Below are 89,711 nucleotides of genomic sequence, written 5' to 3'. Positions count from 1 at the left end.
CGTTTTTGCTCACTTCCATGGGTAACATCTCCTTTATGGATATTGTTACCAATTACACGGAAGTTTAAACGCTCTCCCTTCGGTGGGTTTTGCTGCTCATTATTATTTTTAAATATCTCAAATTTAAATATGGAGTCTTTGTTCTGACATTCCGGAATTACTCTGCAATACATCCTGCTTGCTTGCACAGGAATTCTATCTGTAATCACGTATTTTGCAAATCTCATGGCTTCAATTATGTTGGTTTTGCCCGAAGCATTCGCGCCATATATAGTTGCACATCTTAATAATGAACTTTATCTAGTGTAACAACATGTTCTTTGTTCTTTTTTATTTTTTTTGCAGGAATCATTGCCAACTCTTGTTTGTCGTAAAAAGACTTGAAATTTTCTACACTAAATCGAACCAGCATGATTTGTCACTCCTTTTTGTTAGGGAAACATGCAGTTCTCCAAAAGTACAGATTATGCCCTGCACGCCCATATTAATTAAACCTCGGGGGCTCCCGAGGCTTAATTGTGGTATATAACGGTTAGTTGTATAGGGGAGCGGTTGCAGGTTATAAATACTTAGCTTTAAGCCAGGAATATATTCAGGTCATTAATTCATTGACTGCGCGTGCAGAAGCGGAAGGGTCGTTCCCTAAAATTACAACCAAACATATCGAAGCCAGACTGCCTGCGGCTGTTCTCAATCAGGCTATTCGGGATGCCCGGAGTGTGTATAGAAAGACCGTAAAGAAAAAGAAACGACCTGTTCTCCAAAATCTTGTCTACTGCATCAATAACCAAAATTATTCGATTGGCGAATCTGCGATTGCTTTTCCCATCTATATCGGCAACAAGGTGAAAAAGACGGCATTTCCAGCCATCATTACAGACCGGGAACATCAGCTACTGCAGCAGGCGAAGCCGGGGCTTATGCGGATCGTCGAGAAATCCGGGAAATGGTATGCGCAAATTTCGCTTGAACTCTCTACGCCCTCCACCACGGATGGAAACATCATGGGTGTGGATGTTGGATTAAAGGTACCGGCCGTTGCCGTGACAGAGGAAGGAAGGACCTGTTTTTTTGGCAATGGCAGAGAGAACAAGTACAGGAGGCGCAGATTTCATTCAATTTTCCAGGAGCTGGTGCAAAAGAATCAATGGCAAACCCTTAGCAAATGGAAGGATAAAGAACAACGATGGATGCAAGATCAGGACCATAAAATCAGCAGATAAATCATTGATTTCGCGGTTGCGCAGCATGTATCAATTCTTCGTTTGGAACGAGTAGCCCATATTCGAAAAAAGTTGAAAACCAGTTCTGCATGCGAACATCATCTGTACACCTGGACCTTTTATCGCCTGGCCCAATTCATTGAATATAAAGCCCGTCTGGCAGGAATCAGGGTCGAATATGTGAACCCGGCGTATACCTCCCAAATCTGTCCGGCCTGCGGGAAGCGCACATTTGCTATTCTGGATAACTCCCTTAATGAAATATTATTGGCTTTGGTTAGTTCCTTTATTTTTACAACTACTTTCTTTCCCATTCAAAATCTCCTCACTTTTCTGAATATCTGCTTGACGTCCCGCATATGCGGGACATATAACCATTTCATAATCGGTTCTCGTATTAGTACCACCGCTTCTGTAATTCGCCAATCCGATCCTCGAAGAATGAACATACATAAGTGCAACAAACTTCTGTGCTTTTCCAAGGCAAATACAAAGTAAAGGTGGAGCAGGATGCAAAATGTATTGGAATCGCTCTATTATGGTGAACTGGTTCCCCATGAGCAAAGCATGTCCCAAAGTCCGGAGTATAGATTGTTGAACGATCAGATCATTCAGTCCCTGAATAGCTGGAAAAAGAAGCTTTCCGAAGATGATTTCACCGAGCTTGAGGTGCTAGCCGATCTGTACCATCAAGTTCAGGGAATCGAAATGGCCTGCAAATATGGCCGTTGCTCCTTGGATTTCCATGCCAACCAGACCCGAGGAGGATGCAATATCATCCCCGTGTCTATGTTTTAAGTTCACTATTCTTGGCTTCACTTTCCTGAAACACAGCCTGTGCCAGATGCTCATTGCTTTTTAGGCTGACCGAATACGTCTTGCTTTTGGCCTCTTGCTCACAATAGTGAATTTCATCCTGAATGTCCTTCGTAACCGGTTAGACGGAAAGATGTTTTTCATCGATTCATCCAGCGTGTACATCGCTTTTCTCAGGTCAAAGCATAAATATCAGATTCTGTGACCGGGTTGTTCTCCAACTCCAAAGTACTTTTCATAATTCTAGTGGCAGCTTTTTCGATCCCGGAAACCCGAACATATTCATGTCGCTCACGTTTGTTACCTTCTCTTGTTATCAAATTTTAATGGTTGTGTGCTTCTTTTGAGCTTCAAGAACATCGTATAATGCCAGTTTATAATTGATTTTATCCATATTATAGTATAGCTCTTTTATTTTATTCTCGATCTCTTTTTTATGGGTAAGCATCATCGTTTTACGCTCGGACATGGTCTCGTCGCCCTCTTTGAACAACTTTACATATTTCTGGATTTGCACAATCGGCATACCTGTTGCCCGCAGTGCGGTAATAAAATGAACCCATTCTATATCTTCCTGATCGTATAGACGTTTTCCGTGTTCATCACGCTTTACATAAGGAAGCAAACCTTCGCTTTCGTAGTATCGAAGTGTGGGAGCCGATATGCCTGTCATCTCGGTAACCTCTTTTATACTCATCATGTGTATTAACCCCTCTACTTTTTATTCAAGTTAACTTTAACATAATTCAATACAATTTTGACTATGATGATGCCTTCAAGCCATGGGTATGGGGGAGAATCAGTACTGTTTTTCAAGCAGTGTCCTCATAATTATACACGAAACACCAAAGGGAAAAACACTGTTGACTTCAAGTTAACTTTAATATGTATGCTGTGAAAGTAAGCAAATTTCACTTTTCAAAGGAGAGGGAAAACATGTGTAAAACAAGTGTGCTAAGTGTCCCAAGTATAAAGGCACCGTTCGAAAAAACAACGATTGAACGGAGAGAATTGCGACCGGACGATGTATTGATCGATATCAAGTTCAGCGGAATTTGCCATTCGGATATTCACAGCGTACACGGTGAGTGGGGTGAGGGGATTTTTCCGATGGTTCCCGGGCATGAAATCGCTGGAGTTGTGGCGGCAGTCGGTGCTGGAGTTACAAAATTTGCAGTTGGGGAGCGCGTTGGCGTGGGATGTTTTGTGGACTCCTGCGGAACATGCGAATATTGCCTCAAGGGTGAGGAGCAGTATTGCATGAAAGGTGTGGTACAGACCTATAATGCGTTGGACTATGACGGTAATCCGACCTACGGCGGATACAGCCAAAAAATCGTGGTTACGGAAAGGTTTGTTGTCCGTATACCGGACGGTCTGGAACTGGACGTGGCGAGCCCGCTGTTGTGTGCAGGCATCACTACGTATTCGCCTTTGAAGCACTGGAAGGTTGGTCCCGGTAAAAAGGTTGCCATTCTGGGCGTTGGCGGGCTCGGCCATCTGGCGATTCAATACGCGCATGCCTTGGGCGCTGAAGTTACGGTCTTGAGCCGCTCGATGGATAAGAAAAGCGAGGCTCTGGGCTTTGGCGCAGACCAATACTTTGCAACCAGCGATCCGGGAACCTTCAAAGCATTGGCTGGCCGTTTTGACCTCATTCTGAACACTGTATCTGCGAATCTTAACGTGGATGCGTATTTATCGCTGCTTCGCGTAGATGGTACGCTTGTCAATGTGGGTGCGCCGGGTACACCCGATCAGTACAATGCGTTTTCCTTACTTATGGGCCGTCGCAGCATTGCAGGCACACTCGTAGGCGGGATTCAGGAAACGCAAGAAATGCTTGATTTCTCGGCAGAGCACAGCATTACTCCTCAAATCGAGGTCATTCGTGCCGATCAGGTAGACGAAGCTTATGATCGAGTCCTCCGCAGTGATGTGCGTTATCGGTTCGTTATTGATGTATCCACCCTGTAAGTCCAAATAACGATCATTTTGAATTTGCTCGCATAAATGCGGGCAGCCTTGCCTGGGTGAGTGTCCTTCAATCTGGTATAGTCTTCAAAAGTGCCGATCCGCACGCCGTACGCTTCCATTTGACTCCAATCCGTGCAGTCAATTGCTCGTTGACATCGATCACGCTGTTGCGCGCGATGCCGAGTTCCTGGGCGGCTTTGCGAGTTGAAGGCAACTGCAGTGCGGGGGCGATCCATAACCCACAAGTTAAGAGTGAGGAACGATCATGAACGATGCAGGAAGAAGCGTGACGATGGAGAAGGGCGGATGATGCGCCCTTTTCCACCATAATATCCGTGACGGAAAACCTACATATCTCTTGACTATTTGTGGCTGGATTAGACACAGCGAGAAACTAGCAGCATCATACACTTGGTAAGATACGACTTGTTTTTTGTTATAAAGGATCTTGTCACACATTCCAGTAAATATTTGAGTCCATGCGAGTTTGCTTTTTTGGTTAGGTAATAATAGGAAAGTTCGTATAAAAGGTAAAGAATATGATCATTGATCATTCTATCCGTATATTGATCAATTTCTTGATTTCTCTCCATATATGATTTGATGTGCTCATCAAATTTTGCAAGTATATCGTCTACGTTAAAATTAAAACGGTTAGCGGCTTCCATAATATTGGAAAGTCCTAGAAATATCTCATTCGGATTTTTCTCTAAATATGTTACGTAGTAAGGCAAGATTTCTAAATCACCGGAGAATAGCTTGTTTAGATAAGTGTTAGCTTCTGCCCATTCCTTGAATAAACGTTTCCAGTGTAGTGTATCTTCATCTGTCTCTTTCACCCAGCTTAAATCGGCGTAGGCATAGGTGTATTGCAAGGCAGATTTGTAATCTCCGCGCCCCTCGCTAACACAAGCTCGAAGCAAATGGGAATAAGCAATATAAAAGAACAAGGGTCTTCCTGTTTTCTTTGGTGAATGTCTGTCTGCTCGGTTGCGGCGATTTTGAAAGTAAAGAGCTTGAGCAAGCGGCTCCATTTTATCTATGGTTTGCTCTAATCGATCCCACTCTCTCAGCGATCTGTATATATTCGCTAACTGTTTTAAGGCATCTAACTGGTCTGCTTCATCCAGCCGCTCAACATAAGGTTCAAATTGAGTTGCTGCATGTAAATTATGTGTTTGATCATCTGACTTGATCTGCAGTAAAAATAGACGATAGTGACACATAGCAAGGCGTTCTGAGTGTTGACGAGTTTCACTTTCAGCAACACACGTGTACAAGATCGCCGCTGCCTGGTCCTGGTTATTATGAAAAAAGTCCTCGGCTGTCTCGAAAAGTATAGGAGCATACACTAAATTGTCCAATAGCAAACCAACGGTTTGTCTCAAACAATCCAGTTTGTCCAATTCTGCACAACGATACAGGAAGGGTCTGATTCTGCGCCAATTAGGTGATGCCTCGTTTAAATATTCCTGTATATATTGCTCATAAAAATAACCTTCCGGGAGTTCCATGACAGAGGTGATTCGATCTAGTTGATTCAAAGCCATCACACGGTTTCCACTCATGACGGAACTCATCGGACACAGGTCAATTGACGACTTTAGATTTTATTTTACCGACCTTATTTGAACAATCGTATTGATTGACTGTGTTTAATCAAAATAAAAAGAAAAGCAGTACCATTTTGATCCTGGTACTACTTTATGCTTGATCTTGGACCCCCAACGTGCTTTGTAAAACGTCATATTAACCCCATCCGTGTTGTAAAAGCTGAATGATAAAACTATTTGGCTCTTGGGTAGAGATTAGAACTAAGGTAAAACTAACCATTAACCAGAGCGTAGTGACTTTTTTCATTCCGGTACACCTCTTCCATAAAATTATGATAGACTGTTGCTGTTTCTGAAGAAGCTAGAATACGATTGTTTTCAAACAACACCATACACTTAAAGATATCAGTCTTGTTTTTTATTATAACCGATCTTTCCAAACACTCTATTAAATATTTAAAACCTATGGATTCTTTTTTGCGGGTTAAATAATAATCAGCAATTTCATAGAAAAGATAAAGAGAATACTGATTAACAACATTATCGCTATAAACACCGATTGTTTGTTGTTTCTCTAAATATGATGTGATCTGCTCTTCGAATTTTAATAATATGTCGTCTACGTCGAAAATAAAGAGGTTTGCTGCTTTCATAATGTTCAGCAATGCAAAAAGCAACTCATCTTGATTTATTTCTATATATGCTACGTAATGAGGGAGAATTTCTAATTCGCCCGAAAGCAGCTTGTTTAAATAGGTGTTTGCTTCAGCCCATTCTTTAAACAGGTTCTTCCAATGTAATGTCTCTTCGTCAGTTTCTTTGACCCAGCTTAAATCGGCATATGCATAAGTGTATTGTAGGGCTTGTTTATAGTTACCACGTCCTTCATTGACTTCCGCACGAAGCAAATTTGAATAAGCCAGATAAAAAAATAAAGGTCTTCCGGTTTTCATTGGTGATTTTCTTATCTTCCGGTCATTGTGTATATCGAAATAAAGAGCTTTGGCAATAGGTTGCATTTTGTCCACTATCTTTTCTAACCGATCCCATTCTTTGAGCGACCGGTATGTATTCGCTAGTTCTTTGAGCGCATCAAGCTGATCCATCTCTTCTAATCTATCAATGTAAATTTCAAACTGGGTTGCTGCATGCAGATTCTCAGCCTGATTATGATTCCGAATCCTTAATGAAAACAAACGGTAATGACATAAGGCAAGTCTTTCCGAGTGTTGGCGGGTTTCACTTTCCGCAACGCACTCGTACAGTATTGCCGCTGCTTCGTCTTTGTTATCGTGAAAAAAATCCTCTGCTGTCTCAAAAAGCAAAGGAGCATACACTAAATTGTCCATTAGCAAACCAACGGTTCCCCTTAAACAATCCAGCTTGTCCAATTCCGCGCAACGATACAGAAAGGGTCTAATTCTGCGCCAATTGGGTGATGCTTCGTTCAAATACTCCTGTATATATTGTTCATAAAAATAACCTTCCGGCAGCTCCATGACAGAAGTAATTCGATCCAGTTGATTTAAAGCCATCACACGGTTGCCATTCAGGAGGGAACTCATCGTACCTGCATTTAATCCCTAAATTTTGCCAAAACGTGAAATGTTCAATTCTCTTTGCTTCATGAAACTATCCAATTGATCTCGAATCGTGGTTGTATCGCTCAAATTAACCACCCCTGAAAGTTTCTACTACTATATTACAAATATAGCCATTTATCGAACGCAGGTCAATTGATTTGACAAAAATATTATGATGAAAGACCTGCTTGATCAATGCCTACAGTGAATCATGCTATAATATTTGAAAAAAACAAGTAGGTGCGTGCAGTGTCATACAGTGACATCAAACAGAGATGGCGGGCGGAAAAGCTCGGTCACATGGGTTCGTCGATATTTGCGGAGATTGCCGGGTGGAAGGAGGAAGCGCAGCGGACGGGAAAAGACGTCATTGATCTGAGCATCGGCAATCCGGACCGTGGACCGTCACAGGAGATTCGAACGGCGCTGAGTCAGGCGGTTCTCGCGGAGGACAGCTACGCTTATCCGGGTACAAGCGGCAGCCTCGCATTTCGCCGACAGGCAGCCGCCTGGATGGTGCATCGTTTTGGCGTAACGCTTGATCCGGAGGCGGAGGTGCTGTCGTTGATGGGCTCACAGGATGGGCTGGCCCACCTGGCGCAGGCGGTCTGTAATCCGGGAGATACGGCCATTGTCCCTGATCCGGGCTATCCGATTTATTTTGGCGCGCTCGCGATTGCCGGTGTAAAACCATGGCTGCTGCCCTTACGGCAGGAGAACGGTTTTATGCCTGACCTGGACGAAATTCCCGAGGAGGTGTGGGCGGAGGCGGCGTTCATCCTGCTTAATTTCCCGGGCAATCCCATTGCCGTTCAGGCGGATTATGCCTTTTTCGAAAAGCTGATTGCTTTGGCCAAGAAGTGGAACGTGCTCGTCGTTCATGATCTGGCTTATTCGGAAATGGGCTTTGATGACTACCGTCCCATCAGCATTTTACAGATTCCCGGCGCGCTGGATACGGCTGTCGAGTTTCATTCCTTCTCCAAAAGCTTCAATATGGCCGGCTGCCGTATCGGCTTTCTGGCCGGTAACCGTGAGGCTGTCGCCGCACTGCGTGAGCTGAAAGGGAACATTGATTATGGTGTATTCCAGCCGGTGCAGACGGCGGCCATTGCTGCGCTTGAGCAGGCGATGCAGCGTCCTGCGGAGGACAGAGGCGTAGCGCCTCTGTATGAACGGCGCCGCGACGTGTTGGTTGAAGCCCTTGCGGCCCAGGACTGGGATATCCCGAAGCCGAAGGCGACCATGTTCCTTTGGGCTCCGCTTCCGGGTCGCTTCAGCACGGGACCCGAGGTGTGGGATTCCCGCCGCTTTGCACGCGAGCTGCTGCTTTCGACCGGGGTTGCTATCGTTCCAGGCAGTGCATTCGGTGTCCAGGGAGAGGGCTTCGTCCGTATTGCTCTGGTGCAGGAAGAAGAGACTCTGCTGGAAGCTGCGCGCCGGATCGGCGCATTTTTAAAGGAATAGAGGCCGAAAAAAAGCATATATGGGAAATGATGGGAAATAAAGGAGTGCGGGAATAACAAGAGAGGTGAAAGAGGGGAGCTCAGCGTTTGGCTGAAGCTCCCCTTCGTCCGTTATTTTAATGATGCTTCTCTTGTTTTTATCAGGTCCGGAAGCGTTAATGTGTTATTGGCGTTCATAAATGTTTTAATTTCACGGGTTGAGTTTTGCTCTGTAAGCAGCTTTCCGAATGTCATGGCATATACCCACTTGGGCTGCTTTGCAAGCACTCCAGCGCTCGGCAGCTCTCCGTTCTCCCCGATGGCGATCGGTTTTCCGCCGGACAGCGCCAGCAGGCCCTGGTAGTAGGAATCACGGAAGTCATTATCGTAAATATCGGCGGCGAGAATATCCACTTTGGAAAGCCCCGGGAATACCGCAGCGTACGGGGCCGAATTTGGATTCGGCGCGTTCGCATTCCACACCCATATCAGATTGTTCAAATGATGGACATTAACGAACCGGTCATACATGATAGCCCAAAGCTGCTCGAAGTTGTCCTTCTTTCCCCACCAGAACCAGTCTCCGTTCATTTCATGATAGGGCCGCCACAGGACTGGGACATTGGCGTTCCGCAGCTTTTTCAAATAGACAGCCACATCATCCAGATCAGTGATTAATTGATTATATTCCTGCGTTCCAGGGGTGACATACTTGTCAAATTGCTCCTGAGTGAGCTTGGCTTGCACGGTCTTCCACGTTTGTGCCGTGCCGGGAAGAGGCTGGTGGAACGTCATAGCGACAATGCCGCCCTTCCGGTCCCATTGAATCGCGGAGGAGATAACGTTATTTCGCTGTTTGGCTGCTGCCTCCGCGCTCTGGTTGGAGATCGCCCCCAGCTCATAGCCATGCAGTCCGGCATAGCTGCCGCTGATCGTTTTCAGTTTATTGTTCAGCTCGTCCGGGCTTTCCAGATAGTCATGCTGGCCGGTAATCAGCTTTTTGCCTGAAATGCTTGAAAGATAGGAAAGCAGGCTGCGGGCCTCCTGCGAGGCATTGGTGTTTACAGGCTGGGCCGCTGCGTTGGCAGGTAACGAATGCTGTGATTCCGCAAATAAAAAAACATATAAAAGGCAGATTACTGCTGCTTTCAAAATCAACTTGCCCTTTCGTCGCTTTTTCACATCCATCTTCCTTTCTTCAAGTAAGAAGTAGGTGGCTTTCTCAACGATATGTACAAAAAACTTCACACTGATGAAATCCTTAAAGTGCGAGTTCAAAAAGTCAGGTTTTCAGCACCGAGAAGGTTGGATGAAGGTAGGGACTGAGGAGCGGAGCGTACTAGGGGTACGTGAGCACCGGAAGTCCCGGCTGAATTCAAGATTCGATGTCGAGTCCGCTTCCTGACTTCCTTCGTGATCAAAAGATGACTTTTTGAACAACCTCTTAAAGTGCGAACTATTGTTCTCATTCATACTTCTGTTATATAATGTTGTACGGTTTGATCATTATAAACGGTTCTGCCCGTTGTGGGAAAGGATGCTGTACAACATCATGATGGGAAGAGCTCATTTAATCATCGGTACCGGAGTTTCGCTATCCGTGCTTGCGCTGAACGGATATGACATTACGTTTTCGGCGGCGGCTGTTGCTGCAGTCAGCGCGCTGCTTCCGGATATCGATGAACCGAATTCGCTGCTGCTGACCAGAACGCTTTCCGGACGGATGCTCCGGGTCATACAGCTGCTGATGGTCGCAGCCGCGGGCTGGGTGTTTTTTACGGAGGCTGCGCCTGCTCCATGGAATCTGATTCTGGCCGTGCTCATCGTGGCTGCCTCGTTTATGCCTTCGCGTTTGATGCGCAAGGTGATCATCTTCGTGCTCGGGGCTGGTGTTGCGTGGTATGGCACGACTTATGCGCCCTGGAACTACATCGCAGGCATTCTGCTGATGATCTGCACGATCGTGCCGCATCGGGGGCTGACACACACAGTTTATGCCATTGCGGCCTGGACGGGACTTTTGTTTGGCACGACACAGCAGTATGGAGCCAGCATTTGGCTTGCGGGAGGAATTGCATATACGATGCATTTGCTTCTGGATTCGCTGACGAACAACGGGATCCGCCCGCTGCCCCCACTGCCCTGGAAGCTGCGCTTCAAGCTGATGAGCACCGGGACGAGAAAAGGAGCAAGGGTGGAGATGGTGGGCATCGTTCTGACGCTCCTGCTGGCCATCTACGCTTTTGTTCAATCGGCCATCTGACTATGGAAAAGAGCGAGTATCTGGTGGAAATCTGCCACAGATACTCGCTCTTTTAAATCCGAAACCGTTCATTCAGGAATTTTCGATAATCGTGTTCAAGGTTGTGCGGTCAAGGTTTTTTACCAAAGTTATGATCAATTCCTTGGCTGCATCATAATCATCCGTATGAATGATGGAAGAGGATGTGTGGATATAACGCCCGCAAATGCCGATGACGGTGGAAGGTACACCTTTTCCGCTGACATGCACCTGACCGGCATCCGTTCCTCCCGGAGAAATGAAATACTGGTACTTGATATTGTGGGTATCCGCCGTGTCTTTTACATATTCCAGCAGACCGCGGTGGGTGATCATCGTCGGATCGAACACGCGCAGCAGAGCGCCCTGGCCGAGATGACCGTACGCATTTTTGTCACCGGTCATATCATTGGCTGCGCTGCAGTCAAGGGCGAAGAAAATATCCGGCTGAATCAGATTGGCTGCTGTGCGCGCCCCGCGCAGTCCCACTTCCTCTTGTACGGTTGCGCCCGTAAAGAGGGTGTTCGGCAGCTTTTCTTTATGTATGGCTTCGAGCAGTTCAATTGCGAGCCCTACACCATAGCGGTTATCCCAGGCTTTGGCCATGATCTTCTTCGGATTCGCCAGTGGTGTGAACTCACAGACAGGTACGATTTGCAGGCCTGGCACGATGCCCAGCTTCTCCACGTCAGCCCGGCTGTCTGCGCCGATATCCAGGTACATTGCTTTCATTTCTACCGGCTTGCTGCGTGCTGCGTCGTCCAGCAGATGAGTCGGTGTCGAACCGACGACCCCAATGACCGGCCCGCCCGGTGCAATCACCTGCAGCCGCTGTGACAGCACGGCCTGGCTCCACCAGCCTCCTAAAGGCTGAAAGCGGATCATGCCGGTGTCGGTTATGCCGTTCACAATGAATCCCACTTCGTCAAAATGCCCTGCAACCATTATCTTTGGACCTTGCTCATTCCCACGGACAACCCCGAATAAACTTCCAAGATGATCCTGTACAAATTCATCTGTATATGCCGACATCCGCTCCTTAACCCAGGCGCGGAGCGCCCGTTCATGGCCGGGTGCAGCCGGGAACTCAGTTAATGTTTTGAATAACTCCAGCGTTTGCTGTTCCATGTTGTTTCACTCCTAAATTAACCAGTGGTCATATTGCTTCTTACATAAGTATGCCTTTATTATGCCGGAATGTCCAACGGCGTGCTTATCATTTTCCATTCATAAGGCTGGACAGGATCGTAAATAATGAAAAAGCATTACCGCACAAGCGCGGAATCCTTGCAGGGGGTGTAGATGATGGCAGCCAAATCCGGATCGGCAGGTGCTGGTGCAAAGACGGGCGGCCTGCGACAAAAGACTACCCCGTCCTTGAACATACAGGAGCAGGAGTACCAGAAAATTGCCAAAAAACATGAGCCTGCCCGCAAAATCGTCGGCAATTGTATCCGTGCCTTTGTTGTAGGGGGGCTGATTTGTGTTCTGGGACAGCTAATCCTGAAAGGCTTTATGAACGGATTTCATATGACGGCCAAAGAGGCGGGAAATCCGACCGTAGCCGTGCTCATACTCATTTCTGTTATTTTAACCAGTATGGGCGTTTATGATAAGTTTGCCCAATGGGCAGGTGCGGGAACCGCGGTTCCGGTTACAGGCTTTGCGAACTCCATGTGCTCGGCGGCTTTGGAGCATCGGTCTGAAGGGCTGGTGCTCGGCGTAGGTGCGAAAATGTTCAAGCTGGCCGGATCTGTTATCGTATTCGGGGCCGTGGCCGCTTTTATTGTAGGCATTATTTACGCGATTCTTGGTGTAGGAGGGAATCACCTATGAAGCGCCTGGGAGGACAATCGTGGAAGTTTGATTCCAGACCGCGCATCAAGGGCAGCGCAACGGTCGTCGGTCCGAAGGAGGGCGAAGGTCCATTAGGCTCAGACTTCAGCTATGTTTATGATAACCTTGAAATTGACGAAAACACATGGGAAAAGGGAGAGCGCCGCCTATTGGAGCGTGCCTCGTTCATGGCCCTGATCAACTCCAATTTGACCAAGGAGGATGTTCAGTTTTTCATTGCCGGCGACCTGATGAACCAGATTATCAGCGCCTCGTTTGCCGCCCGCAAGCTGGCCATTCCTTATTTGGGCGTTTTCGGCGCTTGCTCCACCTCCATGGAGAGCCTCGCGCTCGCTTCCCTGATTGTCGATTCAGGCGGGGCGGAATATGCTCTTGCTGGCACGGTAAGCCATAACTGTACCGTAGAGAAGCAATTCCGTTACCCTACAGAATATGGGGCGCAGAAGCCGCCAACGGCTCAGTATACGGTAACCGGTTCCGGGTGCGCCGTTGTGGCTCATGCGGAGCAAGGCGTGATCGTGGACTGTGCCACATTAGGCAGGATTGTGGATATGGGGATAAAGGATCCCTTCAATATGGGCGGGGCAATGGCGCCTGCGGCAGCAGATACGATTTTGTCGCATTTCAAGGACACAGGGCGGGGACCTGAGGATTACGACATGATTGTCACGGGGGACTTGGCTTCCGTCGGACTCCCGATTCTCAAGGAGCTGCTTCAAAAGCAGGGTGTTGACCCGGATAAAACCGATATGAACGACTGTGGACTGATGATCTACGACAGGGAGAAGCAGGCAGACGTATTCGCGGGCGGCAGCGGCTGCGGATGCTCTGCGGTCGTCACTTACGGACATTTGCTCAAAAAGCTCGAAAAGAGAGAGCTTAACCGCATACTTGTCGTAGCAACGGGTGCGTTGTTGTCCCCTTTGTCTTATCAGCAGGGAGACAGCATTCCGTGCATCGCGCATGCGGTTGCGCTTGAAGCGGGAGGATGAAATAAATGGAATATATATGGGCGTTTCTGGTAGGCGGAGCGATTTGTCTGCTCGGCCAAATCATGATGGACGGCTTCAGGATGACACCGGCTCATACGATGTCCACCCTTGTCGTGCTTGGAGCGGTTGCCGATGCCGTAGGTATTTATGATCCTTTAATTAAATTTGCGGGCGCAGGTGCGACCGTTCCGATTACCAGCTTTGGCAACCAACTTGTTCATGGCGCGCTGACGGAGCTTGAGCAGGAAGGCTGGATCGGTGTGATTACAGGCATTTTCAGTCTGACCAGTGCGGGGATTTCGTCAGCCATCATTTTTTCCTTTCTGGCGGCTCTGGTTGTACGTCCGAAAGGATAAACGGTGATTTGCCGCCTAAGCACTCCATTGCTGCAATGGGGTGTTTTGGTGCGTTTTCGCGCAGGTATTGGAGAAAGATGACGAGTCTGCCGACGAAGCAAAGTGTACTCAGCGACCTCCATCATGTACAATAATAGAAACATGCTTGCTATTCATTTAGGAGGTTTGCAATTTTATGCCGGTTCGCCAACAATCCTTTCAGATTATTTCCTCGATTCAGGCCAACCTTGAATCCTGCATCCTGGGAAAATCCTTTGAGATACAATTATTAATGACTGCATTGCTCGCAGGGGGACATGTTCTGATCGAGGATGTGCCGGGCACAGGCAAAACGCAAATGATCAAAGCCCTGGCCAAATCGATGCGTGGAGATTACCGCCGCATCCAGTGCAATCCCGATATCCTGCCGAGCGATATTACCGGTGTATCGATTTTTCATCCACGTGATGAGCGCTTTTATTTCAGGCCGGGTCCGGTGATGACCAACATTTTGCTTGCGGACGAAATCAACCGCGCCACGACCAAGACGCAGTCCGCGCTGCTTGAAGTCATGGAGGAGCGCAATGTTACGGTTGACGGGGAAACACATGAGCTGCCCGTTCCGTTCATGTTATGCGCTACGCAGAATCCGATCGATTTTGAAGGCACTTATATGTTGCCGGAAGCCCAGCTCGACCGTTTTATGCTGAAAATCAGCCTCGGCTATCCTGACGCGGAGACCGAGAAAAATCTGCTGCTCAGACATCAGGAAGGCCAGCCCGTAGACCGTTTGCAGCCTGTTGCCCATATGGATCAGATTGCAGGGATACAGAAAGAAATCCGCAATGTGCATATCAGCGATGCCGTGACCACTTATCTGCTTGATATTGTCCGCGCCACCCGCGAAAATTCCGCTGTGCTGCTTGGCGCCAGCCCCCGTGCTGCGCTTTCGTTTGTAATGGCTGTCAAAGCTCTTGCTTTTCTGCATGAGCGTGATTATGTGCTTCCTGATGATGTGAAGAGACTGGCTCCTTATGTGCTTGCACACCGTCTGCTGCTTCGTCCTGAGGCACGGATGGAAAATTCCAATGCTGCGGGTGTTGTGCATGCCATACTGCGCCAGGTCAACGTTCCGGTTCAGCTGGAGCGGGGATAAGCGATGAGCTCCGACCGAATGATGCGAAAAAAGAGCGGAAGATCCGGCAGGATTTGGCTGTTTGGCGGTGTATGGCTGGCATGTCTGCTGTATGTGCTGTTTCAGGGCGGAAAAACCTCTTTTATGCTGCTCTCCATGGTAACACTGTTGGGCGTTTACCTGTGGATCGGAGGCAGGAGCGGGGTTAGCCGCGCCAAAGGGGAGAGGTATTTATCCAGCGGAGCAGAATATAGTGAGACACTGCATGCAGGTGATCAGATCCATGTCAGGCTGCACCTGTCCATTCCGGGATTCCTGCCGCTCCCTTATGTCATTGTCAGAGAGGTGCTCAGGCGCCATACGGGTGAGTCCTGGTCTTTTGAAGAGAGCATTATCCCCAGTATCAAGGGGAACGGGCAGCTCTCCTTTCAGACAACACCGCTGGAGAGAGGACGTTACTATTTTGCGGATACGGAGATCATCACTGAAGATATTTTCGGATTAATGGAAAACAAGGGTCTGGTGAAAGCCCCGGGGGAATTCCGAGTTCTGCCCCGTGTCGTATTTATTCCGTACTGGCAGTTGAATAACCGCAAAACAAGGCTGGCCGGCCCCGATTCTGTCCTGACCCGGACGCGGCGGGAGACGACCCAGATCAATGGTGTGCGCGATTATGTATATGGCGACCGGCTTTCCCGCATTCACTGGAATGCCACCGCCAAAACCGGGAGCTGGAAGTCCAAGGAATTCGAGCATGAGACGGTTCCGAAAACGATGCTTGTACTGGATCACCTGTCTGCCCATTACAAATCCGGCGACCAGTTCGAACTGGCAGTATCAACCACGGCTTCCCTGCTGGAGTTCGGCGGAAGAGAACGCATGGGGATCGGACTGTGTACAGCCGGACAACGGGGGAAGGTGATTCAACCGAGCGAGAACGGGATGGAGCGGCAAAAGATGCTGCATCATCTGGTCGATCTTGACCTTGATCCCGCAGGGGATATGATGGGTAGCCTGGAGAGTACGATCCGGCTGTTCCCGCAAGGCTCCTTTTTTGTGCTGGTAAGTCCGCTGGCCGATGAACGGGCATTGGAAATCTTCCGCTGGGCTGATGCAAAGGGCATGATTCCATGCCATGTGCATATTGGCGGATCCGGACGAAAGGGAGAACAGGACCAATGGATGGAAGCTGTGCGCAAGAGAGGAATTTATGCGTACAGTATGTCTTCCCTGCAGGAGCTACCGACTGTGATGGGAGGAGGTATGTAAATGAAAAAATGGCTGAATTCCCTGATCTCGTCCTGGTATCATGCCTTCACTTTATTATGGATTATTTTGATTGCCGTGCAATGGCTGTCATTTACTTCAACCCTCTGGTTTACGGAAACGAATGCGCTTGTGCTGGCCACGCTGGTTGCGCTGGCCGTGATCGAAATTGCGCTACCCGACAGGCCGGGATGGAAGCTGGCCGCGAAAGCGGCAGCAGTGCTTATTATCCTGTACAGGACGCTCAGCTCCTATTCCATTATTTCAAATTCAGGTTCACCTGGTAACCGGATCGGGGAGTTTATCGACCATCTCACGCCGTACATCTGGTTTGCACTGATCGCCTGGCTGATCATGGAGCTGATTCCGCTTGTGGTGATCACCAGGCAGCGCATCCTCGTTTTTCTCGGCATCAATATTATCGCCTTTGGCATTCTGGATTCCTTCACTCCATCCATTCTGTGGCAGGAAGTGGCGTGGACCGTATTTGCCGGGATGGGCTGGCTTGTCGCCAAGCATTTTCAGAGCTTCAGCCTGCGCTATCCGCAGGGCTGGAAGCATCTGCGGCGCTCGCCCTTCAAGATTGTGGCGAACATTGCCATCATCTTTTCGCTCGTCATCGTTGCAGGTGTTAATATGCCGGAGGTTCCCCCAACTATGACGGACCCCTATACGGCGTGGCGGAATTATAACGGTACGGCAACGGTTACGATGACCGGGGGAACCGGGGCGCTGAATCAGCAGATGAATACGGAATCCGGCTATAGCCGGCAGGATAACAGGCTTGGCGGAGGCTTTAATTTCGACTATTCGCCGGTGATGAACGTAATTACAAGCCAACGCAGCTACTGGCGCGGAGAAACCCGCAGAACATACACAGGCACCGGGTGGGTGGAGGATGCGGACCGGAGAAGCGATTTTGAGACCGTGCAGGCGAATGAAGAGCTGGACAATGAAGACCATCCGGCGATAGAGACGGAGCAGGTCGTGCAGACTGTCAACATGGCCAGTGAGGAATCCTATCCGGTGCTGTTCGGCGCTTATTCCATCAACCGTGTCCAATCGATTGATGGCAGCACGAATACCGACTGGCTCAGCTGGAAAGCGGAGCAGTCGGAGATGCACTGGAATTCAACGCGGAGAGGCAATCCTTTTCCACGGACCTATACGATCATCTCAGAGGTGCCGATCGTGCCTGAGGGCGAGCTCCGCAAGCAAACGTTCGATGATCTTTATTCAGGACGTCAAAGCCAAATCGAAGAATATTTGCAGATGTCGGATGATTTTCCGGAGCGGGTGACAGAGCTGGCGCGGCAAATCACGGCATCTGCGGATACGCCGTATGAAAAGGTAGGTCTGCTGCAGCAGTACCTGCAGCAAAACTATACCTATACAAATAACCCGGATATATCCCGCGCCCAGAGCGACGATTTCGTGGAAAGCTTCCTCTTTGATATTCGGGAAGGCTACTGTGATTACTATTCTACTTCGCTCGTTATGATGTCACGTTCACTCGGCATCCCTGCACGCTGGGTTAAAGGTTACGCGCCCGGACAGCAGGTCTTTCTGGACGATGCCCGGGAGGCGGCCAATGGAGAGAATATGACGGCATACGCGGTGTCCAATGCGGATGCCCATTCCTGGGCAGAGGTGTACTTCGGCGACTACGGCTGGATTCCGGTCGAAGCGACTCCGGGATTTGATATGCCGCTGCTGACACAGCAGGAGGATGCCGAGCCTGTGACTGCGCCTGAGGTTGAGGAAGAGCAGCCAGAGCAGCAGCAGGAGACCAGCCCAGCGGATACTAACGGCGAGCTGACCGTCAACGCAGGCATTGTGTGGGCTGCAGCAGCTGTACTAGTGTTATGGGCGGGGTATATGATATGGAGAAATCGCGTCGCACTGCACTTCTATATGCTCCAATTCCGCGCAGGCAGGCCGTTAACGCCAGGTGAGAAGGTGGTTGTCGAAACAGAGCGCTGGCTGCGCTACCTGCAGCGAAAAGGCTGGAGCCGGGGAAGCAGCGAAACGCTTCGTGAATCGGTAACGCGATGGGAACTGGAGAACCCCGAGCTTTCGCCGGTGCTGAGGCGGCTCCTGCCAATGTTCGAGAAGGCAAGATACAGTCCTTCCGCCGTTACAGAGGAGGACTGGCTTGTGATAAGAACGTATGCGGCAGAGCTGCGCACAGCCTTGAAAGCAACCCAAGCCCGTGTCCAGGCCGGGTCAGGTTAGTTTGAATGCCGTTCGCTGGCTGGCGGACGGCTTTTTACTAACTTCCAAGATTATGGTATAGTTTGCTTTAAGAAATAGAGGTGAACGAGTTTGTTTGAATTGTTTATGCCCAGGCTGCGGGTAAATACTGTATTTGATATTAACCTTAATGACCTGTATGCCAAGGGGTACAGGGGCATAATTACCGACCTGGACAATACGCTTGTTGGGGCCAAGGAGCCGAGCGCGACGCCCGAGCTTGTTGTCTGGTTTGAAAAGGTAAAGAAAGCCGGCTTCAAGCTTGTAATCGTGTCAAATAACAATATGAACAGGGTCTCCCTGTTCGCTACACCACTTGACATTGAGTTTATTCACGCTGCCCGCAAGCCGTCCAACACCCCTTTCCGCAAAGCGATGAACATCATGGGGCTCACCCCGGAGCAGACGATCGTCGTGGGGGATCAGATGATGACGGATGTGTTCGGAGGCAACCGTCTCGGGCTGCACACGGTGCTTGTGCTCCCGATTTCCTTGCACGATGAAGGCTGGACAACCCGCATCAACCGGGGGCTGGAGCGGATCGCCCTATCCCGGCTTCGCAGGAAAGGTATTTGGAATGAGGAGGAAAAGAAGAAATGACAGAAACAGCTGACGGCCTTCAAGCCGTCAAATGCAGCGGCTGCGGCATCCGGCTGCAGACAGCCCGGCCCGACCAACCGGGATATGTTCCCGACAAAGCGCTCGACAAAGAGCCGGTCATATGCCAGCGCTGCTTCCGTATTAAAAATTACAACGAATCGTCTTCCGTAACGGTCGATCAGGACGAATTCCTCGCCTTGCTCTCCCGTATCGGTGATAAAGACGCGCTCGTTATTCATATAGTCGATCTTTTCGACTTTGAGGGGAGCCTGATTTCGGGGCTCCAGCGTTTTGTGGGCAGTAATCCTGTTCTGCTCGCAGTCAACAAGACCGATCTGCTGCCAAAGGTAACGAACTGGAACAAAATCCGTAATTGGGTGCAGAAGCAGGCGAAGGAGCAGGGGCTGCGCACCACCGAAATCGTACTGTGCAGCGCCAAGAAGAATCAAGGCTTTGACCGCCTGCTGGAAGCAGTGGCCGAGCAGCGCGGCAACCGGGACGTCTATGTTGTCGGGGCGACCAATGTTGGCAAATCCACGCTTATTAACCGCTTGATCCGCGATTACAGCGATCTGGAGCAGGAGCTGACGACATCGCGTTATCCGGGAACGACGCTGGATATGGTCAACATTCCGCTGGATGACGGACATTTTATTACGGATACTCCGGGTATTGTGTATCCTTGGCGCTTCAGTGAAATCGTTTCACGGAAGGATCTGGCCGCCGTAATGCCTGACAAGCCGCTGAAGCCAGCCGCTTATCAGCTGGATTCCGGACAAACGCTGTTCTTTGGCGGCATGGCGCGTTTTGATTTTGTTGAAGGGGCCCATCAATCCTTTACCTGCTACATTAGCGGCGGATTGAAGATCCACCGTACCAAGCTGGAGAAGGCTAATGATTTGTACGCGAATCATGCGGGAGAGCTTCTTTCCCCTCCTTCAAAAGAGGATGCGGAAGCCATGCCTGAGTGGACAAGACATGAATTCCGGATTCCCAAGGGGGCCGAGTCGGATATTTATATATCCGGTCTGGGATGGATCAAGGTGAACGGGAACAGCGGAGCACTCGTTGCCGTGCACGCGCCGCGCGGTATCCGTGTATTGGTGCGCCCATCATTGATCTAGTCCGGCCGGTGTGCTGCATGGCGGTAGGAACTGCAGTTCCTGCCGCCGTTCATACTTTTGGGATGGAAGGGAAGTCGTAATAGAGATGGTGAGTACTGCAAACCATACAATAGACAAAGGCCCTGTGCTGCTGGGAGTCATTGGTGATCCGATTGCGCATTCCAAGTCTCCGGTCATGATGGCGGCTGCTTTTCGCGCAGCCGGTATTGAAGGAGAATACAGACGTATGCACGTCACACCCGACCAGTTAAAGCAGACGCTGCAGGATATCCGCGAGCAGGGCTTTCGCGGGATTAATGTTACGATCCCGCACAAGGTTGCAGTGATGGACTACCTGGACGAACTTGATGAAGCGGCGGCGAAAATCGGGGCCGTCAATACGATTGTGCATGCAAACGGCAAGCTGAAGGGATATAATACAGACGGAACCGGTTATGTCCGATCCCTGCGGGAAGAGGCCGTTCCCGAACTGGCGGGCAGGACGGTGATGCTGCTTGGCGCCGGGGGCGCGAGCAGAGGAATTGTGCATGCTTTGCTGCAGGAGTTGCCGCAGCGGGTAATGATCGTGAACCGTACGGAAGACAAGGCAAGGCAGCTTGCCGGTGAATTTAGCGCAAAGATTCCTGTAGAAGGATATTCCATGGAGCAGGCACAAAGGTATCTTCCCGGCGTGGATATTTTGATTAATACGACATCGGTCGGCATGCATCCCCGGACGGAAGATATGCCTCTGCCAGTGGAGCTTATCCCGGGAGGGATCGTGGTCAGCGATCTGATCTATAATCCGCTGGAAACCCGGCTGCTTCGTGAAAGTAGAGTACAGCGGGGCTGCATGGTGCATGGAGGCCTCGGAATGTTCGTATACCAGGGGGCGATTGCCTTCGAGCACTGGCTCGGATTCCGGCCGGACGTGCAGGTCATGCGGCAGGCTGTGCTGGATAGTCTGGCCTAGAGACCACACTTTGTCATCATAAATGAATATTAAGAAGGGCTGCGATACCGGTAGGGCATTGATCCGTTACCGGTTGCCCGTGAAGGAGTATATAATAAATGTTAACAGGCAAGCAGAAGCGGTATTTGCGCTCGCTGGCGCATCATCTGGATCCCGTTTTCCAGGTGGGGAAAAACGGAACGAATGATCATCTCATTCGCCATATTAATGATGCTATCGAGAAGCGCGAACTGATGAAGGTATCCATCCTCAACAACAATTTGGACGACAAGCACGAAATTGCCGAGGAATTGGCCGCCAAGACCGGCTCGGAGCTGGTACAGGTGATCGGCAGCACGATTATCCTTTACAAGGAATCCCGTGATAACAAGCAGATCGAGCTTCCATAATTACGTATCCGGGATAAAGGTGGAGCTATGAGAATCGGAATTATGGGCGGAACATTTGATCCTATCCATATCGGTCACATGCTTGCAGCCGAAGCCGCATATGATACTTACCGGCTGGACAGGGTGTGGTTCATGCCTTCCCACATCCCCCCGCATAAGCAGGGGGCGGGCGCTGCTGGCGGAGAGCGTCTGCAGATGGTGAAGGAAGCTGTGCAGGGCCACCCTGCATTTGAGGCCATTGACCATGAAATCCGCAGGGGAGGCGTGTCTTACACGTTTCAGACGATCAGAGAGCTGCAGGCGCTGCATTCCGGCGCAGAGTTCTATTTCATTATCGGCGCAGATATGGTCAATTATCTTCCGCATTGGGAGCATATTGAGGAGCTGGCGCAAAGGCTCGTATTTATCGGCGTAAGAAGGCCGGGCTACGAGCTTGCGCTTGATGAGCTGCCCTCTTTCCTGCATGACAGGGTGATGCTGGCCGATATGCCGGTGGTCGATATTTCCTCGACAGACATCAGGGAGCGCATCGCTGCGGGACATTCTGTCCGTTACATGGTGCCTGATCGGGTGTATGAATATATTACAAGGGGAAGCATGTATGAAATATAGCCGTGAGCAACTGATCGAGACCGTATCCGGCCAAATGCCGGAAAAACGCTGGAAGCATACGCTTGGCGTAATGCAAACTGCCGTAAAACTGGCGGAAAAGTATGGGGCCGATCCCGTCAAGGCGGATTTGGCCGCTATTTTGCATGATGTGGCCAAGTATTGGCCTGTTGAACAGATGAAGGCTGTCATTGAGGAAAGCAGTGAGAGCAACAAAGAGCTGCTGCAGCATGACAAGCAGCTGTGGCACTCGGAAGCAGGCTTTATCGCGGCCCGCAAAGACTATGGTGTCGAGGATGCGGAGGTACTGAATGCGATCCGCTGGCACACTTCGGGCAGAGAAGAGATGAGCCTGCTTGATAAAGTGGTGTGTCTGGCTGATTACATCGAACCCGGTCGAGATTTTCCCGGTGTGCATAAGATCCGCGAACTGGCCCAACATAGCCTTGAGGAGGCGCTGGTGGCCGGTTTTGATTCAACGATTTCCCTGCTGCTCACGCAGCGGAAAGTGATTTACCCGTTAACGGTATTATCGCGCAATGATTTGCTGCAACAATTAAAAATTCAATCCCATGGAGGTTTGTGAATGACAATAAAGCCAAATGAACTTTTACAGCTTGCGGTGAACACCGCCGATGACAAGAAAGCGATGAATATTGTGGCGCTTGACCTGCGCGGCATCTCACTTGTGGCTGACTATTTTATGATTTGCCACGGTAATTCGGATACTCAGGTACAGGCGATTGTCACCGCGATCCGCAAAGAGGTTATGGAGAAAGGCGGAATCGTGAAGGGCATCGAAGGTATGGATTCGGCGCGCTGGGTGCTGATGGATCTTGGGGATGTTATCGTGCACGTATTCCACCGCGATGAACGTGAGTATTACAATATTGAAAGACTCTGGTCTGACGCCAAAGTCGTGGAGACGGTATGAATTTAATTGCTGGAACAATGATTAACATAATGGTGGACCGCGAGGTGTCTCCTTATGGTTATTTTCTCAGTTATGGCGATCAGGACGTGCTGTTGCATTATACCGAACTGACGCGAAAAATCGAGGTAGGCGAGCGGCTGGACGTTTTTATTTTTTTTGATACAGAGGACCGGCTGGCCGCCACCATGAAGAAGCCTTATCTTACGCTGGGCGAAATGGCCAGGCTGGAGGTGGCGGATGTTCACCCCCGGCTGGGGTGCTTTCTCGAAATGGGGCTCGGGCGTCAGCTGCTGCTGCCCATCCGGGAGCTGCCGGAAAACAAGGACTTGCATCCCAGGGTTGGCGACCATGTTTTTGCCATTATGGAGCATGACAAGCAGGGCAGACTGCGCGCCAAGCTGGCGGGGGAGCAGGAGCTGTCGCCGCTGACCTTTCACGCGCCGCAGTCGTGGGTCAATACATGGGTTGAGGCGACGGTGTACAAGCCTTTGCAAATGGGCACCTTTGTGCTGGTAGACGGGGGTGTGCTCGGGTTTGGCGCGATTGGCATGATACATGCCTCGGAGCGCAGCCGCATGCTGCGTCTGGGTGAGACGGTCAAGGCGAGAGTTACGCATATCCGGGAAGATGGGCGTGTGAATCTGGCTATGGCTCCGCGCAAAGAAGTGGGACGTGTAGAGGATTCGGATCGTCTGCTTGAATTTCTGAAGGAGCGGCCGGGAGGCGGCATGCCATACTCTGACCAGACGCCTCCGGACATTATCAAGCAGCGCTTCGGGATCAGCAAGTCAGCGTTCAAGCGTGCCATCGGCAAGCTGATGAAAGACGGCCTGATTGTGCAAAAGGAGAACTGGACCTATCTGGCCGAGAAGATGCCAAAGGAGCAGAATAACAAGGATCCTCAGAAGCAGTAACAGCTCTGTGCAGGAAATGGAAAGTGCGGTGTGAACATGTCTTCTTACCGGAAGTTTGCTTATGTATACGATGAATTGATGGAGGATATGCCCTATCCAGAGTGGCTGCGTTTTGCTAGGAAAGCATGGGAGAAGCATGGCATGCCCCACAGTGTAACCGAGCTCGGCTGCGGTACGGGCGCCATCACGATTCCGCTTGTCAATTCTGGGTTCGAAGTGACCGGCATTGACCTCTCCTCCGATATGCTGGCTGTCGCCCGCAGCAAGATGGAAGCGACTTCCCAGGGCAGGAGACTGTTCAGAGAAGGCAGCGTGCGCTGGCTGCAGCAGGACATGCGGGACTGGAGGCTGCCGGAGCCGGTGGACACGGTCATTTCCTTTTGTGACTGCGTGAATTATTTGCTGGAGGAAGAGGATATCGTCCGTGTGTTCCGCAGTACCTATGAAGGCCTGAAACCTGGCGGGACGTTCCTGTTTGATGTGCATCACCCGAATACGTTCAGGCGTTATGATGAAGAACAGCCGTTTGTGCTTGACGAGCGTTCGATTTCTTACATCTGGACATGCGAGCTGGATGTGGAGCGCTGCGAAATTGAGCATCGGCTCAGCATATTCGCGCGGGCGGAGGCGGAAGGGCGCAATCTGTACGAGCGCTTCGAGGAAGTGCATGTGCAGCGGGCCTATGATTCGGAATGGATGAGAACAGAGCTAGTGAAAGCAGGCTTTCGCGAGGTGCGGATCTATGCCGATTTCGAATGGGTGGAAGCGGGGGATGACGCCTCGAGGCTGTTCTACGTTGCAGTAAAATAAAGTTGAACCAGGGGTGTCCTATGATGTAGGCGCCTCTTTTTTACGTTCTGAGAGGCTCCAAGAACGAAGCATTCCTACAATCGCTGTTGACCCTTCGGGCCAAAGGCGACCGCTCCGCTTTTTCGGAATTGCTTCGTCCTCTCCGCTGCTGCGTGCGTATCCCCGCTTACTGCAAAGAAAAATAACAAGAGCAAACAAGCTTCCCCTTTGTTAACTTTTGCGCCGTAAAAAGAAAAGAGGGCGCATCCCCCGTAGAGGGATTTATGAGGGATTCACTTCAAAACCTCACCAATGTTATAGTTCGTTATAAATGTATGGACCCACCGGACCTGATGGAGCTTATTGGTTATGAAATCCCCTGTTTTCCCTGCTAAACGGACACAGGAGATCTTATAATGTCTGTTGGGGCAGAAAATCACAAGAAAACATTGGATTAAGTGCACTGGGGTCCGCTGGAAGGTCGAAATAAGCTTGTTTTGCCAAAATAAGAGCAATGGTGTCCAGTTCTCAGGCAAGTAGTCGGCCAGCACCGTGCAGCATGGTGGATGAAGCGGGCTGGGAACAGTAAATGTAAAGACGCCGCTTAAGTGCTGAGACGGCGTCTTTAGTCATAGAGCTTTTACCAGCCTACGCGGATCAGCAGGCCCTTCGGGTCGCCGACCTCCAGGTAGGAGGCTTGTCCGTTGTAGTCATCATAGGCAAAACCGTAGGCCAGACGGTCTATGCTATGGTCATGCCAGAACTTGGAATAATAGTTGGCTGGCGCGGCCTGATAATAGGCCGCAATATTGTTCCAGTTCGCCGGATTTTCATAGACGTGGCGGTTAATGGCCGAGCATTTGGCGGAATCCTCCTGCAGTGCACCGTTGCAGAGCAGAATTTCCTGGGTGCTGTAGCCGGAATAACCGGCAAAATAGTTGGCATTGGCGCCACCGGAGGCGAATGAGCCATGAATCGGCGCTACAATCCGATAGGGAGCCTGTACATCGGCCAACGCTTTAAAAGGCTCCTGCACTTCATTCCGGTATTTCTGGAACAGCCCAGCCCGTGTCTCGGATTCCAGCTCACCCACGGTCCGGTCATAGGTGCCGGTGCGGTTGACCAGCCTGTGCTGGATCGGGAAGCCAAAGCCGTCCACACGTGTCGTGTTGCCATGATAGCCTGCATCGTCTACCGTGAACTCGATGAAATCAAAATAGATGTTCCGGTTGGGATCGGTCGGGTTGTTGATGTCCGGGCCCGCGAACCCGTCGTCATAGGTTTTAATGTAGCAGGGAGAGCCGACACAGATGAACATGCGGCCTGACGTGATTTTCGGCAAATTCACATACGAGCTGGAGAGTGTATTATAAATATTCGCATAATTGATTCCATTTTTGGTCAGATGGCCAGGGGCATCATTTAATGCTGTGGAGATCGGCTGCAGTTGGCCTGAGGCATCCAGGTAGCTCCAGCGCCCGTTTGCGGGGTTGATGCCAAGCACGCCCCAATAGATTTGCTGATCACTGTATGCGCCATTGGTTCCGTTCAGCAAACGGAAGGTTAGCTTCCCATTGCCGGTTGGGCCGGGGATGGACGATGCTGCAATGTCATAAATAGAATTGCCGCCGGAGGGATTCCCCGGATCGGTCGTTCCCCCTGAGGGAACCGTGTAGGTGAAGGATGAGGTATCGTATGCCGGAGTTCCATTGTTATAGGTGAAAAAATAAGTGATTACACTGCCTGCAGCTACATTGTTAATCGACTGGACATACCTTGAGGTGCTGCTGTCATAGCTCATTCTGAAATCTTGCTGCACACCCGAATTGACCTTGTAATGAACATCCACCCAGGTTGTGTTGACATTGGAATCGAACCAGATGGTTGCCGTCGTACCCGAAACCGACACGCCCTGGGTGTATTCGGCAGCATAGGCGCGATCACCGGATGAATAAGAAGCAAAACCAAGCAACAGCACGACAGCAGTGAAAGCAATGCAGTTCCAAAATTTACGCATTGGCCAATCCTCCTCATACTCTGATTTTCAAAGCTTGAGTCTGCACTGGTTGCACTACATTCTTTTTCAGCAAATTCCTGTGCGTCAATTCGCTGTTGTAGCACGATTATTTCAAATTTTGGAAGCGATTTCAACGGCAAAATACATCTCTCTGCAAAATAAACCGTTAAGCCTACGCCATTAGCCTCAGTCTGTCGAATAATCCCCGATAAACCAGGATATAATGGCCAGGGATTGGCCAGGGAGAGCCGGCATTGACATCTTGAGCTGTATTTCATATAATGGTGGCAATATTTGCGTTAAAAATCACTGATGAGGAACAGTAATTTTGTCTTGATCATGCAGAGAGCCGGCGGCGGGTGCAAGCCGGTTGACGAGCGGAATGAACTCACCTCGGAGATATGCGGTCAACGCGGGACAGAAGGCTACAATCCACTGAACACGCAAGTAAGCCGCATCGGAACACCCCCGTTATCGGGTGCTTAAGGGAGTAGCGGTGAAGAACGCCGTCTACTAACTAGGGTGGTACCACGGGAAACAACCTCTCGCCCCTAGCGCAGACACGCTATGGGATGCGGAGGTTTTTTTGTTGCAGACCGTATGAGGAGGAAATCAGTATGAGTGAAACGACACAGCCGAAGCATGGCTACCAACCACAAAGCATTGAGCCGAAATGGCAGCAGCATTGGGAAGAGAATAAAACATTCCGCACGGGAGAAGATCCGGCTAAACCGAAATTTTTCGCCATGGATATGTTCCCTTATCCGTCCGGAGCCGGACTGCATGTCGGTCATCCGGAGGGTTATACAGCTACGGACATCGTATCCCGTTATAAAAGAACGAGAGGCTATAACGTGCTGCATCCGATGGGCTGGGACGCCTTTGGCCTGCCAGCCGAGCAGCATGCGCTTGATACAGGCGAGCATCCGCGCGATATTACGTTCAAGAATATCGACAACTTCCGCCGCCAGATCAAATCGCTTGGCTTCTCGTATGACTGGGACCGCGAATTTAGCACGACCGATCCTGATTATTACAAATGGACGCAGTGGATTTTCATTCAGCTCTACAAACGCGGTCTTGCTTACGTGGCCGAGGTGCCCGTGAACTGGTGTCCGGCTCTGGGCACGGTGCTGGCGAATGAAGAGGTCATCGACGGCAAGAGCGAGCGGGGCGGCCATCCGGTCATCCGCAAGCCGATGCGTCAATGGATGCTGAAAATTACCGAGTATGCCGAGCGTCTGCTGGAGGATCTGGAGGAGCTTGACTGGTCGGAAAGCATTAAGGATATGCAGCGCAACTGGATCGGAAAATCCACGGGTGCCGAAGTACATTTCGAGATCGATGGTCATGACCAGAGCTTGACGGTGTTTACGACCCGTCCTGATACACTTTTCGGCGCAAGCTACTGTGTGCTGGCTCCGGAGCAGGAATTGGTGGATGTCATTACGACAGCCGAGCAGAAGGAAGCGGTGAAGCAGTATCAGGAGCAGGCGGCACGCAAGAGCGATCTGGAGCGTACGGATCTGGCCAAGGACAAAACAGGCGTATTTACCGGGGCTTATGCCGTCAATCCGGTTAATGGAGCCAAGCTGCCGATCTGGATTGCCGATTACGTGCTGGCGGGATATGGAACAGGAGCCATTATGGCTGTGCCTGGACATGATACCCGTGACTGGGAGTTCGCCAAGCAGTTCGGTCTGGATATTATTGAAGTGGTAGCAGGCGGAGATGTAACTCGAGAAGTCTACACCGAAGACGGACCGCATGTGAACTCCGGCTTCCTCGACGGGCTTCATAACGAAGAAGCGATCGCCAGAATGATCGCCTGGCTGGAGGAGCAGGGCAAAGGCCAAGGAAAGGTGACCTACCGTCTGCGTGATTGGCTGTTCAGCCGTCAGCGTTACTGGGGCGAGCCGATTCCGATTCTGCATCTGGAAGACGGAACGATGAAGACCGTTCCAGAGGATCAGCTTCCGCTTGTCCTGCCGGATGTCGATCATATCAAGCCGTCGGGAACGGGAGAATCCCCGCTGGCCAATGTGACGGAATGGGTGGAAACGATTGACCCTGAGACCGGCATGAAAGCCCGCCGCGAAACGAATACAATGCCGCAATGGGCCGGAAGCTGCTGGTACTATCTCCGTTTCATTGATCCGCACAATGATAAGGAACTGGTATCCAAAGACAAGCAGCGCGAATGGCTGCCTGTCGACCTGTATATCGGCGGCGCCGAGCATGCGGTGCTGCACCTGCTGTATGCCCGCTTCTGGCATAAAGTGCTGTATGATCTGGGCGTAGTGGAGACGAAAGAACCGTTCCACAAACTGGTCAACCAGGGCATGATTCTCGGCACCAACAATGAAAAAATGAGTAAATCCCGCGGCAATGTCGTTAACCCTGACGATATTGTTAAAGAATATGGTGCAGATACGCTGCGTGTGTATGAGATGTTTATGGGACCACTGGAGGCCACAAAGCCATGGAACGAAAATGGCGTAGAGGGCACCTATCGCTTCCTGTCCCGCGTTTGGAGACTCTTTATCTCGGAAGACGGAAGCCTGAACAGCAAAATTACGCCGGACGGCGGAACGGATGATTTCAAACGCATCTGGCATAAAACTATTAAAAAGGTAACCGAGGATCTGGACAACCTGCGCTTCAATACCGCGATCAGCCAGCTGATGATTTTCATCAATGAAGCTTACAAGGCGGATAGCTTGCCGCGTCAGGGCATGGAGCATTTTGTGCAGCTTCTGTCACCGCTAGCGCCGCATCTTGCTGAAGAGCTTTGGGAACGGCTGGGGCACAGCGGCACCATTTCGTATGTTTCGTGGCCTGAATATGACGAGGCGTGGACCGTGGACGCCGAGGTGGAAATCGTTGTGCAAATTAACGGTAAAATCGTGCAGCGTGCGACGGTATCCAAGGATCTGGACGCCAAGGCGCTGGAGGAGCACGCCATGTCACTGGATAATGTGCAGCAGGTGCTTGCAGGCAAGACGGTGCGCAAGGTCATTGCCGTTCCTGGCAAGCTCGTCAATATTGTTGCCGGTTAAGCTGCTCCGAACTGAATAAGGCGTCTGCTCTGCGGACGTCTTCTTCATACTTGTCATGTGTGGTTCTAATCAGCTCATGGAACACATTGTGCAGGCTCATTTCCAGCAGGCTGAGCGCTTCGGCCGTGATCCCGCCGGGAACGGCTACCCTGGATTGCAGCTCGGCAGGAGTGAACCCGCCTTCAGTGAGCAGCCTTCCGGTGCCGAGCAGCATTTCGCTGGCGAGTTCGCAGAGCTGCCGGCGGTCCATGCCGGTCAGTTCGGCGCCGGCGTTAATCCATTGCTCCAGGAAATAGGAGAGAAACGCAGGGCCGCAGCTGGCAAAGTCGGAAGCAACCCGGGTAAACGCTTCCGGTACACGGAGCGGCTTGCTGATGGCTGACATCAGATTTTCCAGCATGTACCGGTCCTCTTCGTTGATACGGCTGCCATGTATGCATAACGAGGCTCCGCTGCCGACCAGATTTGTAATGCTGGGTATAATTTTGGATACTTTGCAGGAGAGCTCGCTCTCCAGCCGCTCAATGAGCAGGGGGCTTGTGATGGATACGACAATCTGTTCCGGTGAAACCGCATTGCGGATTTCGTCGATCACACATTTGAATTCCAGGGGCTTTACGCAAATAAATACAATATCGCTGTCCGCCGCCGTGTCGCTGTTCCGTAAGGAAAGGTTCAGGCCGGGATGGCGGTGGGCCAGCTTCTCTGCTTTGGCAAATGTCCGGCTGCTTGCCGTAATTTGCGAGGGGGTAAGGGCGCCGGCGTTAACAAATGCATCTATAAGCAGACTGCCCATGCTGCCGGTCCCGATAAAACCTACCTTCATGCTTAACGTCCTCCTTCCAACTGTTGAATAAGCCGTAGTTATTCCTCATAGTGTATGCATCCGGCCTTGGGCATCATGACGACTTTTTGGGCGGGACGTCAGCTTCTGCTTGGATATGCAGCTTTGAACAGGGCGGTTTTGTTGAGATCGCCGAATATCTATGAAGAGAGGACAGATGGGATTGAAGCGTGCAATGAATGCCGTTGCGGTGGCGCTGGCCGTCGCGGGCAGCGGGCTGATCTTATTTTCCGGCAGCCGTGCCCCTGCTCCGGAGCCAGGGTGGACTCCACTGAACCCGGTTATTGAGGAACGGGCCGCCGAAGAGAGCGAGACGGCTTCTGCTATTTCTGAAAAGGCGTCTTCCGCCGGGGAGGAGGCAGGCCAAGCCTCTGGCGGGTCTGATCCTAAAGCTGCAGACGCTGCAGCGAAAAAAACGGCTGTAGAGAAAACGGCTGTCGAGCAGACGTCCCCCAAGCAAACAGCCGCTCCCGTGACGGAGCAGCAGCCTCCCGAGGCTGTTCAACCGCAGGCAGCCGAGCTTTCGGGAGACACGGAGGCATCCGAGCCGCTCCCTGCCGATGGGCAGATGGTCAACATTAATACCGCCTCGGCGGCGGAGCTGATGGAGCTGCCGGGCATTGGCGCGAAGAAGGCGCAGGCCATTGTGGAATACCGCAATGCGCACGGACCCTTCAAGCGGCCGGAGGATCTGGACCAAGTGAAGGGCATCGGCTCCAAAATGCTGCTGAAGATGAAGCCCTACATTAAGTTGTAGCTTGTGTAACGAATTTGAAGTGAGTGCCAATATCACTACTTGTGTGCTGGAGGTAAGATATGAGCGCCGAGGGACGCAAAGACTGGGATACGTATTTTATGGATATCGCCTATATGGTGTCGACCCGCTCCCGCTGTCCGCGCCGCCACGTCGGGGCAGTGCTTGTGCAGGGGAAAAAGCTGCTGGGTACAGCCTACAACGGAGCCCCTTCGGGAGTCCTGGACTGCTCCGAAGCAGGCTGCATGATTTCCGAAGAGGTCGAGCTTGTCGTGACGGATGGCAGAGAGGAATTAGTCAAAAAGCAGCGTTGCATCCGCACGATCCATGCGGAGCAGAACCTGCTGCTGTTCACGGACCGGATCGACCGGGAAGGCTCAACCGTGTATGTCACGGATGAGCCGTGCTGGACCTGCTCCAATATGCTGGCAAACAGCGGCATTGTTGAAGTGATCTATCATCGCCCTTACCCGAAGGACGCGGGCAAGGTGAAGAAGCTTATGGAGCAGAAGGGTATCGTGTTCAGACAGATGGAAAACTATCAGCCGCCACATCAGACATGGATGAAAATATCAAATTAATGATTGCAAGAGGAGGAACCTCTGCCGCGAAGAGCGCGGGCAGAGGTTCTTTTTTTATTGCAAAGGAGGAACATCATGAACAACAGGCCGCTGCTTGCCGCGACGGTATGCTGGATTACAGGCCTCGGGGCTGCCCGCCTTTATTCCGGGGAAGTGCTGCTTGGCATATGGGCAGGTATCCTCTTCATGCTGCCGCTGGCCGTGTGGCTGTGCAAAATCTCATGGCGGAAGGCTTTGCTGTATTTTTTGATTTTAACCGCCGGCGGACTGTATTGGGAGCTGTATGATCATTTTCAGGCAAGCCGCATTCCTCAGGTACTGAATACCGGGAGCGGTGAGCTTGACGGCAGGACGGTGCGGGCGGAAGGCCGGATCGCGTCTCCCGTGGAGGTTGACGGAAATAAAGCGGAGTTTGAACTGGAGCTTGCTGCTCTCGGTGACACAGCGGAGTCCGCACAGACCCGCGAGATATCAGAAAAAGTGCTTGTGCAGGTCAAGCTCGCCGCGCAGGAGGAGCAGAATACTGCCAGAGCCTGGTCCAGGGGGGACCGGATCACACTGGCAGGGGCGATGAAGAACCCGGAGGGAGCAAGAAATTTTGGCGGCTTCGATTACCGGAATTATCTGAAAACCCGGCAAATCCATTGGCTGCTGCAGAGCAAAGGAGCCGATTCCGTGCTCATTCTGGAGACAGGCTCGTGGAGCAGGTACAGCCTGCTGCGCTGGAGTGATAACGCCAGGATCCTGCTTGGAGAACGGATGGATACGGCCTTTGCGCCGCAGATCCATGCCGGGTTCATGAAAGGCCTGGTGCTGGGCATCACGGACGACATTGACCCTGGTCTGTATGGTGAATTTACACGTCTCGGACTGACGCATATACTTGCCATTTCCGGCATGCATGTCGCCGTATTTACGGCAGGGCTGCTCTATATGCTCAGACTGCTGCGGTTCACACGGGAGTCGGCTTTATGGATTGTGTTTGCCCTGGTCCCTGCATATGTCCTCATTACCGGCGGTTCCCCGTCTGTGGTGAGGGCCGGGATCATGGCAATGATCGGTCTTTATGCAGCAAGGCGGGGACTTCTGAAGGACGGGCTGAATACACTCTGTGCGGCAGCAATCATGATGCTGCTCTGGAATCCTTACCTGCTCGTCAACGTCAGCTTTCAGCTGTCTTTCCTTGTGACAGCAGGGTTAATGATTTATGGGCCGCTGCTCAGACCGGTATTTGCAGCATGGCCACCTGCCCTTGGCGGGTCCGCCTCCATCACGATCACCGCACAGCTGGTTTCTTTTCCGCTGACTATTTTTTACTTCAATCAGTTTTCTTTATTATCTACTGCCGCCAATTTCGTTCTTGTCCCTGTCCTTACCCTCATTGTGCTTCCTTTAGGAGCGGCAGCGCTGCTGCTCTCGTTTGGCTGGGCGGGAGGAGCACGCTTGCTCGCATGGCCGGCCGAACGGCTGAATGAGCTCACATTCACGTTGGTAAAGTGGCTGAATGGATTTGACGGATACGTCACGATATGGCCTTCCACCTCCATTTGGTGGGTGCTGGTCTATTACGGGGTGCTTTATGGTTTGCTGCTTATTGTAAAAAGATGGTGGGATTCGCGATCTCCAACCTTTGCAGAATATGATACACAGCCACTGACGGCAGAACTGAACCGCACCGGACAGGGGATCCGTGCACACGAACAGCATAGGCCGCGTCCCGAGCCGCTTGGCTTGTCCGCTGTGCCGGAATGGTCGGTGTCCTGGTATGCCGAAGGTGCTGCCAAATATGCCGGAGTCCGTATGACAGGAAGGGATTATATAGCTTTTGCGGGCCTGTGTTTATGCTTTCTGGCATTGCTGTACATGGGCTACCGGACGCCGGATAACGGCGGAGCAGGGCTTGTCCAATTCATTGATGTGGGCCAGGGAGACAGCATCCTGATCACAACCCCGGAAGGCAGGCATCTGCTGGTGGATGCCGGGGGAACCATGGATTTCAACACAGGCAAGAATGCCTGGAAGCGGCGGAAGGATCCCTACGAAGTAGGCGCGAAAACGGTCGTCCCGCTGCTTAAACAAAGAGGCGTGCATCAGCTGGATGCGCTTATTTTGACACACGGGGACCAGGACCACGCAGGGGGAATGCAGGCGGTGCTGGAGGGAATTCCAGTGAAGTCCTTAATATTCAACGGGACTTTGACAGGCAAGGACTCGATAGACGGGCTGCTGCAAATCTGTCTGGAGCAGGATATTCCGGTGTATGGCGCAAGCCGCGGGCTGGAGCTGAAGCCAGACGGGCAGACCAGGCTTCTTTTCATGCATCCGGAGGATAAGAAGGAGAGGCTGCCTGTGGCAGAAGAGCAAAATGAGCAATCCGTAGTGTTCCTGCTGGAGATGGCGGGAGCGTCTTTTCTGTTTACCGGAGATATGGATGCGGCGGTGGAGCAATTATGGATCGGGCAGGAAGGGGCAGAAAATGAGCGTCATGAAGGCGTAGACGTTCTGAAGGTAGCCCATCATGGCAGCAAGACGTCTACGTCGGAGGAATGGCTGTCTTATTGGAAGCCTGCCGCAGCTGTCATCTCCGCCGGAGTGAACAATACATACGGGCATCCGAACGAAGGGGTGCTGGAGCGTTTGAACCGGTCGGGGACTGATATTTACCGGACAGACACCCAAGGGGAAATCCAAATGAGGGTGAGCGGCGGCAACTTCGAAATAAGGCATAAGCTGGCAGCGCCTGAGCCGCTGTAATTCGGGTGACTAACCTCCCTTTTTCTGTTATTCTAAGGAGAGTATTAATCTTGTTTCCTGAAAAAATTAATGAATTTACGAAAACAGACGATTCGGCTGCAACAATTTTTACGGTGCATCCGTCTGTAATAATGCAAGGAGAGGGGGATCCTTTGTGGTAGAGCAGGAGCTCATCAGGGCCGCTCAATCAGGCGATCGCGACGCTCTAATAACCCTTTTAAGAGAAATAGAACAGCATGTATACCGAACAGCATACTACATTCTCAACAATGAACAAGATGCCATGGATGCCGCACAGGAAGCACTCATTCGAATCTACTCCAAGATTAATTCCTACGAGGAAAAGGCCCAGTTCAAAACATGGGTGCAGCGCATTGTGACCAACATCTGCATTGATAAGTTCAGAAGGAACAAGCCTTCTGTCTCGATCGAAGAGCATGAAATGGTGTTCAGTGATTCGCAGGATGTAGAAGGTGAAGTCCTGTCTCAATATATGGCAAAGGATGTTCGTGAAGCAATTAATCAACTGCCGGAGCATCACCGGACGGTTATCGTATTGCGATACCTGCAAGATTTCTCCTATAACGAAATTGCTGACTCTCTCGATTTGCCTCTCAATACAGTCAAATCTTACTTGTACCGGGCAAGGCAGCAGCTGCAAGGACTGTTACAGGAATACCAGAAAGGTGGTGTATCAGGATGAAGTGTGAAGAGGTGATGGACCTAATGCAGCGCTATGTGGATCACGATCTGGACGAGCTGGAAACGTCCGAACTGCTGGATCATGTTGCGGAATGTCCGGTCTGTGCGGAAAAGTTTCATATATTGCAGGCACTGTCACGGGACCTTGAAGAACTGCCGGCCGTCACTCCAAAGTACAGCCTGGTCGATGCCATTTTGCCGCAGCTTGATGCCATTGATGAGGCGCGCAGAGAGCAGGGCAGTGCGCTTCAGGAGATGAAGCCTGTCACCCTGCAGGGCAGTCCTGGCCGGAAACAGCCAAGCGAGCCGCTTCCATGGTGGAAAAAGGCTGCAGGACGTGCAGCGCTCGGAGTGGCAGCAGCGGCGGCAGTTCTGGGAGTCGTGGCCATTACCTACGAGCCCAAGGCAGTGGAGAATGCGGAAATGCAGATGATCGATGAGAATACCGGGTCAGAGGCGAACACGCATAATGCCAGCGGCGGAGAAGAAAAGAGCGATCCTAAGAAAACGGATTCCGCGGCGGACAGCAGCACGGCAGCAGATCCGTCCAAGGATAAGGCTGCATCTTCCGGCAAGCCGGTGACGGAGGAAATGAAACCGGATGCGAAGGACTCCCAGCCGGATGATGCTGTTAATGCCGCTAATGACGAGCCAGCCCAATCCTTATCCAGGGAAGAAGAGCCCACGGAGAAAGCTGACAATTCCATTGGCAGCAAAGCTGAATCGCTGAAGGAATCGCCAGCCGGTGATACCAGCTCTGCCAAAGAGAATACCGGAACCTCTGAAGAAGCCTCTTCAAAGCCCGCGTCTGAGAAGACGCCAAAAGCGGAGGATGCCCCGAAGGCAGAGCAGTCCCAGAAAGCAGGCGACAGTCAGACGGAGCAGGAGCCTGAGTTCCAAACATTTATCGCTTCTTCTAAAGAGGATGGCAAATCCGCAGGCGATGGCTCCCAAAACGCAACAGCTCCAGGCGCAGAGCCCGGCACCGGAACGAACAGTGCTGCCCAAGAGCAGAAGCTGGGACCTACCGACAATCCATTACTGAGAGAAAGCCAAATCCAGAACGATATCTCAGGGGATGCTTCCAGTATGGAGATCACGGCAGAGCCTGGGAGCAACGATACATTCAGCTCGAAAGCTTCCGAGCGGCCTGCCAACGAGTCGCCGGACGGCCAGTTTATTGTTGAAGTGCAAGGTAAGAAGCTGACCGTGTATAAGCAGTCGGAGGATGGCTCCGAGAAAATCGCCATGGAGGTCCGAACTTTGAACGGAACCTGGATAGGGGGGGGCTGGTCGGAAGACAGCACAACGTTCACCTATTCAACGGAGCAGGACGGCACGGTGAGTAACTATATCTACACAGTTCCCCAGGTTACGGAGTAACCGAACTAACCCCTTGCCATTTTAAGTACGTGTTCAAAAAGTCAGGTTTTCAGCACCGAGAAGGTTGGATGAAGCAAGGGACTGAGGAGCGGAGCGTACTTAGGGTACGTGAGCACCGGAAGTCCCGGCTGAATTCAAGATTCGATGTCGAGTCCGCTTCCTGATTTGCTTCGTGATCAAAAGATGACTTTTTGAACTACCTCTTTAAGCACATCACTATGGCCCTCGCTTCGCGCGGGGGTCCTTCGTGCTGTCCAAGGCTTTTCGCGGCTCCAAATATCTGTTAGGATAAATCGGTGGAGGTGAGCCGTGATGGATTTGAAAACAGCAGCGAAAGCAATCCGGAAAGGCGATATCGCTCCGGTGTATCTGTTATATGGCACAGAGAAATATCAGATGAGACAGTTCGTGGACATGCTGCAGGAGCACGTCATTGAGGAGGAGCATCGCGAATTTGCCGTTATCCCCTATGATTTGGCGGATACACCGCTGGATGCGGTCGTGGAGGAAGCGGAGACCGTTCCTTTTCTGGTGCCGAAGAAGCTTGTGCTAGTCAGGGACGCGGGGGTATTTACGGCCGGCAAGGACGGCGGCAAAGTGGAGCATCGCCTGGATACGCTTGCCGCCTACATAGAGAATCCGGCAGAGTACAGCGTGATCGTATTTATGGTGCATGCAGACAAGCTGGATGAACGCAAAAAAATTGTCAAGCAGATCAAAAATGCGGCAACTGTCCTTACTTTCAGTCCGCTAAGCAGCGAGGAGCTACTGTCCTGGGTGGAGAAGCGTGCGGCGGAACGGCATGTCGCCCTCGAAGCGGGGGCCGCAGCAGCGCTGGTCCGCAATGCCGGGACGGGGCTGCAGGCGCTGGCGGCCGAAATCGACAAGCTGTGTCTTTTCGCAGGCGAGGGTGGTACAATCGGCGTAAAGGATATCGATTCGCTGGTCGCGCGCAGCACGGAACAGAACGTCTTTGTCATGGTAGAGGAGCTGGCCAATCTGCGGATGGAGAACGCGCTGTCCATTTTTTATGAGCTGCTGAAGCAGCGTGAAGAGCCGATTAAAATCGCCGCCCTCATCACCCGCCAGTTCCGCATTATTTTGCAGGTGAAGGAGCTGGCCCAGCAGAGCTACTCCCAGCAGCAGATGGCCGGACAGCTTGGGCTGCATCCGTACGCCGTCAAAATTGCGGGCGAGCAGGCCCGCCGATTCCGACCTGAGCAGCTGCGCTGGATTTTAAATGAGCTGGCAGAGCTGGACTACCGGATGAAAACCGGAGGGGTGGACAAAGTGCTCGGCATGGAGCTGTTTTTTCTAAAACTTGGGGCACAGACGGTATGAATGAAATCGGTGAAATGCCAAAAAATCCTGATCGGTGATCAACCGTTCAGGATTTTTTCTTCATAGTCGTATTAGAAGCGCTAATTATGCCTGGGCATTCAGAGCGTTCAGTTTTTTCGCCAAGCGGGACTTTTTACGGGCTGCAGCATTTTTGTGGATCAGACCTTTAGTTACAGCCTTGTCCAGCTTAGTGGAAGCGGCTTTGAAAGCAGCTGCTGCAGTTTCAGCTTCGTTATTAGCCAGCGCTTGATCAGCAGCTTTCACTGCAGTACGCAGCGCGGATTTTTGGGAAGCGTTCAACGCACGGCGTTTTTCGCTCGTCTTAACGCGTTTAACAGCGGATTTGATGTTCGGCATTCCATTCACCTCCTGTAAAGGCATTCCTTATGAACACAAACGTTTCACAACTTAAAATATTTTAGCATGGCAAATTTGAAAAAGCAATATGAAAAACATTTAGAAAGCCTGTTCCCGAATCAGTCCCACAGGGTTTGTATGCATATTAAGGTGACGAATCTCGCACACTATAGAAAAAGAGAAACTTTAAGGAGGCGTGATGATGGATCTCGATTTGCAAAACTATTCGGTAAGGACGGACCTCGCGATTGAATCAAGGGAATTGGCGGGCCGCGGGCAGCAACAGCCTATTCCGGGAGTACAGGAAGATGTGGAGGAGCAGGATGGCATCAGGATTACAAGGCTGAATGTAATGGATGAAACGGGAGCACAGCAGATTGGGCGTGTACAGGGCAATTATGTTACGCTGGAAATCCCCAAGCTGAGGGAAGGAGACTCCGGGCTGCAGGATCGCGTTTCGTACATCTTCGCCAAAGAAATGGAAGATTTCATACGTAAAATGGGCGTTTCTCCCAATGCAAGGGTGCTGGTCGTCGGTCTCGGGAACTGGAATGTCACCCCCGATTCGCTCGGGCCGCTGGTGGTGGAGAATCTTATGATCACACGCCAATATTTCGAATTGATGCCGGATCAGGTGAATCCGGGTTACCGTGAGGTCAGTGCAATAGCGCCGGGTGTGCTCGGTACGACGGGCATTGAATCCAGTGAAATTGTGCAGAGCATTGCGGAAAAAACACGCCCCGAGCTGATTATCGCCATTGATGCCCTGGCCTCCAGGTCGCTGGAACGAATCAACACCACGATTCAGGTGGCGGATATCGGCATCCACCCCGGATCAGGCATCGGCAATAAACGCCGCGGTATTACCAAAGAGATTTTGGGCATCCCCTGCATCGCTATCGGTGTTCCAACCGTCTGTTATGCATCAACCATAGTGAACGACTCCCTGGAAATGATGAAATCTCATTTAGGCAAGGACACCGCCCAGAGAGAGGCCATTATGGGAATGCTCAACTCCATTTCCGAGCAGGAGCGACTGCAACTGGTGAAGGAAGTGCTGCAGCCGCTCGGTCATGACCTGATTGTCACCCCGAAGGAAGTGGACAAATTTATTGAAGATATTGCAAATATTATCGCTACAGGCTTGAATGCAGCGCTGCATGAGGCCGTTACTCCGGACAACGTCGCCGCTTACACGCATTAACCTATATTGCTTTTCTTTCCCCCGCTGATCACAGGCGGGTTTTTTCTGCTTGTCCGTTCTAGCAATTCTTCTCCGTTCATAGAGTTGAAGTATAAGAGATTATCCCAATACGGAAGCTCCGACGGACTTGAAAGGCCGGGCTTCATTGAAAATGAAGGAGGACGGCTCTGGAAATGGGCAAATTTCAAATCTGGAACATAGGAAAGTGGAAAAGGGGAATGATCCGCGTGATGGCCATGGGCCATACGCTTGTCGTACTCGTTACAGGAACAGCCTTGTTCTTTGTGGCGCTGGGCCTGGGAGGCATCGCGGAGAACCGTTTGCAATCTTCTCCCGTTTCCTCCATGAAGGGGCTTGCCGCCTCGGTCTCAAATTCTTTCTTTGCGGACATGCTTGGCATGGAAATTCCCCATCTCAAGGAAGACAAGCGGGTCTCCGCCTTTTCGGCGCAGCAGATGACCACGCTCGCGTTCCAACTGCTGACCGGGGTAAATCCGCAGGATCCGAAAAGCCTGGTCGCCCGCGAAATACCGGGTATGGCTGCCGGCAGTCCTGTCCTGCTGCGGACAGGCTCCGGCAACCGGCTGGTCGAGGCTCCGGAGGACTATCAGCCGGATCCGGGAATTACGGGCTCCGGCGAGATTCCGCCCGCACCCCCGGACAAGACGGCAGACGAAGAGCCGCCGGCTTCAGAGGAGGATGGAAAGGGAGACGATGCACCTGTGAAGGGCGGCGCGTCCAAAACGGATGGAAACCGCATATTAATCTATCATTCCCATCCGCGCGAGGCCTACAACCCGCTTTTGAGCAAAAGCAGCAGCAATCCCAGTTCTTCCTCACCGTCCGCGAATGTGTCCAGGGTGGGGAGTTTTGTAGCCAAACGGCTTGAGAAACAGGGGATCGGCACTCAGCACGTCGACAAGGATTATGTAACGACAGTAAAGGACTATAACTGGAATTATTCTTACAAATATTCACGCCAAACCGTAAAAGAAGCGCTCTCGCAAAACGAAGATCTGACCTATCTGATCGATATTCACCGCGACTCCCAGCGCCATGATAAAACGACAGCAGTCATTGACGGCCTAAGCTATGCCAAAATTTACTTTATCATCGGCCATGACAACAAAAATTGGCGTGAAAACGAAGCCTTCGCCGCCAAGATTCACGAGAAGTTTGAGAAGAAGTATCCCGGCGTGTCACGCGGTGTCTGGGGCAAGGACGGAGGAGGAGGAAATAATGGTGAGTATAATCAGTCTCTCTCTCCGAACAGCATATTGATAGAAATCGGCGGGATTGATAACACAGAGGAGGAACTGAAGCGCACGTCCGACGCCTTCGCCGACATGCTGGCGGAGGTATATTGGGAAGGTAACAAGGTGATCAAGGCGGATGCCGCAGATAAAGGAACCAAGGAAACTAAGGAAGCTAAAGAAGATAAAGAGGATAAGGAAGCTCCGAAGGTTGCGGACAACACGGGGAAAAGCAAAGAAGAAGCCGGCCAGGCCAGATAGCCTGAAGCAGTGGGAATAAAAATCTGAGAAGAGGAGGCGGGGGAATGTCCCGTTTTGGAAGAAGAGCCTTGCTGTTCATCTGTCTGGTCGGATTGGGGCTGGTGCTCGGCATGCAGCTGGCAAGCTCGGGGATGCGAAGCGTGTATGGGCCTTCCTGGGATCAGACGAAGCCGCAGGAGGATGTTGAAGATCTGACACAAACGGTGGTGGAGGATACGCCGGCAGTCCCGCTTTCGCCTGCTCCCTCCATGACGGTGGTGCAGGTGGAAGGGCAGAGCGGAGGCGTGTATGGGCAGCTTCAGGCCCAGACGGAGAGTCAGGCCTCCCTGCAGCAGACGCCGCACACGGGTGAGGCTTCCGTGGATGTCATGGCCGACAAAACGGCAGGTCTGCTGCAACAGGCGTCGAAGAAGGGGATCGAGTGGGTGGTATCTCTGTTTGACGGTTTGACGAATTGATGCCACCGAGGATGAAGAAGGTTATGAAATGGGGACAGAACGGCCTACCCCCAACTTTTATTGCAGAGACATTGATGCGACCCCACGCAACTGGTATAATGAAGCGATTGACACTAGGCTTTGTGTGGGGGTAAGGCATGACGGACATTTTAGCGAGACAGAATAAAATTCGCAACTTCAGCATCATTGCACATATAGACCACGGCAAATCGACGCTGGCGGACCGGATTCTGGAGTACACAGGGGCTCTCACCTCCCGCGAAATGCAGGAGCAGGTGCTTGACCAGATGGAGCTGGAACGCGAGCGGGGCATCACCATCAAGCTGCAGGCGGTCCGGCTGAAATACAAGGCGGATAACGGTGAGGAGTATATTCTGAACTTGATCGACACCCCGGGGCACGTAGACTTCACGTATGAGGTCTCCCGCAGTCTTGCCGCCTGTGAAGGGGCGCTGCTGGTTGTGGATGCCGCCCAGGGCATTGAGGCACAGACGCTGGCCAACGTGTACCTGGCGCTTGACAATGATCTTGAAATTCTGCCGGTGATCAACAAGATTGATCTTCCGAGCGCCGATCCGGAGCGGGTGAAGCAGGAGATTGAAGATGTGATCGGCCTGGACACCAGCGAAGCGGTGCTGGCTTCCGCGAAGGCGGGCATCGGCATCAAGGAAATTCTTGAGCAGGTTGTCAAGTCCGTGCCCGCGCCGCAGGGCAATCCGGACAATCCTTTGAAGGCCCTGATTTTCGACTCGCACTATGACCCTTATAAAGGAGTTATCGTGTATGTGCGCGTCGTGGACGGCAAAATCAAGGCAGGCTCCAAAATCAAAATGATGGCTACCGACAAGACGTTCGAGGTCATTGAGGTGGGCGCATTCATGCCACGGATGACGATCGTGGACGAACTGAATGTCGGGGACGTAGGTTTTATCGTCGCAGGCATCAAACATGTTGGCGATACACGTGTCGGCGATACGGTTACAGATGCCAAAAATTCGACTCTGGAGCCGCTTCCGGGCTACCGCAAAATCAATCCGATGGTATACTGCGGCCTGTATCCGATTGATACGTCCGACTACAATGATCTGCGCGAGGCTCTGGAGAAGCTGCAGCTGAACGACGCATCGCTGAGCTTCGAGCCGGAAACGTCCAGCGCCCTGGGCTTCGGCTTCCGCTGCGGCTTTCTCGGCCTGCTGCACATGGATGTCATCCAGGAGCGTATCGAACGGGAATTCAACATTCCGCTGATTACGACAGCGCCAAGCGTTATTTACCGTATCAAGCTGACGGACGGCTCCTCCATCGAAATCGACAACCCATCCAACTATCCGGAAATCGGCCGTATCGATTATGTTGAAGAGCCTTATGTAAAGGCTGGTATTATCGTACCTAACGATTATGTAGGAACGGTTATGGAACTGTGCCAGACCAAGCGTGGCGAGTATGTGAATATGGAGTACCTGGATACGACGAGGGTGACCATTACCTATGAAATTCCGCTGTCCGAGATCGTATATGATTTCTTTGACCAGCTGAAATCAAGCACCAAGGGTTATGCCTCGTTTGATTACGAGCTGTCCGGCTACCGCCAGTCCAATCTGGTGAAAATGGATATTCTGCTGAACGGAGAGCAGGTGGATGCCCTGTCTTTCATCGTTCACCGTGAGCGGGCCTATCACCGTGGACGCATCATTTGCGAGAAGCTGCGCGAACTGATTCCGCGCCAAATGTTCGAGGTGCCGATCCAGGCTTCTGTCGGAACGAAGGTTGTGGCACGTGAAACGGTTAAAGCCATGCGTAAAAACGTGCTTGCCAAGTGTTACGGAGGCGATATCTCCCGGAAGCGCAAGCTGCTGGAGAAACAGAAAGAGGGCAAGAAGCGCATGAAGCAGGTAGGTAACGTAGAGGTTCCTCAGGAAGCCTTCATGGCCGTCCTGAAAATTGACGAATAAGCCTTTTGGCGCAAATAACGTATGATATGTACCTTTATCTAAGGGAAAGCCTGATCGGCTTTCCCTTTTCAAAATATATGGGCTGTATATCCTGAGCCGCTGCTGAAGGCCGGGCCGCCCGCTGCAAGCAAGGAGTGATTTTGCATGACCCTGTCCACTGGACACGAACAAGATTCTTCCGCACCCAAAGCGGTGTATATTCATATTCCCTTTTGTACGAACAAATGCTTTTACTGTGATTTTAATTCCTACGTCTTGAAGGACCAGCCGGTGATGGACTATTTGCAGGCGCTGGAGCGTGAAATGGAGCATACGGTCAGGCTGAACCCCCCGGGTAAAATCAAGACGATATTTGTCGGCGGGGGGACGCCGACCGTGCTGACGCCCAAAGAGATGGAATATTTTCTGAAATCGGTGCGTACCTATTTCCCTGCCTGGTCGGATGATATCGAATTTTCCATGGAAGCCAATCCGGGAACGACGGATCTGGAGAAGCTGTCTGTCATGAAGGAAGGCGGGGTTAACCGGGTCAGCTTTGGTGTGCAGGCGTTCCAGAATTCGCTGCTGAGCGGCATTGGCCGCATCCATAATACGGATGACGTATACCGCAGCCTGGAGAATGCTCGCGCGGCGGGTCTAACCAATCTGTCCATCGATCTGATGTTCGGCCTGCCGAACCAGACGGTGGATATGCTGGATGAGAGCATCAGCAGGGCGCTGGAGCTCGGACTGCCACATTACTCAATTTATAGCCTGAAGGTTGAAGAGAATACGCTGTTCCATACGATGTACCAGAAAAACCAGCTGCCGCTCCCGCATGAAGACGACGAGCTGCAGATGTATCTGCTGCTCATGAGCCGGATGAAGCAGGCGGGGTATGTCCAATATGAGATCAGCAATTTTGCCAAGCCAGGGTTTGAAAGCCGCCACAACATGACATACTGGCGAAATGAAGATTATTACGGCCTTGGTGCAGGCGCTCACGGGTATGTGGCAGGACAGCGTCATATGAACATTAAAGGGATCAATCCTTATATCGAAGCTGCAGGCAAAGGGCTTCCGCGCCTCGACAGCTTCCCGGTTCCGGCAGCGGAAGCGATGGAGGATTTTATGATGGTGGGGCTGCGCATGGCGGAGGGGGTAACCTCCGAGCGCTTCAACCGTCAATTTGGCCAGCCGCTGGATGAGGTGTTTGCCCGGCCGCTTGCCAAAATGCTGGCTGCCGGACTGCTTGAGCAGACACCCGTCGGCTACCGTCTGAGCGAGCGGGGAATTCTGTTCGGCAATGACGTATTCGGCGAATTTATAGGTTCGGTGGCGGTAAATTCCTAGCTTGCAATCTCATGCGCCGTGTTGTATATTTATTCATATCTTTTACAGCGTGATGCAGGAGGAGAGCGGGATGGCTTCGGTTTGCAAAGAGGTTTTATGCAGAAATGCGGTTCCTGACGATGTGGAGCCTTTATATCAAATGATCAGCGGTTATGCCGAGCGGGGCATTATGCTTCCACGTTCCCGTGAGGTGCTGAGGCGCCAGCTCGATACGTTCATCGTAGCTGAAGTCGACGGCCAGGTGGTCGGCTGCGGATCGCTTTGCAAGCTTGGTACAGACCTTGTTGAAGTACGCTCGCTCGGAATCTCCGAAGGCTATAAAGGCATGGGGATCGGCTCAAAGCTGGTGGACGGATTGATTGAGGAAGCGAAGCGTCAGAACATTCCGAAGGTTATGGCGCTTACGTATGAGGTGTCTTTTTTTATTAAAAACGGTTTTGAGATCGTAAACAAAGAAATCTTCCCGGAGAAGGTTTGGACAGACTGCATACACTGCAGCAAGCAGCATGCCTGCGATGAAATCGCCGTATTGAAACAGCTGAACTGACTTGGGGAGGTCCGAGTCGGTTCAGTTTTTTTGTTGTGCCCAATAAGGGATATGGGGTTTATCGAAATGGAAGACACCTTCATTGATACCCGTTTGCGCTTTTCGAGGAGGTGGATTTACAGCTGTTTTCAGTACTTTCTTTGTATATGAATTTGTACCACACGCTTTATTGCGTTTTCTCGAACGTTCAGTAAAACATATTTAGTGCTAATGAACTATTGGAATTTAGTTGATAATAATGTATTTTTTTATGTATCATACAACTTGCGAAATGTAATGTTCTCGTTGTGAAAATATTATTTTTTTAGGAGTAAGTTCCATTATTCGTCCTCTCTTTGAATACCGTTGAGGCACGTTCTAGGAATTCAAATTCCACCGTTCCGATTTTCCATGGTTTCATCAGGAATTACTTTATCACTGTTCCGTGTCTCTCTGCCTACGGGAACCTTATAAAGGGGGGATTTTAACTAAAATCTATTCATTCAAATTTATCGAAATCGTTTTATTAAGGTCCTATATTATCATGAGGAGGTAGGTTTATGGAGCAAGTTAAAAAGGCATTTTGTACAAAAAAATGGTTATTATTAATTTTGGCTTTTTACTTTTTATTTTTCTCTACAACTCTCCCAGTGAATGCTGCAGCACAGTTGGAAAATGGAAATGAATCACACTCAGGCGGGGATTTTTGGGGAACGACAAATGAGGGAATGACTATTGAGCCTTTTGCTGAAGATCCCGATGACGGAATTCCTGCTTGCCAAGGAACATTTTATAATGAAGTTTCGAATATTCCCGTACAAGTAGCAAATGCTGGCGGTGATAATAGATCCTTAGCATGGGGGTTTAATTTAACTCCTACTGCCAGAACTCTTCTTGGTTCAACGGTGATAGTTTCAATGATTAGCGCTACAGTAAATGGAAACTCAATAAATCCTCCCTATGTCCCTCACACTAATACTTCTACATATAATTTTCATGGGAGTTTAAAGAATTACAATTACATTGGTCAATCTGGCGGAGGGACTCTTAAAAAAAATGATACTGTCTACTTCTATTGGACAATTACTTCTGTAAAAGATCCCAAAGTAGGGGCCTATCGTTATATTAGATGCCGGGTGAATTGAATTAACTAACCAACCCTAATCATTATTTGGTGGTAAAACACAAGACTTAGGCGATTATTTTCGCTTCTTCGATGTTATTCATGTAAACACCTGTCAATACTGGTGATTAAAAGACCAGTAGAAGATGAGGTGTTTTCATATGTTTATAGCCAATTTGAAGGAAGGTCAGTTTGAGGAGCTTCTTCATATTCCTGATCCAACGTACCTGCAGTGTACTCTTTATCTTCATGTCAAATAATCTCGCCAGTTGGCATAGTTCACGGTGTATAGCTCACTCCTATCCGATAGATGAATTTGGATAAATCACAAATTGAGTATGCTAGGGTTCTTGAATGATTTATGATGCAATGATTTCTAGAGTTCAGGCGAGTGTTTCATGATTGGATAGTTTAATCCATTATTTTACTCTCTCGTCAACTGCTTGATATGTAGAACTATAAACCGAAATGAGAATAAAAAAAATCAAAAAGGGAGGTTTTTTATATGAATCTTCGCTGGCATAGTGATAAAATTTTTTTCGAAACACTTAGAGAAGCCGAAGAATGGGCAGGCTCTATTTCAAACGAGATCCATGCCCGAAACTATGATGGATATATTACCCCTGATTATAAAGTAGCTTATGTGCTTGCTTATCGCTTAGCATCGGTAAAAAAATTTAACGTGCATACAGAAACAGGTTTATCAAAGGAAGATACTGAAGTTTTTCGGGTTTGGGTTGTACCTGCTGAACCAGATATCAAGCTACCTTGAAGATGCTTTGGAAATTTGAGAGAAGCACTTATTATCCTGGACAATGAAGGATTTATTTGACTGCGATGAGATAGGCGCAGCAAAGGTGTTGAACCGACTTGACAATACTCAGGTCGGTTTGGTATTTTTGTATTACTGGTTAGCACTCGTCAATTGTGAGTGCTAATGATTTCTTAAAACCATCTTGATCCTGTTTGGACAGCAAGGGAGGAGCTCGCATGTTAACCGAACGTCAGAGATTGATTCTGAATGCCATAATCGACGACTATATCCGTTCGGCTGAGCCTGTGGGATCCCGCAGCATATCCAAGAGAAAGGATGTCGGCTTCAGTCCGGCAACCATCCGCAATGAAATGGCGGACTTGGAGGAGCAGGGATATTTGGAGCAGCCCCATACGTCTGCAGGACGGATTCCGTCACATAAAGGATATCGTTATTATGTCGACCATCTGGTGCCGCTGACCAAGCTGGGACCGCAGGAAATGCGCGAGCTGAAGACCTTTTATGCCGAAAAGCTAAATGCTATGGAACAGGTGATTCAGCATGCATCCGGCATTCTTTCCCATATGACGAATTATACTTCCATCCTGCTGGGACCGGAAGTTTTTCATACTTCTTTGCGCCATTTTCAATTGCTTCCGCTGAATGAGCATACGGCCGTAGCCATTATTGTCACGAATACGGGGCATGTGGAGAACAAGACGGTTGAACTCCCGCCGGGCATCTCGGTGTCCGATATGGAGAATGTCATTAATATGCTCAACCGCAAACTGGTGGGAGCGCCGATCTATCAACTGAAGATGCGCATGCACACTATCCTGGGACAGGAAATGCAGCGGCATCTCTCCCAGTTCGAGGATGTGATCAAAGTGCTGGATATGGCGTTCGAGGGCGAATCGGACCAGCGTCTCTATTTGAGCGGGACCACGAATATGCTGATCCAGCCTGAATTCAAAGATGTGGATAAGGTCAAGAATATACTTGACTTGCTGTCAGAGACACCTACCATCTTGAAGATGATGGCACCCGTGCAAGGTGCGCCTGAAGTTCAGGTCCGTATCGGCACGGAGAACGATCACGAGGCTTTTGCCAACTGCAGCCTGATTACCGCAACCTATGCAATTGACGGTGAAGCACTCGGTACGATCGGCATTCTGGGTCCTACCCGCATGGAGTATGCGAGGGTCATCAGCATTTTGGGTATCCTTTCCAAGGATTTGACGAATATGCTGACAGAGCGTTTCAGATAAAACGGCATGATGGGGATCGCAAGCAGCGCCGTTGTCGTACTACCTTAAGGAGGTGAACATCTTGAAAGATGAACAAACGGTTCAGGAAGAAGAACAGCAGCTGAATGCTGAGGAGACCCCCGAAGTCAACGGGACTGCTCAGGATACAGGCGGGGAGCCGGTGAATGAGGCAGCCTCCGTTGAAGCCGGGGAGAACAGTGAAGCGACCCGTCTTCGTGCAGAGCTTGAAGAGCAGCAGCAGCGTCTTCTGCGTGTACAGGCTGATTATGATAATTTCCGCCGCCGGACACAGAAGGAGAAAGAAGAGCTTGCGAAATACGCTTCCATGAAGCTGGTAACCGAGCTGGTGCCGGTCGTGGACAATTTCGAACGCGCGCTGGCTACGGCTCCGCAGGGTGCGGAGTCTGAATCCTTCGCCAAGGGCGTAGGCATGATCTTCCGCCAGCTGGAAGGAGTTCTGACCGCTGAAGGAGTAACTGCGATGGAAGCGGTCGGCAAGCCGTTCAATCCGGAATTCCACCAGGCGATTATGCAGGTGGAAAGCGAAGAGTATGAAGAGGGTATCGTTGTTGAGGAAGTCCAGAAAGGCTATATGCTGAAGGATAAAGTGCTTCGACCGGCAATGGTTAAAGTAAGCATGTAGGCATTGACGATGTTATACCCCGGATTTTTCGACAAAATCCTTACACATAGACCATAACGGGCATCATGCCTGTGGTACAATCCGAAGGAGGAACATAACGCGTATGAGTAAAGTAATCGGTATTGACTTGGGTACAACCAACTCCTGCGTAGCAGTCATGGAAGGCGGCGAAGCGGTCGTTATCCCGAATCCGGAAGGCGCACGCACAACCCCTTCTGTTGTAGGCTTCAAAAAAGACGGAGAGCGTATTGTAGGGGAAACGGCAAAACGCCAGGCGATCACCAATCCGGATCGTACGATCATTTCCATTAAACGCCATATGGGTACAAATCACAAAGAGACGATTGACAGCAAAGATTATTCCCCGCAGGAAATTTCGGCGATGATTCTGCAAAAGCTGAAATCGGATGCGGAAGCATATCTCGGCCAGCCGGTAACACAAGCGGTTATTACCGTTCCTGCTTACTTTAATGACAGCCAGCGCCAGGCAACCAAGGATGCGGGCAAAATTGCCGGCCTTGAAGTGCTGCGTATCGTCAACGAGCCGACAGCGGCTGCTCTGGCATACGGTCTTGAGAAGTCCGAAGATCAAACCATTCTGGTATATGACCTCGGCGGGGGTACGTTCGACGTATCCATTCTCGAACTGGGCGACGGCTTCTTCGAAGTTAAAGCGACCAGCGGTGACAACAAACTGGGCGGCGACGACTTCGACCAAGTCATCATTGACTTCCTCGTGAGTGAGTTCAAAAAGGATCAGGGCATTGATCTGAGCAAGGATAAAGCAGCTGTACAGCGTTTGAAGGATGCTGCGGAAAAAGCGAAAAAGGAACTATCCGGTGTATTGACGACAACGATTTCACTGCCGTTTATTACGGTTGTGGACGGTGTGCCTCAGCACTTGGAGGTCAACCTTACCCGCGCGAAATTCGAGGAGCTGTCCGCCAGCCTGGTTGAGCGTACCCTGGGCCCTACACGCCAGGCCATGAGTGACTCCGGACTGAGTGCCAGCGCTATCGATAAAATCGTACTGGTCGGCGGCTCTACCCGTATTCCTGCCGTACAGGAAGCGATCAAGAAGCTGACAGGCAAAGAGCCGCACAAAGGCGTGAACCCGGATGAAGTGGTAGCGTTGGGTGCTGCCGTACAGGCCGGCGTTCTGACAGGCGACGTCAAAGACGTAGTGCTGCTGGACGTAACACCTCTGTCCCTCGGTATCGAAACTGCGGGTGGTGTGTTCACGAAAATGATCGACCGCAACACGACGATTCCGACCAGCAAATCGCAGGTATTCTCGACTTACGCGGACAACCAGCCGAGCGTTGAAATTCACGTCCTGCAGGGTGAACGTGAAATGGCTGCCGGCAACAAAACGCTGGGCCGCTTCCAGCTTGGCGACATCCCGCCTGCACCACGTGGCGTGCCGCAAATCGAGGTTACCTTTGACATCGATGCCAACGGTATCGTTAACGTATCGGCAACGGACAAAGGCACAAACAAAAGCCAGAAAATCACGATCACTTCTTCCAGCGGTTTGAGTGATGAGGAAGTGGAACGCATGATGAAGGACGCCGAGCTGCATGCGGAAGAAGACAAGAAGCGTAAGGAGCTTGTGGAAGCGAAAAACAGCGCCGACCAGTTGATTTATTCCGTAGACAAAACCATCAAGGACCTTGGCGACAAAGCCGACGCTTCCGAGGTGGAGAAAGCGAACGCAGCGAAAGAGAAGCTGCAAAAAACGCTCGAATCCGACAACCTGGAAGAAATCAAAGCGGCAACGGAAGAACTGAGTGAAATTATTCAGCAGCTGTCCGTCAAGCTGTACGAGCAGGCAGCGCAAGCCCAGCAGGCACAAGGCGAGCAGGCTAAAGAAGGCGGTCGCGACAACGTAGTGGACGCAGATTACGAAGTAGTAAACGAAGACAAGAAGCAGGATTAATCACGGACATAATCCGGATTAAGGGGCCTTGCCTGGCCCGGCTCCGGTAAAGTTCGCCGTTGTATGATATACTGTTCAGAAATACGCATATAACGGGTTGTGCATCCACGTTTGGAGGGAAGGTCAAAGCCGGGGCGTCCCGTGCTTTGGCTTTCCTTGTTTTGAGATGATGACTTCGTTGAAGGCATGGGGGTGGAACATTGGCTGATAAGCGTGATTATTACGAGGTGCTGGGTGTCTCCAAAGGCGCCGGCGAGGATGAGATCAAGAAAGCATACCGCAAGCTGGCCCGTCAGTATCATCCTGACGTCAACAAGGCGGCTGATGCTGAGGCCAAATTTAAAGAAGTGAAAGAGGCCTACGATGTTCTGAGCGACTCGCAACAGCGCGCTCGTTATGACCAGTATGGGCATGTAGATCCCAACCAGGGCATGGGCGGCGGTTTTTCGGGCGATTTCGGCGGAGGCTTCGGGGATATATTCGATATGTTCTTTGGCGGCGGAGGCGGCAGGCGTGATCCGAACGCTCCGCAGCGCGGGAATGATCTGCAGTACAACATGACGATTGAATTCAAGGAAGCGATATTCGGCAAAGAGTCGGATATTACCATTCCGCGCACGGAAAGCTGTGATACATGTCACGGATCGGGCGCGAAGCCGGGCACACATCCGGAAACGTGTTCGGTTTGCCGGGGGACCGGGCAGGAAGAAGTCGTACAGAATACGCCATTTGGCCGTATGGTGAACCGGCGTGCCTGCTCCAACTGCGGCGGAGCGGGTAAAATTGTCAAGGATAAATGTACGACCTGCAGCGGAACAGGCAGAGTCCGCAAGCAGCGCCAAATTCATGTGCGGATTCCCGCCGGTGTGGATGACGGCGCACAGCTGCGCATGAGCGGAGAAGGCGAAGGAGGAGTACGCGGAGGCCCTGCGGGCGATCTGTATATTGTCATTCGCGTGAAGCCGCATGACTTCTTCGAGCGTGAAGACGACGATATCTACTGCGAGGTGCCGCTGACGTTTGCGCAGGCCGCGCTCGGAGACGAGATCGAAATTCCGACGCTGACCGAAAAGGTGAAGCTGAAGATTCCGGCCGGTACCCAGACGGGCACTTACTTCCGTCTCAAGGGCAAGGGCGTGCCTCGCCTGCGCGGTATTGGGCAGGGCGACCAGCACATCAAGGTAGTGATCGTGACACCGAGCAAGCTGAGCGAGGAGCAGAAAAATCTGCTGCGTGAATTTGCGTCCTTGAGCGGCGAACAGAACCATGAGAACGAGCAATCATTTTTCGACCGTATGAAACGAGCGTTTCGCGGAGAATAAAATGTGAAATATAGAAACAGCAGGCAGGAGAAAGGTCCTGGCCTGCTGTTTTTTTCGCTTTATTTTAACCTCTCTTTTCCTCTATTTCCCTTTTGTTAACATACGTAATCTGTGTGTCAACACAGTTGCTTCCACCTAATGCCGATAATTGTATGTTTGTAAACAAAAAAAGCTGCTTTCAAAAGAAAGTTAACATTCCGAAAATCTTTCCAACGACTTAATTTCATTGTACCTATATACCATTGTTCCTTAGACCTGCATAAAAATACAGCAGATAAAGTTATCTGTCACAGGGAAAAAGGAGGAAGAAGAAGGAAATGGGGTTAAGCGAAATGAAAACGATGACAAGGCGTGTACTTGTGGCCATGATCTGCTTGATTATGGTGGCCTCCACCAGCCTTACGCAGCTTATGCCGCGTGCGGCGGCAGCGGAAGAATCCAATGTATTTTTGCGTCCGGGTGTAGAGGCTACGGCCAGCGGATACGCTGCGGCAGATTCGCCTGCTCAGGCGATTGACGGTGCAGCGGACAGCAAATGGTCATATGAAACGGGGACAACCCCTCCATCTGCAGATAACCCCTACTGGCTGAAAGTTGATGCCGGTGCAATGGCGACAATCAGCCGGTTTGAAATAAAGCATGCTGGTGCAGGAGGAGAACAGGATGAACTCAACACCAGCGATTATACGATTGAAGTCAGCGATGATGATATAAACTGGGAGCCGGTCGTCACGGTAACAGGCAATGTGTACGGTGAGACCGTACATCCTTTATTCGAGCCGGTATCAGCCAGATACTTCAAGCTGAACATCACCGCTCCTGCCAACGGTTTGGTTGACAGCAATCAGGCGAATATTTATGAATTCGAAGCCTTTGGTTACATGGAAGAAGCTGCCGCCATCCCGGTGACAGGCATTAGTCTGAACAAGTCAGCCTTGCAGCTTATGGCGGGTGAGACGGAGCAGCTGTCCGTGTCGCTTACGCCACAGGATGCCTCGGTGCCTACCTATACCTGGACCTCCAGCGATATAAATGTTGCTACCGTTGACAACTCCGGACTGGTGACTGCTGTAAGTGCGGGAACCGCTGAAATCACCGTGACGACGCAAGACGGTGGTTATCAGGCTTCGGCAACAGTCACTGTAGGATGGATTCTTCCGGGGCTGGCCGGATCAATGCTGATTGCGAAGGATAGCCAGTGGGCTTATCTGGATAACGGCTCTGATCAAGGCACGGCATGGCGTGCGGTGGATTTTAACGATGGTGGCTGGACAAAGGGTGCGGCTCCGCTGGGATATGCTAACAGCGGCAAAGATCAGAATTTAAATACAAAGATCAAATATGGCGATGATTCCGGCAACAAACATATCACCACTTATTACCGGCAGAATTTCCAGGTTGCCGATGTCTCGGCAATTAAACAGCTGACAGGTACGCTCATCCGGGATGACGGAGCGGTCATCTATTTGAACGGCCAGGAAGTGTACAGAACCAACTTGCCTGAAGGGGCCATTACATACAGTACCCTTGCATCCAGCGCGGTTGGCGACGAGCGGGACGAGGTCCCTTTTACGATTGATCCGGCTCTGCTTGTGGACGGTACGAATGTAATTACAGCGGAAGTGCATCAAAATGCGGGCAGCAGCTCGGACACCTTCTTTTCGCTGGAGCTGAGCGCATCTGATGAAGAAGTGGTGCAGCCTGCCAATGATCAGGGATTGCTGGCTGAATATTATACCAACAGCGGGGGCGATTTTGCCTTTGGTCCTTATAAAGCGACCCGCATCGATTCGCAAATCAACTTTAAAGACCTTGAAGGGACAATGAGCACCTGGGCCGGACGAAACGACAATGTGAATATCCGCTGGACAGGCCAAATCGTTCCGGAATATTCTGAAGCCTACACCTTCTCCATGATCGGAGACAACGGCTTCCGCTTGTACATTGATGGACAGCTGGCCATTGATCATTGGAAAAACGATTGGGATGTCGAATACTCAAGCAACCCGATTACGCTTGAGGCTGGCCGGAAATATAATATTAAAATTGAATATTTTGAAGACTATGGCGGCTCGAATCTGTACTTGAGCTGGGCGAGCCCGAGCGTGCCCAAGGAGATTGTGCCTGCAAAAGCGTTTTATCTGCCTGCAGACTATGACGGTCCGGTATCCGCCGAAATCGCTCAAGACGGCAAGCATGTTGAACTGGTGTTTATGAACGAGCTGGACGCTGTGACGGACACTCTTGCGGAGCATTTGAGTGTTACAGTCGGCGAAGGAACAAGAACAGTGAAAGCGGCAGAGCTGTCCACTGAGGGTGCTTCTGTCCTGAAGCTGGAGTTGAACACGCCGGTGCTCTCCAACCAGCTTGTGAATGTTAAATATGACGGTAGCGGAGGATTGGCGGCAGCCGGACAGGGCAGCATCGGGGCCTTTGCTTTCAGTCCGCTGAACAAGTCCGAGTATATGGACTATTCACCGATTTCGATTGCGATGTCGTTCTATGGAAGTCCGAAAACGAACCGCTCATTTGCCTGGTACACGAAGTATGACAAACCAGAAAATGCGCCTGCTAATGCTAAAGACAGCATCGTTGAGGTTGTGCCGGTCGAGGGAGAGTTTGATTCACCGGACGTTAAACGTTTTGTAGGCGAACCGGAAGACACCAAAGTATTGGACCTTAAAATTACCAATTCGACGAGAGGCTCTTTCATCAGCCACAAAGTGCTTGTCACCGGCCTGACCCCTGGAACCGCATATAAGTACCGTGTGGGCAGCGATGACAACTGGAGCGATGCGGGAAGCTTTACGACGGAAGCAGAAAATGAGCAAGCATATGAATTTTTATATATGACGGACTCGCAAGGGGCTAATACGAAAGACTATGAGGTGTGGGCAAACACGCTCGGCCAGGGTCTGAACAGATATCCGGATTCCAAATTCCTCGTCATGACCGGGGACATGGTGGATGCCGGGGCGCTGGAGTATCAATGGCTTGATTATTTTGGAAAGCCGCAGGACAAGCTGCTCAATTTGCCTTTGATGGCTGCGGTGGGCAACCATGAAGGGCCATACAATGACAACTATTACTATCACTTCTATTATCCTAACGATTCGATCGACGATCCTTTGCCGCCGGGAAGCGTGTATTCCTATGATTATGGCGATGCCCATTTCATGGTGCTGAACACGATGGATATGGGCTGGGACAGCCGTCAGCGGGCAGCGTTCCAGCAGCAAATCGAATGGCTGAAGCGCGAGGTCGCCCAGACGGATAAAAAATGGAAGGTCGTCGCTTTCCACAAGGCGATTTATTCGGTTGGCGGACATTCGGATGAGGCTGAAATCTATGAGTTGAGGGATATGCTGGTTCCGGTTTTTGATGAGCTTGGCATTGATGTTGTTTTGCAAGGGCATGACCACACTTATATGAGATCCCATCAAATGTATGGCGACAAGGCGGTTACAGACATCGAGAAGGACGCAAGCGGCAACCCGGTCAATCCGGACGGCACGATGTATATCGTCAATAACTCTGCAGGCACGAAGTACTATGATGTGAATCAAGGCTTGAACAAGTATTATGCGGCTGCATTCGAGCAGCCACGCAAGCCTGTGTATACGGGCATCAAGATGACGGAAGACAGCTTCACGCTTGAATCCTACCGTTCCGGAGAAGAGCAGCCGTTCGATACCTACACGATCGTGCGAAATGACAGCAAGCCCGAGACTGTTCAGGAATTAACGGCAAGTAAAACGGGGGATGGAAAAACGATTCTTACGTGGAAGAAGCCGGAGAACGGCAGCGCGGAGGATGCGGTCAGAGGTTTTAGAATTTACGAAGCAGAGGGCAAATTAGGCCGCAACTGGAGCGTCTACGTACCTGCGGTTGAGGGGCAGAACAGCTATCAATATGCAGTAGAAACCAAAGATGCAGGGCAGGACTATGTGTTTGCGGTTACGGCGGTGGATAAGCGGGATAATTCTCCGGCCAGCACGGTAAGCACAGCCGGAAACGTACCGGCAGCTCCTACTCTTCCTGTCGTGGACGATGGATATAACACATTCGGCTGGACGAATGTGCCCGGATATTCCGAGCCCTCAAATTACGAATACAGTGTGGATGGCGGAACTAGCTGGAAGGATGTCACGGCGAATCCTCAGCCTGTTGGGGATAGCGATTATGCCGCAGGAGCGGTCATGGTGCGGGTGAAAGCCGATGAAGCCAAGGGAATGGCAGCAGGCCTGGCGCTCGCCTCAGACAAACCGTTTACGGCCAACAGCGTTCACCGTACGTATTCGGTAACCGGCGCCTTAACACGGGAAAAAGGAATGAAGGTCGAAATCGAGGTTGAAAAGCTGGCCGAGTACAACGGAAGTGCCTATGTGGTCTTTGAACTGTTGAACGGGGATACACCTCTGCTCATCAATGCGATTCCTGTCAAGCAAAGCAAGCTGCCGGTCTCGCAATACTTTAATGTAAGCGGAGCGGATTACAGGGTGAAGGTATTTGTATTTGATGAATTCAACAGCGACCTTGATATCCCGGTACACCTGGCGGAGCCGGTGGAGTTCAAGTAATGGATGAAAGAAAGAGAGGACTGCATACGGTGAAGAAATTGTTAACGGTTAGTCTGGTTATGTCATGTCTGCTTTCACCGGCTTCAATCTATGCAGCTGAGGCGGGCAGCACTGCGCCGGCAGAAAGCGTCGGTCCTGCGGACAATACAGCAGCAGCCTTCGCGCTGGAGCTGAGTGCGAATGAAGTACGGCGCGGCGGTGCGATTACGATATCCGGAACGGTTCCGGGGGGAAGCCATGATGTTGTGCTTAAAATCATAAGTCCAAATCAGACGGTGTTTTATGTTGATGTCATCTCTGCCGCTGGAGGAAGCTATGGCGTGGACGTAGCCATTCCGACGAGTGAGGAGCTTGCTCCCTTCGGCACCTACACAGTGGTAACCGGAAGCGGTGGGGTTCAAGCGAGCAAAACATTCTCAGTTGCCGGGGATGGGAATAATCCCGGGAATGGCGGCGAAAATCCGGGGAATGGTGGTAATGATCCGGATAACGGCGGCGGCAACCCTGGCAACGGCGGTAGTGATCCTGACAAAGGCGGTGGCTCAGGTGGCGGATCCGGCGGCGGTGGAGGTGGCGGCACGGTCATTATCCCGCCCAAACAACCGGGCATTTCGGACGGAGCCGGTCAAGTAACTGGAGCGGTTATTCAACCGGAGAAGGGGCAGAACGGAAGTTATATTGTAGGCAGCGGAACATTGGCGGCAGCAGCGGGTCAAGCGAAGGATGCAGTGACCATCCAGCTTCCGGCAGCAGCGGGTGAATCCGGCGCGCCCTTGGAATTCCCTGCAGGCTCCTTGAAGGATCTTCAGAGCAAGCAGCTGGATTTGATCATTACGTCCGGAAATCATACGGTCCGCTTCCCGGCCGGCTCCATTGGTACATCTGCGGCCAAGGAGCAATCCATCCTGCGTTTTGTGCTGAATACAGCCATGACAGAGGAAGCCGGCAAGGTAATTGAACAGACGCTGCAAACGAATACGGATTACACACAGACCGGAATTGTGCTTTCTGTAGTCATCCAGCTCGTAACAGACGGCCAGGTAGTGGAAATTCATGAGCTGGACAAGCCGGCCTCGGTAACGATCCAATTGACGGCAGAGCAGGCAGCGAAGCTGCGCGCGCCTCTGGCTGGTGTGTATTACGTGGATGGCAAGCAGCTGGAATACATCGGCGGCAAGCTTAACGGAGATGTATTCACCTTCGCGGCCAAGCATTTCTCATATTATACGGTGCTTGAATATAACAAAACATTTGTTGATCTGGCAGGACACTGGGCTGAGCAGGCTGTCAACCAGCTTGCGGCCAAGGGAATCGTCACTGGTGTGGACGAGCGGCATTATGAGCCGAATCGTGCCATTACGCGGGCCGAGTTCGTGACCCTGATCATGCGGGCGATCGAGCAGACAGGCAAGTCATCGGCCAATGGCGCAAATCCGTTTGCAGATGTGAAGGCAGGGCAGTATTATACCGGTCCAATCGCGGCTGCGGCAGAGCTTGGCATCGTAACAGGCTATGACGGCAAATTCCGTCCTGCAGACCGGATTACCCGTGAAGAGGCGGTAGTTTCGCTTGTGCGGGCGGCGAAATATTTCAGCCTTGCAGGGAAGCAGCAGGGTGAGCCATCCTTTGCCGATGCAGGCAAGATTTCTTCCTGGGCGGCTGCGGCAGTGAAGGAAGCCTGGTCTGCAGGGTTGATCGAGGGAGACGGAAAGGCCTTTAAGCCGAAAAATTCGGTAACCCGGGCTGAAGTTGCCGTGATGATCCAGCGGTTGCTGGCGGACAGTTTATGATAAAAGGGAAGCGGGGGAACCGGCACGCCATGGTGAAAAGGTTGGTAGCAAGAATAATGGCAGCATTGTTCGTATTGATAATGCTGGAATCCGTAACGGTGAATTTGATTTGGGCGGCATCTGCCGCCCCCTCTGCGGAGGGGAAGAACACCCGCAACGTCGCCTTGAACGCGAAGGTAACAGCTTCGGGACAATGCAATAGCAATGAGGGCGGCAAAAATGCCGTTGATGGCGATTCCACCACAAAATGGTGCGACAACTCCAGCGGTGCAGGCAAATGGCTGAAGCTGGATCTTGGCAAGGTGTATACGATTAATGAATGGGTTGTATACAATGCGGCCTTCAGTGAATCCGGCAACGTTCCTTTCTGGAATACGAAGGATTTCCGCCTGCAAAAAAGTATGGACGGCAAGAAGTGGGAAACTGTCGATGTTGTGAGAAACAATGTGCAAACCGTTGTTGATCGTTATGTACCGGCATTTTCCAGCCGATATGTCAGGTTTTATGTGGAGCGCGGGGCGCACGACAATAATACAGTGCGGTTGTACGAGCTCGAATTGTACGGAGTGGACGAAGGGCAAGAGCCTGATTATCCCGCGACCAACAAGCTGCCGGTGGATTATGTAGATCCGTTCATCAACACGCTTGGCGACAACGGGCAGACGAATCCGGGACCTTCCACGCCGTTTGGCCTCGTGTCGCTGGGGCCTGACGGGGATGGCGGAGCTTTCAGCGGTTATTATTATCAGGATAAAAACTTAAAGGGCTTCTCACATCTGCGTTTCAGCGGCGTTGGCTGCAGCGGCGGGGGCGGCAATATTTTGATGATGCCGGAAACCCGTACCTTTACGAATAACAGCGGTGAATACAAGCAGAAATACGATAAAAGCAGCGAACAGGCTTCGCCTGGCTACTATGGTGTAGAGCTGGCTTCCGGAATCAATGCCGAGCTTACGACCTCGGACAACGTCGGTTTCCACCGCTATACGTTCCCGGCCAATGAGGCGGACGGCTCTGTGCTCGTGGATCTCTCCAACTCCTATGCGGGAATGCTGGATGCCAATCTGACCGTAGAGAACAATAATGAAATTTCGGGCATGATTCAGTCCAAAAACGTGTGCGGATACGGCAATTACAAGCTGTACTATTCCATTCAGTTTGATCATGATTTTGCATCATACACCTCGTGGAAAGGCAACGATACTGGAGCCGTACCACAGCGCAGCGGTTCCAACACCGGGGTTTGGCTGGATTTCGACACACAGAACAATAAAGTGATTCAGGCCAAGGTCGGAATCTCCCCAATCAGTGTGGAGCAGGCGAAGTCTGAGCGTGACCACGATATTTCGGGTTGGGATTTTGATGCTCAGCACCAGAAAGCACGCAGCATGTGGAGCGAAGTGCTTAACAAGATCGAAATCACGGACAACGATGAAAAGGAAAAGACCATTTTCTATACGCAGCTTTACCATATGTTCCTGCATCCGAAGAACGTAACCAGCTCGGCAGGCGAGTTCCGGGCGGGCAGGGATGAAAACACGATCCGCAATACCTCGGAGCTTGGCGACGATTTTGAATATTACAGCGGCTGGTCGACCTGGGACGATTTCCGGAAATACCCGCTGTACTCTATCTTAGAGCCGAAAAAATATGAGAACATGGTAAAATCGCTCGTTGATCTTTATAGAACGAGAGGCACTTACACCCAATATGGTGACGGCTATTGGCCGAGCCCGACGGTGAGAAATGAGTTTAACGGCGCCGTCATCCTGGATGCTTACTCCAAAGGCTTTACAGATTTTGATGCGTATACGGCGCTGGAAGGCATGGCTGTTGATACCGATCATTATGTGTACAGCGACAATGATGTTTCCGGCAAGCTGGAAAGAGCCTACAGCGCCTATTTTCCGATGAGGCTTGCAGAAATGCTTGGTGACAAGGACACGTATGCAAAATACAGGGACATTGCCTTGTCCTATAAAAAGCTGTGGAATCCGGGCCAGGTGGACGAGAAGGGCGAAAAACGCGGTTTCTTCACGCCAAATGCCCGCAATGTGTCAGCCTCGGAAATTACGCAGGTTGATAAATATGCTTATCAAGGCAACCTGTGGCAGTACCGCTTTTTCGTGTTGCAGGATATTGCCGGCTTGGCCGACCTGATGGGCGGCATCCGTGAAATGGCGGGTGAACTGCTGCATTTCTTCGAAATTAACGAATATATGGCAGTCAATGAAACCGCCCCTCTCGATGCTCCTTACCTGTTTAACTATTTGCGCATGCCTTATTTGACGCAATATTATGCAAGGGAGTATACAACAGAGGTTGTTACGCAGAACTACCATAACCACGGCCGCTATGCGTTTCCGATCAAGTCGCGGGTTTACCGCGATGATCCGGAAGGATATCTGCCGACAATGGACGACGACGCCGGTGCGATGGCTTCCTGGTACGTATACAGCGCCATGGGCATCTATCCGGGAAATCCGGGTGAAGCGATGTTCCTGATCGGCTCGCCGATCTTCTCGGAAGTGAAGCTGCACCTGGACAACGGCAAGACCTTTACGATTAAGGCTAATAACGTTTCGAGCGACAACCGCTTTATCCAGAGCGCCGAACTGAACGGCTCGAATTTCGATCAAGCCTGGATTCGTTATGAGGATATTATGCAGGGCGGCACTCTGGAATTTTCGATGGGCTCTGTGCCGAATACGTCCTGGGGCGCTTCCAAGGCTGCGATGCCGCCAGCAACGGATTATTCGACAGAAGTCGATAATAACCTGATCCGTCAGGATCTGATTGCGGAGAAATCGGAATGGAAGTATTTGGACAAAGGCAAATATGCCGGCGCAGGCTGGACAAACCTGAATTTTGACGACAGCTCCTGGGCTGCGGGCCGAGCCGTGCTCGGATATGACAACAAAGGGTTTGCAAATACGGTGGTCAGTTATGGCCCGGACGGGAATAACAAGTATCCAACCACCTATTTCCGGAAAACATTTGAGGTTACCGATCTGCAGGATATCACGAAATTGGAAGCCGGCCTGATCCGTGATGACGGAGCGGTCGTGTACCTGAACGGCCGTGAAATTATCCGCACGAATATGCCGCAAGGAAATGTGGACTATGGCACCTATGCGAATGCCACAGTAGGTGATGAGCGGAATATGAACAGCTATGTCATTGATCCGTCTTACCTGGTTGAAGGCACCAACGTGCTCACAGCGGAGGTTCATCAGGTCAATGCCACAAGCTCGGATATCGCCTTCGAATTCAGTCTGGCGGCTGTCAAGCAGATGACAAAGCCTGCCGCTCCAACCCATCCGGTCGTGGACGATGCGGCCAATACGTTCGGCTGGACGAGTGTGCCAGGCTATGACCAGCCAGCGGATTATGAATTCACCACAGATGGTGGTGCGCATTGGCAAACGGCCACCTCCAATCCGCAAATCGTTGGTCCGGCGGAATATGAGGTTGGAGAGATTCAGGTAAGAGTCAAGAAGGACGAAGGCCAGGGCCGTACGACCGGCGAGGCGCTGAAATCGGACAAGCCTTATACGTCAGATGTTCTGTGGGACGTCTTCGATCTGGAGGCGGACGTGAATCGTAAAGGCAATATGAAAGTGGATATCAGCGGCACACTGAAAGGCCAATATGTCGATTCGGCGGTGGCCGTGTTCCAGCTCATGAACGGCAGCGAGCAGGCCTGGGTATCCAACGCCGTGCCTGTCGCGACGGGCAGCTTCCAGCTTTCACAGAGTTTTAACGTCAATGCAGGCAATTACCAGCTAAATATTTATCTGGTGGATGAGTACAACGGCAATGTGTATGATTCGCTGTGGCTGGCCGATCCGATCGTATCCCAGGCCGAGCCTGTGCCGGCTCCAACTCCTGATCCGGAACCGGAGCCAGATCCAGGGACGCCAGGGGATGAGGAAATTGAGCCTCTTCCGCTTCCGGTGAAGGAAGAAGAACCTCCAATCGTCGAAATACCGGAGGACGGGGAGCAGCCAGGCAGCAGCGGCATGTTTGAGTTTGAAGAGCGCAGCGCCTGGACTTCGGCGGTGAACACCTTTAACAACAATCCGTTGAAAACGGAATCCGGCAATGGCGGAACGGTGGTTGCCAACACCTTTACCGGCGCATGGCTCAGCTTTGAGGATGCTGATTTCGGCGCCGAGGGCGTAAACCATATTGCTGTTGAGTATGATGCTCCTGCATCAAGAACACCGGCGGATGGCATTCTTGAAGTGAGACTGGGCGGAGTGGATGGCGAGCTTGTGGGTACGGTCCAACTGCCGAACACTGGCAGCGGCTGGGGGACGTACAAGACAGCCGTGGCGAACCTGAACAAAACCTTAACCGGGACACAGGATGTGTATCTGGTTATGAAAGGCAGCACGGACAGCACCCGTCTGTACATGGGCAACTTTGACCGTTTTACATTGGATTATGTCAAAATCAGAAACGATTATGCCCGTCTTGAACTGGAAAAGTATGATCAATGGTCCACGAGTGCGAATCCCGCTAATAATGGGCCGCTGAAAACGGAAGCCGGCAAGAGCGGACAGCAGGTTGCAAATACTTTTGACGGAGCGTGGCTCGCCTATCTGAATATGGATTTCGGCAACACGGGAGTGAATCAGTTTTCGATTGAGTATGCTGGCAACACCGGTAATACAGCCGCCGACGCGGCGGTTGAGATTCGTCTCGGCGGTGTAGACGGCACCTTGGTCGGTAAAGTTGCCACCCCTCCAACCGCCAGCAGCTGGGGGACCTACGCTACGGTGACAGGCAGCCTTACACAGACCCTTACCGGGATGCAGGATGTCTATCTCGTATTTAAAGGTAAAACCGATTCGACGTACAAATACATCGGAAATTTTGATAATGCCAGCTTTTCTGCAAGCACAGTGCCTGAACAACCGGAAGAACCGGAACAACCTGGACAGCCTGAGCAGCCGGAAGCGGATGTGACCTTGCAGTTTGAGAATCGCAGCGCCTGGACTTCGGCGGTCAACACGTTTAATAACAAACCGCTGAAAACGGAAAGCAACAATGGCGGTACGGTTGTGGGCAATACGTTTACTGGCGCATGGCTGGCCTTTAACGATGTTAACTTTGGCACCAAGGGGAAAAATAATGTGGAGATTGTGTATGATGCTCCTTCACAAAAAGCCCCGGCCGACGTGACAGCAGAAATCCGCCTGAATGATGCGAACGGCGAGCTTGTCGGCACGGTGAAGCTGCCGAATACCGGCAGCGGCTGGGGAACATACAAGACCGCCAGCGCCAAGCTGGACCGGACGCTCAGCGGTGCGCAAACAGTTTGTATCGTCTTTAAAGGCACGACCACCTCAGGCCTGATGTATGTCGGCAACCTGGACAGCATGACTTTCACCGCGGCCGAATAAGCAGCGGGCCATATAATCATTTATTAGAGGACGTTCCAGAGGGTTTTATTAACCTGGGGCGTCCTTTTTGTTGTTGTTGAGGCTTATGGGCACGGATCATGAGTAGCTGCGGCCCCTATTGGTGTAACATGTCCCTTTTAATCTTAGTTGAAAGGACCACATTGTCCTTATTTATATGAAACCCGGTGTTTTTAAAGGCTAGCCGGACTCAGGAGGCTTTATTAAAGCCATGAGGGGGTGCCGCAGCAGAAAAATTGCCAAATAAGTGCATACAGGTCCGCTTAATGGTCAAAATCACTCGGAAATTGAAGAATAAGGGCGCTGGAGTCCGTCCATCGGTCTGTCCAAATAAATTCTAATTTTTTGCGTATGCTACACATTGGCGGGGGCGGATTTTTTTGACGATTTCAGACAATATAAACTTCGGAGCCTCGGCATCCTGATATCTTAAGAAGAACTTCGCTAAACGTGGTATGGTTTTTTTGAAAGCATGTTGATAGACGTTTTTCATATGAGGTCTCCAAAACTTAGGAATGAGGGATGGCATGTGGGTGAGAAAAACATTTTAGCCTATTTCAAAAGTCCGGAGGAGGCGCAGGCGGCGGCAAAAAAGCTGGAGGCCCTGCGAGTGATCGACATGTCCATCGACCGTTTCAGCAGGTATCCGGGGGCCGACCCTGCGAATGATCTGCCAACCCTGGCGGGAAATTTCGGCAGTCTCTCCTCGCTTGTGCATGGTGGGGATTTTACGAACAGTTCCTCCGGTATCCTGGCAGCGGCAGACCCGTCGGCCAGCGGCATGAGCGACGGCGGACAAGGTGGACCGACAGGCAGGGATATCCTGCTGACAGCGGTCGTGGATGAGTCGGTTCATCATCAGGCGCTTTCTATAGTAGAACAGACAGGCGGCATGATATAACACACCATTCAAGCAGTAACGTATGGAAAGGAGATAAGTGTAATGCCAACGAACAAACGGTATGATAAAGTTTTTACGAAAACGGAGAAAATGAAGCTTATGAGTTCAGCCAAAAATGAGGACGTGGAATTTTCAGCTGAACTGGCTGATCACGATGACGTAGAGGCGCTGCGCCGCAGCGAGTCCGCCGACCACCGCCAGGAGCGTATTTTGACGGACCCGGCCAAGAACAAAGAGACAAAGCTTTGACATTCCCACGGTTACCAAGGTCGAGAACAGCGGAGCTGCAGCTGTTCTCGACCTTTTTGCCTGCCCAGGGATCGCAGAAGTTCCTTTTGACTTGTGCGACGTCTTTTTGATCTTTAAGTGGGGGAAGCACGCGGCAGCGGAGAGGACGAAGCAATTCCGGAAAAGCGGAGCGGTCGCCTTTGGCCCGAAGGGTCAACAGCGATTGTAGGAATGCTTCGTTCTCGGAGCGTCTTCGGAGCATCTCAGAACGCAAACAGGAAGCACCAGGTCAAATGGCCCTTTCTGCGATTCCCCTTTTTGAACTCGTACATGCATGTATAGTACAATAAACTCTATGCATGCAGACGAGGAGGAAGAAAGATAGATGTTATGGCATGAGTTTACAATTCATACTACGGAGGAAGCGGTGGAGATGATCTCCAACTTCCTGCACGAAGCCGGGGCGGGCGGTGTATCCATCGAAGAGTCCGGAACCTTGAACAAGGAGCGGGATACACCCTACGGTCAATGGTATGAACGGCCCTTGAACGACATCCCCGAAGGCCGGGCGGTTATCAAGGGATATTTTAACGAGGAGACGGACCTCAATGAAATCCAGCGTGAGCTTGAGCCACGGATCGAGCAATTGAGAACATTCGACATTGATCCTGGGGACTACAGCTTTGAGCAGCGCACGGTCGACGAGGATGACTGGGCCGACGCCTGGAAGCAGTATTTCAAACCGCAGCGTGTATCGGAACGTCTGACCATCAAGCCGACCTGGGAGGATTACGAGCCGGTGAGCGCAGCGGAGCAGATCATTGAGCTTGATCCGGGCATGGCGTTCGGGACAGGAACACATCCGACCACTTCCTTGTGTCTGCGAACACTTGAATCGGTCATCAAAGGCGGCGAGGAGGTTATTGATGTCGGTACGGGCTCGGGCATTCTGGCCATTGGCGCCGTCAAGCTGGGCGCGAAGCATGTGCTTGCACTGGACCTCGATCCGGTGGCGGTATCCAGTGCGCAGGCCAATACGAGCCTGAACGGGCTGGAGCAGCAAATTACGGTAAAGGAAAGCGATCTGTTGTCCCTGCTGGACGGAAATGGCCCTTCCCTCGGTGTGAAGCTGCCCGTTAAAATTGTAGTAGCCAATATTCTGGCCGAAATCATTCTGTTGTTCATTGAGGATGTGTATAATGCACTGGAGCCAGGCGGCATTTATATCGCATCAGGCATTTGGAAGAACAAGGAGCAGGTTGTGGAGGAAGCGCTGACGGCTGCAGGCTTTACCATTCAGGACAAACACCGGGATGAAGACTGGATCGCGTTTGTGGCGAGGAAGGGTTGACGATGGACTTTCTGAACAGTTTTTTCCGCTTTCGCCTTGAGGAACTGCCGTTCGTTCTGCTGACACTGATGATCGCGTTTACCGTGCATGAATTTGCGCACGCCTATTTTGCCAATAAATTCGGCGATCCTACGGCCAAGCTGCTCGGACGGGTGACGCTGAACCCGGCTGTTCACCTGGATGTGCTCGGCACACTGCTGCTCATCATTGCAGGCTTCGGCTGGGCAAAGCCTGTGCCGGTCAACCGCGACAATTTCAGCCGCCCCCGTCTAATGGGTGTTATCGTTTCCGCCGCAGGTCCGATAAGTAATCTGCTGCTTGCTTTTCTGTCGACCATCATTTATTTTGCGATTGTACATTGGGGCATGTCCGGGCTGGATTCCAACCCGCGCGTATTTGATGCGGTTCGCATCTTTTTCAACTACATGATTTCCCTGAACTTGCTTTTATTTCTGTTCAATCTTATCCCGCTTCCTCCTCTGGACGGATACAGAATTTTGGAGGACATCGCTCCGACACCATTACGGCGCAAGCTGCAGCAGTTCGAGCAGTGGTCCATTTTTATATTCCTGCTGATCCTTGTGCTGCCGCCGGTGCAGGCAGTGACCATCACACCGCTGTATGGGCTGGTAAATTCCATTGCACAAGGGTTCGCGAGCTTTGCGATGATGATTTTTTAAAGATTCCATAAAGTTATAAGTTTCTTGGTATAAGCTTGCTGGAATCTCGAGAAAAACTGTCCATGACGACTTAGATCGTCACCACCAAGCATGAAAATAAGGTACTTTTATTTTCGTATAAACTACTGTTAAACGCAGTCTACCTTCTGTGAGTCACGTCGATTAGATGTTTGTCTTATGATCTGGAGCCGATAGGCTCCTTTTTTGATACAGCGCGCCTAGCCAAGCTAGGCACATCCCAGGCTTTTGTACGAAAAAACGTACAAACAAGAGCTTGACGGGCCTCCACCCAGGCTTTTGTACGAAAAAACGTACAAACAAGAGCTTGACGGGCCTCCACCCAGGTTTTTGTACGAAAAAACGTACAAACGAGAGACTGAGCGGGCCTCCACCCAGGTTTTTGTGCGAAAAAACGTACAAACGAGAGCTTGAGCGGGCCTCCACCCAGACTTTTGTACGAAAAAACGTACAAACGAGAACCCGAGCGAATCCTCGCTTCTTTAAATGTACGCTGATAGACGTTTTTCATATTGGCCTTGATCAGATTTGTGGCATGATAAGGTATGGTCTTTCATCCGTAAAAGATGTAAGATATAATTTTGGATACGAGTTTTGGATACGTGTTACAAGAAAGCAAAGCAATTCAGGGAGGAACCGGAGCGATGCAGCGCTATTTTATTCCGCCTGAGCAGTTTCAGGAGACAAGCGTCATCATTACAGGCGAAGACGCCCGCCATATCGGCAAGGTGATGCGCGGACGTCCCGGCGACAAGGTCATCGTCAGCGACGGCCTAACGCGCGAAGCGCTCGCGGAAATTGAACACATAGAACAAGACCGCGTTACCGCGGCGATTATTGAGATGCTTGAAATGACTTCAGAGCCGCGCGTTAAGGTAACCATTGCCCAGAGTCTGCCCAAGGGCGACAAGATGGAAACGGTGATCCAGAAATGTACGGAGATCGGGGCACATGCTTTTGTTCCTTTCCTGTCCGATCGTACGGTGGTACAGTATGATGCCAAAAAGGAAGGCAAAAGGCTCGACCGCTGGCGCAAAATCGCCAAGGAGGCCGCCGAGCAAAGCCACCGCAACCGCATCCCCGATATCGCTGCTCCTCTTTCCTGGAAAGAGCTGCTGGCGTCTTTTGCGGGGTATGATCTGGTATGCTATTGTTATGAAAAAGAGCATGGACGCCAGCTGCGCGACGTGGTCGCTCCTTTTATGGAACAGAGCAGACAGCATGGGGAACAGCCCCGGATACTGCTTGTTGTTGGACCGGAAGGAGGCTTTACCGGGGAGGAGAGTCTGGCTGCCGAGAATGCGGGAGCCCGATCCACCGGTCTGGGACGGCGCATTTTGCGCGCCGAGACGGCGGGCATGGCGGCGTTGGCATGTATACTATATGAATCAGGAGAAATGGGAGGGAATTGACATGCCGTCCGTGGCATTTTATACGCTTGGCTGTAAAGTCAACTTTTATGATACAGAAGCGATCTGGCAGCATTTCAAAAAAGAGGGCTACGAGCAGGTTGACTTTGAAGAGCAGACAGCCGATGTTTACTTGATTAATACCTGCACCGTAACGAATACGGGAGACAAGAAAAGCCGCCAAATTATCCGGCGGGCGATCCGCCGCAATCCGGATGCAGTGATCGCCGTAACCGGCTGTTATGCGCAGACCTCACCTGCTGAGATTATGGACATCCCCGGCGTGGATCTGGTCATCGGCACACAGGACCGTGATAAAATTTTGCCATATGTACAACAGATTCAGGAATCCCGCCAACCGATCAACGCGGTGCGCAACATTATGAAAACACGCGTGTTCGAAGAGATGGACGTTCCCGATTTTGCGGACCGTACCCGCGCTTTTCTGAAAATTCAGGACGGCTGCAACAATTTCTGCACCTTCTGCATTATTCCATGGTCGCGCGGACTGTCCCGCAGCCGTGATTCACAGAGCATTATTAAGCAGGCGCGGCAACTCGTGCAAGCAGGTTATAAGGAAATTGTGCTGACAGGTATTCATACCGGCGGCTACGGCGACGATATGGAGAATTACGACTTGTCCGATCTGCTGTGGGATCTTGAAAAGGTGGACGGGCTGGAGCGCATTCGCATCAGTTCCATCGAAGCGAGCCAGATTGACGAGAAAATGCTGGATGTGCTGAACCGTTCCGACAAGCTTGTGCGCCATTTTCACATTCCGCTGCAGGCCGGGGACGATACCGTGCTGAAACGGATGCGCCGCAAATATACAACCGAAGAGTTTTATAACAAAATGCTGATGATCCGCAAGGCGATGCCGGATGTGGCGATTACGACGGATGTCATCGTCGGCTTTCCAGGCGAAACGGACGAAATGTTCCGCAACGGCAATGAGCTGATGAAGAAAATCGGTTTCTCGGAAATGCATGTCTTCCCCTATTCCAAACGCAGCGGCACACCTGCGGCCCGGATGGAAGATCAGGTGGACGAGGAAGTGAAAAATGCGCGTGTGCACGAACTGATCGACCTTTCCGAGCAGATGCAGCTTGCCTATGCGCAGAAGTTCGTAGGCCAGGTGCTTGAAGTGATTCCGGAGGGACAGCCTAAGGGCTCCGAAGGAAAAGGACTGCTGCAGGGCTACAGCGACAACTATATCCAGATGGTGTTCGAAGGCTCCAAGGATATGATCGGCAAGGTTGTCCGCGTCAAAATGACCGCAGCGGGCGTCAACGAAAGCAAAGGCCAGCTCGTCCGTGTCATGGAAGCAGGTCTGTCGGCCGCGCTGTAAGAATCGGTCATCAGGCACAGTGGGTTACAGAAGGGACTGCAAGGATTTCGTCTTTCCGTCTTCCGGAGGATGAAATCCTTGTTCTACAAAGAGAAAGGGGAACTAGAGATGGCCGCCAGAAAAGAGATATCCGCAGGAGGCGTTGTATACCGCCGCCACGAGGACGGAGCACTTGAAATCCAGCTCATCACAGACCGATACGGCAAAATATCGCTGGCCAAAGGCAAGATGGAGCCGGGTGAGACGGTCGAGCAAACCGCGCTGCGCGAGATTTTGGAGGAAACCGGAATTACGGGCCGCATTGCCGATAAAGTCGATATCATTGCTTATACCTACCAGCATGCGGAATACGGCGAAGTGGACAAAGAGGTCCATTATTATCTGGTTGAAGCCGTGGACGGTACATTGAAGGCCCAGGAGGAAGAAATCAAGGGCGTTGAGTGGTACGAGCCGCAGGCTGCCTGGCGCAGACAGAGGGAGGGCGGCTACGACAACAATGACGCCATTCTGCGCAAGGGGCTTGCCCTGCTCAACATCAGCGTGCAGTAGGCGGCACAGTCGGCAGGGAGCCCATTCGCTCCCAGAACGGCAAATAGCATAAAGGCAGCACGGCAAGGGAGCAGATCACATTGAACAAGGTTTGAGCATGGGCGATCTGTGCTCCCGCGCCGGAGGACATCCAGGCGGCCGCCTGGGCCAACTGGTCGATAAAAGGCATGAACAGGAGCGCGCCGATAATGTTGAGCCCGGTGTGTGACCAGGCTACAAAGTGACCTGCACGACTGCCGCCAAGGGCGGCGATCAGAGCGGTGACACAGGTGCCGACATTGGAGCCGATCACGATGCCGATGCCGACCTCCACCGGTAGTGCACCTGCCGCCGCCAGGCTGATGGCGGTGCCGATGACGGCGGCGCTGCTGTGGATGAGGGCCGTCAGGCAGGCACCAGCGGTGAAGGCCCACCACATGCTGTCCCCGGAGCGTTCAAGGAACCAGCGGAACATGCCGGCATCGCTGACCCAGGGGCCGATGGCCTGCATGACTTGGATACCACCGAGCAGCAGAGCGAAGCCGGCGCAGGCAAGGCTGGCATATTGAAAGGCCAGCAGCTTGCGCGGCGGTCCAGAGCGGTAAGGAGTTTCCCGCTCCACGACGATGACGGACACGGCCCAGGCCAGCAGCGAAATTATAAGCAGGGGCATAGCCCATCGACCAAGCTGCAGGCCGAGCAGCTCGGTCGTGACGACTGTGCCGATGTTCGTGCCCAGGATAATGCCGAGCGTGCGTCCGTACGTGAGCAGTCCGGCGTTGACAAGTCCGATGGTCAACACGGTGACGGCCGTGCTGCTTTGCAGCAGGGCGGTAAGGCCTGAGCTGAAGAGAAGCCCTTTCAAGGGAGAAGCTGTGGTACGATTCAGCCATTTGGACAGCAGCGGCCCGCCCAATTGCCGGAGCGCGGCTTCCATCAGCTTCATGCCCCCAAGGAAAACGAGCAGACCGCCTGACAGAGGAAGTATAATATGAAAGAACACGGAGAAATCTCCTTTCCGATCCAATTCGTTGTTCTCATTGAAAAAACCGCTATATCACGTATATGCGGCAGTGTGGACAACCATGACAGGTTAAATGAGTGAACATACCGGAAAGCGGCACAGGCGCCGCTTTCTGCAAATAGAGGAGTGTAATGCAGTGGCATCAGTTATATTGGAGCGCGGCCGCAGGAAAAGGCTGGAACAGGGGCATCCCTGGATTTTCAAAAATGAAATTGCATCCGTGGAAGGCGAGCCGTCTCCTGGAGAAGTGGTGGCGGTGCTGAATCACCAGGGCCGCTTCCTGGCGTCCGGTTATTATAATCCCGCTTCACAAATTACCGTACGGGTGGTGTCCTATCAGCCGCTGGAACGGATGGACAAGGCGTTTTTCGCGGACCGGTTCCGCGAATGCCTGAAGAACCGCCAGCGCTTTATTCCAGAGGGGGATGCTTACAGGCTGGTGTACGGGGAGGCGGATTTTCTGCCAGGTCTAATCGTGGACCGTTTTAAGGATGTGCTGGTGGTGCAGCTGCTTACGCTTGGCATGGATCAATGCCGGGAGGAAATCACCGCGGCGTTGGTCGAGGTGTTCGGGCCTGCCGGGATCTATGAACGCAGCGATGTGTCCATACGTGAGCTTGAAGGGCTGGAGCAGCGCACAGGCCCGCTTTACGGTGAATGCCCGCGCCATGTAACCGTGACGGAGAACGGGCTGCTCATCAAGGTGGATATCGTGGAGGGGCAGAAAACAGGCTATTTCTTCGACCAGCGCGAAAACCGGGCTTCCATCGCTCCGCTCATGAAGGGATGGGGGGCAAGAAGCGGCATTACGCTGCAGATGGCCGAGGCCGACGGACAACAGATGCAAAGACCTGTCAATAAAAGCGGCAAAGTCGTTGAATTCCCGTACTGGGACGGAGCGACAGTGCTGGAATGCTTCTCTCATACGGGAAGCTTCACCTTGAATGCCTGCAAATTCGGAGCCAAAAAGGTCACCTGCCTCGATATTTCAGAGCATGCTATTGAGAGTGCGCGGGAAAATGTGCGGTTGAACGGCTTTGAGGACCGGGTCGAATTTGTAGTCGAAGACGCATTCAAGTACCTGCGGGAGCAGGTTAGGGGGACGGAGGAGCGTCACTTACGCGCGGAGGCGGGGCAGAAGAAGGTCGATACCTCCAAGCCGATTGTAGGCGGAGGCCGGACCTTTGACGTTGTTATTCTGGACCCGCCGGCGTTTGCGAAAACGAAAAGCGCCGTCAAGGGTGCGAGCAGAGGATATAAGGACATCAATTTACACGGCATGAAGCTTGTCAATGAAGGCGGTTTTCTCGTCACTGCAAGCTGCTCCTACCATATGCGCCCGGACCTTTTTCTGGATACGATTCAGGAAGCGGCGGCGGACGCCGGCAAGATTCTCCGTCTTGTAGAATGGCGTGCGGCAGGCAAAGACCATCCGCAAATTCTGGGGGTAGAGGAAGGCCATTACTTGAAATTTGCCATCTTTGAGGTGCGGAGCCGCGCCCGGATGTAGTCATCAAGCACCCTTTGAAAGGCAGGCTGCCGTCTGCTAACTCAAGGGGTTTTTGCAAATAGAGTTGGAGGGTGAATGCTGATGTCACTCCGTTTTTTGATCGGCCGCTCGGGCAGCGGCAAAACGACACGGATTCGCGAGGAAATCATTGGAGAGCTAAAGGAGCAGTCGCAGGGCAAGCCGCTTATTCTGCTTGTCCCGGAACAGGCAACCTTCCATACGGAGCATGATCTGCTGTCGTCACGTGAGATCAAGGGAAGCGTGCGCGCCCAGGTGTTGGGCTTCCGCCGGCTCGCCTACAGAGTCATGCAGGAGACAGGAGGCATGGCGCGAACCCCCGTGACGGAAGAAGGCAAAAAAATGCTGCTTTATAAAATCGTGCGCCGCAGGAAGGACGAGCTGCAGGTGTTCCGTGATTCGGGCGACCAGCTCGGATTTGTTGACCGTCTGAACGCCTTGTTTACTGAATTTAAAAGGTACGGGGAGAATCCTGCTTCCCTGCCGGAGCAGCTGGGGCGGATACAGGGAGAGTCAGGTTCACCGATCCTGGGCAGCAAGATTCAGGATATTTTGACCCTCTACCGGGACTTCGAGCAGGAGCTGGCCCCCCTGTATCTGGATGGCGAGGATACGATGATGCGTCTGGCCGCACAGATTCCGCACTCTTCCTGGCTGGACGGTGCCAACGTCTGGCTGGACGGTTATCGTGGATTTACGCCGCAGGAATATAAAGTGATCGAGCAACTGCTGCTATCTTCCGTTTCCCTGACGGTGTCCCTGACGCTGGACCGGGCATATGCGCCTGACCATATGCCGCATGAGCTGGATCTGTTTCATCCGACGGCGTCGGTATATGTGAAGCTGCAGGGCATGGCCCGGGAGCGGGGCATAGACGTCTGTGTTGAAGCGCTGCAGCCTCAGACTTTGCCGCGCTTCGCCTCCAGTCCCGAACTGGCTCATCTGGAGGCCGGATTTGACCGGCGCACAGTCTGGGCATCCCCTGAGCCCCCGGCCGGCATCGAGCTGTATGCCGCAGCCGACCGCCGCGCCGAGCTGGAAGGGGCAGTCCGCGAAATGAGGCGGCTGGCGCGCGAGGAAGGGGTACGCTACCGCGACATGGCCGTGTTCGTCCGCAATCCTGCTGATTATGAGCATCTGCTGGAGCCTCTTTTTGCAAAATATGAGGTTCCGCTCTTCATTGACCAGAAACGCGATATTTTGCATCATCCACTGGTTGAATTTGTACGTGCTTCTCTCGATATCGTACGCAGACGCTGGCGCTATGAGGACGTGTTCAGGGCGGTAAAGACCGATCTGCTGCTCCCGTCGGACGGGAGTGTGACCCGCGACTTTATGGACGAGCTGGAGAATTATGTGCTGGCCTGCGGTATTCAGGGCAGCCGTTGGACGGACGGTACTCCCTGGCAGGCCGTGCCAAACCTGTCGCTTGAAATGGATGAAACCGAGCGGGTTAAGGCCCGCGATGAAACGCTGGAACGGATGGAGCGGTGCCGGGCTGCTGTAGTTGTGCCGTTGCACGCTTTCGAGAAAAGGATGTCCAGGGCCAAGACTGCCAGAGAGCAATGCGAGGCGGTGTACCGCCTGCTGGAGGACGCGGATATAGGCAGCAAGCTCGATCGGATGATTGGTTATGCGCAAGAGCAGGGTGAACCGGAGCGTGCGCGGGAGCACAGTCAGATCTGGGACGCCGTGCTGGAGCTTCTGGATCAGATCCATGAGATGGTGGGCGAGGAGAAGCTGCCGTTCGAGCTGTACGCAGGCATGCTGGAAACAGGACTGGCCGAATACCGTTTGGCCCTTATCCCGCCCGCGCTGGATCAGGTGCTGGCAGGAAGCCCTGACCGTACCCGGGTCAGCGGCATTCAGTATGCTTTTCTGCTAGGCGTGAACGAAGGTGTCATGCCCGCCGTGCCGCAGGAGGAAGGTGTGCTCAGCGAGGAGGAGCGAAGCAGGTTATCCGAGCAGGGAATCGCGCTTGCTCCGGATGTGACGCGCAGGCTGCTGGATGAGCGTTTTCTCGCCTATACGGCGATGACCACAGCGGGACGCAAGCTGTGGGTCAGCTACCCGGTCGCCGATGAAGAGGGCAGGACACTGTTGCCGTCGGAATACATCAGATATTTGCGTCTGATGTTCAGGGGACTGAAGGAAAAGCCGTTGCTGAACCAGCCGCTGCCGGGAGCGGACTGGACGGCTCAGGCGGAATATGCACAGCATACGTCTGAGGCGCTGTCCCAGTTGATCGTGCAGCTGCGGCAGTGGTTGCGCGGCGCGGACATAGCTGAACCGTGGTGGGAGGTCTACAACTGGTATGCAGGCGGCAGCGGAGAGAACCGCGTGAAGCTAGAAATCCTGCTGTCCTCCCTGTTCTATGAAAACCGGGCTCAGCCGCTGCGGCAGGAGACGAGCCGGGTTCTGTACGGCAAGCGGTTGCGGACCAGCGTATCGCGGATGGAGCGTTTTGTGGCCTGTCCATTTTCGCATTTCGCATCCCACGGGCTGAAGCTGAAGGAACGGCAGGTCTATAAGCTGAAGGCGCCGGACATCGGTCAGCTGTTTCACGCGGCCCTGGGGAATATGGCGGCTCGCCTGAAAGCGGACAACCGCAGTTGGGGCAGTCTCAGTTCGGAGGAATGCCGGCGTGAAGCGGAGGCGACGGTTGACCAGCTGGCCCCGCGGCTGCAGGGCAAAATTTTGCTGAGCTCGAAGCGTTATGGTTATATTTTCCGCAAACTGAAGGATGTCGTCAGCCGGGCCTCCCTCATTCTGGGCGAGCATGCCCGCAGGGGAAGTTTTGAACCGCTCGGCCTCGAGCTGGATTTCGGTCCGGGCAAGGAGCTGCCTCCGCTGACGTTTGAGCTGGAGAACGGCGTGGTGATGGAAGTGATCGGTCGTATTGACCGGGTCGATGTGGCGGAAGGTGAAGAGGGCTTGCTGCTGCGGGTCATTGACTATAAATCAAGCCATAAAGATCTAAAGCTGCACGAGGTCTATTATGGTCTTGCCCTGCAGATGCTGACTTATCTGGACGTGTTGTTGGAAGGAGCGGAGGAATGGCTGGGTGAACCCGCCTACCCGGCAGGTACCCTGTATTTCCACGTTCATAATCCGCTGCTGCAGTCCGCCAACGGCATGAGCGCCGGACAGGCCGGGCAGGAGCTGCTGAAACGCTTCAAGATGAAGGGCCTGCTGCTGGCCGACCGTGACGTCATCGCCAAAATGGATGCAGAGCTGGACAAAGGCCATTCGGCCATTTTGCCCGTGGCGGTCAAGGCGGATGGCGGCTTTTACAGCAGCGCGGCGGTGGCAAGTCCGGAGCAGTGGAAATCGCTGCTGTCCGCCGTGCGCAGCAATATCCGGGATATTGGAACACGGATGACGGAAGGCGAGGTTGATATCGTTCCATATCGTATTCAGCAGGAGACCGCCTGCGATTTTTGCTCCTACAGATCTGTATGCCAGTTCGACGACAGCCTGGAAGGGAGCAGGTATAAGCATTTGGCGAAGCCGGGAAAAGAACAGCTGTGGGACATGCTGAACAACAATCATGAAGGAGGGAGGACGGAGTGATGCACATACCAAAGCCGGAAGGCAGCTTTTGGAGCGACGAGCAGTGGCAGGCCATCGTGCAGTCCGGTGAAGACATGCTGGTGGCTGCCGCGGCAGGCTCAGGCAAAACTGCGGTGCTGGTCGAACGGATTATCCGCAAAATCGCCGATCCCGAACTTGGCTTCAGTGTAGACCGGCTGCTGGTGGCAACCTTCACGAAGGCCGCCGCCTCCGAAATGCGCCACAGAATCCGTGAGGCGCTGGAACGCGCGCTGGAGGACAATCCAGGAAGCGATCATCTGCTGCGTCAGCTGTCGCTGCTCGGAAGGGCGTCCATCACGACGCTTCATTCGTTCTGCATGGAGGTCATCCGGCGCCACTATCAGTCCATTCCGCTCGATCCTGGCTTCCGGATCATGAATGAGCATGAAACAGAACTGATGCGGCAGGAGCTGCTGGAAGAGCTGTTCGAGGAGAAGTACGGCGCACACCCTGATGGCAGCGTATTCCGCATGATGGTGGACTGGTTCAGCGGAGAGCGGACCGATGATGCAGTGTATGGGCTGGTGCAGCGGCTGTATGATTTCTCCCAGAGCCACCCCTGGCCGGAGCATTGGCTGCGGGAGACGGCGGCCGCCTTCCGTGTAGGCAGCATGGCCGATCTGGGGGCGACTTCCTGGGCTTCCAGCATTACTACCGATGCGCGGCTTGAGCTGCGCGGTGTGCACAGTCTGCTGGAGCAGGCACACGGTCTGGCTATGCAGCCGGAAGGGCCTGCGCCTTATGCGCTCACACTTGCGGAGGAAATGCAAATGGTAGAGGAGCTTCAGCAGGCGCTTGAGCTTGAGCCTTGGGAACGGTTGTATGAACGGTTTCAAACCGCAGCCTTCGGCAAACTGAAGCCTGTCAAAAAGGATCAGACCGATCCGGAGCTGCAGGAACGCGTCAAATCGCTGCGGGACCGGGCCAAAAAAGCTCTGACCGACCTGAAATCATCCCTTTTCGGACGGCCGCCGGAGCAGTTTCTGGCCGAACTGAACGAGGCTGCCCCGCTGATGGAGGAGCTTGCGGAAACCGTCATTGCGTTCGGGGAGAGGTTCCGCAGGGAAAAGCAGGGAAAGGGTCTCGTCGATTTCGGGGATCTGGAGCATTATTGCCTGCACATATTGCGGCATCCGGATTCAACGCCGGAAGAGCTGTGGCCTTCGGATGCGGCACTGGAGTATCAGGCCCGGTTCGACGAGGTGCTGCTGGATGAATACCAGGACACGAACACTGTCCAGGAGGATATCGTACGCCTGCTGGCACGCCCACAGCCCGGGAACCGCTTTATGGTGGGGGACGTCAAGCAGAGTATTTACCGTTTCAGACTGGCCGAGCCTGGCTTGTTCCTGAATAAATACCGCCGTTTTGGCGAGCAGGCCGAGCCTGGACTGCTGATTGATCTGGCTCGCAATTTTCGCAGCCGCCGCGAGGTGGTGGATGCGGTCAATCTGCTGTTCCGCCAGATCATGAGCGCCGATGTGGCCGAGATTGATTACGATGAGCGGGCCGAGCTGGTGCACGGAGCAGACTTTCCGGAGACTTCTGCAGACAGTGTCAGCCCTTATCAGCCGGAGCTGATTCTGATTGATAAAGGAGCAACGGGTTCATCTGTTCAGACGGATGAAATTGATGAGGAGACAGCCACCCCGGAAGAAGAGCTGGCCGAACTGGAAACGGCGCAGCTGGAGGCACGGCTGATCGCGAGCCGCATCAGGGAAATTGTCGGAGATACCGGAACGGCTTTGCAAGTGTATGACAAGGGGCTCAAAACGATGCGGCCTGCCGGCTACGGCGATATCGTCATTCTGCTGCGCTCGGCGGCGGTATGGGCTCCGCTGCTGGTGGAGGAGCTGCGGCTGGCCGGCATTCCGGCAGCAGGGGAACAGACGAAGGGTTTCTTCAAGGCGACCGAGGTCGAGGTCATGCTGTCCCTGCTGCATGTTATCGATAACCCGCGACAGGACATCCCGCTTGCATCCGTACTTCGTTCGCCCATTGTCGGCCTGACAGAGGACGAGCTGGCGCGGATCAGGGTGAAGCGCCCTAACGGCTCATTTTATGACGCAGTTATGGCGGCTGCGGACCGAAATGCCAAAGCGATGGCGGCGGCCACCGTGGAAGCGGCTGCGGCCGGAGAAGGCAGGCATGAGGCAGCGGAGAGCCACGGGGTGGCTGAATCTGTGACGGAGGCGGCACAGGAACAGGGGATCGACCCTGGCGAAACAAGAATGCCAGTGCTTCTGCAGCGCTTTCTGAACCGGCTTGAAGTCTGGAGACAGGAAGCGGTTCAGGGCAGTCTCAGCGGCCTGATCTGGCGGGTATATGAAGATACCGGCTATCTGGACTGGAACGGGGGTCTGCCTGGAGGCGTGCAACGCCAGAACAACCTGAAGGCACTGTATGATCGTGCGCTTCAATATGAAAAGACGACTGCAAACCGGGGACTGTTCCGTTTCCTGACGTTCATCTCCAGGCTGCGCGAAAACGGCCGGGATTTGGGGCCATCCGGTGTCACGACGGAGCCTGAACAAGCTGTGCGCATCATGACCATTCATAAAAGCAAGGGGCTGGAGTTTCCGGTCGTCTTCATCGCCGGAGCGGCCAAAATGTTCAACAGGCAGGACCTGAACATGCCCTTCCTCATGCATAAAGAGCTTGGCTTTGGCCCCAGATTCGTTGATAGCGGCAACAGGGTTAGCTATCCAACCCTGCCGAATCTGGCCATCCGCAGACGCTCGCAGCTTGAATTGCTCGCAGAGGAAATGCGCGTACTGTACGTTGCCCTCACCCGTCCGCGCGAGAAGATGATCATCACGGCTACCGTGCGGAATGCTGCTGCGCAGGCGGCTTCCTGGGCCGGCATCAAGGACCGCCCGGAGGAGGTGCTGCCTGATTATCTGCTTGCTGCGGGCAGGAGCTATCTCGACTGGATCGGCCCGGCGCTGCTGCGTCATCCGTCGGCCACCGTTCTTCGTGAGGCGGCGGGCCTGCCAGAGGAGGAGTATCAGCCTCTGAATGCGAGTGATGGACATTGGATCGTATCCTTGCACTCCAAGGCTGCGGCGGCTGCGGAAACGGAGCCGGGCCCAGGCCAGGAAGCAGAGCTTATGCCGGACAGAAACCAGCGCATTGAAGCGCTCAGACAGGCGGAGCCGATACAGACTGGGGCGGCGAATCAGGCCGGGGAGCTGGCAAAGGCCCTATCCTGGACCTATCCGCATGCGCTTGCGGGCAGGACGGCCGCCAATACATCGGCAACGGAGCTGAAGCAGAGTTCGACTGGCGAGGAACATCCGGCGGCGGAGTGGATGAATATCCTGAGCGCGGTAAGCGGAGAAACGTCCATAGCGCAGCCTGCATTCGAAAGATTGCGGCTGCGCCGTCCGAAATTTATGGAGGACAAGGGGCTAAGTCCGAGCGAGCGGGGTACGGTGTACCATACGCTGATGCTCCATCTGCCCCTTAAGGGCAGTGCCGATGCCGCTGTCATCGAGCAAACGAAGGAGCATCTTGTTCAATCTGAAATCTTGCTGCGCCAGCATGCCGACATGATTGATACAGGCGAGATTGAACGCTTCTTTGCTACCGGGCTCGGGCAGCGGCTGCTCCGGTCTCCCGCCGTGCAGCGGGAGCTGCCGTTCAGCTACGGTCTTCCTGCCTCGCAGCTCGCAAGCAGGAAGGCGCTGGACATCCGGCAGGCGGGGATCGTCATGGACAATGACATGTTTCCGGCAGAACTGGAGGAAGATACGGTGCTGGTCAAGGGAATTGTCGATTGTCTATTCGAAGACGAAAAGGGTCTTGTGCTGCTGGATTACAAAACAGACCGGATCTCTGAGTACCGGAATACGGCAGCCCTGGCCGAGACATACCGTTTTCAACTGGAGCTGTACTCGCGGGTGATGGAGGATATTCTTGGCCGGAAGATCGGGGAAAGATGGCTTTATTTCTTTGATTCGGGGGAAAGCGTTCAGGTGTAGAAAAACTTTTAGGAGGAAGAGAGATGAGGATTCTTCATACGGGCGACTGGCATCTGGGCAGGACGCTTGAAGGCCGCAGCAGGTTGAAGGAACAGGAAGCCTTTCTAGAGGAGCTCGTGCGCATGGCGGAGGATCAGCAGGCGGATCTGATTCTGATGGCAGGCGACGTCTATGATACGGTCAATCCGCCTGCGGCGGCGGAGCAGCTGTTTTATGAGGCCGCTGCACGGCTGGCGGAAGGAGGCAGGCAGTTCGTTGCGATTGCAGGCAACCACGACCAGCCGGAACGGGTGTCTTCTGTCACCCCTCTCGTTCGCCAGCAAGGCATCAGGCTGCTGGGGCTGCCTAGTCCGGAGGCGGTGCGTATCACCGCGCCAAGAACAGGGGAAACGGCGATGATCGCCGCTCTTCCCTACCCCTCGGAGGCGCGTCTTAACGAACTGCTCAGCGAGGACGGGGACGAAAGCGTGCTGCGCGAGGCGTACAGCCGCCGTGTGGCCAGGCTGATGACACAGCTGGCCGCTTCCTTTCGTCCGGATACGGTCAATCTGGCGATGAGCCATATCTATGTGCTCGGGGGACTGGAAACCGACTCCGAGCGGCCCATTCAGGTAGGGGGAGCCTACACGGTCGATCCGTCGGCGCTTGTTGTCGGGGCTCAATATACCGCCCTGGGACATCTGCACCGACCCCAGTATGTGAAAGGGGAAGGGATTCTGCGCTACAGCGGTTCGCCGCTGGCCTACAGCTTCTCCGAAGCGGGACAGGCCAAGTCCGTGACGCTCGTTGAAGCGTTGCCCGGGCAGCCTGCACGCATTGAGGAACTGCATCTCAGCAGCGGACGCCCGCTGGTGCGCTGGCGTGCGAGAGGTGGGCTCGAGGAGGTGTACCGCTGGTTGGATGATGGGCTGGATGCGGATGCGTTCATAGACCTGGAAATTTCGCTGACCGAGGCTATGTCGATCGGAGAAATTCAGCGGCTGCGCAAAAGCCGTGACGGGATTGTACATATCAGGCCAGTGTATCCTGAAATGGCCGCCGCCGAATTGGAGCAGCAGCGCTCCGAAATACCGCTGCACGAGCTGTTCCGCTCCTTTTACCAGCGCCAGACCGGCGGGGCCGAGCCGGACGACGGGCTTGTGCAGCTGTTCCTGGAGCTTGTGGAGGAAGACGGGGAGATTGGCGGAACGGAGGAGCATGTGTCATGAAACCGATATTGCTGAAGGTAGCGGGGCTGCAAAGCTACAGGGAGCAGCAGGAAATCCGCTTCGAGGAGTTGACTGAAACGGGGCTGTTCGGCATTTTCGGGCCGACCGGGAGTGGGAAATCGACGCTGCTGGACGCCATTACGCTGGCGCTTTACGGCAAGGTCGAGCGTGCTGCTGGCGGTACGCAGGGAATTATGAATCATGCGGAGGACACGTTGTCCGTCGCTTTCACGTTTGAACTGATGTCGGCGCAAGGTCCCAAACGGTACCGCGTGGAACGCAGATTCAAGCGGACTTCGGGCGTGTCGGTCAGCAATTCGCTCAGCCGCTTTGTGGTAATTACGGATGAAGGCGAGCAAGTGATGGCGGACAAGCTGGCTGAGGTGACGCGCTGTGTCGAGGACGTCATCGGCCTGAAAATGGATGATTTCACGAGGGCCGTGGTGCTGCCTCAGGGGAAATTCGCCGAATTTCTTTCCCTGAAGGGAAGCGAGCGAAGGCAAATGCTGCAGCGGCTGTTCCATCTGGAGAAGTATGGCGACCAACTGGCACAGAAGCTGAGCCGGAGAGTCAAGGACACAGATTCGGCTTTGAAATCGCTGGAGGCGGAGCAGCAGGGGTTGGGAGATGCCAGTGCAGACGCGCTGAAAGAGGCGGAACTGCGCTTGCGGCTGACAGTGGAATATGCGCAGTCCTCTCGCACTCAGCTTGAAGCGGTATCGCGTGAGGCGGAAGCCATGTCGAGAATCCGCGACCTCGAAATGGAGCGGCAGGGCAGAACGGAGGAGCTGCGGCAGCTGGCGGTACGTGAGAGTGAAATGGCTGCGCTGGAGCAGAAGCTGAAGCAGGCCGCCGCTGCCTGGGCTCTGCAGCCGGTGCTGGAGGATTGGAAGCAAGCCTCCACAGAAGCGACAGCGCGCGAATCTGCGGCAGCCACCGCTGCCGGACTGGCCCGCGAGGCGGACGAGAAGGCGGAGCAGGCCGTACTGGCGGACGAGCAGGCAGGCCGGGAGCTGACCGCCGAGGAGCCGCGCTTGCTGCTGCGGATCGACCAGCTTGAACAGGCGCTGGAGCTGCAAAAGGAGACGGATGCGCTTCAGATAGCGCGTGATCAGCTTGCCGCCCTTCTTGCCGGGGCCGAGACGGACTGCAAGCGTCATGTGCAGGAGTTGCATAAGGAGCGGGAGCTGCACAGCCGCGGGCTGAACCGGCAGAAAGAGCTGCAGGAGCAGCTCAAACAGTCCGAGGTGAAGACCGAAGAGAGGCGCCTGCTGCAGGAAGCGATGCAGCGGCTGCAGCAGCTGAAGGCGGCGGCGGAGCAACTGCGGGAAGCCGAAGAAGAAACTGCCGCCCAGGAGCTGCGCATGCGCGGCGCGGCGGAGGAGCTGTCGCGGACGGACACGGAAGCCCGGCAGACGGAAGCTGCCCGTGCCGGTGTGTATCAGGCGGCGATGCAGCAGGCTGGCGAGCTGGTGCGCCTGGAGGCGGACTGCGCCCGTGAGCTGATGGCACTTGCTGCTGCGGAGGAGACGCTGCGCAGCGATATCCGCGCCGGCGAGCTGCGCCGGCTGGCACAGAATCTGGCAGCGGAGCTGCATGACGGCGAGCCCTGCCCGGTCTGCGGCTCGCTGCATCATCCGGCGCCGGTGGCAGCGGCCGCGGACGGCGGCGACCACATCGCCGCCGATGGCTTGCAGCGGCTGCGCGCCAGCCTGCAGGAGCTGCGGCTGGAGCTGCGCCAGCAGCTGCATGAGCGGCGCGGCCTCGTGGCGCAGCTGCAGCCTGTCGGCGGCGAAGCCGCCCTGCCGCAGGCCGAGAGCGCCGCGGGCGCGGAGGCGGCCGTGCAGGAGCCGCTGGCCGCTCCGCACGCGCCGCACGACCTCGCGGCCTGGGCCGCCCGCTGCGGCGCGCTCGAACGCGCGGCGGCGAAGCTGGCCGCGGCCGCCGGGCCGCTGCGCGAGCAAGCCTCCGCCCTGCGGGAGGCGGAGGCCGGGCTGCAGCAGCGGCGCATCCGTACGGCGGCGGAGCACGAAGCCGCCGCCACAGCGCTTGCGCAGGCGCAGCGCAAGCGCACAAGCACCGCTGCGCGCACGCAGGAGCTGCGCAGCGGCTGGGAGCGCGAGCTGCCCGGCGTGGAGCCGGACAGCGCGGAGGAGCGGTATCGCGCCATGCAGGAGCGCGATATGCAGGCCGACGAGATTCGGTCCAAGCTGGAGACAAGCGTGACCTTCCTGGAGGAGAAGGCACGCAGTGTACAGCTCATCGAGCAAGCCGTCGTTGAGGCGGACAAGCTCATTATCGCGCGCCAGGCCGAGCTGGAGGGCAAGGACGTGCTTCTGCGCGAGAAGACGGATCGCCTGCACGCCTGGATCGGCGGAGGCAGCGCACTGCAGCTGCTGAGCGAAGCGAGAAGCAGGCTGTCGCAGCTGAAGTCGCAGGCCGACGCCTGCAGCCGTCTGCGCAAGGAAGCCGAGGAGCACAAGCATGAAACCGCCAAAGCGGCCGTCATGGCTCTTCAGGCTGCGGATTCCGCAGCGGAGCGCAAGACTGTCGCCGCAGCGCGCTGGCACTCCCAGCTTGACACCTCGCCGTTTGCCGATGAAGCTGCGGTGCTGGAGAGCAGCATCCCGCCCGAGCAGGCGGCCCGGCTGGAAGCGGAAGTGAACAGCCACCGCGAACGGGAGAAGGAGGTTGCGGCTCATTTGCGCCACCTGGAGGAGCGGCTTGCGGGAACAAGCTGGTCTGTTGAGGAGTGGAACGACTGCCTGACCCGGCTGCGGGAAAGCCGTGAGCAGGATGAGGAGGCGCTCAGGAACAAGGCCAAGGCGGAGCGGGACTTGGAGGATTTACAGCAGCGCCATGTCCGTTGGATGGAGCTTGAGCAGCGGCGCGGGCATCTGCAGCATGAAGCGGAGAAGCTGTCCAAGCTGCAGTCCAGTCTGCGGGGCAACGCTTTTGTCGAGTATGTTGCGGAGGAGCAGCTCATTCAGGTTAGCCAGGCGGCTTCACGCAGGCTGCGCTTCCTGACGAAGCAGCGCTATGCCCTCGAAGTGGACTCCGGCGGCGGCTTTATCATCAGCGACGATGCCAATGGAGGCATCAAGCGGCCAGTATCCACCTTGTCCGGCGGCGAAACCTTCCTCACCTCCTTATCGCTGGCCCTGGCCCTGTCTGCACAGATTCAGCTGCGCGGCCAATTTCCGCTCCAGTTCTTTTTTCTGGATGAAGGTTTCGGCACGCTGGATCCCGAGCTGCTGGATACGGTCATTACCTCCTTGGAAAAGCTTCATCATGATCAGCTGTCGGTCGGTGTCATCAGCCATGTACCGGAGCTGCGGGCAAGATTGCCGCGCAAGCTGATCATACTGCCGGCCGAGCAGGCGGGAGGCGGCTCACGGGTCGTGCTCGAAACGCTGTGACGGGAGAGATGATTTGCAGCGGAGCAGGTGATCGATATCACAGAGACAGTTTCATAGCGCTGTTATAATACAGCCAAGCCGACATATTATTGATCGTCATCCCTGCTGCGGCAGCGGGGCCGGGAGTCATGCCCCGCGCCGCTGCCGCGTGCGGAGCTCGGGCAGAGCGACGCGGGGATGGCCTTTTTTTGTCTTCCGAAAGGCTGCAGAGGATAGTGGCAAAACGCCCAGATCTGAATAGGATATTGCAGAGTGGGATGTGAACTTTCCTGCAAGCTTAAGGAGGTACGGAAGATGGAAAATATCGCTGTGAACGAAAAGGAAAAGAGTGAAACAAAGGAGATCTGTATGAAGCATAAGCACCGCTATGTGTGCGTATGGGTGAAGGACGGATCGATGTATGACGGAATAGTGGAGAATGTGGACGACGAAAATATTTATATGGCGGTTCCGATCGGTGGAGCGAATAACAATATGCCGAATACTGCTAATGCGCCGTATCAATCCAACATGCCGTATCAAGCCAATGCGCCGTATCAATCCAACATGCCATATCAAGCCAATGCGCCGTATCAATCCAACATGCCGTATCAAGCTGATATGCCTGCGAATGTTCAACCGGAGGCCAATCAGCCTTACGATGACTGCGGATGCGGGGGGATGCGTACTCGCGCCTTTGGTTATCCTTTCGCGGGCTACCCCGGCGCGTTTCCGGGATACGGATACGGCTATGGCTATCCTGCGTATCCTTTCTACGGCAGACGCCGTTTCAACAGGCTTATCCTGCCGCTTGCCGCATTGACGGCCATCGGCCTGCTTCCTTATTATTGAGCTTTTCCCTTATTAGCAGCCCGTACCCCGGCAAGGGGCGGGCCTGCTGTCATTTTGTCCTTTTTTTCGGTATGATTGAGTTCATAGTGGCCCATTCAAAAAGGAGGAATTACATAATGGATTGTCTGTTTTGCAAAATTGTGGGAGGCTCCATACCGTCAAACAAGTTGCTGGAGACGGAGGATATGCTCGTATTTCATGATATTCAGCCTGCGGCGCCGGTTCATGTGCTGATTATTCCGAAAAAGCATATCGCATCCATGAACGATGTGACGGAAGAGGATCTTCCACTGATCGCTGAAATCCATCGTATTGCGCAAGAAGCGGCGCAGCAGCTCGGCGTGTCCGAGTCGGGCTACCGTCTTATCAATAACTGCGGCCCGGACAGCGGTCAGGCGGTTCACCACCTGCATTATCATCTGCTTGGCGGCGCCAAACTGGGCGCTTTGACAGGGATTTCTGATTCCCACGCAGCAGGATAAGCCCCTTTTCTTTTCACAGGTTGACACCTGCTTTGGCTTTCACCTATAATGAAAGTTGATGAACCGTGTTATTGCTCTTGGACGGTCTGGTCGGAGGGAGGGAAAACTGGTGTCTGAAACTAAAGTTCGCAAAAACGAGACAATTGATGCTGCACTTCGTCGCTTTAAGCGTTCCATCGCTAAGGATGGCGTATTGGCTGAGGTGAAGAAACGCAAGCATTATGAAAAGCCAAGCGTAAAGCGCAAGAAAAAGTCCGAGGCTGCTCGTAAGAGAAAGTTCTAGGAGGATCTGAGCTATCATGAATTTGAGCGAACGATTGAACGAAGATATGAAGCAGGCGATGAAGAGTAAGGACAAGTTCAAACTCTCTACTATTCGAATGGTTCGTTCTACGATAAAAAACCTTGAAATAGAGTTGAAACGGGATTTGGATGACAACGAATTGCTTGATATTCTGAGTCGTGAGATCAAACAACGCAAGGATGCCCTCCAGGAATTTGAAAAAGCAGGCCGCGATGAACTTGCGGAAAGCAACAAAGCGGAAATTGAGCTTCTCAGTCAGTACCTTCCCGTACAGCTTACCGAAGAAGAAATTAAAGTTATTGTACAGCAGACCATCCAGGAAACCGGTGCTTCTTCGAAAGCCGATATGGGAAAAGTGATGGCGGCCCTGATGCCCAAGGTAAAGGGCCGTGCGGACGGAAAACTCGTGAACCAAGCGGTTCAGCAATTTCTGCAATAAAAAAAGAGCGGACACTCTCTGTTTAACAGGGAGTGTTTTTTCTTTTTGTTCAGACTTTTAGTCCCTGCTACTGTCAGGTTTTGAAACCTGTGTAAGGTTTATGACGTATGTAAATTATTGACGGCCTGCTGTCTTTTCAGGATAAACGGCCAATATGCAAGTTGAATTCTGGTAAAATGTACATAATATCCGGAAGGGGGGAGATCGATGGATGTAAAAAAAACGGCGCCAGGCTTGAAAGCCATGCTTGCTTTCCTGCTGTTTGCCCTGGTCCTGCTGCCTGCGGGGGGAATTCGGACGATGGCGGCAGCCACAGGGGAAGGAATCGGGCCCGTATTCGTGATTCCGGTGGACCAGGAAATTGAGCGGGGGCTGCAGAATATTCTGGAACGGGGCTTCAAAGAAGCCAAGCAATCGAAGGCTGGCCTGATTATTCTGGAAATCAACACACCAGGGGGACGGGTGGATACGGCGGAGAGAATCGGAGAGCTGATTAAAAGCAGCGGCATTCCTACAGTAGCTTACATAAACGGAAATGCTGCGTCTGCAGGAGCGTATATTGCATTGAATGCCGACAAAATTGCCATGGCGCCAGGCAGTATGATCGGAGCGGCGGCGCTCGTGGACAGATTGGGCACGCCGGTGGAGGATCCGAAAAGCGTGGCTGCCTGGAAAAGCATTATGGCTTCAGCCGCCCAGGCAGGCGGAAGAAATACCTCCATTGCCGAGGGTATGGTGGATGTCAATTTGCAAGTGAACATGCCGGAAATCGGCAAGGCCAAGGAAAAAGGCCAGATTATTTCGCTTACCAGCGAGGAGGCCCTTAAAACGGGGTATGCCGACCGTATTGCTTCTTCTCCGGAAGAGGTCGCGGACTGGATGGGATTCGCCAATCATGACATGTTCCGGGTCGACAAATCGCCGGCCGAACAGTTTGCCGGATTTTTAACTCACCCTTGGGTGCAGGTGCTGCTGCTGTTTGTCGGCATTGCAGGTATTGTCATTGAATTGATTGTACCGGGCTTCGGTGTGCCGGGCATTCTGGGAATACTGGCATTTGGACTGTATTTCTTCGGAAATTATGTGGCAGGCTTTGCCGGATACGAGACATGGGTGCTGTTTGTTATCGGGCTGGTGCTGCTTGCGCTGGAGCTGTTTGTACCGAGCTTTGGCATTCTCGGGCTGCTCGGCTCAGCAAGCCTTGTTGCAGGGGTAGTCCGGGCCGCTTATGATACGACGCATGCGCTGCTATCGCTTGGTATTGCTTTTGCTGCTGCCGCCATCGTGATCGCGATTGTCGCCGTTGCGTTCAAGGACCGCGGCATTTGGAACAAGTTTATTTTGAACGAGAGTCTGACGGAAGACAAAGGTTATTCTTCGGTGACGAACAAGGAGCGGCTGCTGGGCATGCAGGGCACCAGCCTCACACCGCTTCGTCCGGCCGGCACAGCGCTGATTGAAGGCGAAAGGATTGATGTTGTAACAGAGGGCGGATTTATAGAGAGCAACAAGCCTGTCAGTGTAATCAGAGTTGAAGGCGGACGTGTTGTAGTGAAAGAGCTTACTTAAAGAGGTAGTTCAAAAAGTCATCTTTTGATCACGAAGGAAGTCAGGAAGCGGACTCGGCATCGAATCTTGAATTCAGCCGGGCCTTCCGGTGCTCACGTACCCCTAGTACGCTCCGCTCCTCAGTCCCTTGCTTCATCCAACCTTCTCGGTGCTGAAAACCTGACTTTTTATACGAAAATGGCTATTTGCTGAAAATGGCGCAAAAAGGCCACCT

At 52.8% G+C, this 89,711-nt stretch carries 70 protein-coding genes, 3 pseudogenes and 1 other annotated feature; of the genes and pseudogenes, 60 read left to right on the top strand and 13 right to left on the bottom strand.

Annotated elements, in window-relative coordinates; translation table 11 throughout:
• Together ACE5LO_RS20665 and ACE5LO_RS20660 are read right to left on the bottom strand one after the other, a co-directional pair.
• Positions 1-209 (bottom strand): hypothetical protein (locus ACE5LO_RS20665; protein WP_375521876.1); only part of this gene is annotated, 209 nt, incomplete at its 3' end.
• A 74-nt stretch (positions 210-283) separates the two neighbouring features.
• Complete coding sequence (locus ACE5LO_RS20660; protein WP_375521875.1) at positions 284-412, bottom strand: hypothetical protein; 129 nt, start codon at positions 410-412, stop codon at positions 284-286.
• Positions 413-608: 196 nt separating this feature from the next.
• Between ACE5LO_RS20660 and ACE5LO_RS20655 the strand changes: the two genes are divergently transcribed.
• The gene (locus ACE5LO_RS20655) at positions 609-1,223 is read left to right on the top strand and encodes a hypothetical protein (RefSeq protein ID WP_375521874.1); all 615 of its coding nucleotides are present in this window, start codon (positions 609-611) and stop codon (positions 1,221-1,223) included.
• 42 nt (positions 1,224-1,265) lie between these two features.
• Positions 1,266-1,412 (top strand): annotated as a pseudogene (locus ACE5LO_RS20650) (IS200/IS605 family accessory protein TnpB-related protein); the annotation flags it as partial.
• A 35-nt stretch (positions 1,413-1,447) separates the two neighbouring features.
• On the opposite strand, the pseudogene ACE5LO_RS20645 reads toward ACE5LO_RS20650, so the two are convergent.
• Positions 1,448-1,537, bottom strand: a pseudogene (locus ACE5LO_RS20645) (helix-turn-helix domain-containing protein); the annotation flags it as partial.
• Positions 1,538-1,733: 196 nt separating this feature from the next.
• Here ACE5LO_RS20645 and ACE5LO_RS20640 point away from each other — a divergent pair.
• Positions 1,734-2,021, top strand: a complete 288-nt coding sequence (locus ACE5LO_RS20640) for a DUF6809 family protein (protein WP_375521873.1) — start codon at positions 1,734-1,736, stop codon at positions 2,019-2,021.
• Here ACE5LO_RS20640 and ACE5LO_RS20635 read toward each other — a convergent pair.
• Positions 1,938-2,121 (bottom strand): annotated as a pseudogene (locus ACE5LO_RS20635) (IS5/IS1182 family transposase); the annotation flags it as partial. The gene ACE5LO_RS20640 and the pseudogene ACE5LO_RS20635 overlap by 84 nt on opposite strands.
• A 234-nt stretch (positions 2,122-2,355) precedes the next feature.
• The gene (locus tag ACE5LO_RS20630; RefSeq protein WP_375521872.1) at positions 2,356-2,739 is read right to left on the bottom strand and encodes a MerR family transcriptional regulator; all 384 of its coding nucleotides are present in this window, start codon (positions 2,737-2,739) and stop codon (positions 2,356-2,358) included.
• 185 nt (positions 2,740-2,924) lie between these two features.
• Here ACE5LO_RS20630 and ACE5LO_RS20625 point away from each other — a divergent pair, with 185 nt between their 5' ends.
• Positions 2,925-4,016 carry an NAD(P)-dependent alcohol dehydrogenase gene (locus ACE5LO_RS20625; protein ID WP_375521871.1) on the top strand — a complete coding sequence of 364 codons (1,092 nt, stop codon included), beginning with the start codon at positions 2,925-2,927 and terminating at the stop codon, positions 4,014-4,016.
• A 377-nt stretch (positions 4,017-4,393) separates the two neighbouring features.
• On the opposite strand, the gene ACE5LO_RS20620 is transcribed toward ACE5LO_RS20625, so the two are convergent.
• Positions 4,394-5,584: a transcriptional regulator gene (locus ACE5LO_RS20620; protein WP_375521870.1), complete on the bottom strand. Its 1,191-nt coding sequence runs from the start codon at positions 5,582-5,584 to the stop codon at positions 4,394-4,396.
• Between the two features lie 257 nt (positions 5,585-5,841).
• Entirely contained in the window at positions 5,842-7,134 is a 1,293-nt protein-coding gene (locus ACE5LO_RS20615; protein WP_375521869.1) for a transcriptional regulator, read from the bottom strand.
• Between the two features lie 318 nt (positions 7,135-7,452).
• Here ACE5LO_RS20615 and ACE5LO_RS20610 point away from each other — a divergent pair, with 318 nt between their 5' ends.
• Complete coding sequence (locus ACE5LO_RS20610) at positions 7,453-8,619, top strand: aminotransferase class I/II-fold pyridoxal phosphate-dependent enzyme (RefSeq protein WP_375521882.1); 1,167 nt, start codon at positions 7,453-7,455, stop codon at positions 8,617-8,619.
• Between the two features lie 110 nt (positions 8,620-8,729).
• Here ACE5LO_RS20610 and ACE5LO_RS20605 read toward each other — a convergent pair whose 3' ends face one another.
• On the bottom strand, positions 8,730-9,785 hold the full coding sequence (locus tag ACE5LO_RS20605; protein WP_375521881.1) for a glycosyl hydrolase: 1,056 nt from the start codon (positions 9,783-9,785) through the stop codon (positions 8,730-8,732).
• Positions 9,786-10,149: 364 nt separating this feature from the next.
• Here ACE5LO_RS20605 and ACE5LO_RS20600 point away from each other — a divergent pair, with 364 nt between their 5' ends.
• Complete coding sequence (locus tag ACE5LO_RS20600; RefSeq protein WP_375521868.1) at positions 10,150-10,860, top strand: metal-dependent hydrolase; 711 nt, start codon at positions 10,150-10,152, stop codon at positions 10,858-10,860.
• 72 nt (positions 10,861-10,932) lie between these two features.
• Here ACE5LO_RS20600 and ACE5LO_RS20595 read toward each other — a convergent pair whose 3' ends face one another.
• Positions 10,933-12,006, bottom strand: coding sequence for a M42 family metallopeptidase (locus ACE5LO_RS20595; protein ID WP_375521867.1), 1,074 nt, complete (start codon positions 12,004-12,006; stop codon positions 10,933-10,935).
• Between the two features lie 177 nt (positions 12,007-12,183).
• On the opposite strand from ACE5LO_RS20595, the gene spoVAC reads away from it, so the two are divergent.
• The 15 genes from spoVAC (at position 12,184) to ACE5LO_RS20520 (ending at position 25,048) form a co-directional block, all read left to right on the top strand.
• Positions 12,184-12,714 carry a stage V sporulation protein AC gene (gene spoVAC, locus ACE5LO_RS20590; RefSeq protein ID WP_375521880.1) on the top strand — a complete coding sequence of 177 codons (531 nt, stop codon included), beginning with the start codon at positions 12,184-12,186 and terminating at the stop codon, positions 12,712-12,714.
• Positions 12,711-13,727: a stage V sporulation protein AD gene (gene spoVAD / locus ACE5LO_RS20585; RefSeq protein WP_375521866.1), complete on the top strand. Its 1,017-nt coding sequence runs from the start codon at positions 12,711-12,713 to the stop codon at positions 13,725-13,727. Before spoVAC ends, spoVAD begins: the two co-directional genes overlap by 4 nt.
• Positions 13,728-13,732: 5 nt before the next feature.
• Entirely contained in the window at positions 13,733-14,083 is a 351-nt protein-coding gene (spoVAE, locus tag ACE5LO_RS20580; protein ID WP_375521865.1) for a stage V sporulation protein AE, read from the top strand.
• A 175-nt stretch (positions 14,084-14,258) separates the two neighbouring features.
• Positions 14,259-15,218: an AAA family ATPase gene (locus ACE5LO_RS20575; protein ID WP_375521864.1), complete on the top strand. Its 960-nt coding sequence runs from the start codon at positions 14,259-14,261 to the stop codon at positions 15,216-15,218.
• 3 nt (positions 15,219-15,221) lie between these two features.
• Positions 15,222-16,466, top strand: a complete 1,245-nt coding sequence (locus tag ACE5LO_RS20570) for a DUF58 domain-containing protein (RefSeq protein WP_375521863.1) — start codon at positions 15,222-15,224, stop codon at positions 16,464-16,466.
• Positions 16,467-18,698 (top strand): DUF4129 domain-containing transglutaminase family protein, encoded by a 2,232-nt coding sequence (locus ACE5LO_RS20565; RefSeq protein ID WP_375521862.1) that lies wholly within the window; start codon positions 16,467-16,469, stop codon positions 18,696-18,698.
• A gap of 90 nt (positions 18,699-18,788) precedes the next feature.
• Positions 18,789-19,316 carry a YqeG family HAD IIIA-type phosphatase gene (locus ACE5LO_RS20560; RefSeq protein WP_375521861.1) on the top strand — a complete coding sequence of 176 codons (528 nt, stop codon included), beginning with the start codon at positions 18,789-18,791 and terminating at the stop codon, positions 19,314-19,316.
• Positions 19,313-20,440, top strand: coding sequence for a ribosome biogenesis GTPase YqeH (gene yqeH, locus ACE5LO_RS20555; protein ID WP_375521860.1), 1,128 nt, complete (start codon positions 19,313-19,315; stop codon positions 20,438-20,440). Before ACE5LO_RS20560 ends, yqeH begins: the two co-directional genes overlap by 4 nt.
• 85 nt (positions 20,441-20,525) lie before the next feature.
• Positions 20,526-21,392, top strand: a complete 867-nt coding sequence (gene aroE / locus ACE5LO_RS20550) for a shikimate dehydrogenase (protein WP_375521859.1) — start codon at positions 20,526-20,528, stop codon at positions 21,390-21,392.
• A 98-nt stretch (positions 21,393-21,490) separates the two neighbouring features.
• Positions 21,491-21,781, top strand: a complete 291-nt coding sequence (gene yhbY, locus ACE5LO_RS20545; protein ID WP_375353676.1) for a ribosome assembly RNA-binding protein YhbY — start codon at positions 21,491-21,493, stop codon at positions 21,779-21,781.
• A gap of 27 nt (positions 21,782-21,808) precedes the next feature.
• A complete protein-coding gene (gene nadD / locus ACE5LO_RS20540) occupies positions 21,809-22,393 on the top strand; it encodes a nicotinate-nucleotide adenylyltransferase (protein ID WP_375521858.1) in 585 nt (194 codons plus the stop codon).
• Complete coding sequence (yqeK, locus tag ACE5LO_RS20535; RefSeq protein ID WP_375521857.1) at positions 22,383-22,976, top strand: bis(5'-nucleosyl)-tetraphosphatase (symmetrical) YqeK; 594 nt, start codon at positions 22,383-22,385, stop codon at positions 22,974-22,976. Before nadD ends, yqeK begins: the two co-directional genes overlap by 11 nt.
• Positions 22,977-23,324 carry a ribosome silencing factor gene (rsfS, locus tag ACE5LO_RS20530; RefSeq protein WP_375521856.1) on the top strand — a complete coding sequence of 116 codons (348 nt, stop codon included), beginning with the start codon at positions 22,977-22,979 and terminating at the stop codon, positions 23,322-23,324. It begins immediately after the preceding gene.
• Positions 23,321-24,238 carry a CvfB family protein gene (locus ACE5LO_RS20525; RefSeq protein ID WP_375521855.1) on the top strand — a complete coding sequence of 306 codons (918 nt, stop codon included), beginning with the start codon at positions 23,321-23,323 and terminating at the stop codon, positions 24,236-24,238. Before rsfS ends, ACE5LO_RS20525 begins: the two co-directional genes overlap by 4 nt.
• A gap of 36 nt (positions 24,239-24,274) precedes the next feature.
• Complete coding sequence (locus ACE5LO_RS20520) at positions 24,275-25,048, top strand: class I SAM-dependent DNA methyltransferase (protein ID WP_375521879.1); 774 nt, start codon at positions 24,275-24,277, stop codon at positions 25,046-25,048.
• A gap of 619 nt (positions 25,049-25,667) precedes the next feature.
• On the opposite strand, the gene ACE5LO_RS20515 is transcribed toward ACE5LO_RS20520, so the two are convergent.
• Positions 25,668-27,044: a glycoside hydrolase family 64 protein gene (locus tag ACE5LO_RS20515; RefSeq protein WP_375521854.1), complete on the bottom strand. Its 1,377-nt coding sequence runs from the start codon at positions 27,042-27,044 to the stop codon at positions 25,668-25,670.
• A 300-nt stretch (positions 27,045-27,344) separates the two neighbouring features.
• Positions 27,345-27,600 (top strand) — a binding site (T-box leader).
• Between the two features lie 61 nt (positions 27,601-27,661).
• On the opposite strand from ACE5LO_RS20515, the gene leuS reads away from it, so the two are divergent.
• The gene (gene leuS / locus ACE5LO_RS20510; protein WP_375521853.1) at positions 27,662-30,103 is read left to right on the top strand and encodes a leucine--tRNA ligase; all 2,442 of its coding nucleotides are present in this window, start codon (positions 27,662-27,664) and stop codon (positions 30,101-30,103) included.
• On the opposite strand, the gene comER is transcribed toward leuS, so the two are convergent.
• On the bottom strand, positions 30,084-30,929 hold the full coding sequence (comER, locus tag ACE5LO_RS20505; RefSeq protein ID WP_375521852.1) for a late competence protein ComER: 846 nt from the start codon (positions 30,927-30,929) through the stop codon (positions 30,084-30,086). The two genes, leuS and comER, sit on opposite strands and share 20 nt — an antisense overlap.
• A gap of 181 nt (positions 30,930-31,110) precedes the next feature.
• Between comER and ACE5LO_RS20500 the strand changes: the two genes are divergently transcribed.
• From ACE5LO_RS20500 to holA, 6 genes are all read left to right on the top strand, one after another.
• The gene (locus ACE5LO_RS20500) at positions 31,111-31,704 is read left to right on the top strand and encodes a ComEA family DNA-binding protein (protein WP_375521851.1); all 594 of its coding nucleotides are present in this window, start codon (positions 31,111-31,113) and stop codon (positions 31,702-31,704) included.
• Between the two features lie 59 nt (positions 31,705-31,763).
• On the top strand, positions 31,764-32,282 hold the full coding sequence (locus ACE5LO_RS20495; RefSeq protein WP_375521850.1) for a deoxycytidylate deaminase: 519 nt from the start codon (positions 31,764-31,766) through the stop codon (positions 32,280-32,282).
• Between the two features lie 75 nt (positions 32,283-32,357).
• On the top strand, positions 32,358-35,036 hold the full coding sequence (locus ACE5LO_RS20490; RefSeq protein WP_375521849.1) for a ComEC/Rec2 family competence protein: 2,679 nt from the start codon (positions 32,358-32,360) through the stop codon (positions 35,034-35,036).
• Positions 35,037-35,190: 154 nt separating this feature from the next.
• On the top strand, positions 35,191-35,739 hold the full coding sequence (locus ACE5LO_RS20485) for an RNA polymerase sigma factor (protein ID WP_375353694.1): 549 nt from the start codon (positions 35,191-35,193) through the stop codon (positions 35,737-35,739).
• Positions 35,736-37,121 (top strand): zf-HC2 domain-containing protein, encoded by a 1,386-nt coding sequence (locus ACE5LO_RS20480; protein ID WP_375521848.1) that lies wholly within the window; start codon positions 35,736-35,738, stop codon positions 37,119-37,121. Before ACE5LO_RS20485 ends, ACE5LO_RS20480 begins: the two co-directional genes overlap by 4 nt.
• Before the next feature lie 312 nt (positions 37,122-37,433).
• Positions 37,434-38,462 carry a DNA polymerase III subunit delta gene (gene holA, locus ACE5LO_RS20475; protein WP_375521847.1) on the top strand — a complete coding sequence of 343 codons (1,029 nt, stop codon included), beginning with the start codon at positions 37,434-37,436 and terminating at the stop codon, positions 38,460-38,462.
• Positions 38,463-38,546: 84 nt separating this feature from the next.
• Here the strand turns inward: holA and rpsT are convergent, their stop codons facing one another.
• Positions 38,547-38,819 (bottom strand): 30S ribosomal protein S20, encoded by a 273-nt coding sequence (gene rpsT, locus ACE5LO_RS20470; RefSeq protein WP_375353698.1) that lies wholly within the window; start codon positions 38,817-38,819, stop codon positions 38,547-38,549.
• A 202-nt stretch (positions 38,820-39,021) separates the two neighbouring features.
• Here rpsT and gpr point away from each other — a divergent pair, with 202 nt between their 5' ends.
• From gpr to ACE5LO_RS20360, 22 genes are all read left to right on the top strand, one after another.
• Complete coding sequence (gene gpr, locus ACE5LO_RS20465; RefSeq protein ID WP_375521846.1) at positions 39,022-40,023, top strand: GPR endopeptidase; 1,002 nt, start codon at positions 39,022-39,024, stop codon at positions 40,021-40,023.
• A 173-nt stretch (positions 40,024-40,196) separates the two neighbouring features.
• Positions 40,197-41,537, top strand: coding sequence for a stage II sporulation protein P (locus tag ACE5LO_RS20460; protein ID WP_375521845.1), 1,341 nt, complete (start codon positions 40,197-40,199; stop codon positions 41,535-41,537).
• 44 nt (positions 41,538-41,581) lie between these two features.
• Entirely contained in the window at positions 41,582-41,995 is a 414-nt protein-coding gene (locus ACE5LO_RS20455; protein ID WP_375521844.1) for a DUF3679 domain-containing protein, read from the top strand.
• 137 nt (positions 41,996-42,132) lie between these two features.
• A complete protein-coding gene (lepA, locus tag ACE5LO_RS20450; RefSeq protein ID WP_375521843.1) occupies positions 42,133-43,947 on the top strand; it encodes a translation elongation factor 4 in 1,815 nt (604 codons plus the stop codon).
• A 144-nt stretch (positions 43,948-44,091) separates the two neighbouring features.
• Positions 44,092-45,279 (top strand): radical SAM family heme chaperone HemW, encoded by a 1,188-nt coding sequence (gene hemW, locus ACE5LO_RS20445; RefSeq protein ID WP_375521842.1) that lies wholly within the window; start codon positions 44,092-44,094, stop codon positions 45,277-45,279.
• Positions 45,280-45,349: 70 nt separating this feature from the next.
• Positions 45,350-45,826, top strand: a complete 477-nt coding sequence (locus ACE5LO_RS20440; protein ID WP_375521841.1) for an N-acetyltransferase — start codon at positions 45,350-45,352, stop codon at positions 45,824-45,826.
• A gap of 539 nt (positions 45,827-46,365) precedes the next feature.
• Positions 46,366-46,950, top strand: coding sequence for a hypothetical protein (locus tag ACE5LO_RS20435; RefSeq protein ID WP_375521840.1), 585 nt, complete (start codon positions 46,366-46,368; stop codon positions 46,948-46,950).
• A gap of 483 nt (positions 46,951-47,433) precedes the next feature.
• Positions 47,434-47,700, top strand: a complete 267-nt coding sequence (locus tag ACE5LO_RS20430) for a hypothetical protein (RefSeq protein ID WP_375521839.1) — start codon at positions 47,434-47,436, stop codon at positions 47,698-47,700.
• Between the two features lie 218 nt (positions 47,701-47,918).
• Positions 47,919-48,950 (top strand): heat-inducible transcriptional repressor HrcA, encoded by a 1,032-nt coding sequence (hrcA, locus tag ACE5LO_RS20425; RefSeq protein WP_375521838.1) that lies wholly within the window; start codon positions 47,919-47,921, stop codon positions 48,948-48,950.
• A gap of 61 nt (positions 48,951-49,011) precedes the next feature.
• Positions 49,012-49,593, top strand: coding sequence for a nucleotide exchange factor GrpE (grpE, locus tag ACE5LO_RS20420; protein WP_375521837.1), 582 nt, complete (start codon positions 49,012-49,014; stop codon positions 49,591-49,593).
• 103 nt (positions 49,594-49,696) lie between these two features.
• Complete coding sequence (gene dnaK, locus ACE5LO_RS20415; RefSeq protein WP_375521836.1) at positions 49,697-51,532, top strand: molecular chaperone DnaK; 1,836 nt, start codon at positions 49,697-49,699, stop codon at positions 51,530-51,532.
• 200 nt (positions 51,533-51,732) lie between these two features.
• Positions 51,733-52,854, top strand: coding sequence for a molecular chaperone DnaJ (gene dnaJ / locus ACE5LO_RS20410; RefSeq protein ID WP_375521835.1), 1,122 nt, complete (start codon positions 51,733-51,735; stop codon positions 52,852-52,854).
• A gap of 317 nt (positions 52,855-53,171) precedes the next feature.
• The gene (locus tag ACE5LO_RS20405; RefSeq protein ID WP_375521834.1) at positions 53,172-57,434 is read left to right on the top strand and encodes a PA14 domain-containing protein; all 4,263 of its coding nucleotides are present in this window, start codon (positions 53,172-53,174) and stop codon (positions 57,432-57,434) included.
• On the top strand, positions 57,434-59,224 hold the full coding sequence (locus ACE5LO_RS20400; RefSeq protein ID WP_375521833.1) for an S-layer homology domain-containing protein: 1,791 nt from the start codon (positions 57,434-57,436) through the stop codon (positions 59,222-59,224). The genes ACE5LO_RS20405 and ACE5LO_RS20400 overlap by 1 nt, the downstream gene beginning before the upstream one ends.
• 29 nt (positions 59,225-59,253) lie before the next feature.
• Complete coding sequence (locus ACE5LO_RS20395; RefSeq protein ID WP_375521832.1) at positions 59,254-64,635, top strand: GH92 family glycosyl hydrolase; 5,382 nt, start codon at positions 59,254-59,256, stop codon at positions 64,633-64,635.
• Between the two features lie 547 nt (positions 64,636-65,182).
• The gene (locus ACE5LO_RS20390) at positions 65,183-65,554 is read left to right on the top strand and encodes a hypothetical protein (protein WP_375521831.1); all 372 of its coding nucleotides are present in this window, start codon (positions 65,183-65,185) and stop codon (positions 65,552-65,554) included.
• A 42-nt stretch (positions 65,555-65,596) separates the two neighbouring features.
• Positions 65,597-65,803, top strand: a complete 207-nt coding sequence (locus ACE5LO_RS20385; protein ID WP_375521830.1) for a YfhD family protein — start codon at positions 65,597-65,599, stop codon at positions 65,801-65,803.
• Positions 65,804-66,167: 364 nt separating this feature from the next.
• On the top strand, positions 66,168-67,133 hold the full coding sequence (gene prmA / locus ACE5LO_RS20380; RefSeq protein WP_375521829.1) for a 50S ribosomal protein L11 methyltransferase: 966 nt from the start codon (positions 66,168-66,170) through the stop codon (positions 67,131-67,133).
• A 2-nt stretch (positions 67,134-67,135) separates the two neighbouring features.
• Complete coding sequence (locus tag ACE5LO_RS20375; protein ID WP_375521828.1) at positions 67,136-67,813, top strand: site-2 protease family protein; 678 nt, start codon at positions 67,136-67,138, stop codon at positions 67,811-67,813.
• Positions 67,814-68,475: 662 nt separating this feature from the next.
• Complete coding sequence (locus ACE5LO_RS20370; RefSeq protein WP_375521827.1) at positions 68,476-69,243, top strand: 16S rRNA (uracil(1498)-N(3))-methyltransferase; 768 nt, start codon at positions 68,476-68,478, stop codon at positions 69,241-69,243.
• Position 69,244: 1 nt separating this feature from the next.
• Positions 69,245-70,588, top strand: coding sequence for a tRNA (N(6)-L-threonylcarbamoyladenosine(37)-C(2))-methylthiotransferase MtaB (mtaB, locus tag ACE5LO_RS20365; RefSeq protein ID WP_375521826.1), 1,344 nt, complete (start codon positions 69,245-69,247; stop codon positions 70,586-70,588).
• A 108-nt stretch (positions 70,589-70,696) separates the two neighbouring features.
• Positions 70,697-71,137 carry an NUDIX hydrolase gene (locus ACE5LO_RS20360; RefSeq protein WP_375521878.1) on the top strand — a complete coding sequence of 147 codons (441 nt, stop codon included), beginning with the start codon at positions 70,697-70,699 and terminating at the stop codon, positions 71,135-71,137.
• Here ACE5LO_RS20360 and ACE5LO_RS20355 read toward each other — a convergent pair.
• The gene (locus tag ACE5LO_RS20355) at positions 71,124-72,119 is read right to left on the bottom strand and encodes a Na/Pi cotransporter family protein (RefSeq protein ID WP_375521825.1); all 996 of its coding nucleotides are present in this window, start codon (positions 72,117-72,119) and stop codon (positions 71,124-71,126) included. The genes ACE5LO_RS20360 and ACE5LO_RS20355 overlap by 14 nt on opposite strands.
• A 157-nt stretch (positions 72,120-72,276) precedes the next feature.
• Between ACE5LO_RS20355 and ACE5LO_RS20350 the strand changes: the two genes are divergently transcribed.
• The 10 genes from ACE5LO_RS20350 (at position 72,277) to ACE5LO_RS20305 (ending at position 89,497) form a co-directional block, all read left to right on the top strand.
• Positions 72,277-73,650 (top strand): class I SAM-dependent rRNA methyltransferase, encoded by a 1,374-nt coding sequence (locus ACE5LO_RS20350; RefSeq protein WP_375521824.1) that lies wholly within the window; start codon positions 72,277-72,279, stop codon positions 73,648-73,650.
• Between the two features lie 81 nt (positions 73,651-73,731).
• A complete protein-coding gene (gene addB, locus ACE5LO_RS20345) occupies positions 73,732-77,241 on the top strand; it encodes a helicase-exonuclease AddAB subunit AddB (protein ID WP_375521823.1) in 3,510 nt (1,169 codons plus the stop codon).
• Positions 77,241-81,245 carry a helicase-exonuclease AddAB subunit AddA gene (gene addA / locus ACE5LO_RS20340; protein WP_375521877.1) on the top strand — a complete coding sequence of 1,335 codons (4,005 nt, stop codon included), beginning with the start codon at positions 77,241-77,243 and terminating at the stop codon, positions 81,243-81,245. The genes addB and addA overlap by 1 nt, the downstream gene beginning before the upstream one ends.
• Positions 81,246-81,268: 23 nt before the next feature.
• On the top strand, positions 81,269-82,453 hold the full coding sequence (locus ACE5LO_RS20335; protein ID WP_375521822.1) for an exonuclease SbcCD subunit D: 1,185 nt from the start codon (positions 81,269-81,271) through the stop codon (positions 82,451-82,453).
• Positions 82,450-85,872 (top strand): AAA family ATPase, encoded by a 3,423-nt coding sequence (locus tag ACE5LO_RS20330; protein WP_375521821.1) that lies wholly within the window; start codon positions 82,450-82,452, stop codon positions 85,870-85,872. Before ACE5LO_RS20335 ends, ACE5LO_RS20330 begins: the two co-directional genes overlap by 4 nt.
• 294 nt (positions 85,873-86,166) lie before the next feature.
• Entirely contained in the window at positions 86,167-86,703 is a 537-nt protein-coding gene (locus ACE5LO_RS20325) for a hypothetical protein (protein ID WP_375521820.1), read from the top strand.
• A 116-nt stretch (positions 86,704-86,819) separates the two neighbouring features.
• Positions 86,820-87,185 (top strand): histidine triad nucleotide-binding protein, encoded by a 366-nt coding sequence (locus tag ACE5LO_RS20320; protein ID WP_375521819.1) that lies wholly within the window; start codon positions 86,820-86,822, stop codon positions 87,183-87,185.
• Positions 87,186-87,294: 109 nt separating this feature from the next.
• Positions 87,295-87,468, top strand: coding sequence for a 30S ribosomal protein S21 (gene rpsU / locus ACE5LO_RS20315; protein WP_005547957.1), 174 nt, complete (start codon positions 87,295-87,297; stop codon positions 87,466-87,468).
• Between the two features lie 16 nt (positions 87,469-87,484).
• The gene (locus ACE5LO_RS20310; protein ID WP_375521818.1) at positions 87,485-87,928 is read left to right on the top strand and encodes a GatB/YqeY domain-containing protein; all 444 of its coding nucleotides are present in this window, start codon (positions 87,485-87,487) and stop codon (positions 87,926-87,928) included.
• A gap of 207 nt (positions 87,929-88,135) precedes the next feature.
• Positions 88,136-89,497: an NfeD family protein gene (locus ACE5LO_RS20305; protein ID WP_375521817.1), complete on the top strand. Its 1,362-nt coding sequence runs from the start codon at positions 88,136-88,138 to the stop codon at positions 89,495-89,497.
• Positions 89,498-89,711 lie beyond the last annotated feature (214 nt).

It is taken from the genome of Paenibacillus medicaginis (assembly GCF_042138635.1).
Taxonomy (GTDB): domain Bacteria; phylum Bacillota; class Bacilli; order Paenibacillales; family Paenibacillaceae; genus Paenibacillus; species Paenibacillus medicaginis.
This window is presented reverse-complemented; position numbering and strand designations above follow the sequence as displayed.

Excerpts from the sequence above, each read along its gene's own strand:
- ACE5LO_RS20660 (WP_375521875.1), bottom strand. The coding sequence starts at position 412 with ATGCTGGTTCGATTTAGTGTAGAAAATTTCAAGTCTTTTTACGACAAA.
- ACE5LO_RS20640 (WP_375521873.1), top strand. The coding sequence starts at position 1,734 with ATGCAAAATGTATTGGAATCGCTCTATTATGGTGAACTGGTTCCCCAT.
- ACE5LO_RS20630 (WP_375521872.1), bottom strand. The coding sequence starts at position 2,739 with ATGATGAGTATAAAAGAGGTTACCGAGATGACAGGCATATCGGCTCCC.
- ACE5LO_RS20625 (WP_375521871.1), top strand. The coding sequence starts at position 2,925 with ATGTATGCTGTGAAAGTAAGCAAATTTCACTTTTCAAAGGAGAGGGAA.
- ACE5LO_RS20620 (WP_375521870.1), bottom strand. The coding sequence starts at position 5,584 with ATGAGTGGAAACCGTGTGATGGCTTTGAATCAACTAGATCGAATCACC.
- ACE5LO_RS20615 (WP_375521869.1), bottom strand. The coding sequence starts at position 7,134 with ATGAGTTCCCTCCTGAATGGCAACCGTGTGATGGCTTTAAATCAACTG.
- ACE5LO_RS20610 (WP_375521882.1), top strand. The coding sequence starts at position 7,453 with ATGGGTTCGTCGATATTTGCGGAGATTGCCGGGTGGAAGGAGGAAGCG.
- ACE5LO_RS20605 (WP_375521881.1), bottom strand. The coding sequence starts at position 9,785 with ATGGATGTGAAAAAGCGACGAAAGGGCAAGTTGATTTTGAAAGCAGCA.
- ACE5LO_RS20600 (WP_375521868.1), top strand. The coding sequence starts at position 10,150 with ATGATGGGAAGAGCTCATTTAATCATCGGTACCGGAGTTTCGCTATCC.
- ACE5LO_RS20595 (WP_375521867.1), bottom strand. The coding sequence starts at position 12,006 with ATGGAACAGCAAACGCTGGAGTTATTCAAAACATTAACTGAGTTCCCG.
- spoVAC (WP_375521880.1), top strand. The coding sequence starts at position 12,184 with ATGGCAGCCAAATCCGGATCGGCAGGTGCTGGTGCAAAGACGGGCGGC.
- spoVAD (WP_375521866.1), top strand. The coding sequence starts at position 12,711 with ATGAAGCGCCTGGGAGGACAATCGTGGAAGTTTGATTCCAGACCGCGC.
- spoVAE (WP_375521865.1), top strand. The coding sequence starts at position 13,733 with ATGGAATATATATGGGCGTTTCTGGTAGGCGGAGCGATTTGTCTGCTC.
- ACE5LO_RS20575 (WP_375521864.1), top strand. The coding sequence starts at position 14,259 with ATGCCGGTTCGCCAACAATCCTTTCAGATTATTTCCTCGATTCAGGCC.
- ACE5LO_RS20570 (WP_375521863.1), top strand. The coding sequence starts at position 15,222 with ATGAGCTCCGACCGAATGATGCGAAAAAAGAGCGGAAGATCCGGCAGG.
- ACE5LO_RS20565 (WP_375521862.1), top strand. The coding sequence starts at position 16,467 with ATGAAAAAATGGCTGAATTCCCTGATCTCGTCCTGGTATCATGCCTTC.
- yqeH (WP_375521860.1), top strand. The coding sequence starts at position 19,313 with ATGACAGAAACAGCTGACGGCCTTCAAGCCGTCAAATGCAGCGGCTGC.
- aroE (WP_375521859.1), top strand. The coding sequence starts at position 20,526 with ATGGTGAGTACTGCAAACCATACAATAGACAAAGGCCCTGTGCTGCTG.
- yhbY (WP_375353676.1), top strand. The coding sequence starts at position 21,491 with ATGTTAACAGGCAAGCAGAAGCGGTATTTGCGCTCGCTGGCGCATCAT.
- nadD (WP_375521858.1), top strand. The coding sequence starts at position 21,809 with ATGAGAATCGGAATTATGGGCGGAACATTTGATCCTATCCATATCGGT.
- yqeK (WP_375521857.1), top strand. The coding sequence starts at position 22,383 with ATGAAATATAGCCGTGAGCAACTGATCGAGACCGTATCCGGCCAAATG.
- rsfS (WP_375521856.1), top strand. The coding sequence starts at position 22,977 with ATGACAATAAAGCCAAATGAACTTTTACAGCTTGCGGTGAACACCGCC.
- ACE5LO_RS20525 (WP_375521855.1), top strand. The coding sequence starts at position 23,321 with ATGAATTTAATTGCTGGAACAATGATTAACATAATGGTGGACCGCGAG.
- ACE5LO_RS20520 (WP_375521879.1), top strand. The coding sequence starts at position 24,275 with ATGTCTTCTTACCGGAAGTTTGCTTATGTATACGATGAATTGATGGAG.
- ACE5LO_RS20515 (WP_375521854.1), bottom strand. The coding sequence starts at position 27,044 with ATGCGTAAATTTTGGAACTGCATTGCTTTCACTGCTGTCGTGCTGTTG.
- leuS (WP_375521853.1), top strand. The coding sequence starts at position 27,662 with ATGAGTGAAACGACACAGCCGAAGCATGGCTACCAACCACAAAGCATT.
- comER (WP_375521852.1), bottom strand. The coding sequence starts at position 30,929 with ATGAAGGTAGGTTTTATCGGGACCGGCAGCATGGGCAGTCTGCTTATA.
- ACE5LO_RS20495 (WP_375521850.1), top strand. The coding sequence starts at position 31,764 with ATGAGCGCCGAGGGACGCAAAGACTGGGATACGTATTTTATGGATATC.
- ACE5LO_RS20490 (WP_375521849.1), top strand. The coding sequence starts at position 32,358 with ATGAACAACAGGCCGCTGCTTGCCGCGACGGTATGCTGGATTACAGGC.
- ACE5LO_RS20480 (WP_375521848.1), top strand. The coding sequence starts at position 35,736 with ATGAAGTGTGAAGAGGTGATGGACCTAATGCAGCGCTATGTGGATCAC.
- holA (WP_375521847.1), top strand. The coding sequence starts at position 37,434 with ATGGATTTGAAAACAGCAGCGAAAGCAATCCGGAAAGGCGATATCGCT.
- rpsT (WP_375353698.1), bottom strand. The coding sequence starts at position 38,819 with ATGCCGAACATCAAATCCGCTGTTAAACGCGTTAAGACGAGCGAAAAA.
- gpr (WP_375521846.1), top strand. The coding sequence starts at position 39,022 with ATGGATCTCGATTTGCAAAACTATTCGGTAAGGACGGACCTCGCGATT.
- ACE5LO_RS20460 (WP_375521845.1), top strand. The coding sequence starts at position 40,197 with ATGGGCAAATTTCAAATCTGGAACATAGGAAAGTGGAAAAGGGGAATG.
- ACE5LO_RS20455 (WP_375521844.1), top strand. The coding sequence starts at position 41,582 with ATGTCCCGTTTTGGAAGAAGAGCCTTGCTGTTCATCTGTCTGGTCGGA.
- lepA (WP_375521843.1), top strand. The coding sequence starts at position 42,133 with ATGACGGACATTTTAGCGAGACAGAATAAAATTCGCAACTTCAGCATC.
- hemW (WP_375521842.1), top strand. The coding sequence starts at position 44,092 with ATGACCCTGTCCACTGGACACGAACAAGATTCTTCCGCACCCAAAGCG.
- ACE5LO_RS20440 (WP_375521841.1), top strand. The coding sequence starts at position 45,350 with ATGGCTTCGGTTTGCAAAGAGGTTTTATGCAGAAATGCGGTTCCTGAC.
- ACE5LO_RS20435 (WP_375521840.1), top strand. The coding sequence starts at position 46,366 with ATGGAGCAAGTTAAAAAGGCATTTTGTACAAAAAAATGGTTATTATTA.
- ACE5LO_RS20430 (WP_375521839.1), top strand. The coding sequence starts at position 47,434 with ATGAATCTTCGCTGGCATAGTGATAAAATTTTTTTCGAAACACTTAGA.
- hrcA (WP_375521838.1), top strand. The coding sequence starts at position 47,919 with ATGTTAACCGAACGTCAGAGATTGATTCTGAATGCCATAATCGACGAC.
- dnaK (WP_375521836.1), top strand. The coding sequence starts at position 49,697 with ATGAGTAAAGTAATCGGTATTGACTTGGGTACAACCAACTCCTGCGTA.
- ACE5LO_RS20405 (WP_375521834.1), top strand. The coding sequence starts at position 53,172 with ATGGGGTTAAGCGAAATGAAAACGATGACAAGGCGTGTACTTGTGGCC.
- ACE5LO_RS20400 (WP_375521833.1), top strand. The coding sequence starts at position 57,434 with ATGGATGAAAGAAAGAGAGGACTGCATACGGTGAAGAAATTGTTAACG.
- ACE5LO_RS20395 (WP_375521832.1), top strand. The coding sequence starts at position 59,254 with ATGGTGAAAAGGTTGGTAGCAAGAATAATGGCAGCATTGTTCGTATTG.
- ACE5LO_RS20385 (WP_375521830.1), top strand. The coding sequence starts at position 65,597 with ATGCCAACGAACAAACGGTATGATAAAGTTTTTACGAAAACGGAGAAA.
- prmA (WP_375521829.1), top strand. The coding sequence starts at position 66,168 with ATGTTATGGCATGAGTTTACAATTCATACTACGGAGGAAGCGGTGGAG.
- ACE5LO_RS20375 (WP_375521828.1), top strand. The coding sequence starts at position 67,136 with ATGGACTTTCTGAACAGTTTTTTCCGCTTTCGCCTTGAGGAACTGCCG.
- ACE5LO_RS20370 (WP_375521827.1), top strand. The coding sequence starts at position 68,476 with ATGCAGCGCTATTTTATTCCGCCTGAGCAGTTTCAGGAGACAAGCGTC.
- mtaB (WP_375521826.1), top strand. The coding sequence starts at position 69,245 with ATGCCGTCCGTGGCATTTTATACGCTTGGCTGTAAAGTCAACTTTTAT.
- ACE5LO_RS20360 (WP_375521878.1), top strand. The coding sequence starts at position 70,697 with ATGGCCGCCAGAAAAGAGATATCCGCAGGAGGCGTTGTATACCGCCGC.
- addB (WP_375521823.1), top strand. The coding sequence starts at position 73,732 with ATGTCACTCCGTTTTTTGATCGGCCGCTCGGGCAGCGGCAAAACGACA.
- addA (WP_375521877.1), top strand. The coding sequence starts at position 77,241 with ATGCACATACCAAAGCCGGAAGGCAGCTTTTGGAGCGACGAGCAGTGG.
- ACE5LO_RS20335 (WP_375521822.1), top strand. The coding sequence starts at position 81,269 with ATGAGGATTCTTCATACGGGCGACTGGCATCTGGGCAGGACGCTTGAA.
- ACE5LO_RS20330 (WP_375521821.1), top strand. The coding sequence starts at position 82,450 with ATGAAACCGATATTGCTGAAGGTAGCGGGGCTGCAAAGCTACAGGGAG.
- ACE5LO_RS20325 (WP_375521820.1), top strand. The coding sequence starts at position 86,167 with ATGGAAAATATCGCTGTGAACGAAAAGGAAAAGAGTGAAACAAAGGAG.
- ACE5LO_RS20320 (WP_375521819.1), top strand. The coding sequence starts at position 86,820 with ATGGATTGTCTGTTTTGCAAAATTGTGGGAGGCTCCATACCGTCAAAC.
- ACE5LO_RS20310 (WP_375521818.1), top strand. The coding sequence starts at position 87,485 with ATGAATTTGAGCGAACGATTGAACGAAGATATGAAGCAGGCGATGAAG.
- ACE5LO_RS20305 (WP_375521817.1), top strand. The coding sequence starts at position 88,136 with ATGGATGTAAAAAAAACGGCGCCAGGCTTGAAAGCCATGCTTGCTTTC.